Annotated in this window: 103 protein-coding genes (2 of these 103 only partly in view); 39 read left to right on the top strand and 64 right to left on the bottom strand. The window is 63.1% G+C overall.

What is annotated here, in order from left to right; all coding sequences use genetic code 11:
- Positions 1-694: the 3' portion of a pyridoxal phosphate-dependent aminotransferase gene (locus tag V6B08_RS20840; protein WP_341984605.1), read on the top strand. The gene continues 479 nt to the left of window position 1, outside the view; only the last 694 of its 1,173 coding nucleotides appear in the window; the start codon falls outside the window, past its left edge; it ends in the stop codon at positions 692-694.
- A gap of 111 nt (positions 695-805) precedes the next feature.
- Here V6B08_RS20840 and V6B08_RS20845 read toward each other — a convergent pair whose 3' ends face one another.
- From V6B08_RS20845 to V6B08_RS20860, 4 genes are read right to left on the bottom strand one after another with little or no spacing between them, the layout of a single operon-like run.
- The gene (locus V6B08_RS20845; RefSeq protein WP_341984607.1) at positions 806-1,198 is read right to left on the bottom strand and encodes a GFA family protein; all 393 of its coding nucleotides are present in this window, start codon (positions 1,196-1,198) and stop codon (positions 806-808) included.
- Positions 1,199-1,202: 4 nt separating this feature from the next.
- A complete protein-coding gene (der, locus tag V6B08_RS20850; protein ID WP_341984609.1) occupies positions 1,203-2,603 on the bottom strand; it encodes a ribosome biogenesis GTPase Der in 1,401 nt (466 codons plus the stop codon).
- Between the two features lie 7 nt (positions 2,604-2,610).
- Entirely contained in the window at positions 2,611-3,972 is a 1,362-nt protein-coding gene (locus V6B08_RS20855; RefSeq protein WP_341984611.1) for an outer membrane protein assembly factor BamB family protein, read from the bottom strand.
- Between the two features lie 13 nt (positions 3,973-3,985).
- Positions 3,986-4,648, bottom strand: a complete 663-nt coding sequence (locus tag V6B08_RS20860; protein WP_341984614.1) for a tetratricopeptide repeat protein — start codon at positions 4,646-4,648, stop codon at positions 3,986-3,988.
- 265 nt (positions 4,649-4,913) lie between these two features.
- On the opposite strand from V6B08_RS20860, the gene V6B08_RS20865 reads away from it, so the two are divergent.
- The 10 genes from V6B08_RS20865 (at position 4,914) to V6B08_RS20910 (ending at position 12,592) form a co-directional block, all read left to right on the top strand.
- A complete protein-coding gene (locus V6B08_RS20865; RefSeq protein ID WP_341984616.1) occupies positions 4,914-5,600 on the top strand; it encodes a hypothetical protein in 687 nt (228 codons plus the stop codon).
- 30 nt (positions 5,601-5,630) lie between these two features.
- Positions 5,631-5,798: a hypothetical protein gene (locus V6B08_RS20870; RefSeq protein WP_341984618.1), complete on the top strand. Its 168-nt coding sequence runs from the start codon at positions 5,631-5,633 to the stop codon at positions 5,796-5,798.
- A 141-nt stretch (positions 5,799-5,939) separates the two neighbouring features.
- Positions 5,940-6,797, top strand: a complete 858-nt coding sequence (locus V6B08_RS20875; RefSeq protein WP_341984621.1) for a dienelactone hydrolase family protein — start codon at positions 5,940-5,942, stop codon at positions 6,795-6,797.
- A 106-nt stretch (positions 6,798-6,903) separates the two neighbouring features.
- A complete protein-coding gene (locus tag V6B08_RS20880; RefSeq protein ID WP_341984623.1) occupies positions 6,904-7,269 on the top strand; it encodes an SET domain-containing protein in 366 nt (121 codons plus the stop codon).
- A gap of 595 nt (positions 7,270-7,864) precedes the next feature.
- Positions 7,865-8,665 carry a phytanoyl-CoA dioxygenase family protein gene (locus tag V6B08_RS20885; protein ID WP_341984625.1) on the top strand — a complete coding sequence of 267 codons (801 nt, stop codon included), beginning with the start codon at positions 7,865-7,867 and terminating at the stop codon, positions 8,663-8,665.
- A 65-nt stretch (positions 8,666-8,730) separates the two neighbouring features.
- Positions 8,731-9,696 (top strand): ABC transporter substrate-binding protein, encoded by a 966-nt coding sequence (locus V6B08_RS20890; RefSeq protein WP_341984627.1) that lies wholly within the window; start codon positions 8,731-8,733, stop codon positions 9,694-9,696.
- A gap of 61 nt (positions 9,697-9,757) precedes the next feature.
- Positions 9,758-10,534 carry an ABC transporter permease gene (locus tag V6B08_RS20895; protein ID WP_341984628.1) on the top strand — a complete coding sequence of 259 codons (777 nt, stop codon included), beginning with the start codon at positions 9,758-9,760 and terminating at the stop codon, positions 10,532-10,534.
- Positions 10,531-11,313 carry an ABC transporter ATP-binding protein gene (locus V6B08_RS20900; RefSeq protein ID WP_341984629.1) on the top strand — a complete coding sequence of 261 codons (783 nt, stop codon included), beginning with the start codon at positions 10,531-10,533 and terminating at the stop codon, positions 11,311-11,313. Before V6B08_RS20895 ends, V6B08_RS20900 begins: the two co-directional genes overlap by 4 nt.
- Positions 11,314-11,324: 11 nt before the next feature.
- Positions 11,325-12,170 carry a histidine utilization transcriptional repressor HutC gene (hutC, locus tag V6B08_RS20905; protein ID WP_341984630.1) on the top strand — a complete coding sequence of 282 codons (846 nt, stop codon included), beginning with the start codon at positions 11,325-11,327 and terminating at the stop codon, positions 12,168-12,170.
- 5 nt (positions 12,171-12,175) lie between these two features.
- The gene (locus tag V6B08_RS20910) at positions 12,176-12,592 is read left to right on the top strand and encodes a GNAT family acetyltransferase (RefSeq protein WP_341984632.1); all 417 of its coding nucleotides are present in this window, start codon (positions 12,176-12,178) and stop codon (positions 12,590-12,592) included.
- 8 nt (positions 12,593-12,600) lie between these two features.
- Here the strand turns inward: V6B08_RS20910 and V6B08_RS20915 are convergent, their stop codons facing one another.
- The 3 genes from V6B08_RS20915 to V6B08_RS20925 form a co-directional block, all read right to left on the bottom strand.
- Positions 12,601-13,107, bottom strand: coding sequence for a DUF1993 domain-containing protein (locus V6B08_RS20915; RefSeq protein WP_341984634.1), 507 nt, complete (start codon positions 13,105-13,107; stop codon positions 12,601-12,603).
- 186 nt (positions 13,108-13,293) lie between these two features.
- Complete coding sequence (locus V6B08_RS20920; RefSeq protein ID WP_341984636.1) at positions 13,294-14,142, bottom strand: fumarylacetoacetate hydrolase family protein; 849 nt, start codon at positions 14,140-14,142, stop codon at positions 13,294-13,296.
- Positions 14,143-14,165: 23 nt separating this feature from the next.
- Positions 14,166-14,915: an SDR family oxidoreductase gene (locus V6B08_RS20925; protein ID WP_341984638.1), complete on the bottom strand. Its 750-nt coding sequence runs from the start codon at positions 14,913-14,915 to the stop codon at positions 14,166-14,168.
- A gap of 214 nt (positions 14,916-15,129) precedes the next feature.
- Here V6B08_RS20925 and V6B08_RS20930 point away from each other — a divergent pair, with 214 nt between their 5' ends.
- From V6B08_RS20930 to V6B08_RS20950, 5 genes are all read left to right on the top strand, one after another.
- Positions 15,130-15,639 carry a mechanosensitive ion channel family protein gene (locus tag V6B08_RS20930; RefSeq protein ID WP_341984639.1) on the top strand — a complete coding sequence of 170 codons (510 nt, stop codon included), beginning with the start codon at positions 15,130-15,132 and terminating at the stop codon, positions 15,637-15,639.
- Between the two features lie 30 nt (positions 15,640-15,669).
- Positions 15,670-16,470 (top strand): AsmA family protein, encoded by an 801-nt coding sequence (locus V6B08_RS20935; RefSeq protein ID WP_341984641.1) that lies wholly within the window; start codon positions 15,670-15,672, stop codon positions 16,468-16,470.
- A 66-nt stretch (positions 16,471-16,536) separates the two neighbouring features.
- Positions 16,537-17,700, top strand: coding sequence for a YbfB/YjiJ family MFS transporter (locus V6B08_RS20940; RefSeq protein WP_341984643.1), 1,164 nt, complete (start codon positions 16,537-16,539; stop codon positions 17,698-17,700).
- 1 nt (position 17,701) lies between these two features.
- Complete coding sequence (locus tag V6B08_RS20945) at positions 17,702-18,031, top strand: DUF1491 family protein (protein ID WP_341984645.1); 330 nt, start codon at positions 17,702-17,704, stop codon at positions 18,029-18,031.
- Positions 18,032-18,065: 34 nt separating this feature from the next.
- Positions 18,066-18,212 (top strand): LiaI-LiaF-like domain-containing protein, encoded by a 147-nt coding sequence (locus V6B08_RS20950; RefSeq protein ID WP_341984647.1) that lies wholly within the window; start codon positions 18,066-18,068, stop codon positions 18,210-18,212.
- 7 nt (positions 18,213-18,219) lie between these two features.
- Here the strand turns inward: V6B08_RS20950 and V6B08_RS20955 are convergent, their stop codons facing one another.
- From V6B08_RS20955 to V6B08_RS20965, 3 genes are read right to left on the bottom strand one after another with little or no spacing between them, the layout of a single operon-like run.
- Positions 18,220-19,506, bottom strand: coding sequence for an MFS transporter (locus V6B08_RS20955; RefSeq protein ID WP_341984649.1), 1,287 nt, complete (start codon positions 19,504-19,506; stop codon positions 18,220-18,222).
- Between the two features lie 2 nt (positions 19,507-19,508).
- Positions 19,509-20,672 (bottom strand): thiolase family protein, encoded by a 1,164-nt coding sequence (locus V6B08_RS20960; RefSeq protein ID WP_341984653.1) that lies wholly within the window; start codon positions 20,670-20,672, stop codon positions 19,509-19,511.
- Positions 20,673-20,683: 11 nt separating this feature from the next.
- Positions 20,684-21,742: an aldo/keto reductase gene (locus tag V6B08_RS20965; protein ID WP_341984654.1), complete on the bottom strand. Its 1,059-nt coding sequence runs from the start codon at positions 21,740-21,742 to the stop codon at positions 20,684-20,686.
- 93 nt (positions 21,743-21,835) lie between these two features.
- Between V6B08_RS20965 and V6B08_RS20970 the strand changes: the two genes are divergently transcribed.
- Together V6B08_RS20970 and V6B08_RS20975 are read left to right on the top strand one after the other, a co-directional pair.
- Positions 21,836-22,408 carry a TetR/AcrR family transcriptional regulator gene (locus V6B08_RS20970; RefSeq protein WP_341984656.1) on the top strand — a complete coding sequence of 191 codons (573 nt, stop codon included), beginning with the start codon at positions 21,836-21,838 and terminating at the stop codon, positions 22,406-22,408.
- A gap of 183 nt (positions 22,409-22,591) precedes the next feature.
- Positions 22,592-23,167, top strand: a complete 576-nt coding sequence (locus V6B08_RS20975) for a PadR family transcriptional regulator (protein WP_341984658.1) — start codon at positions 22,592-22,594, stop codon at positions 23,165-23,167.
- 17 nt (positions 23,168-23,184) lie between these two features.
- Here V6B08_RS20975 and V6B08_RS20980 read toward each other — a convergent pair whose 3' ends face one another.
- A complete protein-coding gene (locus V6B08_RS20980; protein WP_341984661.1) occupies positions 23,185-23,538 on the bottom strand; it encodes an ArsC family reductase in 354 nt (117 codons plus the stop codon).
- 127 nt (positions 23,539-23,665) lie between these two features.
- On the opposite strand from V6B08_RS20980, the gene V6B08_RS20985 reads away from it, so the two are divergent.
- Positions 23,666-24,661 carry a transglutaminase family protein gene (locus tag V6B08_RS20985; protein ID WP_341984663.1) on the top strand — a complete coding sequence of 332 codons (996 nt, stop codon included), beginning with the start codon at positions 23,666-23,668 and terminating at the stop codon, positions 24,659-24,661.
- Between the two features lie 36 nt (positions 24,662-24,697).
- A complete protein-coding gene (locus V6B08_RS20990) occupies positions 24,698-25,513 on the top strand; it encodes a transglutaminase-like domain-containing protein (protein ID WP_341984665.1) in 816 nt (271 codons plus the stop codon).
- Here the strand turns inward: V6B08_RS20990 and V6B08_RS20995 are convergent.
- The 3 genes from V6B08_RS20995 to V6B08_RS21005 all read right to left on the bottom strand — a co-directional run bounded on the left by V6B08_RS20995 (position 25,497) and on the right by V6B08_RS21005 (position 28,288).
- A complete protein-coding gene (locus tag V6B08_RS20995; protein WP_341984667.1) occupies positions 25,497-26,288 on the bottom strand; it encodes an N-formylglutamate amidohydrolase in 792 nt (263 codons plus the stop codon). The two genes, V6B08_RS20990 and V6B08_RS20995, sit on opposite strands and share 17 nt — an antisense overlap.
- A 174-nt stretch (positions 26,289-26,462) precedes the next feature.
- Positions 26,463-27,644: a formate-dependent phosphoribosylglycinamide formyltransferase gene (gene purT, locus V6B08_RS21000; RefSeq protein WP_341984669.1), complete on the bottom strand. Its 1,182-nt coding sequence runs from the start codon at positions 27,642-27,644 to the stop codon at positions 26,463-26,465.
- Between the two features lie 80 nt (positions 27,645-27,724).
- A complete protein-coding gene (locus V6B08_RS21005; RefSeq protein WP_341984671.1) occupies positions 27,725-28,288 on the bottom strand; it encodes a MarR family winged helix-turn-helix transcriptional regulator in 564 nt (187 codons plus the stop codon).
- 45 nt (positions 28,289-28,333) lie between these two features.
- Between V6B08_RS21005 and V6B08_RS21010 the strand changes: the two genes are divergently transcribed.
- A complete protein-coding gene (locus tag V6B08_RS21010; RefSeq protein WP_341984673.1) occupies positions 28,334-29,230 on the top strand; it encodes a DMT family transporter in 897 nt (298 codons plus the stop codon).
- Positions 29,231-29,242: 12 nt separating this feature from the next.
- On the opposite strand, the gene V6B08_RS21015 is transcribed toward V6B08_RS21010, so the two are convergent.
- From V6B08_RS21015 to V6B08_RS21035, 5 genes are all read right to left on the bottom strand, one after another.
- Positions 29,243-30,439: an MFS transporter gene (locus V6B08_RS21015; RefSeq protein WP_341984674.1), complete on the bottom strand. Its 1,197-nt coding sequence runs from the start codon at positions 30,437-30,439 to the stop codon at positions 29,243-29,245.
- A 125-nt stretch (positions 30,440-30,564) separates the two neighbouring features.
- Positions 30,565-31,779 carry an MFS transporter gene (locus tag V6B08_RS21020; protein ID WP_341984675.1) on the bottom strand — a complete coding sequence of 405 codons (1,215 nt, stop codon included), beginning with the start codon at positions 31,777-31,779 and terminating at the stop codon, positions 30,565-30,567.
- Positions 31,780-31,831: 52 nt separating this feature from the next.
- Positions 31,832-32,617, bottom strand: a complete 786-nt coding sequence (locus V6B08_RS21025) for a DUF899 domain-containing protein (RefSeq protein WP_341984676.1) — start codon at positions 32,615-32,617, stop codon at positions 31,832-31,834.
- Between the two features lie 87 nt (positions 32,618-32,704).
- Complete coding sequence (locus V6B08_RS21030) at positions 32,705-33,184, bottom strand: SRPBCC family protein (RefSeq protein ID WP_341984677.1); 480 nt, start codon at positions 33,182-33,184, stop codon at positions 32,705-32,707.
- On the bottom strand, positions 33,181-33,525 hold the full coding sequence (locus tag V6B08_RS21035; protein ID WP_341984678.1) for an ArsR/SmtB family transcription factor: 345 nt from the start codon (positions 33,523-33,525) through the stop codon (positions 33,181-33,183). The genes V6B08_RS21030 and V6B08_RS21035 overlap by 4 nt, the downstream gene beginning before the upstream one ends.
- A 166-nt stretch (positions 33,526-33,691) precedes the next feature.
- Between V6B08_RS21035 and yghU the strand changes: the two genes are divergently transcribed.
- Genes yghU through V6B08_RS21050 form a run of 3 tightly spaced genes read left to right on the top strand, consistent with a single transcriptional unit; the run spans position 33,692 to position 35,934 of the window.
- Positions 33,692-34,570, top strand: coding sequence for a glutathione-dependent disulfide-bond oxidoreductase (yghU, locus tag V6B08_RS21040; protein WP_341984680.1), 879 nt, complete (start codon positions 33,692-33,694; stop codon positions 34,568-34,570).
- Positions 34,567-35,409: an SDR family NAD(P)-dependent oxidoreductase gene (locus V6B08_RS21045; protein WP_341984681.1), complete on the top strand. Its 843-nt coding sequence runs from the start codon at positions 34,567-34,569 to the stop codon at positions 35,407-35,409. The genes yghU and V6B08_RS21045 overlap by 4 nt, the downstream gene beginning before the upstream one ends.
- A 57-nt stretch (positions 35,410-35,466) precedes the next feature.
- A complete protein-coding gene (locus V6B08_RS21050) occupies positions 35,467-35,934 on the top strand; it encodes a cupin domain-containing protein (RefSeq protein ID WP_341984682.1) in 468 nt (155 codons plus the stop codon).
- Between the two features lie 71 nt (positions 35,935-36,005).
- Here V6B08_RS21050 and V6B08_RS21055 read toward each other — a convergent pair whose 3' ends face one another.
- Positions 36,006-36,443, bottom strand: coding sequence for a putative quinol monooxygenase (locus tag V6B08_RS21055; RefSeq protein ID WP_341984683.1), 438 nt, complete (start codon positions 36,441-36,443; stop codon positions 36,006-36,008).
- A gap of 57 nt (positions 36,444-36,500) precedes the next feature.
- Complete coding sequence (locus tag V6B08_RS21060) at positions 36,501-37,382, bottom strand: VOC family protein (RefSeq protein ID WP_341984684.1); 882 nt, start codon at positions 37,380-37,382, stop codon at positions 36,501-36,503.
- Between the two features lie 148 nt (positions 37,383-37,530).
- Here V6B08_RS21060 and V6B08_RS21065 point away from each other — a divergent pair, with 148 nt between their 5' ends.
- Positions 37,531-38,100, top strand: a complete 570-nt coding sequence (locus V6B08_RS21065; RefSeq protein ID WP_341984686.1) for a TetR/AcrR family transcriptional regulator — start codon at positions 37,531-37,533, stop codon at positions 38,098-38,100.
- Positions 38,101-38,128: 28 nt separating this feature from the next.
- Here V6B08_RS21065 and V6B08_RS21070 read toward each other — a convergent pair whose 3' ends face one another.
- From V6B08_RS21070 to V6B08_RS21080, 3 genes are all read right to left on the bottom strand, one after another.
- Entirely contained in the window at positions 38,129-38,782 is a 654-nt protein-coding gene (locus tag V6B08_RS21070; protein WP_341984688.1) for an FABP family protein, read from the bottom strand.
- Positions 38,783-38,891: 109 nt separating this feature from the next.
- Positions 38,892-40,520, bottom strand: coding sequence for an ABC-F family ATP-binding cassette domain-containing protein (locus tag V6B08_RS21075; RefSeq protein ID WP_341984689.1), 1,629 nt, complete (start codon positions 40,518-40,520; stop codon positions 38,892-38,894).
- Between the two features lie 142 nt (positions 40,521-40,662).
- On the bottom strand, positions 40,663-41,733 hold the full coding sequence (locus V6B08_RS21080) for an NAD-dependent epimerase/dehydratase family protein (RefSeq protein ID WP_341984695.1): 1,071 nt from the start codon (positions 41,731-41,733) through the stop codon (positions 40,663-40,665).
- Between the two features lie 123 nt (positions 41,734-41,856).
- On the opposite strand from V6B08_RS21080, the gene V6B08_RS21085 reads away from it, so the two are divergent.
- Positions 41,857-42,498, top strand: coding sequence for a TetR/AcrR family transcriptional regulator (locus V6B08_RS21085; protein WP_341984697.1), 642 nt, complete (start codon positions 41,857-41,859; stop codon positions 42,496-42,498).
- A gap of 39 nt (positions 42,499-42,537) precedes the next feature.
- On the opposite strand, the gene guaA is transcribed toward V6B08_RS21085, so the two are convergent.
- From guaA to V6B08_RS21125, 8 genes are all read right to left on the bottom strand, one after another.
- On the bottom strand, positions 42,538-44,097 hold the full coding sequence (gene guaA / locus V6B08_RS21090) for a glutamine-hydrolyzing GMP synthase (protein ID WP_341984700.1): 1,560 nt from the start codon (positions 44,095-44,097) through the stop codon (positions 42,538-42,540).
- A gap of 62 nt (positions 44,098-44,159) precedes the next feature.
- On the bottom strand, positions 44,160-44,645 hold the full coding sequence (locus V6B08_RS21095) for a tetratricopeptide repeat protein (RefSeq protein WP_341984701.1): 486 nt from the start codon (positions 44,643-44,645) through the stop codon (positions 44,160-44,162).
- 58 nt (positions 44,646-44,703) lie between these two features.
- Complete coding sequence (locus V6B08_RS21100; protein ID WP_341984702.1) at positions 44,704-45,978, bottom strand: RsmB/NOP family class I SAM-dependent RNA methyltransferase; 1,275 nt, start codon at positions 45,976-45,978, stop codon at positions 44,704-44,706.
- Between the two features lie 4 nt (positions 45,979-45,982).
- Positions 45,983-47,446 (bottom strand): IMP dehydrogenase, encoded by a 1,464-nt coding sequence (gene guaB, locus V6B08_RS21105; protein ID WP_341984703.1) that lies wholly within the window; start codon positions 47,444-47,446, stop codon positions 45,983-45,985.
- A 25-nt stretch (positions 47,447-47,471) separates the two neighbouring features.
- Positions 47,472-48,173, bottom strand: a complete 702-nt coding sequence (locus V6B08_RS21110; protein ID WP_341984704.1) for a transglutaminase-like domain-containing protein — start codon at positions 48,171-48,173, stop codon at positions 47,472-47,474.
- A 62-nt stretch (positions 48,174-48,235) separates the two neighbouring features.
- Positions 48,236-48,943: an RlmE family RNA methyltransferase gene (locus tag V6B08_RS21115; RefSeq protein ID WP_341984705.1), complete on the bottom strand. Its 708-nt coding sequence runs from the start codon at positions 48,941-48,943 to the stop codon at positions 48,236-48,238.
- A complete protein-coding gene (locus tag V6B08_RS21120) occupies positions 48,940-49,956 on the bottom strand; it encodes a Ppx/GppA phosphatase family protein (RefSeq protein WP_341984706.1) in 1,017 nt (338 codons plus the stop codon). Before V6B08_RS21120 ends, V6B08_RS21115 begins: the two co-directional genes overlap by 4 nt.
- A gap of 137 nt (positions 49,957-50,093) precedes the next feature.
- Positions 50,094-51,131, bottom strand: a complete 1,038-nt coding sequence (locus V6B08_RS21125) for a LysM peptidoglycan-binding domain-containing protein (RefSeq protein WP_341984708.1) — start codon at positions 51,129-51,131, stop codon at positions 50,094-50,096.
- A gap of 149 nt (positions 51,132-51,280) precedes the next feature.
- Between V6B08_RS21125 and V6B08_RS21130 the strand changes: the two genes are divergently transcribed.
- Positions 51,281-51,964: a cytochrome b/b6 domain-containing protein gene (locus V6B08_RS21130; protein WP_341984709.1), complete on the top strand. Its 684-nt coding sequence runs from the start codon at positions 51,281-51,283 to the stop codon at positions 51,962-51,964.
- 67 nt (positions 51,965-52,031) lie between these two features.
- Here the strand turns inward: V6B08_RS21130 and V6B08_RS21135 are convergent, their stop codons facing one another.
- Positions 52,032-52,490, bottom strand: a complete 459-nt coding sequence (locus tag V6B08_RS21135) for a c-type cytochrome (protein ID WP_341984711.1) — start codon at positions 52,488-52,490, stop codon at positions 52,032-52,034.
- Between the two features lie 229 nt (positions 52,491-52,719).
- On the opposite strand from V6B08_RS21135, the gene V6B08_RS21140 reads away from it, so the two are divergent.
- Together V6B08_RS21140 and V6B08_RS21145 are read left to right on the top strand one after the other, a co-directional pair.
- Positions 52,720-53,301: an LOG family protein gene (locus tag V6B08_RS21140; RefSeq protein ID WP_341984713.1), complete on the top strand. Its 582-nt coding sequence runs from the start codon at positions 52,720-52,722 to the stop codon at positions 53,299-53,301.
- Positions 53,302-53,479: 178 nt separating this feature from the next.
- Positions 53,480-54,691, top strand: coding sequence for an NADP-dependent isocitrate dehydrogenase (locus V6B08_RS21145; RefSeq protein WP_341984715.1), 1,212 nt, complete (start codon positions 53,480-53,482; stop codon positions 54,689-54,691).
- A 93-nt stretch (positions 54,692-54,784) separates the two neighbouring features.
- Here the strand turns inward: V6B08_RS21145 and V6B08_RS21150 are convergent, their stop codons facing one another.
- The gene (locus V6B08_RS21150; RefSeq protein WP_341984717.1) at positions 54,785-55,948 is read right to left on the bottom strand and encodes an acyl-CoA dehydrogenase family protein; all 1,164 of its coding nucleotides are present in this window, start codon (positions 55,946-55,948) and stop codon (positions 54,785-54,787) included.
- Positions 55,949-56,072: 124 nt separating this feature from the next.
- Between V6B08_RS21150 and V6B08_RS21155 the strand changes: the two genes are divergently transcribed.
- A complete protein-coding gene (locus tag V6B08_RS21155) occupies positions 56,073-56,801 on the top strand; it encodes a winged helix-turn-helix transcriptional regulator (protein ID WP_341984719.1) in 729 nt (242 codons plus the stop codon).
- Between the two features lie 107 nt (positions 56,802-56,908).
- On the opposite strand, the gene V6B08_RS21160 is transcribed toward V6B08_RS21155, so the two are convergent.
- Positions 56,909-57,115, bottom strand: coding sequence for a cold-shock protein (locus V6B08_RS21160; RefSeq protein ID WP_341984721.1), 207 nt, complete (start codon positions 57,113-57,115; stop codon positions 56,909-56,911).
- A 267-nt stretch (positions 57,116-57,382) separates the two neighbouring features.
- Between V6B08_RS21160 and V6B08_RS21165 the strand changes: the two genes are divergently transcribed.
- On the top strand, positions 57,383-57,898 hold the full coding sequence (locus V6B08_RS21165; RefSeq protein ID WP_341984723.1) for a hypothetical protein: 516 nt from the start codon (positions 57,383-57,385) through the stop codon (positions 57,896-57,898).
- Positions 57,899-57,961: 63 nt separating this feature from the next.
- Here the strand turns inward: V6B08_RS21165 and V6B08_RS21170 are convergent, their stop codons facing one another.
- Entirely contained in the window at positions 57,962-58,870 is a 909-nt protein-coding gene (locus V6B08_RS21170; protein WP_341984725.1) for a LysR family transcriptional regulator, read from the bottom strand.
- 147 nt (positions 58,871-59,017) lie between these two features.
- On the opposite strand from V6B08_RS21170, the gene V6B08_RS21175 reads away from it, so the two are divergent.
- Entirely contained in the window at positions 59,018-59,455 is a 438-nt protein-coding gene (locus tag V6B08_RS21175) for a DoxX family protein (protein WP_341984727.1), read from the top strand.
- Positions 59,456-59,669: 214 nt separating this feature from the next.
- Here V6B08_RS21175 and V6B08_RS21180 read toward each other — a convergent pair whose 3' ends face one another.
- The 11 genes from V6B08_RS21180 to V6B08_RS21230 form a co-directional block, all read right to left on the bottom strand.
- On the bottom strand, positions 59,670-60,236 hold the full coding sequence (locus tag V6B08_RS21180; protein ID WP_341984728.1) for a hypothetical protein: 567 nt from the start codon (positions 60,234-60,236) through the stop codon (positions 59,670-59,672).
- A gap of 222 nt (positions 60,237-60,458) precedes the next feature.
- On the bottom strand, positions 60,459-61,634 hold the full coding sequence (locus tag V6B08_RS21185) for a cyclic nucleotide-gated ion channel (protein ID WP_341984729.1): 1,176 nt from the start codon (positions 61,632-61,634) through the stop codon (positions 60,459-60,461).
- A gap of 37 nt (positions 61,635-61,671) precedes the next feature.
- Positions 61,672-64,317: an alanine--tRNA ligase gene (gene alaS, locus V6B08_RS21190; protein WP_341984730.1), complete on the bottom strand. Its 2,646-nt coding sequence runs from the start codon at positions 64,315-64,317 to the stop codon at positions 61,672-61,674.
- A gap of 295 nt (positions 64,318-64,612) precedes the next feature.
- On the bottom strand, positions 64,613-65,209 hold the full coding sequence (locus tag V6B08_RS21195) for a hypothetical protein (RefSeq protein WP_341984733.1): 597 nt from the start codon (positions 65,207-65,209) through the stop codon (positions 64,613-64,615).
- A gap of 51 nt (positions 65,210-65,260) precedes the next feature.
- The gene (locus V6B08_RS21200; RefSeq protein ID WP_341984734.1) at positions 65,261-68,764 is read right to left on the bottom strand and encodes a tetratricopeptide repeat protein; all 3,504 of its coding nucleotides are present in this window, start codon (positions 68,762-68,764) and stop codon (positions 65,261-65,263) included.
- 90 nt (positions 68,765-68,854) lie between these two features.
- Positions 68,855-69,250, bottom strand: a complete 396-nt coding sequence (locus V6B08_RS21205; RefSeq protein WP_341984735.1) for a response regulator — start codon at positions 69,248-69,250, stop codon at positions 68,855-68,857.
- A gap of 9 nt (positions 69,251-69,259) precedes the next feature.
- Complete coding sequence (locus V6B08_RS21210) at positions 69,260-70,663, bottom strand: DUF1217 domain-containing protein (RefSeq protein WP_341984736.1); 1,404 nt, start codon at positions 70,661-70,663, stop codon at positions 69,260-69,262.
- Between the two features lie 198 nt (positions 70,664-70,861).
- Entirely contained in the window at positions 70,862-71,833 is a 972-nt protein-coding gene (locus V6B08_RS21215) for a MotE family protein (RefSeq protein WP_341984737.1), read from the bottom strand.
- A 2-nt stretch (positions 71,834-71,835) separates the two neighbouring features.
- Positions 71,836-72,390, bottom strand: coding sequence for a DUF6468 domain-containing protein (locus V6B08_RS21220; protein ID WP_341984738.1), 555 nt, complete (start codon positions 72,388-72,390; stop codon positions 71,836-71,838).
- Positions 72,390-73,436: a flagellar motor switch protein FliM gene (gene fliM / locus V6B08_RS21225; RefSeq protein WP_341984739.1), complete on the bottom strand. Its 1,047-nt coding sequence runs from the start codon at positions 73,434-73,436 to the stop codon at positions 72,390-72,392. The genes V6B08_RS21220 and fliM overlap by 1 nt, the downstream gene beginning before the upstream one ends.
- Before the next feature lie 34 nt (positions 73,437-73,470).
- The gene (locus V6B08_RS21230) at positions 73,471-73,977 is read right to left on the bottom strand and encodes a flagellar basal body-associated FliL family protein (protein ID WP_341984742.1); all 507 of its coding nucleotides are present in this window, start codon (positions 73,975-73,977) and stop codon (positions 73,471-73,473) included.
- A gap of 234 nt (positions 73,978-74,211) precedes the next feature.
- Between V6B08_RS21230 and flgF the strand changes: the two genes are divergently transcribed.
- The 4 genes from flgF to flgH are packed head-to-tail and all read left to right on the top strand — an operon-like array spanning position 74,212 to position 77,419.
- A complete protein-coding gene (gene flgF / locus V6B08_RS21235) occupies positions 74,212-74,955 on the top strand; it encodes a flagellar basal-body rod protein FlgF (RefSeq protein WP_341984744.1) in 744 nt (247 codons plus the stop codon).
- Positions 74,956-74,981: 26 nt separating this feature from the next.
- A complete protein-coding gene (flgG, locus tag V6B08_RS21240) occupies positions 74,982-75,767 on the top strand; it encodes a flagellar basal-body rod protein FlgG (protein ID WP_341984746.1) in 786 nt (261 codons plus the stop codon).
- Between the two features lie 26 nt (positions 75,768-75,793).
- Positions 75,794-76,573, top strand: a complete 780-nt coding sequence (gene flgA, locus V6B08_RS21245; protein ID WP_341984748.1) for a flagellar basal body P-ring formation chaperone FlgA — start codon at positions 75,794-75,796, stop codon at positions 76,571-76,573.
- A 33-nt stretch (positions 76,574-76,606) separates the two neighbouring features.
- Positions 76,607-77,419 (top strand): flagellar basal body L-ring protein FlgH, encoded by an 813-nt coding sequence (gene flgH / locus V6B08_RS21250; protein ID WP_341984750.1) that lies wholly within the window; start codon positions 76,607-76,609, stop codon positions 77,417-77,419.
- A gap of 86 nt (positions 77,420-77,505) precedes the next feature.
- Here the strand turns inward: flgH and dksA are convergent, their stop codons facing one another.
- Complete coding sequence (dksA, locus tag V6B08_RS21255) at positions 77,506-77,925, bottom strand: RNA polymerase-binding protein DksA (RefSeq protein ID WP_341984751.1); 420 nt, start codon at positions 77,923-77,925, stop codon at positions 77,506-77,508.
- 209 nt (positions 77,926-78,134) lie between these two features.
- Complete coding sequence (locus tag V6B08_RS21260; RefSeq protein WP_341984752.1) at positions 78,135-78,563, bottom strand: flagellar assembly protein FliX; 429 nt, start codon at positions 78,561-78,563, stop codon at positions 78,135-78,137.
- 195 nt (positions 78,564-78,758) lie between these two features.
- On the opposite strand from V6B08_RS21260, the gene V6B08_RS21265 reads away from it, so the two are divergent.
- Genes V6B08_RS21265 through V6B08_RS21275 form a run of 3 tightly spaced genes read left to right on the top strand, consistent with a single transcriptional unit; the run spans position 78,759 to position 81,021 of the window.
- Positions 78,759-80,093, top strand: coding sequence for a flagellar basal body P-ring protein FlgI (locus V6B08_RS21265; RefSeq protein WP_341984754.1), 1,335 nt, complete (start codon positions 78,759-78,761; stop codon positions 80,091-80,093).
- A gap of 8 nt (positions 80,094-80,101) precedes the next feature.
- Positions 80,102-80,452, top strand: a complete 351-nt coding sequence (locus V6B08_RS21270; RefSeq protein ID WP_341984756.1) for a rod-binding protein — start codon at positions 80,102-80,104, stop codon at positions 80,450-80,452.
- The gene (locus tag V6B08_RS21275; RefSeq protein ID WP_341984758.1) at positions 80,452-81,021 is read left to right on the top strand and encodes a hypothetical protein; all 570 of its coding nucleotides are present in this window, start codon (positions 80,452-80,454) and stop codon (positions 81,019-81,021) included. The genes V6B08_RS21270 and V6B08_RS21275 overlap by 1 nt, the downstream gene beginning before the upstream one ends.
- Positions 81,022-81,127: 106 nt before the next feature.
- Here V6B08_RS21275 and V6B08_RS21280 read toward each other — a convergent pair whose 3' ends face one another.
- The 15 genes from V6B08_RS21280 to V6B08_RS21350 all read right to left on the bottom strand — a co-directional run.
- Positions 81,128-83,032, bottom strand: coding sequence for a methyl-accepting chemotaxis protein (locus V6B08_RS21280; protein WP_341984759.1), 1,905 nt, complete (start codon positions 83,030-83,032; stop codon positions 81,128-81,130).
- A gap of 166 nt (positions 83,033-83,198) precedes the next feature.
- Positions 83,199-84,422: a pentapeptide repeat-containing protein gene (locus V6B08_RS21285; protein ID WP_341984760.1), complete on the bottom strand. Its 1,224-nt coding sequence runs from the start codon at positions 84,420-84,422 to the stop codon at positions 83,199-83,201.
- Positions 84,423-84,501: 79 nt separating this feature from the next.
- Positions 84,502-100,581 (bottom strand): calcium-binding protein, encoded by a 16,080-nt coding sequence (locus V6B08_RS21290; protein ID WP_341984761.1) that lies wholly within the window; start codon positions 100,579-100,581, stop codon positions 84,502-84,504.
- A 686-nt stretch (positions 100,582-101,267) separates the two neighbouring features.
- Entirely contained in the window at positions 101,268-101,645 is a 378-nt protein-coding gene (locus V6B08_RS21295; RefSeq protein ID WP_341984762.1) for a hypothetical protein, read from the bottom strand.
- A gap of 243 nt (positions 101,646-101,888) precedes the next feature.
- Positions 101,889-102,506, bottom strand: coding sequence for a flavin reductase family protein (locus V6B08_RS21300; protein WP_341984763.1), 618 nt, complete (start codon positions 102,504-102,506; stop codon positions 101,889-101,891).
- Positions 102,507-102,515: 9 nt separating this feature from the next.
- Positions 102,516-103,328: an IclR family transcriptional regulator gene (locus tag V6B08_RS21305; RefSeq protein ID WP_341984765.1), complete on the bottom strand. Its 813-nt coding sequence runs from the start codon at positions 103,326-103,328 to the stop codon at positions 102,516-102,518.
- Positions 103,325-104,122 (bottom strand): ABC transporter permease, encoded by a 798-nt coding sequence (locus V6B08_RS21310; protein WP_341984766.1) that lies wholly within the window; start codon positions 104,120-104,122, stop codon positions 103,325-103,327. The genes V6B08_RS21305 and V6B08_RS21310 overlap by 4 nt, the downstream gene beginning before the upstream one ends.
- Before the next feature lie 12 nt (positions 104,123-104,134).
- Positions 104,135-104,914, bottom strand: coding sequence for an ABC transporter ATP-binding protein (locus V6B08_RS21315; RefSeq protein ID WP_341984767.1), 780 nt, complete (start codon positions 104,912-104,914; stop codon positions 104,135-104,137).
- Between the two features lie 31 nt (positions 104,915-104,945).
- On the bottom strand, positions 104,946-106,049 hold the full coding sequence (locus V6B08_RS21320) for an ABC transporter substrate-binding protein (protein ID WP_341984768.1): 1,104 nt from the start codon (positions 106,047-106,049) through the stop codon (positions 104,946-104,948).
- A gap of 92 nt (positions 106,050-106,141) precedes the next feature.
- Positions 106,142-109,516 carry a molybdopterin cofactor-binding domain-containing protein gene (locus tag V6B08_RS21325; protein ID WP_341984770.1) on the bottom strand — a complete coding sequence of 1,125 codons (3,375 nt, stop codon included), beginning with the start codon at positions 109,514-109,516 and terminating at the stop codon, positions 106,142-106,144.
- Complete coding sequence (locus tag V6B08_RS21330) at positions 109,516-110,019, bottom strand: (2Fe-2S)-binding protein (protein WP_341984771.1); 504 nt, start codon at positions 110,017-110,019, stop codon at positions 109,516-109,518. Before V6B08_RS21330 ends, V6B08_RS21325 begins: the two co-directional genes overlap by 1 nt.
- A complete protein-coding gene (locus V6B08_RS21335) occupies positions 110,012-112,282 on the bottom strand; it encodes a xanthine dehydrogenase family protein molybdopterin-binding subunit (RefSeq protein WP_341984772.1) in 2,271 nt (756 codons plus the stop codon). The genes V6B08_RS21330 and V6B08_RS21335 overlap by 8 nt, the downstream gene beginning before the upstream one ends.
- Before the next feature lie 3 nt (positions 112,283-112,285).
- On the bottom strand, positions 112,286-112,750 hold the full coding sequence (locus V6B08_RS21340) for a (2Fe-2S)-binding protein (protein WP_341984773.1): 465 nt from the start codon (positions 112,748-112,750) through the stop codon (positions 112,286-112,288).
- Position 112,751: 1 nt separating this feature from the next.
- Positions 112,752-113,636, bottom strand: a complete 885-nt coding sequence (locus tag V6B08_RS21345) for an FAD binding domain-containing protein (protein ID WP_341984774.1) — start codon at positions 113,634-113,636, stop codon at positions 112,752-112,754.
- Positions 113,633-114,256: the 3' portion of an LLM class flavin-dependent oxidoreductase gene (locus tag V6B08_RS21350; RefSeq protein WP_341984775.1), read on the bottom strand. The gene runs 408 nt beyond the window's last position; the window shows 624 of its 1,032 coding nt (coding positions 409-1,032); its start codon lies beyond the right edge, outside the window; it ends in the stop codon at positions 113,633-113,635. Before V6B08_RS21350 ends, V6B08_RS21345 begins: the two co-directional genes overlap by 4 nt.

The following is a 114,256-nucleotide window of genomic DNA, read 5'->3' on the forward strand; positions in this document are numbered from 1 at the left end:
GACGCCGGAAACCATCCAGGCGGCGGCGCCCAACGCCAAGGGCGTGCTGGTGGCGAGCCCGGCCAATCCGAGCGGCTGCATGCTCGACCATGCCTCGCTTGCCGCCCTGGTGCGCGATTGCGCCGCCAGGCAGCGCTGGCTGATCGTCGATGAAATCTATCACGGCATCACCTATGGCGGCCGCGCGGAATCCGTGCTGGCACTCACCGACCAGGCCATCGTGATCAACAGCTTCTCGAAATACTTCTCGATGACCGGCTGGCGGCTCGGCTGGATGGTGCTGCCGCCGCAACTGATCCGCGCCGTGGAATGCCTGTCGCAGAATTTCTATATCTCCGCCCCGGGCATCAGCCAGGTCGCCGGCATCGCCGCGCTCTCGGCCTATGACGAGCTGGAGCAGAATGTGGCGCGCTACACTAGGAACCGCGAAATCCTGCTGAACGAATTGCCCAAGGCCGGCTTCGACAAGCTCGCGCCTGCCGATGGCGCCTTCTACATCTACGCCGACATTTCGCGCTTCACCAACGATGCGCAGGATTTCTGCACCCGCCTGCTGCTGGATACCGGCATTGCCGCCACGCCCGGTTTCGACTTCGATCGTGGCCGTGGGCATTACTTCATGCGTTTCTCGTTTGCCGGCGCCACCGACCGCATGATCGAGGCGGCAAAGCGGCTGCACGCCTGGAAGAAGTAAAAAAACCTCCCCCCTGTCGTCATGCCCGGGCTTGACCCGGGCATCCCATTTCATATGCCAAAGATGCGCGGATCAAGTCCGCGCATGACGACATTAGTTTTGGTGCACTCTTTACTCCCGCGGCCCCGGCCATTCCGGGCGCGGCGCCGGGTCCTCCACGGTCATGTTGGCGCCTGCGGTGGCGCGTACCGGCACTTTGCTGTGGTCGAAATCATCCAGGCACTGGATGTTGACGCCGTAATGATCCGGCGCGGCGCGCTTGCGGTGGAAGGTATAGATGCCGCAACGCGAGCAGAAGTAATGCTTGGCCCGGCGCGTGTTCCATTGATACAGCGTCAGCGCCTCTTCCCCCGCCGTGATGGTCAAGGCGCTTTCATGCACCTTGGTCATCAGCGCATTCTTTTTGACGCAAAGCGAGCAGTCGCAGGTGGTCAGCTCGGTGATTTCCGCGTCGATGCGGAAGGTCACGGTGCCGCAATGGCAGGAACCGCGATAGCTGCCCAAGGCCCTAGTCCTTCTTGGTGTCGAAAGGATTCTTGCTCTTGCGCAGGATGACGCGGATCGGGATGCCAGCGAGATCGAAGGCATCGCGGTAACCGTTGATCAGGTAACGCTGGTAAGTCTCGGGGATGGTTTCGGCGCGGCCGGCGAACAGCGACAGCGTCGGCGGCCGGGTCTTCACCTGGGTGCCGTAGCGGATGCGCACGCTCCGGCCATTAGCCAGCGGCGGTGCGTTCTTGGACAGCATGTGTTCGAGCCAGCGATTGAAAGCCGCCGTGCCGATGCGGGTGTTCCAGCGCTCATACTGCTTCATCACCGCCGGCAGCAGGCGGTCGAGATGGCGGCCGGTGAGCGCCGAGAGCGTTACCACCGGGATGCCGCGCGCCTGCGGCAGCGAGGTCTGCAGCCGGTCCTCGATCTCGCGCAAAGCCTTGGCGCGGTCTTCCACCAGATCCCACTTGTTCACGGCGATGACCAGGGCGCGGCCCTCGCTCAGCACATGGTCGGCAATGGTCAGGTCCTGGCGGTCAAAACCAAGATGGCCGTCCAGCATCAACACCACCACCTGGGCCATGCGGATGGAATAGAGCGAGTCGGCGACGGAAAGCTTTTCCAGCTTTTCCTCCACCCGCGCCTTGCGCCGCATGCCGGCGGTATCCACCAGGCGGATGCGGCGGCCCTGGTATTCCCAGGCAATAGTAATGCTGTCGCGTGTCAGGCCCGGCTCCGGGCCCGTCAGCATGCGGTCGGTGCCCAGCAGCGCATTGATCAGGGTCGACTTGCCGGCATTGGGCCGACCAACCACGGCGAGCTGGATCGGGCGCGTCGGGTCGTCCGGCGTCTCGACATCCACATCGACATCGACCGGCAGCAATTCACCATCATCGGGCACGGCTTCGATATCCGCCGCCGGGATGGCGATATGCGGCGCGAGGGCATCGAACAGTTCCGACAGGCCCTCACCATGTTCAGCGGAGAAAGGCAGCGGCTCGCCCAACCCCAGGCCATGCGCCTCGGCCAGACCCGACACGCCGCCACGCCCTTCGCACTTATTGGCCAGCAGCACCACCGGCTTGCGCTGGCGCCGCAGCCACTTGGCGAAATGGGAGTCGAGCGGCGTCACGCCGGCGCGGGCATCCACCACGAACAGCACCACGTCGGATTCGGCCACGGCCTGCTCGGTCTGGCGCCGCATGCGGCCGGCCATGGTTTCGTCTTCCGCATCCTCGAGGCCGGCGGTGTCGATGATGGTGAATTCGAGATCGCCCAGCCGGCCCTGGCCTTCGCGGCGGTCACGCGTCACGCCCGGCGTATCATCGACCAGCGCCAGGCGCTTGCCGATCAGCCGGTTGAACAGCGTCGACTTGCCGACATTGGGCCGGCCGACGATGGCGACTTTGCGCTGCATTGGAATCCTAACGATAGGCTGACAGGCGGGCATTTTCGGTCAGGATATAGACCGTCTGCCCTGCCACGACCGGCGACACCGCCGCCGGGCCGGAAAGTTTGATTGCGCCAACCAGATCGCCGGTATAGGGCGAGATCGCATAGGCGCGCTCATCACTGGAGGCGACGATCAGGCGGTCGCCGGCCAATACCGGACCATACCAGTTGATCACGCCCTTGCGTATCGGCGCCGTTGGATCCTTGTAGCGCTGCAACTGGCGAATCCATTTCACCTTGCCGTCGCGCCGGCTGAGACAGAGGATTTCTGCATCCACCGTCACCAGGAAAATGAACTCACCGGCGACCCAGGGGGTCTGCACGCTGCCAACCGCCCGTTCCCAGACGCGCTCGCCGGTGCGGATATCAATCGCGACGAAGCGGCCCGACTGGCTGACGGCATAGACGCGGCCACGGTCGATCACCGGCAGCGCGTTGATGTCGTTCAAGGCACCGATGGCGCTGACGCGGCCGGCGGTGCGCACCAACTGCTCCGACCAGCCGACAGTGCCGGTCTCGGCACGCAGGGACACCACTTCACCGGACGAGAATGGCGCCACCACGGTGCTGCCCTCGGCTGCCGGCGCGGCAGCACCAAGCAGACCAGCGGCTTCAACGATGCCGGAATAAGTCCAGAGCTGGCGACCGGTTTCGGCTTCGAGCGCGAAAAGCTGGTTATCCTGGGTAATGAGATAGACGCGGCCGCCCTCGGTGGCCGGCGCACCGCGCACCGGCAGCTTCAAAGCGACATGCCAATAGAGCAGGCCGGTATTGGGCTGCAAAGCCACCACGTCGCCGTAGGCAGTGGCAACGAACAGCTTGCCTTCGGCATAGGCCATGCCGCCGCCAAGCGCGCCTTCCGTCTCGCCCTTCGGTGTCAGGTCGACCCGCCACAGCCGGCGGCCGGTATTGGCATCGAAAGCGGTGATCTTGGAAGCAGCATCCTTGGTGAAGATGCGGCCATCGGCCACCACCGGCTGGCCGAGAATCTTGGTCTCGTCGTCCCCCGCCGTGCCGATATCGGCACTCCAGATTTCGCGCAGCGTGTCACCGAGCGCCAGATGCTGCATGGCATGACTGGGATAGCCGCCCGGCTGCGGCCAATCGGCATTGGCCCAGGGCTTGGGCAGCTGCACCGGCGTCTGTGCCAGTTGCGGATCGGGATCAAGTTGGGAGTCGAAAGCCAGCACCGAGATACGCTCGCCCGGCACTTTCGGCTTGTCCTTGACCGTGAAGAAATCGCCCACGGTATCGCACCCGGCCAGTGCCAGCGGCAGCAGGAGCAACAGGGCGAAGCGGCTAAGGCGGGTCGGCGTCATCACGGTGGGCATCATCCAGTATGCATCATCACGGATTGAGCGGACCGCCCAGGGCGGCGAGCAATTCGCTGGCGCGGCCACGTGCACCCGGCGAAGCGTTCGGGTCGTCGGCGAGTTCGGTGAGCAGCTTGCGCGCCTGATTGCGGTCGCCGGCCTTGAGTTCGGTCAGCGCCAGCAATTCACGCACATTCGAGGCCCAGGGGCTGGTGGCGGGAATGCTGCCGAGGCGGCGGCGCAGTTCCTCCACGCTCAAGGCATCGAAGCCGTTCAGCGCCGCGTAATAGCGCGCCAGATCACGGAAATCGTTGGCATGGGCCGAATTGCCGGCGATGGCATCATAGGCGGCAATGGCGCCAGTGATATCCTTGGCACGGACCAACTGGCCGGCCTGCTGGAAGGCGGCAAGCAGGGCATAGCCATCAGCGCCCGAGGCGGCAATGCCGGCGAAGGCCTGGGCGGCCTCGACATGCTTGCCTTCCTGGCCGAGCGACTGGGCGGTGACAAAGGCGCGGGCGGCGGCCTCGGCCTTCTCGGACCGGTAATGCTGCCAGACCTGGTAGCCGGCGACGCTGGCCAGCAGGATGACCACGGCGGCGATCATCGGCACCCGATACCGCTGCCAGGCCTGCATCATCCGGTCGCGGCGGTATTCCTCGTCCACTTCCTGGATAAAGGTGTCTTTCTCGGCCAACGCCCAAGCTCCTCAAAACCAAAACCCGCGGCGCAAATCGCCGTTTTCAGCGGTTGCCACGCGCAGCGCGGGCAAGCGGCGCGTACCATAGCCGCAACGCGGTCCCTTGGCAAAGCCCGGCGGGGAACCGGATTCCTTGGTAACGCTTTGATAATACATGGACTCTTGGCAAAGAAAAAAAACCTGTCTATGCTCGCGTCGGTTTTGGCGCCATCACCACGGTAGACCAGGACTTTGCATTTGTCCTTTCGGGGGAGCAGACGGCATGCGGGCAGTGATCGCCAAGACGCTTCAGAGCGCCTTCCTGGCTGGTGCCGTTTTCACCCTATCCGGCGTAATCCTGACCGCCGCACCAGCCCTGGCGCAGAAGGGCCCCCGGCACCCCACCGCCCCGATTCCCTTCGAGCAGGAACGCGCCCGCGAACGCGGCGACCGCGCCATGCTGCTGCTGAACGAAGATGCTTCGCGCATTCCGGGCCACCGCATCGTGGAACTGCCAATCATCAATGGCAAGATGGGCGAGCATGCCAAGCTGGACGACAACGTGGAGATCTTCTTCCCGTTCGGCCGCATCCTCACCGCCACCACCGAAATCCACAAATACCGCCCGACAGGTGTGAAGACTGAGGGCATGGGGCCGGAATTCCTGCCCGACCCGCGCTATAACCGCGTGAAGAATTTCGACCGCGCACTGGGCGTTGTCTGCGCCAGCGAGCGCGTTGACGGTGGCCCGTACAAGGTGGAATTGCGCCGCGGCAGCGACCAGAGCCTGTCGCTGGTGCGCAGCATTCCGGCCGAGAACAAGCCGGCAAATGACGAGGATGCCGTGTCCTATCGCGTCGTCAGCTCGATGGACATCCGCCACCTGAGCCGCCAGGAACCCGAGGCCGACCGCCTCTACCGCCGTTGCCTGCAGGGCAACGACGCCCAGCGTATCAGCCAGAAAGACTAAGCCCCTCGCTTCCGGGGCGGAGACCAGCGTATGTCCTGGCAATCCTGGGCCCAGTTGCTGGGCCTACTGATGGCTGCCCTGCTGATCCTGCCCGCCGCCCTGCGGCTGCCATGGAAAAGCCGCCGCATCCTGGTCTATATCGCCGGCTGGCTGGCCATATTCGCCATCGTCGGGCTGATCATCCAATTGCTTCAATAACCGTCTCCAGTAACGTTCTGGGGAGCAATCCATCGCGCGATTGACGCTCGGGTGGGCGCTGGAGCTAAATACCGCCCGGCGCGCAGGCGGACAGAGAATCCACACAACGCCGCGCAAGCCCACACAGAGAGGAACACATCCATGAATGAAATGCTGAGCCTGGCGCCAAAGGTGGACTTCTCCCGGCGCGGCTTTGTCGCCACCGGCCTGATTTCCGGCTTCTCGCTTGCCGCCGCACCGGTGGTGGCGCAGAGCATCATCACCACCGACACCAACGGCCTCACCGCCGGCGAAGTGAAGGTGCCGGTACCGGGCGGCCAGATGGCGGCCTACCGCGCCATGCCGGCCAAGGACGGCCCCTTCCCCACCGTGCTGGTGATCCAGGAAATCTTCGGCGTGCATGAGCATATCAAGGATGTGTGCCGTCGCCTCGCCAAACTCGGCTATCTCGCCATCGCGCCGGACCTCTATGCCCGCCAGGCCGATATGAGCAAGGTGACCGAGATGCAGGCCGCCGTTGCCGTGGCCGGCCAGGTGCCGGATGCGCAGGTGATGGCCGATCTCGACGCCATGGCTGCCTGGGCCAAGAAGAATGGCGGCGACCAGGCCAAGCTCGGCATCACCGGCTTCTGCTGGGGCGGTCGTATCACCTGGCTCTATGCCGCGCATAACCCGAACCTCACCGTTGGCGTCGCCTGGTATGGCCGCGTCGTCGGCCAGCCGAACGAGCGCCAGCCGCGCAATCCGGTGGACCTCGCCGCCGCGATCAAGGCGCCGGTGCTGGGCCTCTATGGCGGCGCCGACCAGGGTATCCCGAACGACACGGTCGAGCAGATGCGCGCCGCGTTGCGCACCGCCGGCAAGACCTTCGACTTCATGATCTATCCGGACACGCCGCATGCCTTCCATGCCGATTACCGCGCCACCTACCGGAAGGCGCAGGCGGAAGATGGATGGGCCAAGATGCATGCATGGTTCGTGCGCCACGGCCTTGGCTGAGTTGCAGCGATAAAGCATGAGCGAACGGCGGTCCGGGCAATCCGGGCCGCCGTTTTCTTTTGCCCTCATGCTAAGCTTGAACCTCATTAGCACCGGGGCCGATTCCATGCTGCTTGTTGCCACCTACACTGCCGCCAGCCCGATCGAAGGCGTCGGCCTGTTCGCCGCCGAGGCGATTCCAGCCGGTACGCTGATCTGGCGTTTCGAGCCGGCTTTCGACCGCGTCATAGCGGAAGACGTGGTCGCGCAATTGCCGCCACCGGCGCGCGCTTTCGTTGAACGCTATGGCTACATCACGCCGCAGATTCCAGGCGGCTGGGTGGTCAGCCTGGATAACACGCGCTTCATCAATCACGCCGCCGATCCCAACACCGACAACACCACGCCACAGACTTTTGCCCGCCGCGCCATTGCCAAGGGCGAGGAGATCACCTGCGACTACGGTGAATTCTGCGAATACACGCTCGATTGAGTGCTGCCCCGCCACGCGGCACGAAGATGGCCGCGTCTTGATCTGAGTCAATGCCGCCGGATCTGCAGCGGCCTAACCTGCATCCATCAACAGTCAGTACCCAGGATGCAGATCATGACCACGTTCGAGACATTTTATCTTTGTGGTGTTGTTGCGGCTTTCACGCTGTTCGCAGCTACCCTGGCTTTCGCCAGCATCACTTCCGGCTCTCGCCACTGATCTGGTCCGATTGAATTTCAGACTACGATGGCTTGGCCTCCGCCATGCTGTCGAAGGCGAGCGGCGTCGGCAGTCTCACCCCCTGCCGCGCCGCGAGCGCTTTTTCCGCCGGGCATCGGCGGTGCCGCCCGAATGATCCTCACCCAGAGCGCATAATTCCTGGGCAGAGTGGCGCAGATTCCACCGCCGCCCCCGAGACTTAGGCCAAATTTCCCGGTTCAGCGCAGATCATAGCTTGGCACGCTTTGTGCTACCCGCTATCCTACACATACCTGTATAGACCAATTTTGATGGCTGGCAGATAGGTGGGGGACCGATGAGTGGCGTGAGCGCATTGCCGACCAATGACAAAAGCCCCGGGGGTGAACAATCTCCTGTGAGCGAGCAGGATATCGCCAACTTCCAGAAGGATGGCGTCATCGTCGTACGCGGTGCCTTCCGTGACTGGATCGCGCCGCTGCAGGCCGGCACCGCCGCATTGATGGCCAATCCGAGCCCGCTGGAGCGCACCGTGAAGCCGGAAGACGGTTCGGCGCCGTTCTTCCAGGATCTCTGCAACTGGCAGCGCATTCCGCAATTCCAGGATTTCGTGCTGCATTCCGGCGCCGCCAAGCTGGCCGCCGCTCTGATGCGTTCGAACACCGCGCGCTTCTTCCACGATCATGTGCTGGTGAAACAGCCGGGCGGCAGCACGGTGACGCCCTGGCACCAGGACCAGCCATATTACTGCGTCGAAGGCAAGCAGAGCGTCAGCTTCTGGATCCCGCTCGACCCGGTGCCGCGCGATGTGGTGATGGAATGCGTGCGCGGCTCGCATCTGTGGGGCAAGGATTTCCGCCCGATGCGCTTCAACGGCACGCGGCTCTATGAGAATGACAATTTCGAGGTAATGCCGGATATCGAGGCGATGCGCGGCGAACTCGACATCGCCGGCTGGGACATGCAGCCCGGCGATGCCATCGCTTTCAATTTCCGCACCGTGCATGGCGCACCGGCCAACAACTCGCCCCGCATGCGCCGCGTCTTCTCCGCCCGCTGGGTCGGCGACGATGCCGTCTATGCCGAGCGTGCCGGCAAGGGCTCGCCGCCCTTCACCGGCCTCACCATGGCCGATGGCGATGCCTTCGACGCACCGATCTTTCCGGTCGTCTACGACTCCACTGCTTCAGTACGTTAAGTCCGCCCTGCCCCGGTCAATCGACCGGGGCGTTTTTGTTTCCACCTACCCACACGGAGACCTCGATGTTGCGATCCACCAAGACCCTCGGCGCCCTGATCGGCACCGCTTTTGCCGTCACCGCCTCGCTGGCGCAGGCCCAGGAAACCAAGGTCGGGATCGGCATTTCCGGCTGGACCGGCTTTGCCCCGATCACGCTGGCCAAGGAAGCCGAAATCTACAAGAAGAACGGCCTCGACGTGACGATCCGCAAGATCCCGCAGAAGGACCGCCACCTGGCGCTGGCCTCTGGCGACATCCAGTGCGCCGCCACCACGGTGGAAACCTGGATCGTGTGGAACACCAACGGCATCGCCACCACCCAGTTGTTCAAGATGGATCAGGGCATGGGTTCGGACGGCATCGTCGCCCGCAACTCGATCACCAAGGTCTCCGACCTGAAGGGCAAGACCGTGGCCGCTTCGGCGCCTGGCACCAACCCGCATTTCACGCTGGCCTGGATTCTGAAGAAGAACGGCCTGAAGCTCAGCGACGTGAACCTGATCACCCTGGAGCCGGCACCGGCCGCCAATGCCTTCGTTGCCGGCACCGGCAACCTGGATGCCGCCGTGACCTATGAGCCGTATCTCAGCCTGGTGCGCGACAAGCCGGAGAGCGGCAAGCTGATCGCCGACAGCCTGCAGTATCCGATGGTTTTCGACAGCTTCGGCTGCACCCCGAAGTTCATCAAGGAGAACCCGAAGGCCGTGAAGGCGCTGGTGGAGAGCTATTTCCAGGCGCTGGACATGATTGCCAAGGAAAAGACCAAGGCCTTCACCATCATGGGCGCCGACGTGAAGCAGACCGCCGAACAGTTCGAGAAGTCGCAGTCCATGATCAAGTGGGCTGACCGCGAGGCGAACAAGAAGTTCTTCAACGGCGAAATCCAGGCCTTCAACAAGGAAGCTGCGGCACTGCTGCTGGAGATCGGCGTGATCAAGACCATGCCGACCAACATGGACAGCCTGTTCGACACCAGCTTCCTGAACTAAGCACCATAATGCCCACAGCCCGAGTGAATCCGATGATGCAACGCATGCCTGGCAGGTCTGTATGAAGCTGCTCGTTCCGGTGTCGCGCGAAAGCCGCACCATTCTTGGCATCGCCTTCTTCGTTGGTTTTGTCGGGCTGTGGGCCCTGCTTACCTGGTCCGGCTCGGTACCGAAGCATTTCCTTGCTTCGCCCTGGCAGACCTTGAAGACCGGCATCTTCCTCTTCACCGACCAGAAATTCGCCTACGATGTCGGCATGACGATCTGGCGCGTGGTCGGCGGCTTCCTCATCGCCGCTGCCATCGCCGTGCCGCTCGGCATCAGCATGGGCGCCTACAAGCCGGTGGAGGCTTTCTTCGAGCCTTTCGTCTCCTTCGCCCGCTATCTGCCCGCTTCCGCCTTCATCCCGCTGCTGATCCTGTGGGTCGGCATCGGCGAAGCGCAGAAGCTCACCGTGATCTTCCTCGGCTGTTTCTTCCAGCTCACGCTGATGATCACCATGATCGTCGCCGCCACGCGCCGCGATCTGGTGGAAGCCGCCTACACGCTCGGCTGCAAGGATACCGGCGTGATCCGCCGCGTGCTGCTGCCGGGTGCGGCGCCGGAAATCGCCGAGGCCCTGCGCCAGGTGCTGGGCCTGGGCTGGACCTACATCATCGTTGCCGAGCTGATCGGCGCCTCGTCGGGCATCGGCCATATGATCACCGACAGCCAGGCGCTGATGGCGACCGACAACATCATCGCCGGCATCGTGGTGATCGGCCTGGTTGGCCTGGTCACAGACTTGGTGTTCAAGAAAGTCAACCAGCACCTGTTTTCGTGGAGTCTGTTGCGGTGAGCCGGCTGTCGATCAAGAATGTCACCAAGGTGTTTCCCGGCGTGAAGCGCAACGCGCCGCCGACCCAGGCATTGCTGCCGGTGGATCTCGAAGTCGGCGACAACGACTTCATCACCGTGCTCGGTCCCTCGGGCTGCGGCAAGTCCACCCTGCTGCGCCTCGTCGCCGGCCTGGAAACGCCGACAACCGGCCAGATCCTGCTGGATGGCGAGCCGATCAGCGGCCCCGGCGCCGACCGTGGCGTGGTGTTCCAGAGCTACACGCTGTTTCCCTGGCTCACCGTGCAGCAGAATATCTGCTTCGGCCTGCGCGAAAAGGGCATGCCGGTGAAGCAGCAGAACGAGATCGCCGGGCGCTTCATCGCCCAGGTCGGCCTGCGCGGCTTCGAGAGCCATTATCCAAAGCAGCTTTCCGGCGGCATGCAGCAGCGCGTCGCCATTGCCCGTGCGCTGGCCAACGACCCGAAGATCCTGCTGCTCGACGAGCCCTTCGGCGCGCTGGACAACCAGACCCGCGTGCTGATGCAGGAATTGCTGCTTGGCATCTGGGAGCAGGCGCAGAAAACGGTGATGTTCGTAACCCACGACATCGATGAGTCGATCTTCATGGCCAGCCGCGTGGTGGTGTTCTCCGCCCGCCCCGGCCGGATCAAGAGTGAAGCCATCGTCGACCTGCCGCATCCGCGCCATTACACGGTGAAGACGACGCCGGAATTCATGCAGCTCAAGGCCCGGCTCACGGAGGAAATCCGCGCCGAAGCCCTGGCCGCGGCGCACTGAGCCGCACCGCCATGCCCGCCAAGGCCAGCTCAACCCGCTCCCGCCCAGGCACACGACCCGGCACACCGCGCAAGCCGGTGGCGAAGTCGGCGGCGAAGGCCACGCCGCTGCGGGTGGCGGCAAGCAATGGTGCGCCTGCCCTGGCGCTCTATGAGCAGATCAAGGAGCATATCCGGCGCAGGATTCAGGATGGATCATGGCCGGCCGGGCATCGCTTGCCCTCGGAGCAGGATCTGGTGGTGCAGTTCGGCGCCGCGCGCATGACCGTGAACCGGGCTTTGCGCGAGCTGGCGGAACAGGGCCGCGTGGTGCGCGTGGTCGGCGTCGGCAGCTTCGTTGCCGAGGACAAGCCGCAATCGACGCTGTTGCAGATCGCCAATATCGCCGCCGAGATCCGCCAGCGCGGCCATGACTACCGCTGCGAGGTACAGTTGGCCGAGCGCGTGGCGGCACCGCCCGATATCGCCGCCTGGCTCGACCTGCGCGCCGGCGCTTCGGTGTTCCATGTCGTCTGCCTGCATCTCGAAAACGGCATCCCGGTGCAGCTTGAGGACCGCTATGTCAGCCCGGCCATGGCGCCGGATTTCCTGCGGCAGGATTTCGCCACCACACCGCCCGGCGAATACCTGGTGCGCCATGTGCCCTATGATCAGATCGAGCATGTGGTGGATGCGGTGCTGCCGAGCCATGAGCAGGCCGAGCGGCTGGCAATGCCGGCCGACGAGCCCTGCCTGCTGCTGACGCGGCGCACCTGGAATCGCAACACCCCCGTCACCATGGTGCGCTGCCTGCATCCCTCCTCGCGCTATCGCCTCGGCTGCCGCTTCCCGGTCAACGGCAATCAGAGTTTCGGCTGACCCGCATGCTTATCCGTCCCTATCAGGCAGCCGACCGTGCGGCGGTGATCGCGCTATGGCAGGCATGCGGCCTCACCCGGCCCTGGAACGATCCCGGCCAGGATATCGACTTCTGCATTGGCTCGAAGGAAGCCATCCTGCTGATCGCCGAACAGGATGGCGCGGTGATCGGCAGCGCCATGGTGGGGCATGATGGCCACCGCGGCTGGGTCTACTATCTTGCCGCCGCACCGGCGCAGCAGCGCGGCGGCCTCGGCCGCCGGCTGATGCAGGCCGCCGAGGACTGGGCGCGGGCACGCGGCGTGCCGAAGCTGATGCTGATGGTGCGACCGGAGAATGAGCGCGTGCGCGCCTTCTACGAGCGCCTGGGCTATATCGAGGAGCCGCGCATCATCTTCTCGCGGCGCCTCGACGGGAAATAGCCGCCCTCCTACTGTCCCCCGAGGAAATCCATCTTGCCGAGCGGCACGCCCTTGTGGCGCAGGATGCCGTAGGCGGTGGTGACGTGGAAATAGAAGTTCGGCAGGGAGAAGCCGAGCAGGAAATTCGCCCCCTTGAAATGCAATTCGCGCGCCCGCGTCTTGAGCACGATGTCGCGGTCGGCGGCCGTGTCGAAAGCCTTCGGGTCCAGGCCTTTGAGAAATGCCACGGTCTTGGCGATACGCGCATGCAATTCCGGGAACGTGGTCTCGGTATCCGGCATGCTCGGCGGCTCCAGGCCGGCCAGACGGGCGCCGCCGCCCTTGGCCGCGTCACTCACCGACTGCACCTGACGGATCAGCGAATACATGTCCGGCGCCAGCTTCGCCTCGGCCAGTTCGGCCAGCGGGATGTTATTGGCGGCGGCGAATTCCTCGCCCTTGGTGAGAAAATAATCCACACGGTCGAGGCCGCGCAGATAGACCGGTACCGAAGCCTGGTAGATGGATAGCGACATGGTTTCCTCCGCTGCTTGAGTTAGGCGCGGAGATAGGTCGCGAGCGGTGGAAGTCAATCAGAACAACGCCACAGAAATCGTCATGCCCCAGCAACAAGTCGTCATGCGCGGACTTGATCCGCGCATCTCATGCCAATCTGCGAAAGATGCCCGGGTCAAGCCCGGGCATGACGAAGCCTTAATACATCAACCCGCGTAAGCCTTCACGTTCTGCCGCTGCTCGCCGAGGCCGGCGATCCCGAGATGCACCTTGTCGCCCGGCTTGAGGTAGAGCGGCGGCTTCTGGCCCATGCCGACGCCTGGAGGCGTGCCGGTCGAGATCACGTCGCCCGGCTGCAGGCTCATGAACTGGCTGAGATAGCTGATCAGATAGCGCACGCCATAGACCATGGTCTTGGTCGAGCCATTCTGGAAACGATGGCCGTTCACATCGCAGAACATGGCGAGATTCTGCGGGTCCGGCACCTCGTCGGCGGTGACCAGCCAGGGGCCGATCGGGCCGAATGTGTCGCAGCTCTTGCCCTTGGTCCACTGGCCATGGCGCTCGATCTGGAAGGCGCGTTCCGACACGTCGTTGATGGTGCAATAGCCGGCGACATGGTTCATGGCATCGGCTTCGCTGACATAGCGCGCCACCTTGCCGATCACCACGCCGAGTTCGACTTCCCAGTCGGTCTTGACCGAATTCTTCGGGATGATCAGGTCATCATCCGGCCCCATGATGGCGGAGGTCGCCTTCATGAAGATGATCGGCTCCGGCGGCACGGTGGCGCCGGTTTCGGCGGCATGGTCGGAATAATTGAGGCCGATGCAGATGAACTTGCCAATGCCGGCAACGCAGGCGCCGATGCGTGGGTTGCCGGCCACCTTCGGCAACGCATTCACATCCACGCCACGCAGCTTGGCCAGCGCTTCAGGCTGCAAGGTGGCGCCATTGATATCGCCGACCACGCCGGAAAGATCGCGGATCGCGCCCTGGGCATCGAGAATGCCCGGCTTTTCCTGGCCCAGCGGACCGTAACGCAACAGTTTCATCTACTCAGTCTCCGTTGTTGAACTTAAAGCGACCAGCCGCCATCGATCATATGGATGGCGCCGGTGGTGAAAGAGGCTTCGTCGGAAGCAAGGTAGACCGCCAGCGCCGCGATTTCCTCTGCCGTGCCGAGACGGCCGAGTGGCTGCCGTGCGACAAAGGCCTCGCGCGCCTTCTCGACGCTGCCCATGGTCTGGCCGAGCGCGGCGATGCGATCATCCAGCGAGGGTGACTGGATGGTGCCGGGGCAGATGGCATTGCAGCGGATGCCCTGGCGGATGAAATCGAGCGCGATGGACTTGGTAAGGCCGATCACCGCCGCCTTGCTGGTGCCATAGACGAAGCGGTTGCCCGCCGCCTTCACCGAGGAAGCACCCGACGAGATGTTGATGATTGAGGCGCCCCGGCCGCTTTCCAGCATCGCCGGCAGCAATGCCTTGGTCAGGCGGTACATCGAGCGCACATTGAGATTCATGGCGAAATCCCACTGCTCCTCAGTGCAATCGAGAATGCTGCCGTGATGCACGAAGCCGGCGCAGTTGAACAGAATATCCACCGCGCCGACCTTGGCGCCGAAAGCCTTGATCGCGTCCGCATCCAGCATGTCGAGTTTTTCGGTATGGATGCCGGGCAGGCTGCGCAATTCGTTCAGCTTTTCCAGGTTAGCGTCGGTGGCGATCACCTTCGCGCCTTCATTCACAAAAGCGATGGCTGTGGCCCGCCCGATACCCTGCGCCGCGGCGGTGATTACCGCCGTCTTGCCCTCTAATCGCATAAACCCTTCTCCTTTTCGCTCACACGACGCCCCGCTTTCGCCTCGCAGGCTGGAGCAGACGCGTTTTCTCCCATCTGATATATCAGTTGTGCGAACTCTACCCGCTGGCGCCCGGCCATGCAAGGCCACCACGCGAGGCCACCACTCGGGGGATGCGCCCTGCCCTGCTCTGGGTTAAGCTTGAAATACAGGCATTTTACAAAGGGAGCTGCCGATGACTGCCGAGATCGCCGCCTACTGGCCGCAAGTGCTGAAGATGCTTACCTCGTTCGGCGGTGCGATACTCATATTAATCGGCTTCTGGATTGCCGGCGGCATCGCCCGCACCGTGCTCTATCGCGTCGCGGAGCGCGACAAGCAGCGCAAGGACGTGCTGGAACTGCTGGCCTCGGCGGCGCGCTGGGGCATCATCGGGTTTGGCGCCATCACCTCGCTCGGCACGCTCGGCGCCGATGTCACCGGCCTGATCGCCGGCCTCGGCCTCACCGGCTTCGCGCTTGGCTTTGCGCTGAAGGACATCCTCTCCAGCCTGATGGCGGGCATGCTGATCCTGCTGAACCGTCCGTTCGTCAGCGGCGACCGCATTATCGTCACCGGTATCGAAGGCCGCGTGGCGAAGATCGACCTGCGCTATACTGAGGTGGTGGATGATGCCGGCAAGCGCAACCTGATTCCGAATGCCAATGTGCTTGGCAACGTCGTGACCGTGCTGCCGGTCGCTTAAGCCGGTTCAGCCAACAGGAGGAGACGGAAAATGGTGAAGAAGGTAGCCCTGGCCCTGGCCGTGATCGTGCTGATCATTGCCGGCGGCGTCTATTACCTGTTCTCCAATCTCGACAGCCTGGTGAAGGTGGCGATCGAGACCTACGGCACCGAGGCCACCCAGGCCCGCGTTAGCGTCGGCAAGGTGACCATTGGCCTGCGCGAAGGCAGCGGCACCATCACTGACCTAAAGGTCGCCAACCCGAAGGGCTTCAACACCCCGGAAGCACTCAGCCTCGGCGACATCTCGCTGAAACTGGATACCGCGACGCTGCAGCAGAATCCCATCGTGATCAAGGAAGTGACCATCACGCGGCCGAAGGTGACCTATGAGTATGCCTCTGGCGGCGGCAATCTGGAGACAATCCAGAAGAACACCCAGGCTTATGCGCAGAAGATGGGCGCCGGCGGCTCGAAGCCGAATGGTGCCGCCACGCCGCAGAAGGATGGCAAGGCCGAGACCAAGGTGATCATCGAACGCCTGGTGGTGAGCGGCGGCCAGATCGCCATGAGCCATGCGGCTTTGCAAGGCCGCGAACTGAGCGCCGCCTTGCCAACCATCACGCTCACCGATATCGGCAAGAGCCAGGGCGGCGCCAGCCCGGCGGAAGTGGCCGAGAAGGTGCTGGGCACCATCAGCCAGCAGGCCGCCCGCGTCGCCAGCGGCGAATTGCAGAAGCAGCTCGGCGACCAGCTCAAGGGCGCCATCGGCGGTGCGGCGGGCGCTGCCGGCGGTGCTGCTGGGGCGGCCGGCGGTGCGGCCGACAAGCTGAAAGGCCTGCTCGGCAAGTAGCCCTGCCGAGGGTAAGGGCGTAGACTGGCACCAGTCTCGCCCCGCCCCTGGCCCAAATATAACAGAATGACCCTGACGCGTTTCCTGCTCGGCGCCCTGCCGGGCACAGCGGCTTTGCTAATCGGCATCGGCATGGCCCGTTTCGGCTACACGCCGCTGATTCCGGCGCTGATCCAGGATGGCTGGCTGCAGGCCTCGGAAGCCGTCTATCTCGGCGCCACCAATCTCACCGGCTACCTGTTCGGCAGCATGCTGTCCTACCGCCTCGCCACCCGCTTCGGCGCCGGGCCGATGGTGCGGCTGGCGCTGGTGCTGACCACGCTCAGCTTCATTGTCTGCGCCCTGCCGCTGGGCTTCTGGTGGTTCGTGCCCTGGCGCTTCATGGCCGGCTTCACCGGTGCCATGCTGATGATCATAGCCTTGCCGATCATTCTGGTGCGCATGCCGCTGGACCGCCGGGCGCGGGCCGCTGGTGTGGTGTTCACCGGCGTCGGTATCGGCGTCGCCGCCAGTGGCAGCCTGGTGCCGAGCCTCGCCGCCTTCAGCGTCAGCGCCGTGTGGCTCGGCATGGCGCTGGTCTCAGGCAGCCTCACGCTGATCACCTGGAAAAGCTGGGTCCAGGCCGCAGCACCTGTCGCGGCGACAAGCGAAGAGCCTTCAGGCAAGCTGCTGTCGCGGCCCATCGTGCTGCTGCTGCTGGCTTATGGCTTCGATTCTTTCGGCTTCGTACCCCATACCGTGTTCTGGGTCGATTTCGTGGCGCGTGGCCTTGGCCGTGGCCTCGCGGAAGGCGGCTTCTACTGGGTCTGCTTCGGTGTCGGTGCGCTCTGCGGGCCGCTCGCCGCCGGCTTCACCGCCGAGAAACTCGGCTTCCACCGCGCGCTGATCATCGCCTTTCTGCTGAAATCCTTCGGCATCTTCCTGCCGCTGCTCAGCACTTCGGTGCCGGCGCTGATGCTCTCACCCTTCCTCGCCGGTGCTTTCGCGCCCGGCATCTCGGCGATCCTCTCGGGCCGTGTCGCCGAACTGGTCGGCCTCACGCGCCACCGCCAGGTCTGGGGCTGGATGACTGTGGCGGTCGGTGCGGCGCAGGCCTGCGGCGGCTACAGCCTGTCGTATCTGTTCACCCAGACCCATTCCTACATGCTGCAATTCCTCATCGGCGGCACGGCCCTCGCCATCGGCGCCGTGCTGGTGGCTTTGAGCGGCAGCAAGCCGAGGACGACCTGACATGGACCCACGGCTGAAAGCGGAATTGCTGGTGCAGGCGATCCTGCGGCTCTACGACCACGAGATGATCCCGGCCTATCTGCGGCGGCGCGGCGATGCCGATGCCGGCGCCGTTGCCGTGAAAATCTCTTTAAGCCGCGACAGCGCCGTGCTGTTCACACAGGCCCGCGACGGTGAAGGCCGCGCGGCCTGGTTCAAGACCGGGCCACAGGATGATGCCGCCGTGGAAGCCATGCTGGCCAAGGCGATCAGCCGCGATCCGGACCTGTGGATCGTGGAAGCCGAGGATGGCAAGGGCCGCTTCCCGCTGGATGGCCCCATCATCGGCTGATAGACTCAGCCATAATCAATTCAGGGAGGCCATCATGGTCGGACCGCTTATTCTCATCGGCCTTGGCGCCCTGCTGCTGGCGAACAACTTCGACATGCTGTCGCTCGCCTTCCTGAATCAATGGTGGCCGGCCATCCTGATCATCCTCGGCGTCGGCATGCTGTTTCAGCGACGCCGCTAGTCCGTCATCAAGCAGGCTGCACCACCGCCTTGGCGCGTTGCTGGCGCACCAGCAGCACGATTCCAGCCGCCACGATGCAGGCGGCACCCGCCAGGAAGAAAGCCGGCGTATAGCTCTGCGTCGTGGTGCGCACCAGGCCGGCGCCATAGGCTGCCGTGGCGGCACCAAGCTGATGCGCGGCGAATACCCAGCCGAACACCATGCCGACCTTCTGCGGCCCGAATATCTGCCCGGTGAGCTTCACCGTCGGCGGCACCGTGGCGATCCAGTCCAGGCCATAGAACAGCGCAAACAGCGACAGGCCATAGAGCGTGAAATCGGAATACGGCAGCCACATCAGCGAGAGGCCGCGCAGGCCGTAATACCAGAACAGCAGCTTGCGGTTATCGTAGCGGTCGGAGAGCCAGCCCGAGAGAATGGTGCCAACGACATCGAAGGCACCCATCATCGCCAGCACCGACGCCGCCGGCACGGCGCTGAGGCCGAAATCGCTGCACAGTGCGATGAAATGCGTCTGGATCAGGCCGTTGGTGGAAAGGCCGCAGATGAAGAAGCTGCCCGCGAGAATCCAGAATACCGGCTTCTGCGCTGCTTCCCACAGCACCACGAACGGCGTCGCCAGACTCGGCAGCGGTGCGGGCGCCGCAGGCGCCGCCGGCGCGGTTTCGCCATAGGGTGCCAAGCCGAGATCGCTCGGCCGGTTGCGCATCAGCAAAGCCGCCAGCACCAGCGCGGCGCCACAGGCAATCACCACCGGGAAAACCGCCGAGCGCCAGCCCCATTGCTCGATCATCCAGGCGGCAATCGGCAGGAAGGCCAATTGTCCGGTGGCGGAACTGGCGGTGAGCAGGCCAACCACCAGGCCGCGCCGCGTGGTAAACCAGCGATTGGCGACCACGGCGCCAAGCACCAAAGCGGTCATGCCGGTGCCCAAGCCCAGCACCAGGCCCCAGAGCAGGAAAAGCTGCCACAGGCTTTGCACCTGCGTCGCCATCGCCATGCCGGCACCGACCAGCAGCACCGCCACCGTGATCACCTGGCGCAGGCCGAAACGCTCCATCAGCAACGCCGCCATCGGCCCCATCAGGCCAAACAGCGCGAAGCGGAATGCCAGGCTGGAAGCAATCTCATCGGTGGTCCAGCCGAATTCCTTGCCCAAAGGCAACAGCATGGCGCCAGGTAGGCCGAGTGCCGCCGACATCACCAGCATGGTGAGGAAAGTGACGGCGGCGATCACCCAGGCATAGTGGATGCCACGGCGTTGCAGCCACGGCGCGAGAGCGGATGCCAGCATGATTAGGCGGCCTCCAGCACGGTGGCGACGCCTTGGCCGCCGCCGATGCATTGTGTCGCTACGGCGTAACGCTTGCCCTCACGCTTGAGCAACTGCGCCGCCTTGCCGGTGATGCGCGCGCCGGTGGCACCCAAGGGATGGCCGATGGCAATGGCGCCGCCATCAAGATTGACCTTTGCCGCATCGACACCGAGTTCGCGCAGGCAGGCAATCGCCTGGCTGGAGAAAGCCTCGTTGACTTCGAACAGGTCGATGTCGTCCACGCTCAGGCCGGCGCGCTGCAATGCCTTGCGCGTCGATGGCACCGGGCCCATGCCCATGATTTCCGGCGCGCAGCCAGCCGTGGCAACGGCGCGGACCAGCGCCAGCACCGGCAGATTATGCTTCACCGCGAAAGCCTCGGAACAGACCAGCGTGGCCGCCGCGCCATCAGTGAGCGGCGAGGCAGTGCCGGCGGTAACGGTGCCATCGAAAGCCGGCTTTAGCGCGGCAAGACCTTCCAGGGTCGTCTGCGGCCTGAGGCAGCCGTCACTGTCCACCGTACCATCCACAGTCTCGACTGGAATGATTTCACCCATCAGCCTGCCGGCATTGAAAGCCGCCGCCGCCTTTTGCTGTGACACCAGCGCGAAAGCCTCCTGTTCGGGGCGCGACACGTTGAACTGCGCCGCGACATTTTCCGCCGTGCGGCCCATGGAGATATAGGCCTCGATGCCGATTTCGGCATTGGGATGCTCTGGTGACTTGAAGCGCGGATTGGCTGAGAAGTTGAAACCGCCCTGCGGCACCATGGTCATCGATTCTACGCCGGCGCAGAGGAAGGCATCCCCTGCCCCGATGGCGATCTGGCCGACGGCATAATGGATGCCGGTCATCGAGGAACCGCAGAAACGGTTGATGGTGCCGCCGCTGACGGTGTTGGGAAAACCGGCCAGCAGCGAGGCAATGCGGGCGATATTGTTGCCTTGCGCCGATTCCGGATAGGCACAGCCCATCAGCACATCCTCGATCAGCACCGGATCGAGGTCGAGCCGGTTCACCAGCCCCTTGATGGCGGTGGCAGCGAGATCGTCCGGCCGCACATTGGCCAGCCGGCCCTTCTTGGCGAAGTGGAACGGGGTGCGGGCATAACCCGCGATCACTGCCCTGGAATGACTATTGGTCATGGTCTCTCTCCTTAAGCCACCGGCAGCGCCGGCAGGTCCAGCTTGTCCAGCACGCCACCAGCCAGGCGCGGCAGCGAAGCCTGCAACTGCTCATGCGGCACCCCAAGCGGCACGGCGCTGACAGCATCCAGCGCGGCGACCTGTGCGGCATCGAGCTGTAAGGACAGCGCACCGAGCGTGCCATCGAGGTGCGCCCGCGTGCGCGGCCCCAGGATCGGGATCAGGCTGGTGCTGGAGCGCGCTGCTTTGGCCCGCAGCCAGGCAATCGCCACATGGGTGGCCGGGGCGCCGACTTCCGCCGCCACCGCCAGCACGGCATCGAGCAAGGCAGTCTCGCGTGCCGACTTCTCGGTATGCACCAGCATGCCGAGTTTGGTCAGGCGCGAGGCCTCCTGCTGCTCGCGGTATTTGCCGGTGAGGAAGCCGCCACCGAGCGGCGACCAAAGGGCGGCGCCGAGGCCCAATGCTTCCGCCATCGGCAGCAATTCGCGATCCGGTGTGCGCTCGGCAAGGCTGTATTCCACCTGGATGCCGGCGAGCGGCAAGGTGTTGCGCAGTTCGGCCAGCGTGGCGGCGCGCGAGATGCGCCAGGCCGGGAAGTTGGACAGGCCGGCATGCAGGATCTTGCCGCTGCGCGCCAGATCGTCGAAGCCGCGCAGGATTTCCTCCATCGGCGTCAGGCCATCGGCCATATGGGCCCAGAGCAGGTCGATGCGGTCGGTCTTGAGCCGCTTCAGGCTGTCCTCGACGGCGCGGATCATGGTCTTGCGGCTGTTGCCGGTACGGGCCAAGTCGGCTTTCGGGCCGGCACCCAGCGTGTATTTGGTCGCCAGCACGAAATAGTCGCGGTCGGCGGCAATGAAGTCGGCCAGCATCGCTTCGGACTGCCCCACCTGATAGGTGTCCGCCGTGTCGATGAAATTGCCGCCGGCCGCGACATAACCATCGAATATCGACTTGGCCTCGTCGCGCTCGGCGCCATGGCCCCAGCCGGTACCGAAATTGCCGGTGCCGAGCGCCAATTCCGACACACGCAGGCCCGTATGGCGCCCGAAAAGTTTGTACCGCATCACGCCGCTCCGTTTAGATGATGATCATCATGTATTGACATACATGACGCACGTCATTTATCTTGTCAAGCAGGCGTTACAGGAGAATGTGCCATGCGGGTCAGCAGGGAACAGGCAGCGGAAAACCGCCAGCGCATCGTGACGACGGCGGCAAGGCTGTTTCGCGAAAAGGGCTTCGACGGCATCGGCGTTGCCGACCTGATGCGCCAGGCCGGCCTCACCCATGGCGGCTTCTACGGCCATTTCGACTCCAAGGAAGACCTGATGGCCGAGGCTTCCGATATGGTGCTGCGGCAATCGCTGCAACGCTGGCATGAGCGCATCGCGCGCCATCCGGAAGATCCGCTCGGCGCCGTGGTACACGCCTATCTGCGGCCGCAGCATCGCGACGAACCGGGCGGCGGCTGCGCCTTCGCCGCGATGGGCTCCGAACTGGCGCGGCAGCCGAAAAGCCTGCGCCGCCCGATCACCGAGACGCTGCGCGGCTTTTTCGACATGCTCGGCAACCTGATCGGTGGCCGCGGCGCGGCAGCCAAGCGCAAGCAGGGCATGTATGCCTACAGCGCCATGGTCGGCGCTATCGTGCTGTCGCGCATCGCGGATGACGACGAATTGTCGCGCGAAATCCTCGCCGCCGTAGCCGAGGGCATCACGGCCCGGCAATAGCCGCCGCAATAGGCCGGCATCGGCCTTAAAACCTTCCGATACCAGCTTTCCTGGCGGATTTCCGCCACTTTAGATATATTTCTAGATATATCTTGAATCACGATATATCTCGATCTATTTTTCAGACTGTGAGGCACGGCCTAGCCGTACGCCTCGCATCAGTCCAAGAAAGGATAAAAAAACATGATCCACAAATTGTTCGGCCATCGTGGCCGCCGCCATCGCGACGAAAGCGCCGGCATGGAGGGCGGCGAGCATGAGCATCGCGGCCCGTTCGGCCATCGCCGCCACGGCCATCGCGACGGTCGCCGCCTGTTCGACTATGGCGAGCTGCGCCTGCTGCTGCTGGCGATGATCGGCGAAGCGCCGCGCCACGGCTATGAACTGATCAAGGCCATCGAGGAACGCTTCGGCGGCAGCTACAGCCCCAGCCCAGGCGTGATCTACCCCACGCTCGCCTGGCTCGACGACATGGGCTATGCCCGCATCGAGGCCGAGGAAGGCAGCCGCAAGCGCTATCACATCACGCCGGAGGGCGAGAGCTTCCTCACCGCGAACCGCGCGGCCGTGGATGCGCTGCTCAGCCGCCAGGGCGGCAGCGAAGGCCGTGGCGGCGTGCCGGCCCCTGTGCTGCGCGCGATGGAAAACCTGAAACTGGCCTTGCGCCTGCGCCTGCGCCAGGGCTCGATCGACGCGGCAGCGGCGGAGAAGATCGCGGCGGTGCTGGATGCCGCGGCCCAGACGGTGGAGCGGAGCTGATCCGCTCCCCTCCTCTCCTACTTGACCGACTTGGCGTAGACCTCCGGCTTGAAGCCGGCGAGCGGCGGCTTGCCACCGCCTTGCTCGAGGATCGGCCGCTTGATCATGCTCGGCTGCGCCAGCATCAGCTTGATCGCCTTGGCTTCGGTCAGACTCTCGCGGTCAGCCTCCGGCAGCTTGCGGAACGTGGTGCCGGCGCGGTTCAGCACCGTCTCCCAGCCCAAAGCCTTGCACCAACGTTCCAGGCTCGCCTTGTCAATGCCGGCGGCCTTGTAGTCATGGAAGGCATATTGCACGCCCTGGCTGTCCAGCCAGGTGAAAGCCTTCTTCATGGTGTCGCAATTCTTGATGCCGTAGACGGTGACAGGCATGGGTTTCGCTTCCTTGATACTACCAACGGGGATGAAAGCCGACTTCGCGGTATCACGCAATATCGCCACCCTCCCTGCATGACACCGGCAGGCCTGGTTCCGCCGCGCTGGCTTGGCGGCGAGATAGGTGGTAGCTTCCATTTTCTCCTCCCCCCAGCCGACGGTGAATGTACTGGCCTTGAGCTATCCTGACGGCCATGCCCCAACCCGCCTGCTTACGGTCAGACACGCCACCGTATACCGCTATTCCGAGCCAGTGCAGCTTGGCGAACACCGGGTGATGTTCCGCCCGCGCGAGAGTCATGACCTACGCCTGCTGCAAACCAGCCTGATGATCCAGCCGCGGCCGGCCGATCTCTACTGGATTCACGACATATTCGACAATTCCGTTGCCGTAGCGACATTCAGCGGCGAGACCACCGAGTTGCGTTTCGAGAGCACGGTAATGATCGAGCATATCGAAGCAGCCAGCCCGGAATACCGGCTGGAGAATGCCGCCAGCTACTATCCGTTATACTACAGCGACACTGAACGCACCGATCTCGCGCAATGCCTGCAGCAGCGCTATCCCAGCACCGAATTGTGGGAATGGACTCAGAGCTTTCTGCGCTTGCCGGTCTCAGGCCACACCATGGCCCTGCTGCGCGCTATCACCGCAGCAATCAATGAAACCTTCTACTACAGCCGACGGGCCGAACGCGGCGTGCAAACGCCGGACGAGACACTGGCATATCGGCGAGGCACCTGCCGCGATTTCGCCCTGCTGATGATCGAGGCGGTTCGCTCACTGGGTTTTGCGGCCCGCTTCGTCAGCGGCTACATCTTCGTACCCGGCGCCGGCACTGACCTGATCGTGGACGATGGCGCCACCCATGCCTGGCTTCAGGTCTATCTACCGGGAGCTGGCTGGGTCGATTTCGATCCAACCAACAAGATCGTCGGCAACCGCAACCTGATTCGCGTCGCAATGGCCTGGGATCATGCCCAGGTACTGCCACTCTGGGGCACCTTCGTAGGCAGGCCCTCCGCCTTCCTGAGCATGGATGTTGCCGTCAGCGTCCTTGAGCAGAGTGCGGCGCCACAGTTCAGCGGCCAGAACAACTCATTCCAGACGCATAACTGAAGATGCCTATTTTCCCCATTCGCAAGGATACCAGCCATGCAAATTCGTCTCGGCTATGAACTGATCTACGAATGTCCGCAGCCCACCCCGATGATCCTGGCGTTGAGCGTCCACTATTCGCGGGCCTCCGATATTGTCATCCCCGACCTTATGACAACTAACCCGCGCGTGCCGATTTCCGCTTATCGCGACCAGTTCGGTAATTGGTGCACCCGGCTTACCGCGCCGCCCGGCCGTACCCGCATCGCCGCCACCGGCGTGGTGCGCGATAGCGGCCTGCCCGACGAAGTTGTGACCTCGGCCCACCAGCATCTCATCGAGGAATTGCCCGAGGAGGTCCTGGTTTTCCTGCTCGGCAGTCGCTACTGCGACACCGATCACCTGACCAACGCAGCCTGGGGCTTGTTTGACCGCTTCCCACCAGGCTGGGCGCGCGTGCAGGCGATCTGCGATTTCGTCCACAACCACATCACCTTCGGCTACGAACATGCCTCCGCCAGCAAGACCGCTGCCCAGGTGTTCCAGGATCGCCGGGGCGTGTGCCGCGACTTCGCGCATCTCGCCGTGGCCTTCTGCCGCTGCATGAACATCCCGGCCCGCTATTGCGCTGGCTATCTCAGCGACATCGGCATTCCGCCGCCCTACGGCGTGATGGATTTCGCCGGCTGGTTCGAAGCCTATCTCGGCGGTCGCTGGTATACCTTCGATCCGCGCAACAACATGCCGCGCATCGGTCGGGTACTGATTGCACGCGGTCGCGATGCTGCCGATGTCGCGATCAGCAGCACGTTCGGCCCCAATAAGCTGGTCAGCTTCCTGGTCGATTGCGACGAGATCACAGAGCCTCATTGAATAGTAATTCGGCACGTCCCAACAGCCGCGCCAACCGTTCGGCCCAGATCGCCAGACCGGTTTCGTCGGCCAGCAGGTCCTGGCGTATTTCGAGTGCGACATGCGGCAATGCCCGCTGCTCGCCATGAATGGGAATGGTGTAATCAGTCTCATCGTCGATGGAATAGGGCTGGTTGTCACCCACCACCAACCCGCCCTCGGCACGCAGCAGGTCGAGCAGGATATGGCCAAGCCGGGCATCGCGGTGATAAAGCACACCAGCCTGCCATGGGCGATGCTCGTTGAGATAGACCGGCGTGAAACTGTGCAACGCCACCAGGATCGTTGGCTGGTGCGCTGCAGCGCGGGCATCGAGTTCAGCGGTAATGCGGTCGTGGTATGGCGCGAAGATATCACGCCGCCGTGCCGCTGCATCCGCTGACGCGAGATCCAGGTTGCCGGGAATCACGGTCGCCTCGCTTTGTGATGCGATAGCCGCCGCAGACAGAGGCGGTCGGTTGCAGTCGATGACAAGACGGGAGTACGGCTGCACGATCAGACAGGCATCAAGCTTCTGGGCGAGTTTGACCGCTAACGCCGCCGCCCCAATATCCCAGGCAATGTGGCGTTCCAGTTCGGCTGCATCGAGGCCAAGACCGCCGACTGCGCGCGGCAGCCGGTTGCCACCATGATCGCAGACCAGCAGAAAGGCCGAACGGCCATGCTCGTAATGTACTTGGCAGGCCGGCAGTTCATCGGCGTGCAGCAAGGGGGCGCCGGTAGCGATGCTTTTCATGATCCGCTCCTGGCTGTTCCGGGCGGAGCAACGGGCCTCTCCGCTTCTCCGCGCTCCGCAAGGCGGGAAGCAGCCCGCCATTGTGGCAGGACGGCCACGAAATAGCCCGTCAATTCAGGCTGTCGCGCGACACCTTGGAATCAGCGATACAGCCAGTCACTACCAGGGGCGCGGTCAGCCTTTGTAGATGATCTTCACCTTGTCTGCAGCGGCCTTGGCGGCAGCACGGGCCTGGTCGGTGGTGCCATCGCGCAGCAGGGCCAGCGCCACGCCCATGCGGCGATAGGGCCGCGTCGTCGGCTTGTTGAAGATACGGATATCGAGGTCAACGCCGGCAGCAGCCGGCTTGAGCGCCTCGGCGACACCCTCGAAGCCGAATTCGGTGGCATCGCGGTCGGCCAGGATCACGGCCGAGGCGCTGGCGCCATGTTGCGTGATGCTGGGGATCGGCAGGCCGAGGATGGCACGGGCATGCAGGTCGAACTCGGTGAGGTTCTGCGAGATCAGCGTCACCATGCCGGTGTCATGCGGGCGCGGCGATAGCTCGGAGAAGATCACCGCATCGTCCTTGACGAAGAATTCGACGCCGAACAGGCCATAGCCGCCGAGATTGTCCACCACCGCCTTGGCCTGGCGCTGCGCCTCGGCCACCGCCTTGGCCGACATCGGCGTCGGCTGCCAGCTCTCCTGATAGTCGCCGCGTTCCTGGCGATGACCGATCGGCGGGCAGAACACCACGCCATCGCGGGTGCGGATGGTAAGCAGCGTGATTTCATAATCGAAGGCGATGAAACCCTCGACGATCACGCGCTTGCGGTCGCCACGCATGCCGGCCACGGCATAATCCCAGGCCTTGTCGACTTCCGCATCCAGCCGCACCGTGCTCTGGCCCTTGCCGGATGACGACATCACCGGCTTGACCACGCAGGGCAAACCGATCTGGGCCACGGCCGCGCGCATCTCATCGAGGCTTTCGGCATAGGTGAATTTCGAGGTCGGCAGGCCGAGTTCGTTGGCGGCGACATCGCGGATACGGTCGCGGTTCATAGTCATCACCGTGGCGCGCGCCGAGGGGACGATCTTCTGGCCCTTCTCCTCGTAATCCTTCAGCACCTCGGTACGGATCGCCTCGACCTCGGGCACCACGAAATCCGGCTTGTGCTTGTCGATGGCCGCCGAGAGCGCCGCACCATCCAGCATCGAGAAGACCTCGAACGCGTCCGCCACCTGCATCGCCGGCGCCTTCGGATAGGAGTCGCAGGCGATCACATAGGCACCCAGCCGCTTGGCGGAAATCACGAATTCACGGCCCAGTTCACCCGAACCGAGCAGCAGTATCTTGGCAATCGGCGTCATCGCATGGCTCCCAGAATTTGGCCCGCCAGGAATAGCCCAGGCCCCATCCTGTCGCCAGTCGCCGGGAGCCGGCGGGGCGCTTAATCCACAGGCTTTTCAGCCAGACGCGCCTCCACGGCGAGGTTGAGTTCACGCAGCAGGGCCGCGAGTTGGGCACGCTTGCGCGGCTCAAGTGTTGCCATGAACGACGCCTCGTTCGCCATATCCTGGCGGAAGGCCGCTTCGGCGCGGTGCTGGCCTTCGCTGGTCAATTCTACCACCAGGCTGCGGCCATCCTGCTGGGACGGCACGCGACGCACCAGCCCGGCCTGCTCCAGCCGGCTCAGGCGATGGGTCAGGCTGCCGGATGCGATCATCAAGGTGCGATACAGTTCGGTTGGTGTCAGCCTGTATGGAGGCCCGGCCCGGCGCAACGTAGCAATGACATCGAATTCACCGCGATCCAGGCCATAGGCAGCAAAAGTCGCCTCGATGGATGGCGTCACCAGCCGGGCCAGCCTGTAGGCCCGCCCCAGTACCTCCATCGGCGCCGTATCCAGGTCAGGCAACTCGCGCGCCCATTGCTGACGGATACGGTCGACATGGTCCCTCGATGCGGTTTCATCACTGGCTGGCTGGCGGCTCATGGCGTCCTCGCGGGTCACGAATTTATCTTGACATGAAGATATATCCAGGACAAGTATCTTCACATGAAGACAATATCAAGCCCGCCCCTGTTGCTGCAAATGCTGGTCTGCTCCTTTCTTTGGGCCAGCGCCTTCATCCTGATGAAACTGGCCGGGCTGTCACTATCACCGGCAGCATTGGCAGCAATCCGCGGCCTGACAGGTGGCCTGCTGATCGGGCTGTGGATCGTCACCATCGCCCGCCTGTCGGTGCTGCCGCGCGGCCGCGACCTGCGCGACTGGCTGGTGCTCGGCCTGCTTCAAGGCGTGATCCCGAATACCCTTACGGTCTATGCGCTGATGCGTATTCCGGCCGGCCTCACATCGATGATTCAGGCTTCGACGCCGCTGATCGTTGCGGTGCTGGCGCAATGCCTGTTCGCCAGCGAGAAAATTACGCCACGCCGCCTGCTCGGCATCGGCATCGGCTTTTCCGGCATGGTCCTGCTGCTGGGACCGAATGCTTTCAGCAATGCGACACAGCAGAGCGTCGACATGGCCGGCGCAGCGGCAATGCTGATCGTTGCTGTCAGCTACGCGCTCGGCAATGTCTATGTCCGCTATATCCCATCGCCGGAACCGATCCGCCTCGCCTTCGGCCAGCAGCTTCTCTCTGGCTTGCCCTGCCTGGGCCTGGCCCTGTGGCAAGGCGGCACTGCTGCATTTACGCCAGCACTTGAATCCTGGCCGTTGCTGCTGTTGCTGGGCGTGTTCGGCACGGCGCTGCCGATTGTTCTGTACATGCACATACTGCACAAGGCAGGGCCGACCATCGGATCGATGAATGGCTATTTCTTGCCGCCCTGGACCATCATCCTCGGCTTCCTGCTGCTGGGCGAAGCAATCAGCCCGCGCGAGGTGATCGCCACCGCCATTGTGCTGACCGGCGTAGCCATCGTGTCGCGGCGGCCTGCCGGCTGATCAGCCCGAATCCTAACGCAGGCCGAAACGCTGCCAGGCCATGGAGAGCAGCGCGAAGCCGCCGCCGAGCAGGCAGACCGCATTCCAGCCGCCCTGCTGCCAGGCGAACATGCCGGCCATCGAACCGATGGAACCGCCGACAAACATTGTCGCCATGAACAGCGTGTTGATGCGGCCGCGCGCCTCGGGCCGCAGGGCGAAAATGATATGCTGGTTGCTGATCAGCACCGCCTGCATGGCGAAATCCAGCAGCAGCACGCCGATCACCAGCCCCGGCACGGCCAGCCAGAGGCCGAAGAAAGCCCAGGAGAGCAGCGCGCCAAACCCGCCGACCAGGATCACCGGGTGCGGGCCATGTTTGTCGGCGATGCGGCCAGCAATGGGTGCCGCCGCCACGCCGATGACTCCGGCAACGCCGAACAGGCCCGCCGCTTCCGGCCCAAGGTTATAAGGCGGCTGCGCCAGATACAGCGCCAGCACGGTCCAGAAGCAGGAGAAGGCCGCGAACAGGCTGGCCTGGGTGAAGGCGGCACGGCGCAATGCCGGCAACTCGCGCCACAGGCCGATCATCGAGAGCAGCAAGCGGCCATAGCTCAGGCGGCTGTCGCCCCGGCTTTGCGGCAGCATCAGCGCCAGCCACAGCAAAGCCAGCAAGGCCAGTGGCACGCCGAGCAGGAACATGGCACGCCAGCCAAAATGCGTGGCGACATAGCCGGCCAGGGTGCGGCTGAGCAGGATGCCGCAAAGCAGGCCCGCCATCACATTGCCGACAATGGCACCGCGCTTTTCCGGCGGCGCCAGATGCGCGGTGAGCGGCACGATCTGCTGCGCCACCGTGGCCATCAGGCCGATGGCGAAGGAAGCGACGATCAGCACGAAACCGGCCGGTGCCCAGGCGGCCAGCCCCAGCCCCAAGCAGAGAAAACCGAACTGCGCCAGGATCAGGCGCTTGCGTTCCACCATGTCGCCGAATGGCACCAGCAGCAGCAGGCCCATCGCATAGCCGAGCTGCGTCACCGTCGGCACCAGGCCGCCGGTGCTGACACCGAAGCTCTCCTCGATCAGGCCGAGCATCGGTTGGTTGTAGTAGATATTGGCAACGCCAAGGCCGGCGCCTGTGGCCAGCGCGAAAATCAGCAGGGGCGGCATCGCAGGTACAGGGGCGGCAGGGACAGGCGCGGCAGGCGCAGCCGTTTCCGGGGTAGTCATGGCAGGTCTCCATCGCAGCAGGATGAAGCACCCCACCAACGCAGTTCAGATTGCGGTATTCCTCCCTGGATTTCCGAGTATATAGCGTGGTGTTGGCGCCAAGGCCATGGCGGCGCCGCTTTTTCTCAGGCTGGCATGGTGGCCGGCTGCCGCTGTACCGGCTTGAAGGTCATGGCGATGAGAAACGCACCGATGCCAAGGGCCCAGGCGCCGGCATAGAGCCAGGTGTAGCTTTGCAGCGAGTCGAAGATCAGGCCGCCGATCAGCGGGCCGGTTGCCATGCCAAGGCTGCCGGTCATGGCGATACCACCAATCACCGTGCCCATCAGGCGCAGCGGGAAATTCTCGCGCGCGATCACCGCATAAAGCGGCATCACCCCGGCATAAACAAAGCCGAACAGGGCCGCCACGGCATAGAAGCCGCCCAGTTCGCGGGCGAAGATGAACGCCGCCGCCGCGAAAGCCTGCACCAGCAGGCCGGCAGCCAGCACGCGCCGCGCGCCGAAGCGGTCGCCGAGCAGGCCGAAGGCGATGCGGCCGCCAAGGCCGGCGAGGCCCTCGACGCTGTAGATCGTCACCGCCGAGAGCAGCGGGATGCCGCAACTCAAAGCGTAGCTGACAGTGTGGAAGATCGGCCCGGCATGGGTGGCGCAGCAGAAGAAGTTGGTCAGCAGCAGCACGATGAAAGCCAGCGAGCGCACCACTTGTTGCAAGCTCATATCGCCACCGGCATCGGCAGCCGGCGTGTCCACTTCTGCTGCCGCCGCTTCCAAGGCCGGCGGGCGGCGCACCAGCAGGGCCGCCGGAAACATCAGCAGCGCGGCAAGGCCGGCGATTATCAGCATGGCGCTGCGCCAGTCATGCACCGAGACCAGCCAGGCGGCGAGCGGCGACATGGTCATCGGCGCGATACCCATGCCGGCGGAAACCAGCGACACCGCCAGGCTGCGCTGGGTATCGAACCAGCCGGTGACACAGGCCATCATTGGTGCGAAGGTGGCTGCAGTACCCAGGCCGACCACGATGCCGAACAGAATCTGGAACAACAGCAAAGACTGCACTTGGCTCGCCAGCGCCAGGCCGAGGCTGAGCATGGCGGTACCAAGCAGCAGCACGACACGCGGGCCGAAGCGGTCGGAAAGATTGCCCCAGACGATGCTGCCCACCGCCATTGCCAGGAAAGCGGCGGTCATGGCACCGGAAATACCGGCCACCGACCAGCCGGTATCCTTGGCCATGGTCTGCAGGAAAATCGGCAGCGAGAACAGCGAGCCCACCGCAACACAGCAGATCAGGCCGCCGGCGGCGACGATCACCCAACGATAACGCGATTGTTCCACGTCGCTTCCCTTCCCCACTTCTGAAGCCGTGCAGCAGCCAGCCATGCCGTGATCAGCGGCAGCAGGAGGCAGCCGGGCTTTGCACCATGCTTTCATACTCGCCCCGGCGGCGCCACCAGATGCCGCTTTCATTGCGGCCCTTAGGTGCGCGATCCAGCCATTGATACGCGCCCCACAGGACATCCATGCCGCGCGCATACGCCGAGTAGGTGTGATAGATCACGCCATCCTCCAGCACGAAGGCGCTCATGCCCGGGCGGTCCTGGATGAAGGTGGGGCCATCGGTGCCACAGCGCGCCGCGATCTGCAGCACAGGCTCGGGCAATGCATCGAGCGGAATGGCAGCAGACTGGTAATTGTATTCACCAGCGCCGCTCTGCTGCTGCGCTTCCGAGAAATAGACATTGAAATCGGCGTTGAAATCGCTGTCGCCGGCAGAAGCCCAGGGGAAACTCCAGCCCATGCGCTGGCGGAAGCTAAGCAGCTTCTGCAGCGGCGCACGCGACACCGCCCACAGCATCACATCATGCTGTGCCAGATGTTCGGTGAAGCCATTGAAGCCATCCGCGATCATCGAGCAGGACGGGCAGCCGGCCGCGTAATTGGTGCCGAACATGAAATGATAGACCAGCAATTGCGAGCGGCCCTGGAACAGATCCTTGAGCGTGGCTGTGCCGGCCTCGGTATCAAAGCGATAGCTCTTGTCGATCCGCACCCAGGGCAGCGCCTGGCGCTGCACGGCCAGCGCATCGCTCTGCCGCGTCAGCGCCTTCTCGGCCAGCAGCAGCTCGCGCCGCGCGGCGAGCCATTCTTCCCGTGATGCAATGCTATGTGACATCGTCTCTCTCCTCGCTCTGGCGCAGTTTCCCATCCGCTGCCAGCGGCATTGCCGGCAGCCCGATGGAGTACGGATGAAGGCTTGAACTCAGTCTGGCTTGTCGACGACGCCGGCCAGACGTTCCACACAGGTCTTCCAGCCCTTGCCCATGCTGGTGAAGGCAGTGTCATTGCGCGGCAGCACGAAGCCGGCATGCACCAGCTTCAAGCGCGTGCCGATCTCAACCGGTGTCAGCGTGAAGGTGACGACGGTATCGAGCGGCGCGCCATAGCCGACATTTCCTTTGTCGCCGCTGCGCCAGGCATAGACCAGGCGCTGCAACGGCACGACTTCCAGCATGGTGCAGCGGATGGTGCCATCCCAGGCGCCTGCCGGCGTGGTCTGGAAGGTGAATTCCTTGCCCACCACGGCCTCAAAGCCCTGCGGCTGCATCATCCAGCGGTTTATCAGCGCACCATTGGTCAGCGCCTGCCACAGCACTTCCGGGCGGTGCGGAAACACCTCGTCGATGATGATCGACTGGGTTTCCACCGCATCCGGCGCGGCGTTGAGCAGAGTTTCGGTCATTGGTCGATTTCCTTCAGCAGGTCGCGCAGGCCGTCGAGGCGGTCGCGCCAGAAGATGCGGTAATAGCTGATCCAATCGACCAGCGGCGCCAGCCCATCGGGCTGCACGCGGTAGAACACGTTGCGCCCCTCCGGCCGTTCGGCCACCAGTCCGGCCTGCTTCAGCGTCTTGAGATGCTGCGAGATGGCGCCTTGCGTCACGCCGCTGCCGCGCGTCAGCTCCGCCACCGTGATCTCGGACGCAGCGGCCATGCGCTCGAACAGCGCCCGGCGCGTCGGGTCGGCAAGCGCCCGCATGATCAGGGTGACGGGAAGATTGGGAATGGTGGCTGGCTCGAACATGGCAACACATTAGCCGACACTTATTCATTAGTCAACACTAATTCAATAATCCGCCAGCCTATTCGCCGATTTTTGTCGGCTTTTTTATCCCGGCGCGGGTATCCGGCACCGCAGCCTGCGTTATATCAGGCCAAATACCACCAGCAGCGCCGCCCAGGGGAGCCACATGACCGATACCGCCTACACGCCGCCGAAAGTCTGGACCTGGAACAAGCCGAGCGGCGGCCATTTCGCCAGCATCAACCGCCCCATCGCCGGCCCTACCCATGACAAGGAGCTGCCGGTCGGCAAGCATCCGCTGCAGCTCTATTCGCTGGCGACGCCGAATGGCCAGAAGGTCACCATCCTGCTCGAGGAATTGCTCGCGCTGGGCAAAACCGGCGCCGAATACGATGCCTGGCTGATCCGCATCAACGAGGGCCAGCAATTCGGCAGCGGCTTTGTCGCGGTCAATCCCAATTCCAAGATCCCCGCCCTGCTCGACCGTTCCGGGCCGAAGCCGGTGCGCGTTTTCGAGTCCGGCTCGATCCTGGTCTATCTGGCGGAAAAGTTCGGCGCCTTCCTGCCCACCGAACCGGCGGCGCGCGCCGAATGTTTCAACTGGCTGTTCTGGCAGATGGGCAGCGCGCCCTATCTCGGCGGCGGCTTCGGCCATTTCTATGCCTATGCCCCGACCAAGATGGAATACGCCATCGACCGCTTCGCCATGGAAACCAAGCGCCAGCTCGATGTGCTGGACCGCCGCCTGGCCGAAAGCCCCTATCTCGGCGGCGCCGACTACACGATTGCCGATATCGCCGTGTTCCCCTGGTATGGCGGCCTCGTGAAAGGCTGGCTCTATGGTGACTCGGCTGAATTCCTCTCGGTGCATGAATACAAGCATGTGCTGCGCTGGGCCGATGCCATCCTGGAACGCCCGGCGGTGAATCGGGGCCGCATTGTCAACCGCGTCACCGGCAATCCGGCGAGCCAGCTGCACGAACGCCACGACGCCAGCGACTTCGATACCAAGACGCAGGACAAGATCGCGGGTGCCGCGCAATGACCACGCAAGATGGGACCGGCCAGGGCATGACTATCAAGGGCAAGCGCGCGCTGATCACCGGTGGCTCCAGCGGCATCGGCTTCGCCATCGCCCAAGCCCTGCTCGCCAAGGGCGCCGCCGGCATCGCCATCAGCGGCCGCCGCGTTGCGGTGGTGAATGATGCCGTGCAGCAGTTGAGCAAGGCCGGCGGCGGCAAGGTATTCGGCATCGCCGCCGATGTGGGAACGGCGGAAGGCCGCGCGGCGACGCTGGATCAGGCCCTGGCCGCCCTGGGTGGCCTCGACATCCTGATCAACAATGCCGGCGGCGTGCGCGCTGGCAGGTTGGAGCAGATGCCGGAAGCCGACATCCTGAAGATGATCGAGGTCGATCTGGCGGCGCCGATCCTGCTCACCCGCGCCGCCCTGCCCGCGCTCCGCGCCAGCGGCGATGCGGTGGTGATCAATGTTTCCTCCGGCCTCGGCCTGGTCGGCGCGCCCTTCTATGCCGCCTATGGTGCGGTGAAGGCAGGCCTCGGCCATTTCGGTGAATCACTGCGCCGCGAACTCAAGGGCGAAGGCATCCATGTGATGACCGTCTATCCTGGCGGCACCGACACGCCAATGATGAAATCCAGCCGTGCCGGCGCCGAACTCGGCGTTACCCGCGAGCCGGCCTCGGCTGTGGCCGATGCTACCATCGACGGTATCGAACGCGGCGCCTTCGATGTCATCCGTGGAGGCGAAGCCCGTGCGCAATCCATCGCGCTGAACCGCAGCAATCCGGCGGCGCTGGACGAACGCTTCCTCGGCCTCAAGCCCGCCTTCGAGGCAGCGGTGAAGGATCACTCGGCGCTATAGCGCCTATCCCACCATCGGCTGCCAGGCTAGCATTGCGGCACCAGCACAGGAGCCGCCATGCCCGTCATCACGCCGGATCGCCGCATCATTGAGCGCAACACTGCCGACGATATCTGCGGTGCCAGCCAGACCGAATGGATCAGCGAGGCCGGCGGCCTCAGCCAGTTCGGCGCCTTCATCGAAACACTGGAACCCGGCTCGCGCTCGGCGCTCAAGCACTGGCATAGCGGCGAAGACGAGATGGTCTATGTGCTGGAGGGCGAAGTGACGCTGATCGAGGGCGACAGCGAAACCCTGCTCCGGCCCGGCGATGCCGCCACCTTCCGCGCCGATGATCCGGTCGGCCATTGCCTCGCCAACCGCAGCGCGTCGCCGACCCGCTACCTGGTGGTCGGCACCCGCGCCCCGCTCGACCGTATCACCTATCCAGACCATGACCGCGTCTGCATCCGCGACCGCGAGAAGCCGCATGACGTATGGACCGATGGCGCCGGCAAGCCGGCGCGGAATCCCTATAGCGGGTGAGATTTCCTGCTTCCGATATCGCCGGCCTGGAGAGGTTCATCTTTTCCCCAGGCCGGCGTTGATCGCGGAAACTACTGCGTGTTGCCGCGCAACTGCATGTGCGTGACTGTCACGCCGCCCTCGGCCAGCTCAGGCAGGCGTGCGAACCATGCCTGGACATGCGGTGTCGCGTTATGCGCTTTGAAATCCGCTTCCGAGGCGAAGATTTCGTAGAACACGAAATGCCCGGGCGCGGCACGATCCTCATGCAGGAAGTAGACGATGTTGTTCGGCTCGTTGCGGACTTGCGCGACGAGCGGCAAGGTCGCCTCGCGCAGCTCGTTCACTTTGCCGGCCTTGGCCCGGACTTCCGCGACGACTGCATAGGCCCCGGCCGGAATGGCGCCATAGCGGACGGATGCCTCGCTCGCGGCGATTTGGGGTTCAGCACGGCTGACCAAAGCGGGAGCCGAGACCGCGCCCGCCGCGACTGCAATCGCGGCGGCGAACTTGAGTGATGTAGAGGACATGGTGATTTTCTCCTTGTAACTTCAGGTTTCTGGGTAACTTCAGGTTTCTGGATCATTTCAGATGGTCCGGCGCGCATCGCGCGCATTGTCGAACAGGCGCTTGACCGGACCCAGAGCCTGGACGAATTCGAGCTGTTCGCCCTCGGGGCCCTTGCAATAGATCAGGCGCCAGCCATTCGACTGGCCTTCCGTGATGCCGTTGCTGTTGGCTTCGAGTGGCGTCGCCAGGCGCTCCGGCTCGGAGGTGACCGTAACCACCCGGTTGGCCTTGACCTGGGTCATACCGCGCCGCGCGGCTTCCGCTTCGAGGTCGGCGATGAAGCGATTGAAATCGACATCGTCGCGGATATGGAAGCAGATATGCATCATGCGCGGGAAAGCCGGGCTCATATGGTCGAGCGGCTCGGCGAAAGCGTTGCCGCTGCCCGCCGGTTGGGTCGCATCGCGATACTGCAGCAGTTCGATCACGACATTGTCGAACTGGATGAAGCGCACATCCAGGCGCTGCGCACCGCTGCGCAGGTCGGGAATGCCGATGGTCTGCGGATTGACGCGGCGGGCGCGGGCTTCGATGTCCTGGTCGGTCAGCAGCGTGTTGTGGATGCGGTCGCCGTAGAAGTCGCCGTCGCGCATCACCTCCGTGCCGCCCAGCACCTCGGTGTAGAAGGCATAGGCACGGTCCATGTTCTGTACCGTGAGGCCGAAATGCTGCACGCCCTGGAGCCGGGCACCCAGCGGCGCGGCATCCCCCGCCCCCTGCTGCATACCGCCTTGGCGTGCGGCCTGGGCGGTTGCCTGGGCAACAGCTGGCTGGGCAGCAGCCGGCTGGGCGGCGGCCACTCCCAGGCCACCGCCAAAGCCGCCGATGAGTACTGCGCCGGTGCCCTGGAGCACCATGCGGCGGTCGACGGCTGTTTCATTGTTGAACTGATTGGTCATGTGACATTCCTTTCTTTGCGGATGGCGGCCCGTGTCAGCCTGTGACGCGAAACCAGCCGGTTTGACGAAATCACCATCATTCCTGATGTGATGGCATATCACATACACCGGATTGACTGGGGTCAATAGAAATGTTATGACCTATCACATGAAAAAGCTGGCGACCAAAAGCAAACGTGATGCCTATCACCATGGCGACCTGCGCCGCACCCTGCTGGAAGCGGCGCGCAGCGAAATCGCCGCCCATGGCGCGCAAGACCTGTCGCTGGCTTCGCTGGCGCGCCGGGCCGGCGTGGCGCAATCGGCGCCGTATCGTCATTTCGCGGACCGCGGCGAGCTGCTGACCGCGGTGGCGATCCAGGGCTTCCGGGTTTTCACGGACACACTGCGGGCCGCATCCGAGGCTGGCCCCAAGACTGGCGCGATCAAGCGGATCGGCGCCGCCTATCTCCGCTTTGGCGAGGAGAATACGCAGCTCTACCGCTTGATGTTCGCCTCCAGCCTTGTCGCCAATGCTGCCGAGGACAGTGAATTACGGGAAGCGGCCTGGGCGAGCTTCGAGCCCCTGCTGAGCCGCGTCGCGGATGGCGGGTCTGTGAAACAGCCCCGCCTCGCCGCCTATGCCATCTGGGCGCAGTTGCACGGCTTCGTCATGCTGCAGGCCGATGGCCTGCTCGCCGAGCCGTCCGAAGAACTGCTCAAGGGCCTGATTCTCTAGCCAGCGCGGCGCAGAAAGCGCTGCCGCGTCACGCCGTCTCCGCCGCCCGAAGCCGCAGCAATAGCGGATTGGGCTGCGGCTCGGCCACCTTCACCAGCCGGTTCACATCGCGGTGCCGGAACAATTCCGTGCGGCCGCGCACCATCAGCATGGTGTCGGAAACGTATTTCCAACTGCCATCCTCGCTGAAGCTGATTTCCAGCCGGTATGAGTCGGTACGGAAGGCATATTCCAGGAAGTCGGTGGAACAGATGCCGTAATTGGTCTGGCCGCGCGTCGCTTCCACCACCAGGCTCATGTCGTCGGGCTTTGCCTGACCAACAGCCAAGGCAGTCTGCCCGCGCGGGATCGCCAGCGTCTGCATCACCAGGCCCGTGGCCGGCTCCCACAGCCAATAGCCGACCTGATCATGGAAGGTGATGTCTTCCTCGGGCGTATTGATATGCACGTGATAGCGCAGGCCGTAGAGCAGTTGCGGGCCATTGGCCTGCGGATCAATCGGCTGCATCTCGATCCGCTCAAGATATGCTCGGCGCTCCGGGCCATCGGCTTTCGGATTGAGGTCGATGCCCTTGAGGCCTTCCCACACACCGGCCAGCCGGCGCAGCGGCCCCAGATTGGCCAGGGTGTCGGGGTCGACATCCGCCGGTTCGGTGAAGATGTCTTCCGGAAACGGATTCATGCTGCCCCCTGCTCGCGACTCGAGATAGCCCAGATTGGCGCCCTGCTGTGGCTTCCGCAACATGCAGGCGCAACGGATGTCTGACCTGCTGTCACACAAAAGGTATAGACTATCCGCCCGGATGCAGCCCCGGCGCTTCCTGGCCGGTGCGTTCGACATATTCGGTATAGCCGCCGGTGAACTGGTGCACGCCTTCGGGCGTCAGTTCCAGCACGCGGTTGGAAAGCGCGGCGAGGAAGTGGCGGTCATGCGACACGAACAGCATGGTGCCCTCGAAGGCCGAGAGCGCCGCCACCAGCATTTCCTTGGTCGCCATGTCGAGATGGTTGGTCGGCTCGTCGAGCACCAGGAAATTCGGCGGGTCGAACAGCATCTTGGCCATCACCAGCCGCGCCTTCTCGCCGCCTGAGAGCACGCGGCAGGTCTTGTCGATGTCGTCACCCGAAAAGCCGAAGCAGCCGGCCAGCGTGCGCAATGTGCCCTGCCCTACCTGCGGGAATGACTTATCAAGCGTTTCAAACACCGTGTCGTCGCCGTCCAGCAGGTCCATGGAATGCTGGGCGAAATAGCCCATCTTCACGCTGCTGCCGAGGCTGACTGTGCCCTGGTCCGGCACGGTATCGCCGGCGATCATCTTCAACAGCGTCGATTTGCCGGCGCCATTGGCCCCCAGCACGCACCAGCGTTCCATGCGGCGGACCTGGAAATCCAGCCCGGCATAGATCGAGTGGCTGCCATAGCCCTTATGCACATTCTTGAAGCTCGCCACATCCTCGCCCGAGCGCGGTGGGGAGCGGAATTCAAACTGCACCGCCTGGCGCCGCCGCGGCGGTTCGACGCGTTCGATCTTATCGAGCTTCTTCACCCGGCTCTGCACCTGGGCGGCATGGGAAGCGCGCGCCTTGAAGCGTTCGATGAACTTGATTTCCTTGGCCAGCATCGCCTGCTGCCGCTCGAACTGCGCCTGGCGCTGCTTCTCGTTCAGCGCCCGCTGCTGGTCGTAGAAATCATAATTGCCGGAATAGGTGGTGAGCGTGCCGCCGTCGATCTCGACGATCTTGCCGACAATGCGGTTCATGAACTCGCGGTCATGCGAGGTCATCAGCAGCGCGCCGTCGTAATTCTTCAGAAAGGCTTCGAGCCAGATCAGGCTTTCGAGATCGAGATGGTTGCTCGGCTCATCCAGCAGCATGGCATCGGGCCGCATCAGCAGGATGCGGCCAAGCGCCACGCGCATCTTCCAGCCGCCGGATAAAAGCCCGACATCGCCATCCATGCGTTCCTGGCTGAAGCTCAGGCCCGCCAGCACCTCGCGCGCCTTGGCTTCCAGGGCATAGCCATCCAGTTCCTGAAAGCGGCCCTGCACCTCGCCATAGCGTTCGATGATGGCATCCATCTCATCGGCACGGCCCGGGTCGACCATCGCCGCCTCAAGCTCGGCCATCTCGGCGGCCAGCGCGCTCACCGGGCCGACGCCATCCATCACCGCCGCCACCGCGCTCTGGCCCGACATCTCACCGACATTCTGATTGAAATAGCCAATCGTCATGCCGGTATCGATGGAGACCTGGCCGTCGTCGGGCTTCTCCTCGCCGGCGATCATGCGGAACAGCGTGGACTTGCCGGCACCGTTCGGCCCGACCAGCCCGGCTTTCTCGCCCTTCTGAAGGCCCATCGAGGCATCGATGAACAGAATCTGGTGGCCGTGCTGCTTGCTGATGTTATCGAGGCGAATCATGGGGTCCGACTGACTGGGAAGCGCTGGAGGATGGGCATAAAAAAACCGGGCCGCATCAGCAGCCCGGTGATGCCCTATCAGGACCGGTGGCAAATATCCAGTCGCATTCCCGGTTGCCGCGCGAAAGCCCCCTTCAGCCCATTCAGGATGCGGCTGGCATCGGTATCGAAGGCGCCAGACCGGTCGCCGCCTGCCCGGAATGGCTGCCGCGCCCCATGGCCGAGATCCCCTCGGCGAAGCTCACGCGCGGCTGATAGCCAAGGTCGGCGCGTGCCTTGGCAATGCTGATGGTGAAGGACTTGCCAATCAGGCGTAGCATCTGGCGCGTGATCGGTGGCTCGCCGCCGCGCCCCAGCATGCGCCAGGCCGCACCCATGATGCCGGCCATGATCCAGGCCAGGCGGAACGGCACGGCCCGGTCCTTCGGCACGATATCGCGCGTGGCCAGCAGCGCTGAGATGACGCCCTTCAGCGTGCCGTTCTCGCCGTCAGACACGAAGTAGGCTTCGCCGCCGCGACCATGGTCGGCGGCCAGCAGCAATGCCTCGCAGAGATTATCGACATGACAGGTGGACATGGCCTGACCGCCGCCGCCGACCCACTGGAAGCGGCCAGCCCGCACGGTTTCGACCATGTGGTCGAGGGTCGGCATATCGGCACCCCAGATAAAGGGCGGGCGGATGGCGATGGTCTCGAAGCCAGGACGGCGGCCATTGGCTGCCAGCAGCAAACGCTCGCCTTCGGCCTTCGAGGATGAATAAGGCGCGAAGGCGCGGGTCTGGAGCGGCAGGCTCTCATCCGCCTCAAGCATCGGTTCCGGGTCGCCCATCACCACCGCCGCCGCACTGACGGCAATAACCCGGCGCAAGCCACGGGTCGCGATCGCAGCTTCCACCAGCGCGCGGGTGCCCTCGACATTGATACGGTCGAAAACGCTGCGCGGACCCCAGAGTTTGAAATGCGCGGCGGCGTGGAAGACGACAGCGCAGCCCTCCATGCCGAAGCGCAGGGCCTGGGCGTCGGTCATATCGCCCTGGACCGGCATGGCACCGACCCGCTGCACGGCGGCGATTGCAGCCGGACTGCGCGCCAGCGCCCTGACCTGCCAGCCACGGCTGACAAGCAGTGAGATCAGGCGGGAGCCGACGAAGCCTGAGCCACCGGTGACGAAGGCGGTTCGTGATGCCGTGACAGGCTGGGCACTGAGTTGCATGGAAGCCTCCGGGTTAGGGCGTTGCTGCGGCTCACCATAGCCCAATTCGAACAATATACAATGAACATTTTATATATTTTGTTCGTCGTTGCATTTTTATAGGCGTTGCCTTAAAGTTCCAGCATGGAAATGCCCGCCCTCACCGCTGGCGAAGACCCCTCGTTCCGAGGCCAGATTCTCGAGGCTGCTCGCGCTCAGTTGCGGCGGTTCGGCGCCGCGAAGACCAATGTCGTCGATATCGCCCGCGCGCTCGGGACGTCGCATACCACGATCTATCGTCACTTCCGCTCGAAGGCGGACATCTTCGATGCCGTGGTCGCGGAAGCCATGCGCGACGAAGAGGAAGCGGCACGCCGTTTCGTGCATGTGGATGGGCCGGCGGCCGAACGGCTTGAGGCCATGGTGCTGGCCCTGCACGCCCGCAAGCGCGAGCGTTTCGCCGGCGACCCGGAGGTCTACCAGCTCTATCGGCGCATCGTTGAGGAACGGCCAGACATCATAGCCGCCTATGCCCGCGCGATGACAGCGCTCATCGCCGAGATCATTGCAGACGGCGTCAAGCGGCGGGAGTTCAAGGTCGATGACGTCGCGGCCGCGGCCGGCGTGGTGCGGGATGCCGTCACCGTCTTCGTGCATCCGGCGCATGTCGAGGCAGCCGTAAAGGCGGGTCTGCCGGTCGAGACGATGGCAAGTAATGTGATCCGCAGCCTAATCGCCGCCTTCGGCACCGGCATGCAATACCGGCAGGCTAGCCCGGAAAGCTAACCGCCGGCTTGGCGCAGCCGCAAAGATGCCCGGCTGAAATCACTCCCACTCAATCGTGCCGGGCGGCTTCGACGTGATGTCGTAGGTGACGCGGTTGACGCCACGCACTTCGTTGATGATGCGGGTGGCGACGCGGCCGAGGAATTCGTGCGGGAACGGGAAGTAATCCGCCGTCATGCCATCCGTCGAGGTGACGGCGCGCAGCGCGCAGGCCTGATCATAGGTGCGGCCATCGCCCATCACGCCAACGGTGCGGACCGGCAGCAGCACGGCAAAAGCCTGCCAGATGGTGTCGTAAAGCCCCGCCTTGCGGATTTCATCGATATAGACCGCATCGATGTTGCGCAGCAGGTCGAGCTTTTCCTTGGTGATATCGCCCGGAATACGGATGGCGAGGCCCGGACCGGGGAAAGGATGGCGCCCCACCAGCGTTTCCGGCAGGCCGAGTTCGCGGCCCAAGGCGCGGACTTCATCCTTGAAGAGTTCGCGCAGCGGCTCGACCAGCTTCATGTTCATGCGTGCCGGCAGGCCACCGACATTGTGATGCGACTTGATGGTGACGCTGGGGCCGCCATGGAAGCTGACGCTTTCGATCACATCCGGATAGAGCGTGCCTTGCGCCAGGAATTCGGCGCCGCCGATCTTCTTGGCCTCCGCCTCGAACACATCGATGAACAGGCCGCCGATGGTCTTGCGCTTCACTTCCGGATCGGTGATGCCGGCAAGCTTGCTGAGGAACAGGTCAGACGCGTCGCTATGCACCAGCGGGATATTGTAATGCTCGCGGAACAGGGTGACGACCTCGTCGGCCTCGTTCTTGCGCAGCAGGCCGTGATCGACAAAGACGCAGGTAAGCTGATCGCCGATGGCTTCATGGATCAGCACGGCGGCCACGGAAGAATCGACACCGCCGGAAAGGCCGCAGATCACCCTGCCCTTGCCGACCTGGGCACGGATCTTCTCGATGGCTTCCTGGCGATAGGCCTTCATGGTCCATTCGCCCTGGCAGCCGGCGACATTGCGCACGAAATTGCGCAGCAGCTTGGCGCCATCGGGGGTATGCACCACTTCCGGGTGGAACTGCACGCCGTAGATGCGGCGCTCGTCATTGGCGATGGCCGCGAAAGGCGCGCCCTCGCTGGTGGCGACGACGCGGAAGCCATCGGGGATGCGCGTCACGCGGTCGCCATGGCTCATCCATACCTGATGCTTCTCGCCCTGGCCCCAGATGCCCTCGAACAGCGCGCAGGTTTCCTTGATCTCGATGAAGGCGCGGCCGAATTCGCGGTGATGGCCGGCTTCCACCTGGCCGCCCATCTGGGCGCAGATGGTCTGCTCGCCATAGCAGATGCCGAAGACCGGCAGGTTCATGCCGAACAGCATCGCCGGGGCGCGCGGGGAATCGCCTTCAATGGTGGAGGCTGGCGAGCCGGAAAGGATGACGCCCTTCAGCACGCCATGCGGACTTTCGGCCTTCAGCGCCTCTTCCGCCTTCTGGAACGGCACGATCTCGCAATAAACGCCGGCCTCGCGCACCCGGCGCGCGATCAACTGGGTAACCTGGGAACCGAAATCGACAATAAGAATACGCTCAGCCATCGGCGCCGCTTGCCTTTCTTCACAAATGCCAACGGCGCCGGGGGTCTACCGGCACGGCACCGTCAGCTCGGTTTGGCTGCCTTGTAGGCAGCGATCTTGTTCTTCAGTTCGGTATATTCGGCGCAGCCGAAGGCACACAGGCTGTCGAGCCGCTTCAAATGCTCTTCCGCCTTGGCCAGGTCGTTCACCTTGAGATAGGCCTCGCCGATATATTCATGGGCGCCCTTGTGGCGCGGATCGATCTTCAGCGCCTCGTTATAGGCGGCGAAGGCGGCGGTATAGTCGCCATTGTTGCGCTGGGCATAGCCAAGCCAGTTGAAGGCATCGGCATTCTTGGCATCCTTCGCCACCACAGCCTGGAACAGCGGCACGGCGGCGGCCCAGTCCTTGCGGTCGATGGCTTTCTTGCCTTCGGTGAAATTCGGATCGACCGGCTTGGCGGCTTCGGTCGGCGCGCTGGGGCTGGGGCCCATGGCGAGCACGGGCATGGCAAGGCCCAAGGCAACAGCCAGAGTGGCAGCGGAGGTAAGACGGGAAATGCGGCGCATGAGATGGGCCCTTTCAGCTTCATCCATTATATCCGCCCCCATGGTCCTGCCACCACCATCAGCCGCGCCGCTGCAGCACGGCGGCGAAAAAGCCATCCGTACCATGCCGCAACGGGGTCAGCGCCAGACGGTCGCCGGCCAGGGGACAGGCTGTGGATAAGCCTTCCTCCCAGGCCTGCGCCAGGGGAATCGGCGTCACTTCGCCGTGAGCCAGGATGTCGTCCACGGGAGCGTCATTCTCCGGCGGCAGGATCGAGCAGGTGGCATAGACCAGCCGCCCGCCCGGCTTGAGCAGCTTCACCCCTTGTGCCAGCAGGCCGCGCTGCGCCGCCTGCAGGTCGTCGAGCGCCGCCGGGCCGAAGCGCCAGCGGGTTTCCGGGTTGCGCCGCCAGGTGCCGCTGCCCGTGCAGGGCACGTCCAGGAATACCCGGTCCGCCTGCCCCTCCATGGCTTCCAGCAGAGCCGGCAGCTTTTCCGCCGCCGCCGTCTCGACAATACCGATGCCGGCCCGCGCCAGGCGGGGTTTCAGCCGGTTGAGGCGGCGGAAATCATGGTCGGCAGCCACCAGCCGGCCGCGATTCTTCATCTGCGCCGCCAGTGCCAAGGTCTTGCCGCCAGCCCCGGCGCAGAGGTCGATCACGGTTTCGCCGGGCCTGGCGCCAAGCAGCAGCGCGGCGATCTGCGCCGCCTCGTCCTGCGGTTCGATCAGGCCATCGAGGTAGAGCGGGTGCTGCTCCAGCCGCACCTGCTGCTGCAGCCGGATGCCGAGCGGCGACAGCGTCGTCGGCGCGGCTTCGATACCTTCCGCCTGCAACTGCCGCAGCATTTCATCGCGGTTGGTCTTGAGCGTGTTGACGCGCAAGTCCAGCGGCGCGCGGCCATTCAAGGCCTTGAGTTCGGCTTCCGCTTCAGAGCCGAAACGTGCCTCGCAGAGCGCGGTGAGTTCCGGCGGCAGGTTGACCCGCGCCCAGAGCGGTGCGGCATCATTGGCCGGCAGGCGTTGCAAAGCGGCGATCTCGTCGTCGCTCAATTGCTGCGGCGCGTATTTCGAACTGTCGCACAGCGCCTGCCATTGTTCCGGCGATATGGCGGGATCGGCCATGGCGAAAAGGCGTGGCGTCAGCGGCGCCTCGGCCTGCTGCAAGCGCCAGCGCCGCATGCCCTGCTCGCGCAGGGCGGTATACACGGCTTCCGCGATGGCGCGGCGATCCTTGGCGCCGGCATAGCGGTTCTTGCGCTGCCAATCCAACAGCAGGCGGTCCGCCGCCTGATTCGAGCCCAGCACGCCGCCGAGGATTTCGATGCTGGCGGCGAGGCGGGCGGCCGGCGTCACTGGATCAGCTATCCTGCCGGTAGTTCGGCGCCTCGCGCGTTATCGCCACGTCATGCACATGGCTTTCGCGCAGGCCGGCCGAGGTGATGCGCAGGAAATTGCAGCGCGTGCGCATCGATTCCATGTCGCCATTGCCGGTATAGCCCATGGCGGCGCGCAGGCCGCCGACAAGCTGATGCAGGATGGTGCCGACCGGGCCCTTGTAGGGCACGCGGCCCTCGATGCCTTCCGGCACCAGCTTGAGCTTGTCGTTCACTTCCTGCTGGAAGTAGCGGTCGGCTGAGCCGCGGCCCATGGCGCCGATGGAGCCCATGCCGCGATAGGACTTGTAGGAACGGCCCTGGTAGAGGAACACCTCGCCCGGCGCCTCGTCGGTGCCGGCCAGCAGCGAGCCGATCATGCAGGTGCTGGCACCGGCAGCGATGGCCTTGGCGACGTCGCCGGAGAACTTGATGCCGCCATCGGCGATCACCGGCACACCGGATTTTTGCGCCACTTCCACCGCATCGATCACGGCGGTGAGCTGCGGCACGCCGACGCCGGCGACGATGCGCGTGGTGCAGATCGAGCCCGGGCCGATACCGACCTTCACGGCATCGACACCGGCATCGATCAGCGCCTTGGCGCCTTCGGAGGTGGCGACATTGCCGCCCACCACCTGGGTGCGGTTCGAGCGCTTCTTGATTTCCGCAATGGTGCGCAGCACGCCGGCGGAATGGCCATGCGCGGTATCCACCACCAGCACGTCGACGCCAGCCGCGATCAACGCGGCGGCACGTTCCAGGCCGTCCTCGCCCACCGAGGTGGCGGCGGCAACACGCAAGCGGCCCTGCTCGTCCTTGGCGGCATTGGGGTATTTCTGCGCCTTCTCGATATCCTTCACGGTGATCAGGCCGACGCAGCGATACTGATCGTCCACCACCAGCAGCTTTTCGATACGCGCCTGATGCAGCAGCCGCTTGGCCTCTTCCATGCGAACGCCCTCGCGCACCGTGACCAGGCGGTCCTTGGTCATCAGCTCGCGCACCGACTGCGCCATATCGGTGGCAAAGCGCACATCGCGGTTGGTCAGGATACCGACCAGCTTGCCGCCCGCGCTTTCGGTCACCGGGATGCCGTGGATGCCGTAGCGCTCCATCAGCGCCAGGGCATCGGCCAGCGTGGCATCCGGCGCGATGGTCAGCGGGTTCACCACCATGCCGCTTTCAAACTTCTTCACCGCCGAGACTTCGCGCGCCTGTTCCTCGATGGAGAGGTTCTTGTGGATCACGCCGATGCCGCCGGATTGCGCCATGGCAATGGCCATCTTGGCTTCGGTGACGGTATCCATTGCCGAGGAGATCAGCGGGATGTTGAGTTCGATGCCGCGCGTGACGCGGGTGCGGGTATCCACCTGGCCGGGCAGCACTTCCGACGCGGCGGGCGCCAGCAGCACGTCATCGAATGTATAGGCTTCACGAAACTGCATTGCCGCTCTCCTTAAAAGCTGCCGCTCAACCGCGCTGCGCCGCTTCGGCCTCGGCGGCGAAATCGCCGCCAGGCATCGGCGCACCGGCCGTGTGCATCATGTTCGGGTAATACTTCTTCATGCCGGCGAGCCACTCGACATAGGGCAGGTCGGCGAATTGTCCACGATCGGTCACGTATTCCATGTGGCGCCGGTTATCGGCGTCGTAGGCATGGAAAACCGAGTCCGTCTCGCCATCGAATTCCAGCGGCTTGACGCGGAATTTGTCGCACAGCTCGATGTTGAAGGCGGGCGTTGCCTTCACCCAGCGGCCTTCAATCAGCAATTCCGTGTAGCCGTGGAAATGGAAGATGTCGGTGCCCATCATCTCCAGCAGGCGCGGCGTGGCGAGATGGTTCTTCACATCGGCGAAGCCAAGCCGCGACGGGATGCCGGCGGCGCGGGCCACGGCGGCCAGCAGGATCGCCTTCGAGACGCAGAAGCCACGGCCACGCTCGACCACATGGCCGGCGCTCATGCCCTTGGGCGAATAATCGATCGAATAGGGATCGTAGAGGAAGCGGTCGCGCACCGCGTAGTAGATGGCGATTGCGCGCTGCTTCAGATCGGTGATATGGCCGAACTCGTCGGCCAGGGCGCGCACGCGCGGATTATCGCTATCGATGAAGGTGGTGGCGGCAAGGTAGGCCTGCTCCACCGCATTGCCGGATTGATCCGACGCGGCCATAGGGAGACTCCGTTGTTCCTTGCCGCGGAGGATATAAGCCGGTTTCCGGCTGCCGTAAAGCGCTACTCTTGCGGATTCGCATTTCCCCGGTAACCCACGGCAACGACATAGCTTTCAGCGCTGTCGGCGCGGCTGGCGGGGGGTTTTACATGGCGCACGGTGCGATAATCCCGCTTCAAACCGGCGAGAAGCTGATTCTCCGTGCCGCCGCGCAGCACCTTGGCGACGAAGCTGCCGCCTGGCGCCAGCACCCGGCGGGCCAGATCCGCCGCCGCCTCGCAGAGCAGCATGATGCGGATATGGTCGGTCTGGCGGTGGCCGGTGGCTGGTGCCGCCATATCGGACATGACCAGATCGACCTGGCCGCCAAGCAGCTCCATCACCTTGGTATCGGCGCCTTCGGAGAGGAAATCGAGCTGGATCACCGTGGCGCCGGGCAATTCCTGCATCGGGCTGATATCCACGGCCAGCACCGGCGGGCCTTCCTTCTTGCCGCTTTTCACGCGCTCGACCGCCACTTGCGTCCAGCCACCCGGGCAGGCACCAAGATCGACCACGCGGGCACCGGGTTTCAGGAAGTGAAACTTGTCGTCCAGTTCGATCAGCTTGTAGGCGGCGCGGCTGCGATAGCCCTGCGCCTTCGCCGCCTGCACATAAGGATCGTTGAGCTGCCGCTCCAGCCAATGCTGCTGCGACACGGTGCGGCCGCGCTTCTTCTTCAGCGACACATGCGTGCGGTTCTGGCCCGGGCCGGAGGAACGCGTGGTCATGCCCCGCCCCTTTGCTGGCGCATCAGTTCTAGCAGCACGCCCTCGCGCACGCCGCGATCCGCCACGCGCAGGCGCGGCGCCGGCCAGAAGCGGTGCAGCGCTTCCAGAATGGCGCAGCCCGCCACCACCAGATCGGCACGTTCCTCGCCGATGCAGCCATGCTTGGCGCGATCCGGCACACTCATGGCAGCCAGTTTTTGCGACTGGTCGATCACGGCGGGGAATTCCAGCCAGCAGCCATCCACCAGGCGGCGCTCGTAGCGCGGCAAGCCAAGCAGCACACCGGCCAGCGTGGTGACGGTGCCGGACGTGCCGAGCACCTGCACCTTGCCGGCGCGCATGGCGGGGCCGAGATTATGCCGCGCCTCGAAGGGTTCGAGCTTGGCGGCGACCTCGTTGATCATGCCGATGTAGGAGCCGGATTCGGTATCGCCGGCGCCCCAGCGTTCGGTGAGGTTCACCACACCGAAAGGCAGCGAGATCCAGTCCAGCACCTCGGTGCGGCGGCGCGGACCGACGCGCGCCCACATCACTTCCGTGGAGCCGCCGCCGATATCAAACACCACCGCCTGATTATGACTCGGCTCCAGCAGCGGCGCGCAACCGGCCAGCGCCAAGCGAGCCTCCTCGGCGGTGGAGATGATGTCGAACTGGATGCCGGTGACAGCCTTCACTTCATGCATGAACTCGATGCCGTTCTCGGCACGGCGGCAAGCTTCGGTGGCAACCGCGCGGGCAATGGTGACACCGCGCCGCGCCATCTTCTCGGAGCAGATTTTCAGCGCCGCGATGGTGCGCGCCATGGCGGCATCGGACAGCCGCCCGGTAGCCGCCAGCCCCTCGCCCAGCCGCACGATGCGCGAGAAGGCTTCGACGACGCGGAAATTGTCGCGGTTCGGGCGCGCGATCAGCAGGCGGCAATTGTTGGTGCCCAGATCCAGCGCAGCATAGACCGGGGCCGAGCGCGGCGCGGTGCCGGCGCCCGCCTCTTGCCGTGCGCCCCCGGCAAACACTCCGGGAGCGGAATTCCTGTTGCTCGACTTGTCCACAGAGTGATTGTAGCGCGACAGGCCAGCCAGCATAAGTGCCGGGCCAGTTACGATGATAGCTGGCCGCGATAACGGCCAGCCCGGAAAACCAGCAAGGTTTTCTACTGCTTCGGCTTCGGCGCGGCGCCGCTGCTACCGGCAGCGCCCGGCGGCACGGCAAAGATCTGGCCCGGATAGATCAGGTCCGGGTCCTTGATCTGGCTGCGGTTGGCTTCATAGATCTCGGTGTATTTCGGGCCATCGCCGTAAACACGGCGGGCGATGCGCCACAGGCTGTTGCCCGGCTGCACCACCACGCTGCCATCGGACAGCTTGATATCTTCCGGCGAGGCGCGCTGGAACGGCATTTCGAGCCGCGATGCAACCCGGCCGCCGGCCTGCTCCACCTGATCGACCCGCATCGAATAGATGCCCGGTTCCACGCGCTCGGTGGGGCGCAGCACCCATTTGCCACTCGAATCCGCCGTGGCGACGCCGATCGGCGCGTTGTTGAGATAGACCTGCACGGTGGCGCCGGGCTGGGCGCGGCCGGAGAGAATCAGGTTGCCGTCCTGATCATACTCGATGGAATCGAGCGACAGGCCCTTGCGCGCCGGGTCGAGCGGACCGGCCACCGGGCCTTGCAGCAGACGGCTGGCACCTTTCAGCGGCGTCAGCACGGCGATGGCCTGCTCGCCGCTGGCATTGGGATCGCATTCCGGCACCACGGCGACCACGGAGGCTTCGGCCCTTACAACCTCCTGTCCAGGAAACTGGGATTCAAGAGTGAATTCCTGGTTGCCCTTCTCCAGCGGCAGATCAGGCACCAGCACCCATTCGCCACGGCTATCGGCGGTAACGCGGCCAAGTTCGCGCGCACCGGTCTTCACCACCACAACGGCACCGGCCAGCGCACGGCCGGCAAACACGGCAGCGCAATTGCGGCTGATGCGCACGACATCGAAACTGGGCGGCACGCGGCGGGCATCGGGCGGCGGCGGCGCGGGCGCAGGTGCGGGCGGCGGCAGCGGCGGCGCGGAGCCGACCACCTGCTGCGGCGTGACTCCGCGCTTGTTCGGATCGTCGGCGAAAAAGATCACCGCCAGAATGCCAAGGATGGCGAGCCCGAGTAGCGTGAAGAAGAACTTACTGCCCCGCACAGCGCGCCTCGCACGAAAGTTTGATCAATCAGCGGCTTAACTTAATCGCCGCCACCCCGGTCAGGGAGATTAAGACCTCGCCAAGATACCCGCAACTGCCTAAGCTTAAAGCAACCACAAATCATCCTGCCTGCATTCATGAGCCTCGCATGACTGATCAGTCAACCACCCCAACCCTCTCCGTTCCGGTATGGGACCTGCCGACCCGGCTGTTCCACTGGGTCCTGGTCATCGCGGTCTGCGTGCTGTTCTACACCGGCCTGCAGGGCAAGCTGGACCTGCATATGAAATTCGGCCAGTTCGTGCTCGGCCTGCTGCTGTTCCGGCTGATCTGGGGTTTCATCGGGAACCGCCAGGCCCGTTTCAGCGACTTCATCGCCGGCCCGGCTGCTGCCATCGCCTATCTGCGCGGCCTGTTCGGCAAGGGCGGCCCGAAATATCTCGGCCATAACCCGGTGGGCGGCTATGCCGTACTGCTGATGCTGGCTTTGCTGCTGGTACAGGCCAGCACCGGCCTGTTTGCCAGCGACGACATCGCCACTGACGGGCCGCTCTATTCCAAGGTCTCCAGCAGCCTCAGCGCCCGGCTTTCCACCCTGCACCGGCTGGGTTTCGACGCCCTGCTGGTGATCATCCTGATCCACCTGGCGTCCAACGCCTTCTACCTGCTGGTGAAGCGGGAAAACCTGATCACCCCGATGGTGACAGGGAACAAAAGCGTTGCGGAAACGCTGCCGGCCCCGGTGAAGGCTGCCGGCCCGATCACCGCGCTGGTGATCTTCGTGGTCTGCGAAGCGGTGGTGTTCGGCGGCATTGCCTGGCTGGCGAAATGACAAAAAAGGGCGCGGCATGCCGCGCCCTTCCTGTCGTCTCAGCCCTGGGGCTTAGTCGTTGCGGCCCTTAGTCGTTGCGGTAGGCGCGATGGCAGGCGCCGCAGGTGCCGCCGAGCGCGCCGAAACCGGCCTTCACGGCATCCATGTTGCCGGCCTGGGCAGCGGAGGCGAGCGCCGTGGCGGCATCTTCCGCAGCCTTCATCTTGGCGGTGAAATCGGCCATGTTGGCCCAGATTTCGGCCTTGGCCTTGGTCTCGCCCTTGTCCGAACCGGCGGGGAAATGCGCCACCTGCTTGCCAGCCTGGCCGGCAATGGCCTGGGCCGGGGCAACGGCATTGGCGGCCGGACCGTTATCGTCCACCACCTTCTTGATCGCCCCCATCGACACGCGGAAGACCTGGAAGCCGTCCTTGCGGGCCTTGATCGCGTCAGCCTGGGCAAAGGCATCGCTGCCAACCAGACCGCCAAACGCAGCAAGTGCGCCGCAAATCGCCGCGGCAAGCGCGGCCTTACGCCAAATAGCCATTGTTTTCCCTCTCTGTTCCCCGGCTGCTGGTCCGAGTCCGGCGGACTATAACAAACTGCCGCCATTGCCCGCCCTGGCAGTTTTGTGAAGTCACGAAAAATTTAGCCGGGAATAAACCGCCGCCTCGATTGTCTGTAGCGATTGTCCAGGTTCGCCCGGCTACTGGCATGCCGGGGCGAAATGGGCTAGGCAACGGGCTACAGCCCCAGCCTGAAATGCGGTGCCCGCCATGTCGATCCGTTCCGTCTGCGTCTATTGCGGCTCCAGCCTCGGTGAGAGCCAGTCCTACCAGGCCCAGGCCGAAATCCTCGGCCAGTTGCTCGGCAAGAACGGCATCCGGCTGATCTATGGCGGTGGCCGCATCGGCCTGATGGGCGTGGTGGCCGATGCAGCCATGAAGGCCGGCGGCGAGGTGGTGGGCATTATCCCGCACCACCTGCATGACTGGGAGGTCGGCCATACCGGCCTGACCGAACTGCACGTGGTCGACTCCATGCATGTGCGCAAGCAGATGATGGTGGAGATGAGCGATGCCTTCATTGCCATGCCCGGCGGCATGGGTACGCTGGACGAGCTGTTCGAGGTGATCACCTGGAAGCAGCTTAAACTGCACGACAAGCCGATCCTGGTGCTGAACGTGGAAGATTACTGGCACCCGCTGCTGGCGCTGATCGACCGCGTGATGGAGCGAGGCTTCGCCCGGCGCGGGGCGCGCGGCTTCTTCGACGTGGTGGAAGATGCCGAGGCGGCCCTGAAGCTGCTGCAGGCGGCGCCGGAGCCGCAGCGCCCGGACCGTGCCGAGAAAATCTAGGGCCGAGAAGATTTAGAAACCGGGGCAGCGCCCGTAAAAGCCGAGCTTTTCTCAACCAGGGTGCATCAAATCTCAAGCCCGGAACGGCGCTTTCGGGCCTTTCCCGTCCGGGCCGGGAAGTGTTAGTTTCCCGCCACTCCTTTTCCACCCGCTTGTATAAGCCCAAACGAGGACCGCAATGGCGAAAATCAAGGTGAAGAACCCCGTCGTCGAGCTCGACGGCGACGAGATGACCCGCATCATCTGGAAGTTCATCAAGGAGAAGCTGATCCTCCCCTATCTTGATGTCGACCTGCTCTACTACGATCTCGGCGTCGAATACCGCGACCAGACCAACGACCAGGTGACCATCGATTCCGCCCATGCCATCCTGAAGCATGGCGTCGGCGTGAAATGCGCCACCATCACCCCGGACGAACAGCGCGTCGAAGAGTTCAAGCTCAAGGAAATGTGGAAGTCGCCGAACGGCACCATCCGCAACATCCTCGGCGGCACCATCTTCCGCGAACCGATCATCTGCAAGAACGTGCCGCGCCTGGTGCCGCACTGGAACGACCCGATCGTGGTCGGCCGCCATGCCTTCGGCGACCAGTACCGCGCCACCGATTTCCGCTTCCCCGGCAAGGGCGTGCTGACCGTCAAGTTCGTCGGCGAAGACGGCAGCGTGATCGAGAAGGAAGTGTTCAAGGCCCCGGGTTCGGGCGTCGCCATGGCGATGTACAACCTGGATGACTCGATCCGCGACTTCGCCCGCGCCTCGATGAACTACTCGCTGGTGCGCGGCTGGCCGCTGTATCTCTCCACCAAGAACACCATCCTCAAGGCCTATGACGGCCGCTTCAAGGATCTGTTCGAGGAAGTCTACAGCAAGGAATTCGCCGACCAGTTCAAGAAGGCCGGCATCACCTACGAACACCGCCTGATCGACGACATGGTGGCCTGCGCCATCAAGTGGAGCGGCAAGTTCGTGTGGGCCTGCAAGAACTACGACGGCGACGTGCAGTCCGACGTGGTGGCTCAAGGGTACGGTTCGCTCGGCCTGATGACCAGCGTGCTGATGACCCCGGATGGCAAGACCGTGGAAGCGGAAGCGGCGCATGGCACCGTGACCCGCCACTACCGCGAACACCAGGCTGGCCGCGAGACCTCGACCAACCCGATCGCCTCGATCTTCGCCTGGACCCGTGGCCTGATGCATCGCGCCAAGCTGGACAACAACCCGGACCTGGATAAGTTCGCGCACACGCTGGAGAAGGTCTGCGTCGAGACGGTGGAAGCCGGCTTCATGACCAAGGACCTGGCGATCCTGATCTCGAAGGATCAGCCCTGGCTGACCACCCAGAAGTTCCTCGACAAGATCGACGAGAACCTCAAGGCGGCGCTGAAGTAAGCCTATCCAACTTCACGTCTGGCCCGCCCCACGGGCCAGTAGACAAGAACGCCCCGGCCGCAAGACCGGGGCGTTTTTTGTTGGCACACCTGGTTATGCCGCGTCGCGGCCATCAGCATCCAGGCCAAGCGCCAGACGACCTGCAAGACGCTGCTGCGGCAATTGGGTGAACGGGTGATACCGTGCTGCCTGCAGGTCACGGAACAGTCGTTCAATGCGGTTGGCGCGGTAGAAGGCACTCCCTCCGGCAGCATCCAGCGCCAGACTGGCAGCATCGAGCAGATGCTGGGTCATCACGCGCTTCAGCGTCAACACTTGCGCCGAGGTTGCGGGCGCTGGCCGAGCGTTGTCGCCCAGTTCCAGCAGGGCATCATGCGCTGCCGCCATGCCGGCCATGGCAGCCCCCAGTGCCCCGATCTGCAGCTGTGTATCAGCATCGGCGCGGCGCTTCACCGCCATGTCGATCACCTCCTGCTGCAGCCGCTCGGCAACGCCACGATAGACGCTATAGATCAGCGGGAACGCGATCTTGGTGACGAGGTGGAAAAACGGATGCCACTGCCCGGCAGTACGGCGCACAGCAATCGCCGCCTCCGGCACGAACACATTTTCCAGCACCACATCCTGCGAGCCGCTGGCGCGCATGCCGAGCGTCTGCCAGGTGCGCTCGATACGCAGGCCTTCGCTCCGCATCGGAATCGCAGCATGCAATACTGTGTCCCCAGTCACGGCCATGGTCATCAGCAGATCGCCGGCTTCTGCGCCGCTGACAAAACGCTTGCGGCCGGAAATCCTGAAACCGCCCTCCACTGCCTTCGCTTCGCCGGACCCGTTGAGCCAGTCGTTGCCGCCGGTCGAGAGCAGCATCAGTTGCTCGGAGGCAATACGCTTGAGCAGGCCATCAACCGGTGCCTTCTCATGCTGCCAGCGCCAGACGGCAGCCGCCATCGGGTGCATGTGCATGGCCAGCGCCAGCGCGGTGCCGCTGCAATGGCGGCCCAGTTCGCGCAGGCAATCGGCAAGGTCACGGTAACTGGCGCCACCACCGCCGAGTTCAAGCGGCACACCGGCGGACAGCACCCGAGCGGCCTTCAATGCGGCGAAGTTATCGGCCGCGAAGCGATCCCCGGCGTCAAGATCAGCGGCCCGGCGGGCAAAGTCGCGCCCCAGCTCTGACGTGCAATCGAATAGGGCCTGCCCCGCCAGCGCCGAGCCAGTCACGGTTGACTTGTGTTGATTCAAATTCGCAATACTCATGGGTATCTGGTCCTTATGGGAATGGTTACGGGCGCGGGACATTGGCCGGGAGTCGGCTCGCGCTAAAGTTCAAATTTGGAACTAGGCACGGCTGGCGGTTCGCGATAAATGTGGCAGCATGGCCATGCGATACGGAACATTCTGCCCGGCGGCGAAAGCCGCCGAGGTGATCATGGGGCGTTGGACTCTGCTGATTCTCAGCGAGATGATGCTCGGCAGCGAGCGCTTCTCGGATATTCAGCATGGTGTACCGCTGATGCCGCGCAGCCTGCTGGCGCGGCGGCTGAAAGAGCTGGAGCAGAATGGCCTGATCCGACGCGAGGCGATCACAGGTGGCCGTGGCAACCGCTACCTGCTCACCCCTGCCGGCGATGGCCTGCGGCCACTGATCGATCAATTGGTGAATTGGGGACAGGAATGGCGGATGCCATTTCTGGACAAGCGCGACCGCAATGTCAGCTATCTGATGTGGAGCGTGCGGCGCATGGTGCTGGCGCAGTTGACGCCGCAGGATAATGCGGTGATCGGCTTCGAATTCACCAACCTGCCGCGCCGCGACCATAAGCTGCGGCAATGGTGGCTGGTGTTGCGCGAGGGCAATGCCGATCTCTGCATTACCGATATGGGCTTCGAGCCGGGGCTGATGCTGCATGCCGATCTCGAGGCATTCACCCAAGTGGTGATGGGCCTGGCCAGCCTGGCTGAAGCGCGGCGGCAAGGCAGCATTCGGATCAACGGCGATGCCGGCCTGATGGCGCGGCTGGCCGGCTGGCTGCGCCTCGCCGAACCGCCACGGCCGAATTTTCCGGTCTTCTCGCGCCCGGATGACGACAGCAAGGCTTGCGTTGCCTGAACCCCGGCAAGCGACAGACAGCCCAGAGCAAAAAACAGGCAAACAAAAAAAGCCCGGCGGGATCGCTCCCGCCGGGCTCTTATTTTTCAGCGCGAGGCTGAAGCGGCTTAGAGCAGCTTCAGGTTCGCGGCCGAGGACTTGCCACGCTCCGTGACAATGTCATAGCTCAGCTTCTGACCGTCCTTCAGACCGGTCAGGCCAGCGCGCTCGACGGCCGAGATATGAACGAACACGTCGCTGCCGCCAGCTTCCGGCTGGATGAAGCCGTAGCCCTTGGTGCCGTTGAACCACTTGACCGTGCCTTTGTTGGACATGGTGTCTCCTTAATCGTCTCGTGTTAAAGGGCGCCAGGCAACTCTGCCTGCCGCGTCATACGTCATGTAGGGTAGGGTAGGCTCGGCGCTCGATCAGAGCGTTTGGAGAGCAGGCCGAACCGGTAGAGCGGAATGACCTCATCACAATCGCCTCTGCCGGCAACAATTTCAAGTGCTTCGCTGCCGGCAAAAAAAGTATTTGAGAATGATTTGCAATTTCATGTGAGCGGCGTATGATCGGGCTCCCACCCACCCGAGGGAGTCGCCATGCCGATGCCGTTCATCGAACCGAGTTACCCGGTCAACACCGAGGTCGCCGCGTTGCGGACGGCGGAATTATTCGGCATGGCGGCTTTCCGGCTGTGGGCCGCCCCCTACCTGGAACCCGAGCTCGAGCATCCCGACTGGCGCCAGGGCTTCGCGGCCGCCGGTATCGGCTGCGGCGGCTTAGGGGGATTCGACACCCTGATGCTGCTGCTCACTTCCGCCGTCGTGCGGCCACTGGAAGCGCGCTGCCTGACCTGCAAATCCTTGAGCGGCGACGAGGGCCTGTTCCTGCAACTGCTCTCCCACCTGCAGCAAAGCCGCGCCGACCTGGCCGCCGCCGTGCTGGGGCAATGGCTGCCGCCCGCCGCCGTGCGCGTGGCGCTGGAACCGGCCGAGGCGCTGGCCGAGGCCATGGCCGGCGCCGGCCTGATGCTGCCGCGCCGCCGTGCGCTTGATGCAACGGATCAGGTGCTGCACAGCCTGCATGCTGGGCCGCAGCTCGTCTGGGTACATTAGATTTATGCAATAAAATTATTAAATTCATATATTTATTATAAATATATGAATTGATGAATTACTTTAAGACGACGTGCCTTCGAGCAGGCCGCGGGCCTCCGCGAAGCCCTCACCTATCAGATCAAAGAAGGCCCGCACCCGGGCGGTGCGGCGCAGATCGGTATGGGTGACGATCCAGAGTTCGCGGCCCAAAGCGGCCACGGGTGCCTCGGTCAGCCGGGCCAGATCCGGCTCCGGATCGCCGAGATAGCAGGGCAGCACCGCCACCCCCATGCCGGCTTTGACGGCGACGAACTGGTTCAGCAGGCTGGATGACCGGTAGACGAAGGCGGCTTCCGGCGCCCGTGCGTTGAGCCAATCGGCGGCGTTGATACCGCTCATCCCCTGCTCCCAGCCGATCAGCGGCAGGCCTTCCAGGCTCTCCGGCTCCGGGCCCAGCCGGGGCAGCCCGGCCACCAGCTCGCGCTTGCCAAACAGGGTCCAGCCGATGGTGCCGAGCCGGCGGCCATGCAGGTCGCCCTCCCTGGGGCGCAGCGCCCGAAGCGCCACATCGGCCTCGCGGCGGGAGAGACTTAAGATCCGGTTGTCCACCGCTAGTTCCACCTGGATGCCGGGATGCAGGCAGCGGAAGCGGCCGATCAGCGGGGTGAGGATGCGGAAGCCCAGCGTCTCGGAAGCCGTCACCCGCAGCCGACCGGTGAGCTGCTGGTCATGGCCAAGGATCTCGCGGTCCAGCGCCGCCGCCTCGGTCTCGATCCGCTCGGCGCTGGCCGCCATGCGCTCGCCGGCCTCGGTGGGGGCATAGGCGCCGGCCGGCAGCCGCTCGAACAACCGCACGCCCATTTCCTCCTCCAGGGCGGCCAGCCGGCGAAACGCCGTGGAATGGTTCACCCCCAGCGCCTTGGCCGCCCCGGTCAGGTTGCCTGCACGGACCACCGCCAGCACCAGCCGCAGATCATTCCAGTCCTGCATACCCCTCACCCCACCCAAATGGCTTGCTTGCATATACGCAAGTATAGTTTCCAAATTTGTCGATGGATTTGCAAGATTATCCGCCCTTATTTGAGGTCATCGAGTTCACCCCCACCCGTTCAAGCCCCCCCTTCAAGGAGACCTGTCATGCTCAGCTTCCTGCAAAACCCCACTCCCGCCCAGCGCGAAGCCGGCATCGGCCTGCTGCGCATCAGCCTCGGCGTCATGTTCCTGGCCCATGGCCTGCTGCTGAAGGTGCTGACCTTCGGCATGGCCGGCACCGCCGGCTTCTTCGTTTCGCTCGGTCTGCCGGCCTGGACCGCCTATGCCACTGCCGGCGGCGAGATCATCGGCGGCGTGCTGCTGATCCTCGGGATCCTGACCCGCCCGGTGGCGCTGGCCCTCACCCCGATCCTGCTCGGCGCCCTGGTGGTGCATGCCGGCAATGGCTGGGTGTTCAGCGCGCCGAATGGCGGCTGGGAATATCCGGCCTATCTGGTGGTGCTGACCCTGGCCCAGGCCCTGCTCGGCACCGGCGCCTTCGCCGTCAGCTTCGGCCGCGCCAGCCGCCCGGTCACGGCCTAAGGTTCGTCCTGCAATAAAAAAAGACAGCGGCTTTCAAAGCCGCTGTCTTAAGCTATTCAGTCACCGGCCCTGTGCCAGTGCTTATTAAAGGCCTAGATAAACTTGTTAATGCTCCCGAATGAGCTAAAGACCATATAAAAAATCCATCCAACTAAATAAAACTTGTATGTACGGAAATACAGTCCTCCGAGACTGCCTTCCCAATCATCTTTTCTTATTCGGATGATAGTTTCTGCGCATTGAGCCCCTTCTTAACAAGAGCAACAAAATCATCTTTCAATTTCTGAATATTATTCGCAAGAGTAATTAAATCCTTCGTTGGCATATCAACCCGCAGGTAGCGAAGAGTCTTCTTTGCTGTCACTTCAAACCTGGTTGGCTGTTGAGCATTTTCTAAGTGCCAAACATCATGCACGGCTCGGTTTCTCTGTTCGCTAAGGCCTATCACTCTTTCCTTGAAAAATTTTTCCAACTCTTTGCAGGCTTTTGAATCGAAAGAGGTCTGCTTCATCAATGAGAGCAGGGCATTTGATTTTGGTCCAACGCCAATCATTTGTGCGGTGAAGCAAGCAGCTATTTCTTCATCGAGATCGGCTATGAAGGCGCTTGTTACATCTATCGCCGCTTCAAATTCGTTCCAATTCGCAGCTACCCGACCAATAGCAGCATAATGGGCTGCCCTATCTAGACCGTCAGCCATGCTTTTGAGTATTGCGGGGTCAGTTGGCGCGATTTGGCTTAATAGAGTTGGCGGAAACTCTCCTTGATCGTTGTGTGTCATTATGTCTTTTCCCCATCGAGTCTGACAAAGAATACAACGATGCGCACTTCTTAGTGCACCAATGTTCAGTATTGGGTACCACTCGATTGCAATTAAGGCACTGCATTTTGCGTGTGCAAAATTCTACGCCTAAAAATGCAAAAAACGATAGAGAACTGAAAGTGTCATTGAAATCATTGAGATGTGTACTGATTTGAAGATTACGCCCTTTTCTTTTGCGTTTTAGGTCGTCGGCACGCCGTCCGCCCGCTCCTGCTGTCGGGCAATGGCGACGCGGTTGATCTGCTCGCGGATATCGGGGTGGATTTCCAAGAGCCGCTCGAATTCCGCCACCCCAAGCGCGAGCAGCCGGCATTCCGTCAGGCTGCGCACGGTGGCGGTGCGGCGGGTATGGCGCAGCAGCGCGACCTCGCCGAAATGCTGGCCCTCGCTCAGCACCACCGGGTTGGGCTTGATATCGACCTCGACCTCGCCGGCCATGATGAAGAACATCGCCTCGGCGCGATCATCCTTGCGCACAATCACCGTGCCGGCTGGCACCACCTGGGGCCGCAGCAGGCCGGCAATCTCGGCGATGTTGGTGGCATTGAGATGGGCGAAGATCGGCAGGGCAGCCACGGCGCGCCAGGTGACGATGAATTCGCGCCGCTTGATCTCTTCCGCGAAACCGGAGGCAAGCAAACCGGCGGGGATGGCGAACATGGCGATGCCGAGCAGCATGACGAAGCCACCGAACAATTTGCCCAAGGCCGTCACCGGCACCATGTCGCCATAGCCGACCGTGCCCATGGTGACGATGCCCCACCACAGCGCATGCGGGATCGAGGCGAAGATCTGCGGCTGTGCCTGGCGCTCGAGCACATACATGACGCAGGAAGCCATCACCAGCAGCACGCCCAGTGCCAGGAAGCCGGCGATCAGCGGCCGTGCCTGGCCGCGCAGCACGGTGGCGACCAGGGCCAGGCCCGGCACATAGCGCACCAGCTTGAACAGGGTGAGCATTTCCAGCACCAGGAACCAATCCTGCGGCAGCGGGATGATCAGGTTGATCCAGAACGGCAGGATCACCAGCAGATCGACGATGCCGGCCAGCGAGCGCAGGTAGCGCAGCCGCATGGTGCGGTCCTGAATGCGCAGCTCGCCGGCATATTCCGGCGCCACCCAGATGCGCAGCAGATATTCGATGGTGAACAGCAGGTCGGTGGCTTCGCGGGCACGATCCAGCAGCGCAATGGCGCGCGCATCCATTTCCGGCATCGTCACCAGCAGGATGGCGATGGCGCAAGCCAGCACCGCCACCAGGATGAGCGTGGAAATAATGCGATGCCCAGCCGAGGGCATCTCCCGGCCATCGGCCAGAAGATCGAAACAGCGCCGACGCCAGGTCAGCGCCGTCATGGCGTTACGCACCCATCACGTTATGCACCCCAATTCGCTAAGCACTGAGCGCGCTGGCTACGGCCTCGAAGGCCTTCTCAGCGCCGCTGGGATCGGCACCGCCGCCTTGAGCGAAATCCGGCCGGCCGCCGCCGCCCTGGCCGCCGATGGCCGGCGTCAGCACCTTGATGAGATTCGCCGCCGAATAGCGCCCGGTGAGATCATCGGTAACGCTGACCACGGCGGCAATCTTGCCATCCACTTCGGAGGTGAGCACCACCACGCCGGAGCCGATTTCCTTCTTCTTGGCATCGGCCATGGCGCGCAGGTCCTTGGCCGGAATGCCCTTCAGGCTCTGGGCCGCAAACTTGATGCCGCCGATATCGCGCACGGCGGAAGCGGCAGCCACGGTGCCGGTGGTAAGCTGGCGGCGCAGTTCGGAAAGCTCGCGCTCGAGCTTGCGGCGCTCCTCAAGCAAGGCCACCAGGCGCTGCGGCACTTCCTTAGGCTGGGCCTTCAGCGCATCGGCAGCGGCGCGCAGCGTTTCTTCCTGCTCGGCGAAATAGGCCCGCGCCGCTTCGCCGGTCAGCGCCTCGATGCGCCGCACGCCGGCCGCCACCGCGCCTTCGTTGATGATCTTGAACAGCGCGATATCGCCGGTGCGCTTCACATGCGTGCCGCCGCAAAGCTCAACCGAGTAATCCTTGCCATCCGCCTGCTTGCCCATGGAGAGCACGCGCACCTCGTCGCCATACTTCTCGCCGAACAAAGCCATGGCGCCGGCGGCAATCGCCTCGTCCGGGGTCATCAGGCGGGTGGTGACGGCATCATTCTGCCGGATCATGGCATTGACCTCGGCTTCCACATCGGCGGCCTCGGCAGCCGACAGCGCCTTGGGATGGCTGATATCGAAGCGGAAGCGATCCGGCGATACCAGAGAGCCCTTCTGCGTCACGTGATCGCCGAGGCGACGGCGCAAAGCGGCATGCAGCAGATGCGTCGCCGAATGGTTCGAGGCAATCGCCGCGCGGCGCGTCGCATCCACGGTCAGGATGCTCATGTCGCCAAGCTTCACACTGCCTTCCACCACCTTGCCGATATGGGCATGCAGCGCACCAAGCTTCTTCTGCGTATCCGACACCTCGACCTTGGCGCCCGAGGCGGTGACGATCACGCCACTATCGCCCATCTGGCCGCCGGACTCGCCATAGAACGGCGTCTGGTTCAGCACGATGGCAACCTCGGTCCCGGCCTTGGCCTCGGTCACCGGCTTGCCATCCACCACGATGGCATCGATGCGGCCTTCGGCGGCCTGGGTGTCGTAGCCGAGGAATTCGGTGGCGCCCTGCTCTTCCTTGATCTCGAACCACACCTTTTCGGTGGCGGCTTCGCCCGAGCCGGCCCAGGCCTTGCGCGCCTCGGCCTTCTGCGCCGCCATCGCGGCCTGGAAGCCATCGAGGTTGACGTTGATGCCGCGCGGGCGCAGCGCATCCTGGGTCAGGTCGAGCGGGAAACCATAGGTATCGTAGAGCTTGAAGGCGACTTCGCCGGGCAGCATGTCGCCCTTGCTCATGCCGGCGCTGGCTTCGTCCAGCAGCTTGAGGCCACGGTCCAGCGTCTGCTTGAAGCGGGTCTCTTCCAGTTTCAGCGTCTCGGAAATCAGCGCCTCGGCGCGGCCCAATTCCGGATAGGCGCGGCCCATCTCGCCGACCAAAGCCGGCACCAGGCGGTGCATCAACGGCTCCTTGCAGCCCATCAACTGCGCATGGCGCATGGCGCGGCGCATGATGCGGCGCAGCACATAGCCACGACCCTCATTGGAGGGCAGCACGCCATCGGCGATCAGGAAGCAGGAGGAACGCAGATGGTCGGCGATGACGCGGTGGCTCACCTTGTGCTCGCCATCGGCGCTGGCCTTGGAGAATTCGGCCGAGGCCTCGATCAGCGCCCGCATCAGGTCGATGTCGTAATTGTCGTGCTTGCCCTGCATCACGGCGGTGATGCGCTCAAGCCCCATGCCGGTATCGATGCTGGGCTTGGGCAGCGAGACGCGCTGCTCCTTGGTCACCTGCTCGAACTGCATGAAAACGAGATTCCAGATCTCGATATAGCGGTCGCCATCGGCTTCCGGCGAACCCGGCGGGCCACCCCAGATCTTGTCGCCGTGGTCGTAGAAAATCTCGGAACACGGACCGCAGGGGCCGGTATCGCCCATGGCCCAGAAATTGTCCGACGTGGCGATGCGCACGATGCGCTCATCGGGCAGGCCGGCCACCTTCTTCCACAGATCGAACGCCTGATCGTCGTCGTGATAGACGGTCACCCACAGCTTGTCCTTGGGCAGGCCGTATTCCTTGGTGATCAGGTTCCAAGCCAGCGGGATGGCCTCTTCCTTGAAATAGTCGCCGAAGGAGAAGTTGCCGAGCATTTCAAAGAAGGTGTGGTGACGGGCGGTGTAGCCGACATTGTCGAGGTCGTTATGCTTGCCGCCGGCGCGCACGCATTTCTGCGAGGTCGCGGCGCGGGTATAGGGGCGCTTCTCCTGGCCGGTGAACACATTCTTGAACTGCACCATGCCGGCATTGGTGAACATCAGGGTCGGGTCGTTGCGCGGCACCAGCGGCGAGGATTCCACCACCGCATGGCCGTTCTTGCCGAAATAATCCAGGAAGGCCTGGCGGATATCGCTGGCGGAGGTGGTCATACGCTTCCCCTGATCCCAAAATCCCGATAGCTGCACCTGCGGGTGCCGGCCGGGCCGGTTCCGCCCTGCCCCGGCACTCAAGCCGAGAGGACGCAACTGCCGGAACGGCAACGCTTTTTCCGCTGCCGGCAGCCCCAATGGGCAGCCCGCAGCCGGACCGCAGTTTTTACCGCTTCAAGACAACACCTGTCCAGGGCAAATGTTCCGGGAGTGTTTCGGGTGGGAACGGGGGGGCAGTCCCTATAAGTTAATTATTCGATCTTTATCAAACTACCTACGGCGAGGAGAGAACTAATCACTTCGACCGATCTCGCGCTGCATTCAGCCCCTTGAACTGATTTGCGCCTCTTCTTAGCCAAAGCTTTGCCGCTCTCGCACCAACATGAATATCTCTGTGCGACGTAGTTCGTGTGTATGGGTTTAGGATAATGACATTAAAATTTTCCTTAGAGTACTCAACTGATAACGGATCAAGTTCGTAGTCGATCCAATGTTCTTTCGGAATGGCGATCAACGGAAGTTGCCGTGACATTTCGGGAAACACTTTGTTTTTGTCTTGTCGCCCCCAAGTGGGAATTATGCCGTCGGCTGCGGCCTGCCGAATGCCTTCACATAAATCCAGAAGCTCAATACTCTTTGGGCTAAAGTCCCAACCACTTTTTTGAGCGAGAATGTAAAGCTCTTTAATTGGCAGTCTTGTGCTTGGTGAAAAAAAAGCATCCCAATGAAATGAAACTACAGCCCATTGTCCTATGCTCCAAAGGATCAAAAACAACCCAATAAGAAACAAAACTTGCCACAACCAGATCGGGACGCCCGGAAATGCTTGTGGTGCTGCTAGTGCGATAACATCTAGTCCTAAGCCTGATGGCAATCCCACTCTTGGCTGCATAGTTCTTTTCTTTGCAAATTATTCCATTTCCACTTTTTTGCTCACCACTCTCTAATTAATCGCCGTGATCCCGCCCCTCGCCACGCGTTCACGGTAGCGGCTCATGAAGGCTTCGTATTGGCCGATCTGGGCGATGGCGGCGGCGAGTTCGCGCGGGTCGCCGCTGCCGCGTGCAATCGTTGAGGCGATGACGTTGAAGCTTTCGGCGTCCGGCGTGCCGGCGAGCTTGTCCTGGTATTTCTTGCGCAGGTCTTCGAGGCCGGCGATGTCGTTGGTGAGCGACAGCGCGACGCCGAGCTGCAGCACCTGCTTGCGCTCCTCGGGCGCCAGCGGCGCCGGATCGCTGTAGCGGCTGCCGAGATTCTGGTTCAGCACGCGGGCGGCGGCGACCCAATCCTTGGCCCGCCAGTGGATATCGGCGCGCAGGCCGCGCGCTTCCTGGCTCTGGTCGTTGCCGAGCAGGTTGAGGGCTTCGGAGAAACGGTCGAGATCGGCCAGGGCGCGCACCTGCAGCAGGCGGCGCTCCTGCACCAGCGTGGCCGGCAGATTCGGACCATCGGTGCCCTGCAAGGCTTTCAAGGCTGCATCGGGCTTGCGGTCGAGCAGGTTGACCACACCAAGGCGGGCGCCGGCGCGGGCGCGGTCCTCGCCGCGCAGGCGGTATTGAATCTGGTGTTCGAGCAATTCGGCGGCGCGGTTCAGCAGGTCGACGCCGACCAGGCGGTCGGCCAGCTTGCCGATGATCTCGTCGCCTTCCGGGCCAGCCGGGGTGAGTTCGCGGTAATCGTAATACAGCGCCAGGGCCGCGAGCGGCGGCATCGATTGCGCGCCGCCATCGAGGAACAGGCGGGCGAATTCATCGCTCATCTGCTTGGTGAGCAGCGGGATGTCAGCCGATTTCGGGAAGTATTTCACCAACTGGCGGAAGGTGCCGATGCCGGCACGCAGATCGCCGCTGGCGAACTGCAATTCCCCTAAGCGCCGCAGCAGGTTGAATTCATACGGATCGCCGCGCCAGGCGAAGCGCAGGCCATCCAGGCGGTCGATGGCCTCCTGCGTGTTGAGCTGCTTGCGCGCCAGCAGGAATTCGATCTTGGCATAATCGGCATAAGCACGCGCCTTGCGGTCGCCGCTGGCGATCGCGTAATCGAATTGCCGGATGGCATCTTCCGGCTTGTTCTGCGCCTGCGCCAGGAGGCCGCGCACATAGGAAGCCTCGGCCTGCTGGCCGCGGTTCAGCGTGTCGTTTTCCAGGGCCTTCACTTCCGCTTCGGCGCCGGACAGGTCGCCGCCCGAAAGCCAGGCACGCGCCATCGCCAGCCGCAAAGGCGCGCGGATATCGGGCGGGAAGCGGGACACCGCCGCACCGGCCTGGCTGAACGCCTTGCGCGCCGAGGGCCAGTCATCGCGCTGCGCCGCCAGCAGGCCGCGATAGGCCAGCATGTCCGGATCGTCGTCGAAGACGCGGGAATCGATGTCGTTGGCGGCCTCGTTGATGCGGCCCATCTTGAGATTGGACACGCCTCGCATGGCGCGGAAACGCTTGTCGCGCTCAAGCTCGGGATTATCCTGCCGCGCCTTGGCCAGCACGCCGAGCGCCTCGGCATGCAGATCATTGGCGAAGTAGAACTGCGCCAGTTGCATGCGCGCCGCCGGGCGCTGCGCCGGCGAGGCCATGGAGACGCGGTATTGCATATTCTGCTTCTGCTCGAGGATGGTCTTGCCATCCGCCTTGCGCCATTCGGTGTAGTCGAAGATCTCGCTGTTGGCGCGGCGCGGATCGGCACCGCGCGGCGCGGACAGCGACAAGCCATTGGACGACGCCAGTTCGATGCCGCGCGGATAGCGCCGCACTTCCAGCGCCTCGGCCTTCTTCTCCAGCGCCAGGCCCTGGAAACTCGGCAGCACGGTGGCTTCGACGAATTCGCGCCGCTCCGGCACGCCGCCATTGGCGCCGGCAAACGGCACCACGGTGATGCTGTCGCCAACGTCGGGATCGGGCACGATCAGCGGCGGCGATGGATCATTGGCGGCGAAGAACAACCGCGCGCCGGTATCGGTATCGAGCAGGCGGCGCACATCAATCGGCGGCGGCCGGCCGCTATTGCCCGGCGTCGGCGCCTGGGGCTGCGCCTGCCCCTGCTCGCCCTCGGCATCGCTGCGCACCTGGTCCGGCTGCACGGTGTTGAGCGCGATGGACCAGCCGGCATTGCGCCGCGCGAAGGCCGTGGTGGTGCCAGCCGGCACGGCAAGGCGCAGCACGGTCATGTTCGGGATCGGCAATTGCTCGATATCGCTGATCTGGCCGTTCCAGTCGCGCGTGGTGATCGGCCGCAGGTCGACCACCGAAGCCCGGTCGAAGACCAGCCAGAGATAGCCATTGCGCATGAAGGCGGCAGCGGCGGCGGCACGGGTGAACGGGAAGATCAGCAGCGGCCCGGTGCGGCTGGAATCCACCACCGGCACCAGCGGATCGCCGCTCAGCGGCCCCGTCGGGCGCGGCGGCATCAGGCTGGCGCTATCGGCAACACCGACCGGCAGCACCGGCGAAGCAGCCGGCACGCCGGCTGAAGCGGGAAGCTGCGGCGCCTGCTGCGCGAAAGGCATGGTGGGGGCCACCGGCGCCGGCATGGCGGCAGGATTTTGCGCAGGCGCGGCAGGTGCCTGCGCTTGAGCCGGTGCCGGGGCGGGTGCTTGGGCCGGGGGAGCAGCCGGGGCACGCTGCGCCTGCTGTGGCGCGGGCGGTTGCTGCTGGGCAGGCGCTTGTTGCTGGGCAGCTTGGCGCGGCGGCTGTTGTGCCGGCGCTGCCGGTACTGGCGCTGGCGCGGCCGGCGCAGCAGCAGGCGCCTGCTGCGGTCGCGGCGCGGCAGCCTGGGGCGCCGGGGCCTGGGGCGCAGCTTGCGCAGCCTGCGACGGGGCGGCGATATCCACCACCACCTTGCCGCCATCGCGCCAATGCTTCACGCCGGAAGTATCGGGGGTGGTGAAGCGCACCACGCTGCCGCCATTCTCCGCAGCCGTGGACAGGCCGGAGACAAAGCGCGGCGGGCGACGGGCGAGTGCGCCCAGATCAATCGCGGCAGGCGACTGGAAACGCAGCGTGGTGGCGCCGCCTTCGCGCTCCAGGCTGTATTCCGTGCGCTGCGGGAAGTCGAATACCAGGCGGGTATAGTCAGGGTGCTCGCCGCTGCGCAGGCGCACCGCGCCAGCCTGTTGCGCCTGAGCGGCTTGGGGCTGAGCGGCTTGCGGCTGGGCGGGAGCCTGGGCTGGCGGCTGCGCGGCCGGCTGTGCTGCAGGCTGTGCTGCCTGGGGCAGACGCTGTGGCGTGCCAACCGGCGCGGGAGATGAGCCTGGTGCTTGCGCCGGGCCGGGCGGCGCACCAATCGGCGGCGTGTTGCCCTGTGGCACCTGAGCATATGTTTGGGGCAGCAATGCGCCAGCCAGCCAGGGCGACACCAGCAGGGCAAGCAGCAGCGGCCGCGAGCGCCATGGCGCCCCTGCCGGTTTCTGCTTCGCTGCTCCGTGCCCTGCCACGTTCCGCCGCCACTCGCTCATGGGTTAGCGCCCCGCCTTGGCTCCGGCGAGGTCCGATTCGCCCCAATGTACCATGGATTCCAGGCTATTACGCAGGGGTTAAGAGAAGGTTCAGAAGGCCCCGAGCACAGCCTGCAGCTTGGCCTTGAGCTGGGCCGCATCGAACGGTTTGGCGATATAGCCGGAAACCCCCGCCGCCTTGGCCGCCAGCACGTTTTCCGGCGCCACTTCTGCGGTTACCAGGATGAAAGGCGTCGCGGCATTGGTGGGGTCGGCGCGCACGCTGCGCAGCAGGTTCAGGCCGCTGATCGGTGCCATGTTCCAATCCGAAAGGATCACCCCATAGCGCCGCCGCTTGAGCCGCGCCAGCGCCGCCGCCGGATCCTGCTCGGTTTCCACATCCTGGAACCCGAGGCCCTCGAGCTGGGCCGCCACCAGCCGCAACATCGGGCGGTGGTCATCAATCACCAGGATGGGTTGGCTCAGAATCGCGTTGCGCGTGGTCAAGACGACGGGCTAGCCGAACAGGTTCAGCAGGTAGCTGCCCTTGTTGCCCGAGGTTTCCGCCGCCTTGTTGTTCAGGTAGCGGATCACCATTTTGTCGACCTCGGTGGCGTCCTTTAACTTCTTCACGTCGACCTTGCGCTCCAGTGCCGTGACCTGGGCATCAACTTCCTGCACGGCAATCTGCTTCGGGATGTTGTTGGCCACCGTCACCACTTCGCGCAGCACGGAATCGCCGAGCAACTGCACAGTCTGCGTCACATCCTTGGCGCGGCGCTTGAACTCGATGGCGGCCCGCACACCGGGCGCCTGCTCGTCCAGCGACTGCTCGTACTTGACGCGCTCATACTTGGTGACGATGTTGTCCACCGTCGATTGCGAGGTGAGCTTGCTCACCTTGGCACCGAAGAAATTCAGGTCCTGCGCCAATTGCTTGAAGCGCGGGTCCTGGAAACGATTGGCCAGCGAGTCGACATCGGACAGATCGCTTTCCAGGATCTTGCGGATCTTGCCGGTATTGGTCAGTTCGCTTTCCAGGTCATAGGCCGAGAGCACGAAGCGCATGATGCGCTTGTCGGCGAAGAAATCATCCACCGACTTCAGGTTCTTCACATTGGCCTTGAAATACTCTTCCTCGCGCTGGATATCGGCGCGGCCACGGAAACGCTGGAATTCCGGGCTGTCGAATTCATAAACCTTGCTGGTGTTATTGGCCGGCAGGGTCAGTTCCTTTTCCGGCGTCTTGGTCACGGCCTTGGTATAGGCGTTGGCAACGGCATTGGGCAGGTTGCCGCTGGTCAGCACGCTGCCATCGGTGTTCAGCGCCACCTGGCCGGAATTGTTGATCACCAGATTCTTGATCTTGGCGAGGCCGGGCTCAAGCGGCGAGCCGGTGCCATCGTTGCGCACCTTGCCGTTGACATCGATGGTGATGGCATTGCCGTTGGTATCCGCGAGCGCGCCGGTGGCGCCGAGATCGAACTTGCGCGCCAGCTCCAGTTCCTTGGTGGTGCCACGGCGTGCCACCGAATTCGGATCGTTCAGATCGCTCAGCAGCACATCCTTGAGGCGCTGCTTGTTGAAGCTATAGAGATCGGTAACGCCAAAGGCACGGGCCAACACCCGCAGCACACGGTCATCATTGACCAGCTCATTCACCGTGGTGGCGCTGTTCATCCGGTTCTGCACATAGGCGGCATCGGAAACCGCCAATGCGTTGTCGGCCTTGATCTGCACATTGCGGATGCGGATCTGGGTGTTCTTGATATCCATCAGCTGCTTGGCCAGCGCATCCTGGGTGGAGGATTGCTTGGCCGAGCCGGCATTCTGCTCTGCCGTCTGCTGCAGACGGCGATACAGCACGAACGGCGACATGCCGGTGCTGGATGATGAGGGGATATCAATCGAGGTAACCATTTCAGCCCGCCTCCTGCGGTGTCCGAAGGTCCTGTGTCCGCGTTGCCTGCCGCACCCACCATTCTGGGGCGCCGCGTGCCGGCAACAATATTACCACGGACGGTAAATGCTACAACCAGGATAGTCGCCCGGGTCCTAAGAAAAGGTTAACAACCGGGGTTGAAACGCGGGGCCGACCGGGGAACCCGGCTCACTGGCTCAACCACCCGGACGTTGTGCCGGATTCGCTGCCGGAGCCTGGGCCGCCGGGGCCTGGGCCGGGCGAGCCTGGCCGGCTGCCGGCTGGTCGTTGGCCGCGGCCCGCAGATTGGCCGGCAGTTGCTTCCGGGTAGCCATGCGCACGGTCAGGCTCTGCGCCATTGCCGGCTCCATCTTGGCCATGACGGCGGCCACCTTGGCCTCCTTCATGCGCTCGATGACATTGAGCAGCACATTGGCGTCAAGCTCGGCAAAGATGCGCGCCGCCTCTTCCGGCTTCATGGTCTCGTAGATCTTCACCAGACCACGCAGGTTCTCGTCTTCCTGCTTGTCGGTGCTCTGCACCGCCTGCTTGATGCTGGCTTCCAGCTTCTTCAGCTCGGCGATGCGTTCGTCGATCCGCTTCTCGGCCGCCGCCAGCAGGCTTTCGCGCAGATCCAGCTCACGCGAACGCTGCTCTAGCTGTTCGCGGCGCTGCGCCAGGTTGCCCAGCAGTTCGATCTCGGCGCGGGTGAAGGTGGTGGGGTCGCGGTCGGCCAGCGAAGCCACGCCGGAATTCTGTGCCGCAGCACCGCCAGCCGGTGCGGCAGCGGCGCCGCCGGCGGGACGCTGCTGTCCCTGGCCCTGGGCCTGACCCTGAGTCTGACCTTGGGCCTGACCTTGCGCCGGTGCCTGCTGCTGCGCTTGGGCGACAGCCGCCGGGACGAACAGGGCATCCCTGCCCTGCCACAGCGAGCCGACCTTGAGGCCGAGCAGCAGCGCGACGGCGAGAATGGTGAGCGGCAACAGCCGCACCCGGCTGGTCAGCGCGCGGGATACCGGGCGAACACTGCTATTCTGAACCGGCGCGGCGAGCGCCACCGCGGGCGCGGGCTTCGGTGCCGAGCGGCCAACGGCGGCATAGGCAGCGGCAGCGGCCGGCGGAATACCCTGGCGATGACGACGCGGATTGTCCTCGAAACGATCAGCCATGATCAGCGCGCCTGCCTCAGTGCCAGCAACAATTCACGTTCGGCTTCCGAGCGCGGTTCAACCTTGAAATTGGCGGCGCCATTGGTGGCACTGGCCGGTGCCGGCGGCGCCGGGCGGCGGGCCGGGAATTGCGCGCCGGCAGCAGCGGCAGCGGCCACGGCGGCGGCGGCGACATTGGCAGCGCGGGCCGGCGGCTGCGGCCTTTCCGGCGTCGGGGTCTGTTCGGCCTTGGACTGGCGGTTGCCGGCGGCTTCGCCGGCCAGGCGATCGGCCAGGCGGTCGGCGGTCTCGATCATGAAGCCAAGCTCCTCGCGGATCGTCTTGGCCTGCTTCATCCGCTCTTCATGCGCGCCATCGGCAGCGGCGGAGGCGGATTTCAACTCGGCGACACCCTGGCGCGCGCGGTTCAGCGCCTTGTCGAATTCACCGATCAGGCGACGCATCTCATCCTGGTTGGCGCGCAGATTGCCCAGCCGGCGATTCAACACCAGGCACATGCCGAACGTGCCGATCAGCAGCACCACGACGACAATCTCAACGGCCAGCATCAGGTTCATCAGATGCCCTCCACGATCACCGGCGGACGCTTCAGCGCGCGATCCACCTTGATGGCGATATTGTTGCCCATGCGGCCCATGCGGCCTTCAACCATCGGCACGCCGCCGCAGCGCATCATGATAATCGATTCCGGCGCGGCATTGAACATGATGGTCTTGCCGACTTCCAGATTCATCACCTGGCCCAGCGTCATCACCTGTTCATCGAGAACCGCTTCAATTTCCACGTCAGTCGACCAGAGTTCCGTCGCCAAGTGGTTTTCCCAGATCGAGTCACGGCCGAACTTTTCGCCCATGAACATCTGCAGCAGCAGTTCGCGCACCGGTTCCAGGGTGGCGTAGGGCAGCAGCAGTTCCAGGCGACCGCCGCGATCTTCCATGTCGACGCGCAGGCGGGCGAGAATGGCGGCATTGGCAGGACGCGCGATGGTGGCGAAACGCGGATTGGTCTCGATGCGGTCGTAGGAGAAGTTGACCGGCGCCAGCGGCTCGAAGGCGGCGCGCATGTCGTCGAGCACCACGTTGACCATGCGCTCGACCAGGTTGCGCTCGATCGTGGTGTAGGGGCGGCCTTCAATACGCATTGCCGCCGTGCCGCGGCGGCCACCGAGCAGCACGTCGACGATGGAGTAGATCAGCGACGAGTCGACGGTGAGCAGGCCGTAGTTATCCCACTCCACCGCGCGGAACACGGACAGGATGGCGGGCAGCGGGATCGAGTTCAGGTAGTCGCCGAAGCGGATCGAGGTGATGTTATCGAGCGAGACTTCGACGTTATCGGACGTGAAGTTGCGCAAAGACGTGGTCATCAGGCGCACGAGGCGGTCGAACACCACCTCGAGCATCGGCAGGCGTTCATAGGAAACCAGCGCGGAATTGATGATCGCGCGGATGCCGGCTTTATCGGAATCGTCTTCTACGGATGCATCGAAGCCAAGCAGGCTATCGATTTCATCCTGATTCAGGATGCGCGTGGAACCGCCGCCGGCATCGCCGCCGCCAGCGCCGCCCGCCCATCCACCGCCATCTTCGCCTGTATCCGCCATGATCCGTTCCTGTCACTCCGATTCAGCAGCGCCGCTACTGGATCAGCATTTCCTTGAACAGCACATCATTGATCTTGATCGGCGCCACCGCCTGGTTGACGCGAACCAGCAACTCTTCCTTCAGCCGGTAGAGGCCGGCGGAACCGACCAGGTCATCCGGGCGCAATTCGCGCAGGTAGACCTGGAAATTGTCGATCACGCGCGGCATCAGCTCGTTCAGCTTCGGCGTCGACAGCGGTTCCTGGTGTTCCAGCGCCACCTTCAGCTTCAGATAGCTGGCCTGCCGGCCGGTGGCATTCAGGTTGACCAGAATGTCAGGCAAATCGTGGAAAACCGTCACTTTCGGCGGCTCCGGCTTGGCCTCTTCTTCCTTCTTGGCACCACCGAACACGCCGAGGAAGTAAGCCGCCGCGCCACCGCCCAGCAGCAGCACCAGCAGCAGCGGCACCACCACGAACACGATCATACGCTTGCCAGAGAGCTTCTTTTTGCCCCCGGCTTCGCCGCCCTCGCCGCCTTCACCTTCAGTTTCGTCAGCCATTGCAGACCTTCTCTACCAATCACCGCATGGATACGCCGCAAGTGTTAACGAACCGTCATCACTGGGCAGATTTTGCCGGGTAGGCCGTTTCAGCCGCCCGGCGGTTTTTGCCTCCGGCCCCGTTTTCCGAAGTTTTTTCTTTATTATTCAATATTTTAGCCAGTTGGCACGGAGCCTGCAATTCCTTTTGCGACCCCGGCCCCGAGCCGACCCCAGGATGAAGCGAGCCCCGTCATGGAGAATACGAGCTACATCGCCCTTTCCAAGATGTCCGCCATGCGGCGGCAGATGGACGTGCTCGCCAACAACCTGGCGAACATGAATTCCAACGCCTACAAGGGCGAGCGGGTGATGTTCGAGGAATACCTGAGCCGTGGCAATACCAACCTGGATACCCGCCAGAACCGCTTCAGCTTCGTCACCGATACCGGCGTGCTGCGCAATTTCGCCACCGGCAAGCTGAACAACACCGGCAACCCCTTCGACCTCGCCATCACCGGCCCGGGCTATCTCAGCATCGACACCCCGCAGGGCCGCCGCTACACCCGCGACGGCCATCTCCGCCTCGATGAAGACCGCCGCCTGGTCACCGCCGGCGGCCATCCGGTGCTCGACAACCGCGGCCGCGAGATCGTGTTCCCGCCGAATGAAAACAACCCGCCGGCCATTGCCGCCGATGGCACCATCACCGTGGGCCCCAATCAGCTCGGCAAGATTGACCTGGTGACCTTCGAGAACGAGCAGGGCCTGCGCAAGACCGCACAGGGCATGTTCGCCACCGACCTTGAGCCGGAGGTGGCACCCGCCTCCTCCACCATCGCGCAGGGCATGCTGGAAGGCTCGAATATAGAGCCGATCATCGAGATGACCAACATGATCGACCTGCTGCGCTACTACCAGAACACCCAGAACCTGATCGACGGCGAGCATGACCGCATGCGCCGCGCGGTCGAGCGGCTTGGCCGCGTTACCGGCTAACGGAATTTAAGGAAGAGGAGAGAGCCATGCGTTCGCTCAGCACCGGCGCCACCGGCATGATGGCCCAGCAGCTCAATGTTGAAGTCATCTCGAACAACATTGCCAACATGAACACCACGGGCTTCAAGCGCCAGCGCGCGGAGTTCCAGGATCTGCTCTATCAGAACCAGCGCCGCCCCGGCGCCACGTCGTCGGACGCCAATACCATCGTGCCCTCGGGCATCCAGATCGGTGTCGGTGTGCGCGCCGCCGGTGTCTACCGTATCCACGAGCAGGGCAACCTGACCTCGACCGGCAATCCCTACGACATCGCCATCAACGGCAAGGGCTTCTTCCAGATCACCCTGCCATCGGGCGAAACCGCCTATACCCGCGCCGGCTCCTTCCAGGTCAATGCGCAGGGCCAGGTGGTGACCGCCGATGGCTACCTGATCAACCCGAACATCACCGTGCCGCAGGGCACGCTGGCGGTGAGCGTCGACAACACTGGCATCGTCGAGGCCCGCATCACCGGCCAGACCGCGCCGCAGCAGCTCGGCCAGATCCAGCTCGCCAACTTCGTCAACGAAGCTGGCCTGGAAGCGGTGGGCGACAACCTGTTCCTCGAAACCCCGGCCTCGGGCCAGCCGCAGGTCGGCAACCCGAACACCCAGGGCCTCGGCACACTGCGCCAGGGCTACCTGGAAACCTCGAACGTCAACCCGGTGCAGGAAATCACCAACCTGATCACTGCCCAGCGTGCCTACGACATGAACTCGAAGGTGATCACCACCTCCGACGAAATGCTGCAGACCACCACCCGCCTGCGCTGATCCAGAGCCAGACCAGGAGACCCGCCATGGCCCGCACCGCTCTTCTTCTCATCGCCGCCGCCGGCGCCTTCGCCATCGGCGTGGCGCTCAGCCAGCAGGCACACGCGCAGCAGCAGATTGCTTCGGCTGCGCCGGTTGCCGCCGCGAAGGCTGCCGCGACGCGCTACGTTTCGGAGCGCGAAGTGGCCCGCCGCGTGGTGAACATGATCCAGCAGCGCAATGGCGGTCGCCCGGTGGAAGTGGCTTTCCACGGCAACGACAACGGCCTGACCATGCCGGCCAGCGCCGAATGGCGCATCGACAGCTTCACCTACGACGACCGCTCCGGCCGCTTTACCGGCACGGTGGCGGCCAGCGGCACCAGCGAATTCCTGCGCATTTCCGGCCGCGCCAACGCGGTGGAAGCCATGCCGGTGCTGCGTACCCGCATCGCGCCGGGCGAAGTGATCACCACCGATGCGCTGGAATGGCGCCAGGTGCCGATGGGCCGCTATACCTCGGCCTATATCGACCGCATGGACGATCTGGTTGGCATGACCCCGAAGCGGGCGCTGAATGTCGGCCAGCCGATCCGCAGCAACGATGTCGGCCGCCTTGAACAGGTGACCAAGAACAGCCTGATCACCATGGTGGCGCAGGTCCCCGGCATGACCATCACCACCACCGGCCGCGCGCTGGAAGGCGGCGCCATCGGCGATGTGATCCAGGTGATGAACCTGCAGAGCAAGAAGACCATCCAGGCGACGGTTACCGGCAGCAACGTGGTGCAGGTGGTGACCGCGCCGCGCCTGATCGCCAGCAACTGATAATAACAAAGCATCACAGAGAGAGACCCAGCCATGACCCGCTTCAGCAACAGCTTCCGCCTTATCGCCCCCCGCGTCATCATGCTGGCCGGCGTTGCCATGAGCCTTGCCGCCTGCGATGTCGGCCGCCTGACCGAGATCGGCAAGCCGCCAGCCCTGAGCAAGATCGACAATCCCACCGAGCAGAAGGATTACCGCCCGGTGAGCCTGCCGATGCCGTCGCCGGAAGTGTCAGCGCGCTCCGCCAACTCGCTGTGGCGCCCGGGCTCGCGGCAGTTCTTCAAGGATCACCGTGCCGCCAAGGTCGGCGACATCCTGACGGTAAACATCGACATCCAGGAACGCGCCTCGCTGCAGAACAACACCACCACCTCACGCGAGAGCAGCGAAGAAGCCAACATCACCAACCTGCTGGGCCTGGAATCGGCTTCCGATGGTGCTGGCGGCGTGACCACGGGCGCCGGCACGGCCTCGACGCTGAACAAGATTTTCAAGAATATCAATCCTTCGGCGGCGGCCAATCTCGGTTCCACCTCCTCGGTCACCGGTCAGGGTCAGGTGCAGCGCCAGGAACAGATTACGCTGCGCGTCGCCGGCCTCGTCACCCAGGTGCTGCCGAACGGCAATCTGGTGGTACAGGGCCGCCAGGAAATCCGCGTCAACAATGAAGTGCGCGAATTGATGATCCAGGGCATCGTGCGGCCGGAAGACATCACCGCCACCAACACGGTGAGCCACACCCAGATGGCTGAAGCTCGCATCGCCTATGGTGGCCGCGGCCAGCTCACCAACGTGCAGCAGGCGCGCTACGGCCAGCAGATCTACGACGTGCTCTTCCCCTTCTGATCCGAAGACGGAAGAAAACAAAAAGGCCGGTCAGAATGACCGGCCTTTTTTATTGTCTCGCAGATGCGAGCGATTAGATCATTAGATCAGATATCGTCGCGATGCGTCCGCTCGCGGCGCTCATGGCGTTCCTGCGCCTCGATGGAGAGCGTGGCGATCGGGCGGGCTTCGAGGCGCTTCAGCGAAATCGGCTCGCCGGTTTCCTCGCAATAGCCATAGGTGTTGTCGTCAATCCGCTTCATCGCTGCATCGATCTTGGAGATCAGCTTGCGTTGGCGGTCGCGGGTGCGCAGTTCCAGTGCGCGGTCGGTTTCCACCGAGGCACGATCGGCGATATCCGGTTCCTGGCTGGTGTCTTCCTGCAAGTGCTGCAGCGTCTGGTTCGACTCCCGCAGGATGTCGTCCTTCCAGGCCTGCAGCTTGCGGCGGAAATACTCCCGCATCTTGGGATTCATAAATGCTTCGGACTCGGTGGGACGGTAATTCGGCTTCAACTGGATACCCATGCGAGAACCTCCAAAACCCTGCCCCGCCCCCGGAAACACGACTCGTTTGATACTGGGGGGCTGGCAACGGCGGCGGGAGTATATGAATCGACCGGGGCCGGAGCAAGCACGGAGATTGCTCTCGGAACCCATTGAAATCGTGAAATAATTGTGAAGTTCAGGGGTTGACCCTGTGTCTGGCGGCCCTAGCGGGCAGGCCGGCGGCGGGGCTAGTAGCCGAGCTTGGCCAATTCCACTTCGCAGCGCAGTTCAATTTCACCGATCAGCTCGGCCAATTGCGGGTCCGCCACCATCATGCGCTCCTGGCGCAGCATCTGGGCCAGGCCCTGCAACCGGTCCAGCGGGATGCGGCCCATCAGCAGGCCCTCCTGGATATCCTCCAGCTTGTCGAGCAGACCGGAACCGCGCCGGGCAGCGCGGCGGCGTTCCTGCTTGTGGGCATCGGCATCCACCGCCTGCAGCATCAGGGTGGCATCCAGCGCAGCCATCGGGGCCGCCCCGGTGACGCCGCTGGTGGCGGTTTCCGGGCCTTTTAAGTAGCTGGAAAAGCTGGCGCCACCGGCCGAACCGGTGCCGCCGGCACGCTTGGGTGCGCCGGGCTGAACGCCGCCGGGGCCGCCGATCTTGTTAATGCTCATGCGCCGCATGGTGCCCGAGAAATTCCACCCGGTAAAGTCGGCAAATTTTGCCGCCCGGCAGCCGCTTAACCATTATTTTCTCAATAAAATCAATGCACTCCGCGTTGGCACGATACTCGCATCCATATTGCCCAAGACCGGGCGTTGGCAAGAATTGCCGGCGGATCGGTCAAACGACCAGAGAGAGCGACCACCATGATCCGCACTGCTTCCAACCGCTTCCGCCGCAAGGCCGCCAAACTGGCGGTCAGCCTCGTGGCTGCCTGCGCGATCCTGGCGGCACAGCCGGGCCCCGCCCTGGCCGGTTCCCGTATCAAGGACGTAGCCGACTTCGAGGGTATCCGCGAAAACATGCTGATCGGCTACGGCCTGGTGGTCGGCCTGGACGGCACCGGCGACAGCCTGACCAACGCCCCCTTCACCAAGCAGAGCCTGCAGGCCATGCTGGAACGCCTGGGCGTCAACATCCGCGACGCCGGCAACTTCACCACCAAGAATATCGCCGCGGTGATGGTCACCGCCACGCTCCCCCCCTTCGCCCGCCATGGCAGCCGCATCGACGTCACCGTCTCCACGCTTGGCGACGCCAAGAGCCTGCAGGGCGGCACCCTGATGGTGACGCCGCTACTCGGCGCTGATGGCGAGGTCTATGCCGTCGGCCAGGGCGCCGTCGCGGTCAGCGGCTTCAAGGCCCAGGGCGCCGCCGCCCAGATCACCCGTGGCGTGCCCACCGCCGGCCGCATCGCCAACGGTGCGATCGTCGAGCGCGAGGTCGGCTTTGAACTCGCCTCGCTGCCGGTGCTGCGCCTGGCGCTGAAGAATCCCGATCTCACCACCGCGCGGCGCATCAGCCAGGCGGTGTCGACCCTGGCCGGCGTACCGACCGCTCGCGCGCTGGACCCGACCACGGTGCATATCGACGTGCCGCAGCGCTGGCGTGCCGACCTGATCGGTTTCATGACCGAGATCGAACAGTTGCAGGTCGAGACCGACCAAGTTGCCCGCGTGGTGATCGACGAACGCTCCGGCACCATCGTGATGGGCCCGAATGTGCGTATCGACACTGTTGCCATCGCCCAGGGCCAGCTCACCATCCGCGTTACCGAGACGCCGCAGGTATCGCAGCCGAACCCATTTGCGCCGGGCGGTGTTGCCGTGCCGGGCATTGCCGGCACCTCCGCCGCCACCGGCACCGTGCAGGTGCCGCGCATCGGCCCGGATGGTCAGCCGGTGCGCGATGCCCAGGGCAATGTGGTGTTCGATCCCGTGACCCAGGCCGTGCCGGGCACTGGCACGCCCACCGTGCCGGGCCAGGTCGGCGGCGGCGCGCAGACCGTGGTGGTGCCGCGCACCGATATCCAGATCGACGAACAGGTGGATCGCCGCCTGGCAGTGATGCAGCGCGGCGTGTCGCTGCGCGAGCTGGTGGATGGCCTTAATGCGCTGGGCGTCGGCCCGCGCGACATGATCACCATCCTGCAGGCGATCAAGGCTGCTGGCGCCTTGCAAGCCGAAATCCAGGTGATGTGAGGCCCGCCATGATCAACGCCCAGGTCGCCTCCCCCATCGTCAACAATTACGCGGTCGAACAGGCCCGCGCCCAGCGCGCGAGCAACGATGCTGGCGGCAAGTTCATGGCCGCTGGCCCGCAGAGCGAAGCCTCAATGCGCAAGACCGCACAGGAGTTCGAATCCTACTTCCTCGGCCAGATGTTCGAGTTCATGTCGACCGGCATCAAGACCGACGGTCCCTTCGGCGGCGGCCAGGCGGAAGGCACCTGGCGCAGCTTCCTCAATCAGGAATACGGCAAGTCGATGGCGCAGAGCCGCGGCATCGGCATCGCCGACATGGTCTATCGCCAGATGCTCCAGCTTCAGGAGGCCAAGTGATGCAACCGCAACTGCAGCAACAGCAGCGGCAAGGTTTGCCGCCGGCACTGGCGCGGCGCCTGCAGCGCCCCGCCAGCAACCAGCCGCCCGAACCGGGCCGGCCACGTGATAACACCGGCGCCGGCGCCATCCCGCCGACCCCGAAGGAACTTTACGAACTCGGCGGCCAGCTCAAGGGCCTGATGCAGGAGGAAATCGCCGCCATCGATCGTCATGACTATGCCGCGCTGGGTCCGCTCGGCGAGCGCAAGCGCATCATCTCCAGCCTGTTCAAGGAAAAGCAGAAGGTGATGATGGAGCATCTCGACACGCTGAAGGACGCACCGCGCGAGGAGCGCATGGTGCTGGCCGATCTGCTGGAAGAACTGCGCGAGATTGCCCGCAACAACGAAATCGCCGTGCGCGGCGCCCGCGATGGTCACCAGCGCTTCCTCAACGCCATCATCCGTGGCGCCACCAAGATGGAGCAGCTCGGCAACGGCTATTCCCGCAACGGCCGCTCCACTTCACTTTCCGCCAATTACGGCGCCCAGCGCCCGGTATCGCTGTTCAACGACACCAAGTGCTGATCGAGATCCGCGCAAGCGGTTTCCTGGGGGAATAACGCATTCGCGTTAGTACCTCTCTCTCACCTAAAGCCCCGCCAGCAATGGCGGGGCTCTTTTTATTCAGGCTTCAGACGCGGAAGAACGCCACGACGCCGGCAAGGTCTTGCGCCTGGCTGTTAAGTGACTGCGCCGCCGCCGTGGTCTGCTCTACCAGGGCGGCATTGCGCTGCGTCATCTCGTCCATATGGCCTACCGCCGTGTTGACCTGCTCGAGTCCGGTGGCCTGCTCGCGGCTCGCCGCCGCGATCTCTGCGACGATATCCGACACCTTCTTGATCGAGGCGACGATATCGACCAGCGTGCCGCCGGCCTGGTTGACCAGCGCGACACCCTGGCGCACCTGGCCATTCGAGGTGCTGATCAGCGCCTTGATATCCTTCGAGGCATTGGCGGAACGCTGTGCCAGCGCCCGCACCTCCTGCGCCACCACGGCGAACCCCTTGCCTGCCTCACCCGCCCGCGCCGCTTCCACGGACGCATTCAAGGCCAACAGGTTGGTCTGGAAGGCAATCTCGTCGATCAGCGCCACGATATCGGAAATCCGCCGCGCGCTTTCCTCGATGCCGCTCATCGCCGTCACCGCATCCTGCACCACGTTGCCGCCCTTGGCGGCGGCTTCGCGGGCTGCCTGGCTGAGCTGGTCGGCAGCAGCGGCATTGTCGGCATTCAGCTTCACCGTGGTGGTGATTTCCTGCATCGAGGCTGCGGTCTGCTCGATGCTGGCCGCCTGTGCCTCGGTACGGCTGGCAAGATCCTGGCTGCCAGTGGAAATCTCGGCGCTGGCACTCTGCACCGCCTGCGCCGTGCCGCTCAGGCGCCCGGCGACCTCGCGCAGCTTTGCCGCCGTGGCATTGACATTGCGCCGCAACTCGCCAAAGACGCCACGATATTCCGTGACGATGGAGCGCCCGAGATCGCCCTGTGCCATGCCGCCGAGCACATGGGCAAGTTCGCCGGTCACCTCGCGCAGGGTGGAGGACAGGCCATTGAGCTGCTGCGTCAGGGTAAGTTGAAACCCCTCCTTGCCGCTTTCATCCAATTGGATCGACAAGTCGCCGCTGGCGATGCGCTGGCAGAGATCGGCAATCTCGCGCGCTGCCGCCGCCTCCTGCGCCTCCCGCTCCTTGCGCCGGGCCTTGCTGTTGCGTGCCTGCTCGGCATTCTCCGCTTCCAGCCGCTTCTTCTCCTCGGCGTTGCGCTTGAACACTTCGACATTGCGCGCCATCACGCCGATCTCGTCGCCCCGGTCAACGCCAGGCACCATTGACTCCTCGTCACGTGCCAGCTTCGCCATCGAGTCAGACAGGCCATTCAGCGGCTTGACGATGCCACTGCGCGCGATCAGGAAGGAAACCAGCAGCATCAGCGTAAGGCCGCCGATGCCGATAGAACTCAGCCGCGTGATGTGATGATCGTAGTAGCGTTCCAGTTCGCGCCGCAATTCGCCAATATTTTCCGCATTGTCCTTGGCCAGAAGCTGCACCGCGCGGTTCAGCGCCTGGCGATTGCTGCGGTTAGCTTCGTTGTCGCCGAATTCGCGCGCCTTGGCCGGGGTCTCCTGCGAGCCAAGCCGCGCCAGTTCGGTGCGGAATTCGATGAACTGCTTCACGCTGGTGAAGGCGGCGTTGCGGTCGGCATCAAGCTGCGCCGGCAGCAACGAGCGCCATTCCTGCATCGCCACGTCGATCTTCTTTAGGCCTTCAATCAGCAGCTTGCCGTAACGGTCCGCTTCTTGATTGGTATTCGACATATAGACGCCGCGCGATTCCATCACCACGGCATTGATCAGGCCGTTGACCTGCTCGGCGATCACTGCCTGGCGGCTCTCGCGCTCGATCTGTGCCAGCTTGGCATTATAGGTGCGCAAGGCATCCACGCCCATATAGGTCATGGTAGCGCCGAGCAAACCGGCCAACAGGACGATGAAATAGATTTTGCCGCCAAGCCCGATACGGGCCAAAGCCTGGGTCATGTGCGCCTCCCCTGCGACTAGCGGCCAGCTTTCCATGAAGCCGACTCTGCTTTTCATTCCCGGCTAAAATTCTATGCCCAGGCGCGCCAGGGGGAAACAACCTTCTGCTGGGAGGCAGCGCTGCCAAACGCCCCGCCCTGTCAAAAAATCGTGTAGTTGCTACAACTTATTCGATAGCGGGAGGATTCTTCGGCGTCGCAAGGTCGCTGCCCGCCAGGTTGGCGCCAGCCAGGTTGGTGCCTTCCATCTTCGAGCCGCGGAACTGGCAGCCGCGCAAATCGGCGCCGGAGAAGTTCGCTTCGCTCAAATTGGCATTCCAGCTTCGCCCGGTTGGGCGCCCCTGCCCGTCCAGCAATTGCAGCGCGCCGAAACGCGCGCCACGCAGCTTGGCGCGCAACAGCTTGGCCCGCTGCAAGGTGGCGCCGGCCATGTTGGAGCCATCCAGCGTCGCTTCCACCAGGTCGCAATCGGTGAAATCGGCCATGGTGAGGTCGCAATCGGTCAGCACGATATTGTGCAGGTCAGCAGCCCGGAACAGGGCGGCCCGCAGATCGAACCCGCCGAGATCAAGGCCCGCCAGAGTCTTGCCGCTGATATCGAAGCGCTGGCCCTTGGCACCGTTGGTATTGATCCACAGTGAATGCAGGTCCAGCTTGATCCGCAGCCAGGATGGCACCGGCGCATCGGAATTGCGCATCGCCGCATTGGTCAGGTTGGCACCGGAAAGATCGGTGGCGGAAAGATCGACATTGCGCAGATTGGCGCCGGAGAGATCGGCACCGGTGAGCCGCGCATGGGCCAGGTTGGCTCCCACCAGCACCGCCTCGCGCAACCGCGCGCCGGCCAGATTGGCGCCGGAAAGATCAGCGCCCGATAGATTGGCGGCGAAGAGATTCGAGCCGCTGAAATTGGCTTCCTTGGCCGAGGTCATCACCAGATTGGCCTGGCTGAGATCGGCCTGGGTCAGATTGGCGCCATCAAGATTGGCGTTGAGCAGGTTGGTCTCGCGTTCACTGGTTTGCTGCGCGCCGTTCTTCCAGGTGACCATCTGGCCTGGCCGCAGGTCGGCTTCCGACAGGTCGGCGTCGGTTAGCTTGGCATCCATGAAATTCACCGCCCGCAGGTCGGTCTTGCGGAAGCTGGAGCCGCGCAGGTCGGCATTGTTGAAATCGCTGGAAAACAGGTCGCAGCCATCGAAACGGCTGCCGCGCAGCAGCGAGCCGGTGAAATTGCAGCCCGACAGGATGGCTTCGCGCAGGTCGAGATTCGTCAAAGACAGGCGCGACAATTCGAGATGCCGCACCATCAGGCGCTTGCCATTGCCCTGACCGGACAAATAGCGGTGATGCGCATTCACCGCCTGCATGAAGGCCCTGGAATTGGGATCCATTTCGCCGCCAAATCCCCTGATTTCCGGGGCTTAGTAAAGCAGCCCGCCGCCGGCTTTTCCAGGGGATTTAGCCGCCGGATCAGACCTGCTGGATATTGTCGATATCAAACTGCCACGGGCTTCCATTGGTGCCCGTGATGGTGCCGATCAGAATTGCACCCGAGGAGAATTTGCCGTCGGCATCGTAGTACAAGCCACCGGTATCCTGGCGGTAGACAAAGCCGGCCTGACCGAAATTGACCGTATTGAATGCACTGGCCGAAGCGACCGACGTGATATTCACATTGTATTTGAGGTTCTGCGACAGCGTGAATGCATTGCCGGTCATGTCATTGGACCGATTTGTATCCAGCTCGATGACATCATTGTTGGACATGCCGGTGACGTTCATGCGGTCGGCACTGCCGGCAGAGATGAAGGTGAAGTAGTCGGTACCTGAGCCACCCACGGCAGTATTGACGCCGGCGCCGCCGACCATGCGAGCACCACCAGTGCCCCCGATCATCATGTCGTTGCCAGCCTCGCCATACAGGCGGTCGAAGCCTTCGCCGCCACTCAGCGTATCGTTGCCATCGCCACCATAGAGGCGGTCGCCATACTTCCAACCAGTCAGCGTGTCGTTGCCGCCGCCGCCATACATGGTGATCGAGGCGCCAAAACCAGTCGAGGTGATGACATCCGCGCCGGTGCCGCCATACACGGTCTGCACGCCGCTGACTTCGACCTTGTTGCTGCCATTGGCCAGCGTCAGCGTATCGCTGCCATAGCCAAGCTGCACCAGGCCGTTGGTCATCACCGTGCCGAGCGTGACATTGTCGGAGCCGCTGGAGCCGATGATGGTCTCGACGTTGTTCACCGTCACGGTGTTGCTGCTGCCATCCAGCACCAGCTTGTCGTTGCCGCCGGCAAGGTCGACCGTGCCGCCATTGATGCGGCTCTTCATCACCAGCACATCGTCGGTATCGCCGCCACGCAGCGTCTCGACATTGCTGACCGAGAGATTGCCGGTGCCCTGCACCACCAGGGTGTCGGTGCCGCTGCCGAGATCGACCACCACGGTATCGCTGCCGCCGAACAGCTTCAGCGTCACACTGTCGTTGCCGCTGCCGCCGACGATATTCTCGACATTGCTGATGGTCAGGCTGTTGGAAGCATTGGCCAGCACCAGCTTGTCGCTGCCGGCGCCCAGATCGATGCTGCCGTTGGCGATGGCGGCGCCGAGCGTCACCTGGTCGGCGCCAGTGCCGCCAGTGATAGTCTCGACATTGCTGGCGGTGAGCGTGTTGCTGCCATTGGCGAGCGTCAGGGTGTCGGTGCCGCCGAGCAGGTCAATATTGCCACCGGTCACGGCGCCAGACATCACCACGGTATCACTGCCGCTGCTGCCCTTCACGGTCTCGACGCCGTTCAGTGTGGCGGCCAGGCCAGCCACGCCGAAGGTGACGGTGTCGCTGCCGCCGGCGAGATTGAGGTTGGCCGAGCCGTTCAGCGTGATGCTGTCATTGGCGCTGCCGCCAGTGATGGTCTCGACATTCACCACGGTGATGGTGTTGGTACCAGACGAGGACAAGGTCAGCGCATCGTTGCCGGCACCGAGGTCGATGAAGCCACCGGCCAAGCCCTGGGCCAGGGTGACGCTGTCATTGCCGGTGCCGCCGAGGATGGTCTCGGTGTTGTAGACCATCAGGCTGTTGGTGCCATTGGCAAGCTGCAGCTTGTCGCTGCCCGCGCCGAGGTCGATATGGCCATTGGTGATCGCGGTGCCGAGCGTAACGCTATCGTTGCCGCTGTTGCCAATCACCGTCTCGCTGTTGCTCACCGTCACCGTGTTGGTGCCGTTGCCGAGCGTCAGTTTGTCGCTGCCCGCGCCGAGATCGTAGCTGCCGGCCGCCACGGCGGTGAGCAGCGTGATCGTATCGTTGCCGCTGCCGCCGGCAACGGTCTGCACATTGGAGATGGTCAGCGTATTGTCGGCATTGGCGAGCTTGAGCATGTCGCTGCCGCTGCCCAGATCAATGCCGCTGCTGGTCAAGCCGCTGCCGAGGGTGACAACGTCGTTACCGCTGGAACCGGTGATGGTTTCGGTGTTGCTGACCGTGATCGTGCTGGCGCCGCTGAGTACGATGCGGTCACTGCCGGCGCCGAGATCGTAGCTGCCGCCGGTGACGCCGCTGGAGAGCGTCAGCACATCGTTGCCAGTGCCGCCGATCACCTGCTCGATATTGTTCACCGCCACGGTGTTGCTGAAATTGCCAAGCTGCAGCGTGTCGCTGCCCGCGCCGAGATCAAGCTGCAGGCCAGAAGCGGCAGCCGCGAGCGTGACAGTATCGGCACCGGAACCGCCGGTGATGGTCTCGACATTGGCGACCGTGACAGTGGCGCCGCTATCGCTGAACTTCAGGATGTCGCTACCGGCGCCAAGATCGATGCTGCCGGAACCGGCGAAGGTGACACTGTCGTTGCCGGTGCCGCCGACAAGCTGCTCGACATTGGCAACCGTAAGCGAATTGGCGCCATTGGCGAGCGTCAGCTTGTCGCTGCCCGCACCCAGATCAATGCTGGCATTGGTGACTAGGCTGCCGAGCGTGATCGTGTCGTTGCCGGTGCCGCCAATGACATTCTCGATGTTGCTCAGCACCGCCGAATTGTCGGCATTGGCGAGCTTCAGGCTATCGGTACCGGCACCAAGATCGATATTGCCGTTAGCAATGGCGGCGCTGAGCGTGACACCATCATTGCCGCTGCCGCCCTGGATGGTTTCGGCATTCGCGACCGTCACGGCATTGTTGGCACCGGTCAGGATCAGCTTGTCCGAGCCCCAGCTCAGGTCGACATTGCTGGTACCGGCGATATTCACCACGTCGTTGCCGGCGCTGCCGGTAACGGTCTCGACATTGGCGATGGTGAGATTATTGGTGCCGTTGGACAGGATGAGCTGATCGTTGCCGGCGCCGAGGTCGATGGTGCCGCTCTGCTCCAGGCCCAGCGTGACGACATCATTGCCGGCGCCGCCATAGATGGTCTCGACGCAAGTGGCCGTGACAGTGGCGCCCACCGAGCCGATGGTCAGCACATCGTTGCCGGCGCCGAGATGAACAGTGCCGTTGCCGAAGAAGGTCAGCGTGTCGTTGTTGCTGCCGCCCTGCACGCTCTCCACATTGGTGGTGGTGAGGCTGTTGACGCCATTGGCCAGGACCAAGGTGTCATTGCCGGCAGCAAGGTCGACGCTGATGCCGGTGGCGGCGCTGGACAGCGTGATGTAATCCTCGCCCGAGCCGCCATCGAGATCCTCGACATTGCTGATCGTCAGGCGGTTGCCGTCATTGCCAAGCTGCAGCTTGTCACTGCCCGCGCCCAGATCGATGGTGCCGTAATAGGTGACGCCGCTGAGCGTGACGCTGTCGTTGCCGCTGCTGCCCAGCACGGTTTCGGTGTTGGACACGGAAACCGTGGAGGCACTGGTCAGAGTCAGCTTGTCGCTGCCATAGCCCATGTCGATGGTGCCGGTGCCGGCATAGCTCAGCGTATCGTCGCCAGTGCTGCCGACCACGGTCTCGATATTCGCGGCGGTGATGTTGTTGCTGCCATTGGCCAGGATCAGCTTGTCCTTGCCGGCGCCAAGATCGAAGCTGCCGCTCTGGGCGACAGTCAGGGTCACCACATCATCGCCCGAGCCGCCAATGATATTCTCGACATTCACCGCCGTGAGCGCGCCACCGGTATTGCCCAGCACCAAGGTATCGGTGCCGGTGCCGAGATCGACATTGCCGCCGCCGTTCAGCGTGACGGTATCGGCACCCGAACCACCCTGGATGCTCTCGATGTTGGTGGCGGTAACATTATTCGTACCACCCGAGAGCACCAGCTTGTCGCTGCCGCCGCCGAGATTGTAGCTGCCGGTGATGCCAGCCCCGAGCGTCAGGGTATCGTTGCCGCTGCCGCCCTGCACGCTTTCGACATTCACCGCCGTCAGCGTGTTGGCGCCGTTGGCGAGCGTCAGCGTGTCGCTGCCCGCGCCCAGATCGATGCTGCCGCTGGTCTGCACCGCAGCCAGGGTCACGGCGTCGTCGCCCGTGCCGCCGGTGATGGTTTCCGTATTCGCCACCGTCACGGCATTGGCCGCGCCGTAGAGGATCAGCTTGTCGTTGCCAGCGGCGAGATCGATGCTGCCGGTGCCGTTATAGGTAACGACATCATCGCCGGAATTGCCGCTCACGCTCTCGACATTGTTGACGCTGAGCGTGTTGTTGCCGCTGCCGAGGAACAGCTTGTCGTTGCCGGCGCCGCCATTGACGGTTTCGACATTGCTCGTCGTGATCGACCCACCGGCGGTGCCGAAGGTGAGCGTGTCGCTGCCGGCGCCAAGATTGACGCTACCCGAGCCGTTGAACACCAGGGTATCCGCGCCGGTGCCGCCCAGCACGGTTTCGATATTGCCGGTGGTCAGGTTGTTGCTGCCGTTGGCGAGTTGCAGCGTGTCGTTGCCAGCCGCCAGGTCATGGCTGACACCCGACACCACGTTGCCGAGCGTGACATAATCGTCGCCCGAGCCGCCGGTCAGCTTCTCGACATTGGTTGCGGTCAGCGTGTTGGCGCCATTGGCCAGCGTCAGGCTATCAGTGCCGGCACCGAGGTCGATACTGCCGCTGGTCTGCGGCGCGGCCAAAGTCACGGCGTCGTCGCCCGCGCCGCCTTGAATAGTTTCAGTATTTGCCACGGTCACGGCATTGGCCGCGCCGGTCAGGATCAGCTTGTCGTTGCCAGCCGCCAGATCGATGCTGCCGGTGCCGTTATAGGTAACGACATCATCGCCGGAATTGCCGCTCACGCTCTCGACATTGTTGACGCTGAGCGTGTTGTTGCCGCTGCCGAGGAACAGCTTATCGGTGCCGGCGCCGCCGGTCACAGTCTCGACATTGCTGACTGTGATCGAGCCGCCCGTGGCGCCGAAGGTGAGCGCATCATTGCCAGCGCCGAGGCTGACACTGCCCGAGCCATTGAAGGTGACGCTGTCTGCGCCCGTGCCACCCAGCACGGTCTCGATATTGGTTACCGTCAGGCTATTGGTGCCATTGGCAAGCTGCAGCGTGTCGTTGCCAGCACCCAGGTCGAAGCTGCCGCCCGCGACGGTGCTGCCCAGCGTGACATAATCATCGCCGCTGCCACCCGCGATGCTCTCGACATTGGTGGCGGTGAGCGTGTTAGCGCCATTGGCCAGCGTCAGCTTGTCGCTGCCGGCACCCAGATCAATGCTGCCGCTGGTCTGCGGCGCGCTGAGCGTGACGGCATCGTTGCCGCTGCCGCCGGTGACGGTTTCGACATTGGCGACCGTGACGGCGTTGGCAGCGCCAGCGAGAACCAGCTTGTCACTGCCGGCGCCGAGATCGATCGTTCCGGTGCCGCTATAGGTGACAGTGTCGTTGCCGGTGCCGCCGATCACGGTCTCGATATTCGCCGCGGTCAGGCTGTTGGTGCCGTTCGCCAGGATCAGCTTGTCATTACCGGCGCCAAGATCGAAATTCTGCCCTGTCACCGGGCTGGCCAGCGTCACCGTGTCGTCGGTGGCGGTGCCGACATTGGTGACATCCATGCCATTCAGCTTCATGCCATACTGGATGGTGAGCGTGGCACCGTTGCTGATGAAGGTGGCGTAGGTGACGCCGCCGATGGTGACGTCGGCGCCGCGCGCACTGAAGCTCGAGGCGCTGATATTGTCGCCGGCATTGCCGCGCACGGTGAGCGTATCGGTATCGGATACCCGCACGATATCGGCGGCGGTCAGCGTCACCGTCTTGGCGCTGCTGCCGGTCAGTTCCACCACCTCGATGCCGGTGATCTTGCTGTCGCTCAGGTTCAGCGAGGAAGCCGAACGCAGCGTATCGGTGCCGGTGCCGCCGGCGATCAGCGTATCGGCGGCGTCGTAGACCAGCGTGTCGTCGCCAGTGCCGCCATCCAGCTTGTCGGCACCTGCGCCGCCATCCAGCAGGTCGTTTCCGGCGCCGCCCCAGAGGTTGTCGGTGCCGTCGCCACCCGAAAGCGTATCGTTGCCGACGCTGGCCCACAGCACGTCGTCGCCGGCGCCGCCATCAATGGTGACGGAGCCGATAGTGTAGGTTTCGCTGGTCAGGTCGACGATATCGTTGCCGTCGCCGGCATTGATGATCTCGATATCCTTCAGCCGCGCGCCGACACCAGAAGGCTCGCTATACTTGTCGTCCAGGAACAAGGCATCGTTGCCGCTGGAGAGATTGACCGTGTCGACGCCCTCGCCGCCATCGATCACATCGTAGCTGCGCACCTGGCCGGTAATGCTGACCAGCTCGCCGGTGCCGGCGATGCCGCTGCCATTGCCAACATTCTTCGCCGACCAGCCGCTGGTCCAGATCGCATCAACGGAATTATTGAAGGTGTCGTTGCCCGCACCGCCATAGAGATAGTCGCTGCCGGCGCCGCCATCGATGATGTCGTTGCCATCGCCACCGCGGATGATGTCGTTGCCGTCGCCGCCGAGCAGAGTGGCGCCGGTGCTGCCGGTGGCCGTGATCGTATCGGCGCCGCTGGAGCCGGTGACGCTCTCGATGGCACTGACCGTGATGCTGCCGGCGCTGCCCAGCGTCAGGCTGTCGGCGCCGCTGGAGCCCTGGGCCGTCTCGACATTGGTCGCCGTGATGGCATTGCCGCCGTTGCCGAAGGTCAGCGTGTCGCTGCCGGCGCCGAGGTCAACGCGGCCCGAGCCGTTGAAGGTGACGCTGTCATTGCCCGTACCGCCGAGCACGGTCTCGATATTCGCCGTGGTCAGCGTGTTGGTGCCGTTGGCGAGTTGCAGCGTGTCCTTGCCGGCATTGAGGTCGTAGCTGCCATTGGTGACCAGGTTACCGAGCGTGACATAATCATCGCCCGAGCCGCCGGTCAGCTTCTCGACATTGGTGACGGTGAGGCTGTTGGCGGCATCGGCCAGCTTCAGGCTGTCGCTGCCGGCACCGAGATCGATAGCACCGCCGGTGATGCCCTGGCTCAGGGCCACGGTGTCGTTGCCACTGCCGCCGACGATATTCTCGATATTGGCAATCGTGACGCTGTTCGCCGTGCCGGTAAGGATCAGCGTGTCGTTGCCGCCGCGCAGGTCCAGCGTACCGGTGCCGCTGTAGGTAATGGTGTCATCGCCCGAACCGCCGGTGACACTCTCGACATTGGCGACCGTAGCAGTCTCGCCGGCATCGCCAAGCACCAGCTTGTCGTAGCCGGACGAACCCTGCACGCTCTCGGCATTGCTGGCGGTGATGGTGGCGCCGGCAGCGCCAAACACCACGGTATCGCTGCCATCGCCGAGATCGACGCTGCCGCCGGTGCCGCTGAGCGTGACGGTATCATCGCCCGAACCGCCCAGCACGGTTTCGATATTGGTCGCGGTCAGCGTGTTGGTGCCGTCCGCAAGCTGCAAGGTGTCCTTGCCGGCATTGAGGTCGTAGTTGCCGTTGCTGACCAGATTGCCGAGCGTGACGTAATCATCGCCCGAGCCGCCGGTCAGCTTCTCGACATTGGTCACCGTCAGACTGTTGGCGGCATTGGCGAGCGTCAGGCTGTCATTGCCGCCGCCGAGGTCAATATCGCCGCCAGTGAAGCCCTGGAGAAGGGTGACGACATCGTTGCCGCTACCGCCGGTGATATTCTCGATATTCGCTGCCGTCACGGCATTCGCCGCACCGACCAGGATCAGCGTGTCGTTGCCGCCGCGCAGGTCGATGGTGCCGGTGCCGTTATAGGTGACGGTATCGTCGGCATCACCGCCGGTGACGCTCTCGACATTATTGACCGCGACGTCGTTGCCATTGGCGCCCAGCACCAGCTTGTCGTAACCCGACGAGCCCTGCACTACTTCGGCATTATTGGCGGTGATGGTGGCGCCGGCCGTGCCAAACACCACGGTGTCGCTGCCATCGCCGAGATCGACATTGCCGCCAGTGCCGGCAAGCGTGACGGTATCATCGCCGGCACCGCCCAGCACGGTCTCGATATTGCTGGCGGTCAGCGAATTGGTGCCGTCCGCAAGCTGCAGCGTATCCTTGCCCGCCGCCAGATCGAAGCTGCCGCCGCTGACCGGGGCGCCGAGGGTGACATAATCATCGCCCGAACCGCCTGTGACGCTCTCGACATTGCTGACCGTCAGGCTGTTGCCGCCATTAGCGAGCTTCAGGCTGTCGCTGCCGGCGCCAAGATCGACTTCGGCGCCATCAACCGGGCCAGCCAGCGTGACGGCATCGCTGCCCGCGCCACCCAGGATGCTTTCGATATTCGCCGCCGTAACGGCATTGGCAGCGCCGGTGAGAATAAGCGTGTCAGTGCCGCCGCGCAGATCCAGCGTGCCGGTGCCGCTATAGGTAACGGTATCGTCGCCTTCGTTGCCGGTGACGCTCTCGACATTGGCAACCGTCAGTGTGTTGCCGCCATCGGCCAGGAACAGCTTGTCGTTGCCGCCCTTGAGGTCGACGCTGGCGCCATCCACCGGGCCGTCCAGCGTCAGGATATCGTCGCCCGAGCCGCCAGTGACGGTCTCAATATTCGCCGCCGTGATGGTGTTGCCGCCATCGGCGAGGTTCAGCGTATCGCTGCCATCGCCGAGATCGGCATAACCCTGGCTCTGCGCCGTGCCATAGGTGACGGTGTCGTCGCCGGCCCCGCCCTGCACGCTCTCAATATTGCTGACCGTGATGTCATTGGCGCCATCGGCCAGGGTCAGCTTGTCGTTGCCGCCTGCAAGGTCGTAGCTGCCACCCTGCACCACATCGGCCAGCGTGATGTCGTCGTCGCCATCGCCGGCCACCAGGGTCTCGACATTGGCCACCGTCAGCATGTTGCCATCGGAAGCCAGCACCAGCTTGTCATTGCCAGCGCCGAGATCGATGGTGCCCGGCACGCTCGGCGGCACCAGCACTACGGTATCGTCACCGGAGCCGCCGATCACGTTCTCGACATTGTTCAGCGTGACAACATTGGTGCCCGGACCAAGCTGCAGCGTGTCTTCGCCATCGCTGAGATCGACGCGGCCGGTGCCGCTATAGGTCAGCGCATCGTTGCCGCTGCCACCCTGCACGGTCTCGACATTGGCAACCGTCAGCGTGTTGTCGCCATCGGCCAGCGTCAGCTTGTCGCTGCCGCCCTTGAGGTCGATGGTGACGCCATCCACCGCTTCGGTGAGCGTGACATCGTCGTTGCCCGAACCACCGGTGATGCTCTCGACATTCGACACCGTTACGGTGCCGCCATCGGGGCCAAGCATCAGGGCATCGTTGCCGTCGCCCAGATCGACAGTACCGGAGCCATTGAAGGTGACGGTATCGTTGCCGCTGCCGCCGTTCAGGGTCTCGACATTGCTGACCGTGACGGTGTTGTTGCCATCAGCCAGGTTGAGCGTGTCGTCGCCGCCGCCGAGATCGACGCTGACGCCGGAAACCGGATCGGCCAGGGTGATATTGTCATCGCCCGAGCCGGCCACCAGGGTTTCGACATTGGCGACAGTGAGCGTGTTGCCGTCATCGGCCAGCACCAGCGTATCGTTGCCAGAGCCGAGATCAATGGTGCCCGGCACGCTCGGCGGCACCAGCACCACGGTATCGTCGCCAGCGCTGCCGACCACGTTCTCGACATTGGTCAGGGTGACGATGCTGCCGCTGCCGGTGAGCTTGAGCGTGTCCTCGCCGTCGCCGAGATCGATGGCGCCGTTGCCGTTGTAGCTGATCACATCCTCGCCGGTACCGCCGGTGAGGCTTTCGACATTGCTGACCGTCAGCGTGTTGCCGCCATCGGCCAGCGTCAGGCTGTCGTCGCCGCTGCCGAGGTCGATGCTGCCGCTGGTCTGCGGCGCCGCCAGGGTAACGTCGTCGTCGCCCAGGCCGCCGGTAATGGTTTCGACATTGGCAACCGTGATCGGGCCGCCCTCGCCGCCCAATTGCAGCTTGTCATTGCCGCTGCCGAGATCGACATAAGCGCCGTTGTTGCCACCGGTCAGGGTCAGGTCGTCGCTGCCATTGGAGCCAACCACGCTTTCAACATTGCCAGCGGTGATGTGGCCGCCATTGCCGCCGAAGCTGAGCGTATCGTCGCCATCGCCGAGATCCAGCGCGGCATCGCCGATCACGGTGACATCATCTGCGCCAGCGCCGCCGGTCAGGCTCTCGACATTGGAAATGGTGAGCGTGTTGCCGCCATCGGCCAGCGTCACCGTATCCTTGCCGCCGCCGAGGTCGATGCTCTCGCCGTCGAGATTGTCGGCGAAGGTGACATCATCGCCGCCAGTGCCGCCAACCAGGGTTTCGACGCCGGAAAGGGTGACGGTGTTGCCGCCATTGCCGAGCACCAGCTTGTCGTTACCGGCACCAAGATCGATGCTGCCGGTGCCGCTATAGGTGATGGTGTCGCTGCCCGAACCACCGGTCAGCGTTTCGACATTGGTGACCGTGAGCGAATTGGTGCCATCGGCGAGCGTCAGGCTGTCATCGCCGGCGCCGAGGTCGACGCTGCCGCCGGTGACCGGGGTGCCGAGGGTGACATCGTCGCCGCCCTTGCCGCCGGTTACGGATTCGACATTGCTTGCCGTGACCGTGTTGCCGCCATCGGCCAGCACCAGGCCATCCTTGCCGCCACCGAGATCGATCTGGATGCCGCCGCTGGTGGTTTCACCCAGCGTGACGATATCGGTGTTGTTGCTGCCCTGGATGGTTTCGGTGCCAGTAACGGTGTAGCTGCCGCCACTGGTGCCGATCTGCAAGGTGTCGTTGCCGCCACCGAGATCGGCATTGCCGCCGCCGTTGAAATAGACCGTATCGTTGCCCGAACCGCCGGTGACGGTCTCGATATTAGTAACCGTCAGCTTGTTGCCGCCATCGGCCAGGATCAGGCCGTCATTGCCCGAACCGAGGTCGAAATTGCCGTTCGCCACCGTGGTGTCGAGCTGGAAGGTGACATTGTCCTTGCTGCCGGCAGCAACCACGGTCTCGACATTGACGGCAGTGACCTGGGTGGTCTCGCCCACCAGCACCAGCTTGTCGATGCCGTCGCCAAGGTCGATATAGCCCTTGCCGGAGAAAGTGACGTAATCGTTGCCCGAGCCGCCGATCACGGTCTCGACGTTATTGATGGTGAGCTGGTTGCCGCCATCGGCCAGCACCAGCAGGTCATTGCCATCCATCAGGTCGATGGTGCCGCCGGTGCGGCCCTCGGTGAGCACAACGGCATCGTCGTTCTTGCCGCCGGTGATGCTCTCGACGTTGCTCGCCTGGATGTAATTGCCGCCATCGCCCAGCGTCACCTTGTCGGCGCCGGCGCTGCCGATCACCTTCTCGATGCTGCTGATGGTAACATTGCCGCTGCCGGCACCCAGCGTGACGGTGTCGGCACCAAGGCCACCGATGATGGTCTCGGTATTGGCAATGGTGAGCGTATTGCCGCCATCGGCCAGGATCAGCTTGTCGCCGCCGCCGGCCAGATCGATGCTGCCGCCCTGCAGGCCCTGGGTAAGCTGCACGGTATCGGCGCCGGCGCTGCCGACGACATTCTCGACATTGCTGAGCGTGACACTGTTGGCGGTGCCGTTCAGGATCACGGTATCGCTGCCGCCGGCCAGATCGATGCTGCCGGTGCCGGCATAAGTAATCGTGTCGTTGCCCGAACCGCCGGTAACACTCTCGACATTGGCGATGGTCAGGCTGTTTTCGCCATTGGCCAGCTTCAACGAGTCGATGCCGCCGAGCAGGTCGACGCGGCCGCCGGAGACGACGCTGGCGAGCGTCACGTTATCGCTGCCGCTGCCGCCGGTCACGCTCTCGGTGTTGATGGCATTGAAGGTGTTGCCGCCATCGGCCAGCTTCACAGAGTCGCGGCCTGCCCCCATGTCGATGCTGTAGGGGCTGGTGGCATTGCCAATGGCCGCGGTCAGGGTCAGCGCATCGTTGCCGCTGCCGCCTTCCACGGTCTCGAAATTAGAGGCAGTGGCGGCATTGTCACCGCCATCGGCGAAGCGCAGCAGGTCATTGCCGGCGCCAAGATCGACAGTGCCGTTGCCGGCAAAATAGATGGTTTCGTTGCCGGTGCTGCCGGTGATGGTCTCGATATTCGCCAGGGTAACGATGTTATCGCCCTTGGCCAGCGTCAGCGCATCATTGCCGCCAGCCAGATCGACCCGGCCATTCTTCAGTACGGTACCGAGCGTCAGCACGTCGCCATTGGCCGAGCCAATCACGGTTTCGATATTGGTCAGCGACAGGGTGCCGCCGGAATTGATGATCAGCGTGTCGTTGCCGGCGCCAAGATCGATCACCGCATTTGCCGGCTGGTTCGGGCCGAGCGCGATAGTGTCGTTACCAGTCGAGCCAATCACGGTCTCGATGTTGCTGATGGTGAAGGTGCTGCCACCAACGGCCAGGATCAGCTTGTCCTTGCCGGCGCCGAGATCCATGTAGCCGTTAGTGATCACGTCACCAACAGTGATGGTGTCGTTGCCGGTGCCGCCAAGCACCGTCTCGGTGCCATACACGGTCTGGGTATTGGCGCCATTGGCCAGCTTCAGGCTGTCATTGCCGGCACCGAGATCCAGGCTGATCGCCTTGGTCAGCGCCGCCTTCATGGTGATGCTGTCGTCACCGGCGCCGCCGACCAGGGTTTCGACGCCCGCCACGGTCACGGCGTTGGCAGCGCCCGTCAGAGTCAGCTTGTCGAGGCCAGTACCGAGATCGACACTGCCAGTGCCGCTATAGGTGACGGTATCGGCGTTGTTGCCGCCGGTCACAGTCTCGGCATTGGCGATAGTCAGGCTGTTGACGAAGTTGCCCAGCTTCACCGTATCGCTGCCGCCACCGGCATCGACAAAGCCGTTGCTGATGCCGTTCATCAGCGTGATCTTGTCGTTGCCACTGCCGCCGATGATGGTTTCCACATTGGCGAACGAGGCCGTGTTGTTGCCGTTCGCCAGGAACACCTTGTCGAGGCCGTCGCCAAGATTGAAGCTGCCCTTGGCGGTAGTGACGTTGTTGTAGATGACGTCGTTGCCGCCGAGGCCGACCACGGTCTCGACATTGGCCAGAGTGAGCGTGTTGTTGCCGTTCGCCAGCGTCAGCTTATCGACGCCGCCGCCGAGGTCGATCACCGAGCTGCTAAGCCGGTCATCGCTCAGCGCAACGATATCGGCCGCGCTGCCGCCGGTCAGGGTTTCAATATTGGCCAGGGTGAGCATGCTGGAGACATTGCCCAGCACCAGGCTGTCCTGGCCGCCGCCGAGATCGACATTGGCCCGCGCTGATTTGTCGAGGCGGACGCTGTCATTGCCACTGCCACCAACGATCGTCTCGATGCTGATCGCCGTGAGCGAATTGGCGACATCATCCAGGGTCAGGCTGTCGTTGCCGCTGCCAAGATCGACCTTGGCATTCTTCAGCGCACCGTCGATGGTGATTGTGTCGCCAGAGCCGCCGCCCGTGATGGTTTCGACATTGGCCACCGTGGCGCTGTTGGTGGCATGCGCCAGCTTCAGCGTATCGTTGCCGCCGCCGAGGTCGATCAAGCTGCCGGATACACCGCCGCCGATAACGACATTGTCGGTGCCGGAGCCGCCGACGATGGTTTCGACGCCATTCGCTGTGACATTGCCGCCACCCGGATTCAGCGTCAGCTTGTCGTTGCCGGCGCCAAGGCTGACCGTGGTCTTGGTGGAGCCGGTGCCGAGGTAAATGTCATCGGCCTTGTCGCCGCCGATTACCTGCTCGACATTGGCGAGCGTGACCGTGTTCGCGACATTGTCGAGTTCGACGCGGTCCGTACCCTTGCCGAGATCGATCGAGGCTTCACTGGAAATGGTGCCGGTAAAACGCACCGTATCGGCGCCAGTGCCGCCGACAAGAGTCTCGACATTCGAAACGTTGACGCTGTTGGTACCGTTGGCAAGCGCCAGCTTGTCACTACCACCGCCAAGATCGAAGGTGCCAAGCCCAGCCGCCGACACGGTGACATAGTCAGCCCCGCTGCCGCCGATAACGGTGTCGACATTCTGCACCGAGACGGAGTTGCCGCCATCGGCCAGCGTCAGCTTGTCGCCGCCACTGCGCAGATCGACCTTGCCGTTGGTGATATTGGTCTTCAGCGTCACATCGTCGTTGCCGACGCCGCCGACGATGGTTTCGACATTCGCCAGATTGATGACAAAGCCGGTGCTGCTGTTCAGCGTCAGCTTGTCCTGGCCACCGCCGAGATCAACGGTACTGTTCGTCTCCATCGCCGTCATGATGGTGACGTCGTCGTTGCCAGCGCTTCCTGTCAGCGTTTCGACATCGTAGACGGTAAGCTTGTTGCTTGCACCAGTCAGCGTCAGGCTGTCTTTGCCGGCACCAAGCGACACTACGCCGTTGCTGATGCCGCCACCCATGGTGATGTGGTCGTCGCCAGTGCCGCCGTAAATCGATTCGACATTGGTCAGCGTCGTGGTATTGCCGCTATTGGCCAGGATGGCGATATCGGCACCGGCACCAAGATCGACATTGTGCTGCGTGCCGAGATTGGTCGTGAAGGTGACGGAATCGGCGGCCGTGCCGCCGGTTACAGTCTCGACGTTGCCGACCGTGACGCGGTTGCCGCCGGTGCCAAGCTGCAATTTGTCGGCGCCGTCACCCAGATCATAGAGCGCATCGAAGCTGCCGCGACCCAGTACAACCGAGTCGCTGCCGCTGCCGCCAAGCAAGGTATCGACGCCCGTGGCGGTGATATTGTTGGTGCCATTGGCCAGGCGCAACGTATCGAAATCAAGGCCGAGATCGACCTTGGCATTGGCAGGCGCCGACAGCGTGATGTTGTCGACAGCGAGGCCGCCGGTGATGGTTTCGGCGTTGGCAATGGTCGCCGTGTTGGCGGCATTGTTGAAGATGATCGTGTCACTGCCAACACCGGTATCGATCGTGCCGTTGAAGGCTGTGTCAAATGTGATCTTGTCGGCACCATTGCCGCTGGCGACACCTTCGACATTGGACACATTGTACACGCCGCCGGCATTGCCGAACGTCACAGTATCAGTGCCGCCGCCGAGATCGACGGTCGCCTTGGTGGCGCCATCGCCAAGCTTGACCTGATCGTCGCCGCTGCCGCCATAAACGGCTTCGACATTGTTGGCGGTAACGCGATTCACGCCATCGGCCAGCCGCAGGCTGTCGCTGCCGCCGCCGAGATCAAGCGTTACGCCATCCGGCGTTGCCGCATTGAGCCTGACATTGTCGGAACCGCTGGAGCCGATGATGGTTTCGGCATTGGCAACGCCAATATCGGAAGCGGTGAGAATGGTCAGCTTGTCGTTGCCGCCGCCGAGATCATACTGGCCACCTTGCACGCGGCCGCTGATGGCAATGCTGTCGTCGCCGCTGCCGCCCACCAGCGTCTCGACACCGGCAATCGTGAGGTTATTGCCGCCATTGGCGAGATTGAGGGTATCGTTGCCGCTCAGCAAGTCGATCTTGACGCCGGTGGAAGCCTGCTCGAGCGTCACGACATCATTGCCGGCGGATCCGGTGATGGTCTCGACATTGGCGACGCTGACACTGTTGCCGACGGCGTTGAGCGTCAGTGCGTCGGCACCGGCGCCAAGATCGACGCGGCTGTCGGTAGTGAAAGCGGTATTGGCAATCACAATATCCGCGCCACTGCCGCCCAGCACGGTTTCGATGCCGCTGACAGTGACGCTGTTGCCTGTATTGGCAAGCTGCAGGCTATCCTTGCCGTCGCCCAGCGAAACGCTGGCGCGGCTCAACTGCGTGGTGGCGGTGATGCTGTCGTTACCGCCATTGGCGCTGATATTCTCGACATTGGCGACGGTGACATTGCTGCTGGCGCCAGAGATGCGCAGGGTGTCGATGCCGGCGCCAAGATCAACCTGCACGCCGCCGGCGGCATTGCTGAGATTGACCGTGTCGCCAAGCTTGCCGCCGAGTATGGTCTCGACATTGGCAGCGGAAAGATTGTTGGTGGTGTCAGGCAGGGAGAGATGGTCTTTGCCGTCGCCGAGATCGACAGACACGCTGCCGGTGAATTTGGACACGACAACCCTATCGTCGCCGCTGCCACCTTGCAGCGTCTCGACGTTGGTAAGGGTGTAATTGCCACCCTCGTCATTCAGGGTCGTGGTCGGCACGACTAAGACCTAAGCTCCTTCCGAACTTCTTTCTGACCATCAACCGCTCTACTGAGCGATCGTAACGAAGCTTTTGATAACGCAGCGTGCGCGACTAGAGTTGCCGGGCTGCTCGCGCTTTCGCCCGAGCCCGGCATCATGCAGTCGTCGCCCGACGTTCTCGCCTGCGACTTCCAGATGATTTACTCGACACGCAAAACAGATCGCTGGGTATGACTCAGGTCAAATCCGGGATGAAAATCTTGCGGAAGAACTTCCGCCGCCCAACCCGTGTGCGACCGACACACCCACGACACTGCACACAACGCTACGCTGCCGGCAAAGGGCCACGGCACTGAAATATGCCGCAACACCATTACCAAAACATCAATTCACTACCACAAATTGCTCACCCATTGCACGCCAAATTTTCCTGCAATTTCTGTGAATTGCGTCAAATTCTGGCATTTGTGAAAGGGGGTTCACGGAGCATATTCGTTCTCGCTTTTGGACCCCAGACTTCCCTGCATGGTTGCAATCGTCCTGCGAGTAATTGCAATTTCCAGCGAGGCTGACCTTGGTGGCGAATGCAACCAGCACCACCCATCTACCTGGAATCCAGAGGAAACCTCCACACCCTCCCGGCGGGTGCGAAGCCGGAACTGGCGCCATCAAACAGTTGTAGGTATCGCCGGGGAAAGCGCCCTCTACAGGCGAATATCCCCGCCCCGCCCCTGAAACCAGCCACGATGGATTTGTTTCAGTATCTTTTTTCGCAAAGCGCTCAGGCAAGTTTCGGGCGGCACCCTGGCTGGCTTGCCCAAAAACATCGGCTCGACGAGTCGCCCGGTGCGGATATCGATTGGCAAGCGGTGGTACAGGTAGCCAGGTTCCGGCTCAGACATCAGGTGACCCCGGCCTTTGCGGATACCGACCAAATAGCCCTCGTCGGCCTCAACCTCGCCGGATAGCTCATAAGACGGCAGCTTGCTGGCAATCAGCTGGCGCAGGCGCATGAAAAACGGAGCGCCGTGTTCGGTTACCCCCAACCAGGTCAGTTGCAGCCCGAGCTGCCGTCCCAGCAATGAAATACTCCAGCAGACGGACTTGCTGACGCGAACTCAGGCGGCTCCGGCGGGAATACCGGGAATACATCGCCGCTCTCCAGACCTCAAAGAGCGCCTTAGCAACCTCAGCCCCAGCGAAATATCAGGGATTGCCCCCTCTCCAAACGGGGAAAAGGTATGAATAGGCTCGCTCAGCGAGCTGACGCATCGCGTCCCGCTTGAATTCGTCTCTAAAATTGGTTTCGCCGATCTCGACGAGGCTCAGCCCGGCCCTGTGCGAACATCGCCCACGTGACGCATGGAATGTATCTCGCCCAGCACGGCGTAGTTCGGTCCGCCAATCCGACACACTGGCCGGAGGAGCGCCGTATCGATCTTGTTGGACTCGCACAGACCATCTCGGATGTGGAAAACCACCACCTCGCCGACGATGAATTCCGCGCCGGTTTCACCGAACTCGATGCTGCGCACGAACTTGCATTCCAGACTGATTGGCGTTTCTGCCAGATATGGCGTCTTGATTTTCTGGCTTGGCTTGACGCTGAAGCCCAGCAGATCGACCTCGCTGACATCGGGCGGATAGTCGATTGCGCTCTTATGAATGGCCTCGATCATTGTTTCGTCGCCGATGTTGACCACGAAATCCTTGTTGGCCTCGATATTGAGCGATGTGTCCTTGCGTCGACCGCTGCGCAGGCCGACGTTGATTCCCACCATCGGCGGCTTCGACGAAACAAAGGTGAAGCAGCTGAAGGGGGCCAGATTTACAATGCCTCCAGGCCCCAGGGTGGAAACCCAGGCGATGGGACGGGGCACCACGATTCCAGTCAGAAGCTTGTAGAGCTCCTGAGGCTCGATGCCGTCAGGTATGATCTCCATATTCCCCCCTCAATGCGGAACCGGCCTGGCCGCGCCTTCCTTCTCAACGGGCACGAATGCCGAGCCTGGATAGGCGCCGAGCTTCGTCGAAATGAGCGCAGCGGTCCTTTCGACGAGTTCTGCCAGACGCTTGTGTGAGTCAGCGTGGGCTTTTCCCTTCCCGACGGCAGCACTGATAGCGGCAATCACTTCGCCTGGCGCATTCCGGATGGGCGCGCCGACGGCAAGAATGCCGACAAGGTTTTCTTCATCGGAAATCGCATATCCCCGCTCGCGAATCTTCTTGATATCGGCGAGGAGTTTTGCCGGCTCGGTAATGCTGTATGGCGTCAGGCGGGCAAGCACCATCTTCTGCATCACCTTTTCCAGCACCTCGTCCTGGAGAGCTGCAAGAAGAACCTTGCCTGCGCTTGTGGTGTGCAGATGACCCGTCGCCCCCGTATTGATGCGGAAGACAGAGGGCTGCGAACCCTGGATACTGCACAGATACAGGAGGGCGGTATCGCTTCGAACGCCGAGGTAGACATTCAAATGTTCTTCCTCGGCAAGTCGATGCAGTTCGTCGTAGGCCACACTGTAGAGCGGGTTGCTCTGCGTGTAGCGCTGACCGACCTGAAAGGCACGTGCTCCGACCCGATAGCGCCGCGTAACCGGGTTCTGTTCAAGGAAGCCCTGTTCGGCCAGCGTGTTGATAAGTCGCGACACAATGCTCTTGTCGAGATCCATAAGGCGTGACAATTCGCGAACCCCGATTTCGGGTCCGTTGTTGCTGACGACATCGAGGATGTGCAGCCCGCGCGATAAGGACTGGTTGGTTGTCATGCACTTTCCACTGGAGGTTGCAATGCTCGGCCCGACTGCCGATTCCCGTCCCAGTATATAACCCGACTCTGTACCGCGCGAATAACGATGTGCCCAATGATGCCAATCATCGACAGCGTGAATACGCTGGTGAACATGGTTCCAACGTCAAAATTCATCGACGATGCCTGGATCAGATACCCAAGGCCCTGTTTGGCCGCGACGAACTCGCCGACAACGGCGCCGATCAGGCCCAGCACGATGGCAATCTGCAGGCCGGCGAAAATGGAATGTGCGGCGCCGGGCAGCTTCACATCCCAATAAACCAGCCAGCGCGGGGCCGAGAACGCCTTGTAGAGATCGAGCAGATCGGAATTGGTCGCACGCAGACCAGACAGCGTGTTTACGAAGACCGGGAAAAAGCAGATCAACGCAACGAGGATAACCTTGGAAGTCAGCCCGAAGCCGAACCACACGAGCAGGATTGGCGCCAGAGCTACCTTGGGCATCGACTGGAAGCCGATGACATAGGGAACGACGATCTGTTCGACAATTTCGAATTCGGCAACCAGGGAAGCAAGCAGGAAAGCAACCAGGCATCCGCAGGCATACCCCACCATCATCTCGGTCACGGTAATGCCGATATGCGGGAAGATCAGTCCGGTTGAGTACAGCTTGATTGCGGACTGCAGTACCGCGTATGGGCCGGGTAGCAGGTAGGCAGGCACGCCGAAAAGTACGGTGCCGTAATGCCAGAACAGCAAGAAGACGACGAGTGACAGAGCGGAGATGAGGCGACCCTTGAGCTTCTTCATTTTCATACCGCCTTACAGATTTCTCTTCCCGGCCCCGAACATCTCGCGAAGCTTGTTCGCGACTTCGGAGAATCGGGGGCTGGCCATGGTGTCGAGAGTTCGCGGACGCTCCAGGTTGACATCCAGCTCCAGCACCTTGGTACCCGGACGCCCCGACAGAACAACGACCTTGTCGGCTAAATAGACGGCTTCTTGGATTGAATGGGTGATGAAGACCACGGTCTTCCTGGTCTCCATCCAGATCGATTGCAGCTCATCGGTCATGCGCTCACGGGTCAGTGCGTCGAGAGCTGCAAACGGCTCGTCCATCAGCAGGACGGCCGGGTCGTGAATGAGACCACGAGCGATACCGGCACGCTGCTGCATGCCTCCGGACAATTCGTGGGGAAGATGGCCACCAAAATTTCCAAGGCCGACCAGATTCAACAGACGATCGGCTTCGACCTCATACTGGGCCTTCGGCAGACGCTGGGCGCGGATGGGCACCAGCACGTTTTCGCGGACTGTCTTCCAGGGCAGCAGCGTTGGCTGCTGGAAGACAATACCGACGTCCTTGCGTGGACCGGTGATCTTCTGGCCCGAAACCGTCACTTCGCCTTCAGCAATACCCAGCAGACCACTCACCACCTTGAGAAGGGTGGATTTGCCGCATCCTGAAGGCCCCAGGACCGCGACGAATTCACCTTTCCTCACCTGCAAATCGAGCTTGGAGAGCGCAGTAAGTGGGCCCCGCGTTGTCTCGTAAACAACGGACATATTCTGGATGTTTAAGACAACGTCGGGGCTTTGCATGACTACCTGGTCTCACATCTAGATGCTGGACTTACTTGTAGGCCTTGGCCTTGCTAATGACCGCCGCGCGGTCAAATTTATTGTACTCGGGAACAAACTCGTTCGTGTAGAGCGTGTTGAGCGGGATATTGGCGTCCTTCTCGATCAAACCACCAACCTTCAGAGCATTTATGAGGAGCTTCCAATCCTCTTCCGTGAAGGCACCCATGTTGGTCTCGTTCCGACCGGCGAGAAGGTTGGCCATGCGAGGCTTCATTACCTCGACCTCCTTCTTCATGTTGTCGGCATCCGAGCCACTAGTCGGCTTCAGTTCGGGATACTGACGCCAGAACGACAAGATGCAGCCTTCCAGATTGGCGTTGCAGGCAATTGCCGCCTTCGACATCGCCCGGCCGAAGCGGATGACAAGGCCTGGGTTCTTTTTCAGCAGCTCCTCGGTAACCGGGAAGCCATGGCTAGAAAGATTCTGGTATTCCTTCGGGAACGGGATGCGGCGGATCTTGGTGCCCGTCAGCTCAAGCGATACATGGGCGGTGTCCCACAGGTTCAGGCCATCGATGGACTTGCGGCGCAGCGCCTCGAAAGCCGGGACGCCCGAACCAGCGGCAATCTTTTGCACCGTGTTCCAGTTCACACCTTCACTCTGCGCCATCGCCTGGGTCATCGCGATATTGCCCGAGGTCAGCGACACGAAGCCGATCGTCTTGCCGCCGAAATCGCCCATCGTCTTGATCGGGCTATCTTCCAGCACCGCCATCTCCCAGATGGAGCGCGGCAGGAAATTATAGACGAAGCGCAGCGGGAAGTTGGGCTTCCCCTCCTGGCGTGAGATCGGCAACGGCTCCAGGCTCGCATAGGCCGAATGAATCGTGCCTGCCAGCAATTGGGGAATGATGACGCCCGATCCGGTCAGGACGATGATTTCGGCGTCGAGATTCTCCTCATCGAAGAAACCCAGAGCCTTGGCGAAGGTGAAATTGGCGGTGCCGGTATTCAGGGCCGACGGCCAGGCAAAGACAAATTTGTCTTTTGCGACAGCAGGTTGTGTGGCAAGTGCCGGAACCAGAACCGCAGCACCGATCAGGGCGCTCCGAAGCATATTAAAGCAGCGCGATACGCGTGGTGAAACTTGCATAAACCCCTCCTTGTCTCTTTATTTGCAATAATGTCTATAATATCGAGACGCACGTAGCGTCAAGCAAATTGCATGATTTGGCAATGTCCGCGTCACAAAAGCTCAATTGCTTTCGCGATAGCGCGTCGTGCGACATTGATGGTCAGTTCCGCCTTGTAGGCGTTGTCCTTCATCGGCAGAGCGCCGAATACCACTGACTTCGCCGCCTCGTCGATCAGGTCCTGAGATAGCGGATCAGACAGAAGGATATTCTCAGCGACCGGGATGCGGATTGGCTTCGGCGCCACGCCGCCCAGCGAGATGGCGACATAGTCGAGGCGGGCACGGGTTCCCGCTACATCAACCGCAGCCGAGGCTTCCGCGAAGTCACCAGCCCAGCGGGCGAATTTCTCGAAGTGGAAAGCGCTTCTGCGGGACGGCACGGGAATATTGATTTCCGTGATGATTTCATCCGGGTCCAGGACAGTCTCACCAGCCCAGACATACAGCTCGCCAACCGGAAGTTTTCGCGTTCGACGCGGACCGACCACAACCAGATCGGCTTTCAGCGCGGTCATGATTGGCGCGAGATCCGAAACACACGGCGCGGCACAGCGCCCAGTTCCCATGATGGAATGGTGCCTGTTCTCGCCCAGCACGGCGTAACACGGGCATGCCGGCCCGGAAAAACGGTAGCAAGGCGTCGCCGACCTGAAGAACCAGCAACGCTTTTCCTGGCACAGATCGCCAGCCACGGTGGCGCGGTTGCGAACGATAGGCGTCGCAATCTGCAGAATGGCATTCTTCAATGTCGGAAAATGAGTGTTGATAAGCTCGTCCTCAGCCAGAGCTGTCAAGGTGACGCCAGCGCCGACCCGAATGAAGCCTTCATCAAGTCGCATCTTCCGCATCGATGCGATATGGCCGACCGAAACCAACTGCCTGGGCGAGTAGATGCCCTGCTTTATGCCGGGGATCAGATCCGTGCCACCCGCGATGAGCTGGCTCTTGAGACCAGGAGTCGCAAGCGTATGAACCGCAGTCGCTATAGACTCGGCCTGGACAATTCTTTTCGGCGTGCTGGCATCGCGCGAGGCCCCGATGGCCTTGCCGAGTTTTTTCATCACGGGCGCCATCGCCGGATAGGCCTTGCGTACGGTCGCGATTTCGAGATTGCGCAACCGGCTGAGCGACTTCATATCCGGCAGAGGGGCATTTTCCTTCTTGCGCAGGGCTTCCAGAACCATTTCCGGCGTGATCGGAAGCTTGTGGAATCGAACACCCGTCGCATTGGCAACCGCATTCGCGATCGCGGCCACAGTGGCGTTGATGGTCGGCTCACCGGCAGCCTTGGCGCCAAAGGGGCCCAGATTTTCTTCTGTCTCGACGAATTCGACCACGATGTCCGGCGTGTCGAGCATCCGGGGGACACGGTAGTTGAAGAGCGACCGGTTGATCGGTCGGCCGTCCTGGAACAGAACCTCCTCGCTCAGTGCCATGCCGATGCCCTGAACGATACCACCGTAGGTCTGCCCCTCCAGTGCCGTAAGATTGATGACCTTGCCGACGTCCTGGACAGAAGCAATCTTGAGGACTTTGACCCGACCGGTCTCCGGATCGACTTCGACCTCGGCCGTCTGGGCTGCAAACGCATACGAGGCGGCGTAATTACCAAAGCCGGTCTTTGCATCCGGCCGTGCCAGGTCGATTTCGTAGAAGCCCTCAACCTTCAGCGTGCCATATCGTTGAGCTGCCTGCCCAAAAGTCATGAAGTCCGGGGCATCCGGCCGCTTGAACCGACCGTCTGCATAGTCAATGGCATCAACCGGAACCGACCAATCGATGGCCAGATTCTCCTTCACCGCAGCCACCAGTTTCCTGCCGGCATCGAGGACCGCATTGCCGGTGACAAAGGTCACGCGGGAGGCGGCGCTGCCCAGGTCGTCAGGGCTCTCTTCCGTATCCATGTGCAGGACGTCGATCCGGCTCATCGGGATGCCGAGGGAGTCCGACAGGAGCTGGGCAAGCAGGGTATTCTGGCCGGTACCGGTGTCGGCAGTTTGCGTGCCGATACGGAAGGTTCCGTCGGGATACGCAACCAGAGCAATCCTGGAGAAATTGCCTTCGGCATAGAGAACGCTGCCGCTGGCATGAATCATCGAAGCAACCCCGACGCCGCGATACTTGGGCAGCTTGCCGTACTTCTCCTTCCAGCCAATCAGCTCGGCCGAACGCTTCAGACACTCGTCCAGGCCGCAGGAGGTGATTTTCCAGCCCAGGATGGTTTCATCGCCCGGCTGATTGGCAATGCTCCGCCGATACTCCACAGGGTCCAGGCCGAGTTTCTCGGCGACTTCATCGACTTGGCTCTCGATCGCCCAGATGATGCCAGGTGCGCCCATACCCCGATACGAACCACCCGGAACCTTGTTGGTGTAAACCAGGTTGGCCTCGATTGCCGCCGCCTTGACCCGATAGAGATTGGTGATGCGGTGGCGCATTGCCGAGATGTAGACTGGCCCCATATGGGTATAGGCGCCGTTGTCGACATGGGCATCCAGCGTCCGGCAAAGGATGTTGCCGTGTTTGTCCACGGCAGTACGCAGGTTCATATACTTGGCATGGTCGGTCTTGCCCGCGAGGTATTCCTCATCACGGCTCAGCACCACTTTGACCGGGCGGCAAGTTTGGATCGACAGGAGTGCCGCAATGGCAATCTGTTCCGGCGATTGCGACTTTCCGCCGAAGCCGCCACCAACCGCAACAGACCGGACGACGACCTTCTCGCGCTCGAACGGCAGGACACGCGCCAGTTCCTTACGGACAAAGAAAGGGGCCTGTGTGCCCGCCCAGATTTCCAACTTTTCTTCGCTCTTGTCGTAGGACGCGACCGCTGCATTGGTCTCCATGCAGACCGGCCAAACGATACCGTGTTCGAAATGCCCCTCGACGATCAGGGCAGCTTTGCCGAACTCTTCCTCGACATTGCCGAACATTGCCGAGATTTTCTGGGCCACATTCCTGGGCAACCCATCCCGGAGCGGATGTATTTCATCGGCGTTGGAGCTGATCGCCTCAAAAACATCCAGGGCCGGCTTCCAGACCTCGTAGTCAACCTTGATGGCTCGGACCGCCTCGCGAGCAATCTCCAGGGTATCGGCGGCCACTGCCGCCACCTCCTCGCCATAAAACCGTACGCGGCCGAGAGCCATCGGGCGACGATCCGAGTAGCCGGCGCCGTAGTTGACGTATTGTGCGTCTGCAAAATCCGAAGCCGTGATGACGGCATGGACGCCAGGCATGGCCTTGGCGGCCGAGATATCGATGCTGCATATCTTCGCCGATGCATGCGGGCTGCGCAGAATAGCGCCATGCAGCATATTGGGAAGCGAGATATCGTGAGTGTATTTGGAGCGACCGAAAATCTTGTTCCGGCCTTCGATCTGAGGGATGCGCCGACCGACGGTCTTTTCAAATACCTCAGACATCAGCCGCACGCCTTCCGGACGGCTTCGATGATCTGGACGTAGCCGGTACACCGACAGATATTGCCCTGCAATGCCATCTTGATATCTTGATCGGACGGGCAGCTATTTCGCTGCAAGAGAGCAGCAGCCGACATCATCATGCCCGAGGTGCAGAAGCCACACTGGAAGGCGCCGTTTTCCAGAAAAGCCTGCTGCAGCGCCGTCGCCTCGCCATCTGGCGAAAGACCCTCGATGGTCGTTACGCTCCGGCCATCAATAGTGGCGGCAAGTGTCACGCAAGCGGGGACGGCGACGCCGTCGAGATGGACCGTGCAGGCACCGCATTCAGCGCTGCCGCACCCGATCTTCGTACCGGTCAGTTGCAGCCGCTCCCTCAAAACCTCGGCCAAGGACGCGAATGCCTGCACCTCGACCACTATATCCTTGCCGTTCAGATTGAACTGAACGAGGACGGTGTCGCCGGCTACCGCGCTTGCATTCGATATGGCCGCAGCTTCAGTCATGCAACAAAATCTTTTCTGCTGTAATAGGCAGGCTCATGATGCGCTTGCCCGTCGCACTGAAGACGGCGTTTGCTATCGCCGCTGGAGGTTGGATGGTCGGAGGTTCTCCCACTCCCTTCGCTCCATATGGGGTGGAGGTGGCAGGGTGCGTCACGAGGATAACCTCGATTGGCGGAACATCCATGGAAGTGGGCATCTTATAGTCTGTCATGTTTGCATTCATGACATGGCCGTCGACTATGACGAGTTCCTCGAATATCGCTTGGCCAATCCCCTGAACCGCACCACCTTCCAGTTGGCCTTCGAGGTTTGACGGATTGATCGCATAGCCAACGTCCTGTGCAACAACGTAGCGATTAATAGTAATCGCGCCCGACATCTCATCGACGCTGACATCTGCAGCATGAACATGGAAACTCGCCGCCGGCCATGCTGGCGAGTAGTGCTTGCTCACGCGTGCCGGATCATGTGCAACTGCGTCGGCGATATAGTTCGCCTCTGCGGTCAGCCCTCCCCCACCCATATTCGCCGTGGCGGCCAGCTCGGCATAAGTGATTTTCTTTCCATTCGCCGAAAAGCCTTTGCCGCCGAGTTCGAGATCGACCTCAGCTACGCCAAGGGCCTTGGCGGCCATCGGACGCAACTTCTTCATCAGGTTTTCCCCCGCCATGCGTGCGGCGTTGGCGACCGTAACCATGGTGCGGCTGCCTTGAGAACCGAAATCATATGGAGTGGTCTGGGAGTCCGCGCTGACGACCGTGATGTCCGAAACATCGACGCCCAGGTCTTCGGCGAGAATCTGAGCCACACCAGTCAGAGCGCCGGTGCCTAGTTCAACCACCCCGACCATCAGGGTGAAGACTCCACCGGATGACAGCTTCAGGTAAGCCCCCGATGAGCCACGGGAGGTCATCCATGCCGCGCAGGCCAGGCCCTTGCCACGATTCTTCTCCGGGTTCCGCTTATCCCAGCCGATGGCTTCAGCCGCCTTGAGCAGGCATTCTTCCAGACCTACCTGGGTCATCACCTGGCCGGTCGGACTCAGATCGCCTTCATGAATGATGTTGCGCAGACGAATCTCCAACGGGTCGATACCCAGATCGTGCGCGATGATGTCCATCTGGGATTCAGACGCGAAGTTTGACATCGGACCGGACGGGGCGCGTACTGAGCCGGTCGGATGGTTGTTAGTGTATATCGAGCGCCCTTCGATAAGAAGGTTGGGCAGCTTGTATGGACCAGCCAGTAGCGTGACACCTGTCGAGGCAATCAGCGGGCCGGAACCTGAAGCGGCACCGGTATCGACCAGAAGTCTGCCTTGTTTGGCGATAATGCGGCCTTCCTTGTCGACACCGGTCTTCAACCAGATATGAGCTGGCTGCCGGAACAGTGCCGCAGACAGCTCCTCATGCGAAGTCGACATCACGCGCACAGGCCGCCTCGCCGCATGAGCCAGAGCCAGCGCGAAATGCTCCATGCCAATGCGCAGCTTGCCGCCAAAACCGCCCCCAATCGCCGGGACGATAACGCGGACTTTTCCGGGCGAGATACCGAAGATTTCGGCAAGACTGCTCTGGGTATCGAACAGTAGCTGGGCATTGGACCAGACGGTGGCATCACCGTCGGGCGTCCATTGTCCCACAGCCACGCGCGGCTCGGTATAGCCGGCATGCACCGGGGCGGTACGGAAGGTGTGCTCGTAGACGCGGTAACTGTCCTTGAAGCCTTGCTCAACATCACCGGCCTTGATGACTGTTACGCTCGATTGATTGCCGTCGGGGGTCGCAAGCGGATGACCCTTCAGGTTCTTCAGATCAGGATGAACCAGCGGCGCACCTTCTTTGATCGCCTCCGTCAGTTCAAAGACAGCCGGGAGCGGCTGATATTCTATCTCAATCAGACCAAGCGCCGCCTCCGCGATAGCTTCCGTATCCGCAGCAACAGCCGCAATAGCCTGGCCGACATACTTCACCTCGCCATCGGCGAAAACTTCAAAATCCTTGATGAAATTGCCATAGAAATTGAGCTTCATGGTCTTCGCGGACACAATGGCTCGCACCCCCGCAAGGGCCAGAGCCTTCGAAGTATCCAGACGAATAATTCTGGCATGGGCCTGGGTACTGCGGAATACGCGGCCATGGAGCATTCCAGGCAGAGTGAAGTCAGCAGCGTAAATCGTGGCTCCCTGAACCTTTGAAGACGCGTCAATGCGCTTGTGGCGGCTGCCTATCAGACGGTTATTGCTCAGAAGACCTGCGCTCATGGTTTACTGTCTCGCCTGTGCTGCGGCCTGCACGGCCTCGACGATCTTGTTGTAACCGGTGCAGCGACAGAGCGTGCCGCACAGTCCTTCGCGGATTTCCTCGGCGCTTGGATTCGGCAATTCATTTAGAAGACCGGCCGCCGTCATCACCATGCCGGGAATACAGTAGCCACATTGCACGGCATCACAGCTTACGAATGCCTCTTGAATCGGATGCATCTTGCCGCCGACCGCCATGCCCTCGATAGTCGTGATTTTCCGGCCTTCGCACTGGGCGGCAATCAGGATGCATGAGTTCACCGATCTTCCATCGAGGAGGACGGTACAGACGCCGCATTCAGCCTCGAGACAATTCTGCTTGGTTCCGGTGAGAAAAAGCTTGTCGCGCAGGACTTCCAGAAGCGTCGCACTATCCTCGATTTCGAGGTCGTGAATTTTGTTATTGATATCGAATTTGACCTTGAGCATTTCAGCCTCTCAGCGCATTGGATATGTCGGTCAGCGCTCGGTTGACACTGCCCTCAATGACCTTGCGGCGGTATTGATCAGAGGCACGGACGTCTGTGCGCGGCGTGCAATCCTCACAAGCGGCGATCTTGGCCGCCTCCGCGATGATTGCGGCGGTGAGGTGCTGCTCCCTGAGGGCGACTTCCGCCTTAACGGCACGCAGTGGCTTTGGACCCACGGCACCGAGCGCGATACGCGTCGATAGAACCTTTCCGTCGGCATCGGCATTCACCAGCACCGCGACGGAGGCAACGGCGATTTCCATCGCTTTGCGACGCCCGATCTTGATGAAATCAGTCGCATAGCGGTTACCGCCATCCGTGAAGACACCGGGCTTCGGGATTGCGATACCCTGGATGATCTCATCTTCCCTAAGTATCGTTTTGCCCGGAGCCAGGAAGAAGTCATCAATGCTAATGGACCGAGTGCCGCCATTGCCCGTGACCATGACACTGGCGCCAAGGCCCAGTAGAGCAATGGCGACATCGGCTGCCGGGGAGGCATTCGCGATGTTGCCGCCGATAGTGCCGACGTTGCGGACCTGATGGCCGCCTACGACACGGGCTGCCTTGCACAGTGCCGGAAAATCAGCCTGCAGGCCCGCATGGCTTTCGATATCCTTGTGGGTGCAAAGGGCCCCGATCTGATAGCCGGTCGAATGCTTCTCGATTTGCTTCAGCCCGGTCATGCCTGATAGGTCGATAAGCTCTGGGCAGACCCGGATGCCGCGGCGCAACTGCACCACAAGGTCCGTGCCGCCAGCGATATACCGGCAATGCCCAGCATACCGTGCCGCCAGGGCAATGGCCTGGGACATGCTTGCCGGCCGATGGAGCGTGAACTTCATTTCAGGGCCTCGCTGGCGGCGGGCCAGACTTCGGTCGCGAACTTCTCCAATGTGGATGCGACGTCGTATCCCTTGGCAGGCAGCACAGAGACGATCACACCATTCATACCCACGGCGAACAGGCCCTTGAGCTGTGCCGTGACTTCAGCCGGGGTGCCGCAGAGCGAAATGGCGCGAACCATATCCTGAGTCACGTCCTGCTTGATGATCTCGTATGGCGCGGCCCCAGCTTTGTAAGGGACGTCGGCGACTTTCGCCTTGACCGCATCGCTGAGTTCCAAGCCTTGCCGGGCCAGGGTCTCGAAGTGGGTACGTCCAGAAGCCAGCGTCCGAGCGGCACGCAGGCGCAGCGCATCGAAGGCATCAGAACTGACTTCGCTTAAGGACAGATTCAGACGGACGATGCACTTCACCGATTTCGGATCGCGGCCCTTCTTGGCGGCCGCCTTGTCGATACGTGCGCGCATGCTGGCGGCTTCTTCAGCATTGCCGCAGCCTTCCATGATGCAGGCATCGGCGTACGAAGCGGCCATGTCCTGACCAAGCGGGCCATTGCTCGCGACCCAAATCGGGAGATCCTTGCGGGTCGGCTTGAATCCCAGCTTACCTGCATTGAACTG

The organism is Ferrovibrio sp. MS7, from assembly GCF_038404985.1.
Classification (GTDB): Bacteria; Pseudomonadota; Alphaproteobacteria; order Ferrovibrionales; family Ferrovibrionaceae; genus Ferrovibrio; species Ferrovibrio plantarum.

Excerpts from the sequence above, each read along its gene's own strand:
- der (WP_341984609.1), bottom strand. The coding sequence starts at position 2,603 with ATGCAGCGCAAAGTCGCCATCGTCGGCCGGCCCAATGTCGGCAAGTCG.
- V6B08_RS20855 (WP_341984611.1), bottom strand. The coding sequence starts at position 3,972 with ATGATGCCCACCGTGATGACGCCGACCCGCCTTAGCCGCTTCGCCCTG.
- V6B08_RS20865 (WP_341984616.1), top strand. The coding sequence starts at position 4,914 with ATGCGGGCAGTGATCGCCAAGACGCTTCAGAGCGCCTTCCTGGCTGGT.
- V6B08_RS20870 (WP_341984618.1), top strand. The coding sequence starts at position 5,631 with ATGTCCTGGCAATCCTGGGCCCAGTTGCTGGGCCTACTGATGGCTGCC.
- V6B08_RS20875 (WP_341984621.1), top strand. The coding sequence starts at position 5,940 with ATGAATGAAATGCTGAGCCTGGCGCCAAAGGTGGACTTCTCCCGGCGC.
- V6B08_RS20880 (WP_341984623.1), top strand. The coding sequence starts at position 6,904 with ATGCTGCTTGTTGCCACCTACACTGCCGCCAGCCCGATCGAAGGCGTC.
- V6B08_RS20890 (WP_341984627.1), top strand. The coding sequence starts at position 8,731 with ATGTTGCGATCCACCAAGACCCTCGGCGCCCTGATCGGCACCGCTTTT.
- V6B08_RS20895 (WP_341984628.1), top strand. The coding sequence starts at position 9,758 with ATGAAGCTGCTCGTTCCGGTGTCGCGCGAAAGCCGCACCATTCTTGGC.
- hutC (WP_341984630.1), top strand. The coding sequence starts at position 11,325 with ATGCCCGCCAAGGCCAGCTCAACCCGCTCCCGCCCAGGCACACGACCC.
- V6B08_RS20910 (WP_341984632.1), top strand. The coding sequence starts at position 12,176 with ATGCTTATCCGTCCCTATCAGGCAGCCGACCGTGCGGCGGTGATCGCG.
- V6B08_RS20915 (WP_341984634.1), bottom strand. The coding sequence starts at position 13,107 with ATGTCGCTATCCATCTACCAGGCTTCGGTACCGGTCTATCTGCGCGGC.
- V6B08_RS20920 (WP_341984636.1), bottom strand. The coding sequence starts at position 14,142 with ATGAAACTGTTGCGTTACGGTCCGCTGGGCCAGGAAAAGCCGGGCATT.
- V6B08_RS20925 (WP_341984638.1), bottom strand. The coding sequence starts at position 14,915 with ATGCGATTAGAGGGCAAGACGGCGGTAATCACCGCCGCGGCGCAGGGT.
- V6B08_RS20930 (WP_341984639.1), top strand. The coding sequence starts at position 15,130 with ATGACTGCCGAGATCGCCGCCTACTGGCCGCAAGTGCTGAAGATGCTT.
- V6B08_RS20935 (WP_341984641.1), top strand. The coding sequence starts at position 15,670 with ATGGTGAAGAAGGTAGCCCTGGCCCTGGCCGTGATCGTGCTGATCATT.
- V6B08_RS20940 (WP_341984643.1), top strand. The coding sequence starts at position 16,537 with ATGACCCTGACGCGTTTCCTGCTCGGCGCCCTGCCGGGCACAGCGGCT.
- V6B08_RS20945 (WP_341984645.1), top strand. The coding sequence starts at position 17,702 with ATGGACCCACGGCTGAAAGCGGAATTGCTGGTGCAGGCGATCCTGCGG.
- V6B08_RS20950 (WP_341984647.1), top strand. The coding sequence starts at position 18,066 with ATGGTCGGACCGCTTATTCTCATCGGCCTTGGCGCCCTGCTGCTGGCG.
- V6B08_RS20955 (WP_341984649.1), bottom strand. The coding sequence starts at position 19,506 with ATGCTGGCATCCGCTCTCGCGCCGTGGCTGCAACGCCGTGGCATCCAC.
- V6B08_RS20960 (WP_341984653.1), bottom strand. The coding sequence starts at position 20,672 with ATGACCAATAGTCATTCCAGGGCAGTGATCGCGGGTTATGCCCGCACC.
- V6B08_RS20965 (WP_341984654.1), bottom strand. The coding sequence starts at position 21,742 with ATGCGGTACAAACTTTTCGGGCGCCATACGGGCCTGCGTGTGTCGGAA.
- V6B08_RS20970 (WP_341984656.1), top strand. The coding sequence starts at position 21,836 with ATGCGGGTCAGCAGGGAACAGGCAGCGGAAAACCGCCAGCGCATCGTG.
- V6B08_RS20975 (WP_341984658.1), top strand. The coding sequence starts at position 22,592 with ATGATCCACAAATTGTTCGGCCATCGTGGCCGCCGCCATCGCGACGAA.
- V6B08_RS20980 (WP_341984661.1), bottom strand. The coding sequence starts at position 23,538 with ATGCCTGTCACCGTCTACGGCATCAAGAATTGCGACACCATGAAGAAG.
- V6B08_RS20990 (WP_341984665.1), top strand. The coding sequence starts at position 24,698 with ATGCAAATTCGTCTCGGCTATGAACTGATCTACGAATGTCCGCAGCCC.
- V6B08_RS20995 (WP_341984667.1), bottom strand. The coding sequence starts at position 26,288 with ATGAAAAGCATCGCTACCGGCGCCCCCTTGCTGCACGCCGATGAACTG.
- purT (WP_341984669.1), bottom strand. The coding sequence starts at position 27,644 with ATGACGCCGATTGCCAAGATACTGCTGCTCGGTTCGGGTGAACTGGGC.
- V6B08_RS21010 (WP_341984673.1), top strand. The coding sequence starts at position 28,334 with ATGAAGACAATATCAAGCCCGCCCCTGTTGCTGCAAATGCTGGTCTGC.
- V6B08_RS21015 (WP_341984674.1), bottom strand. The coding sequence starts at position 30,439 with ATGACTACCCCGGAAACGGCTGCGCCTGCCGCGCCTGTCCCTGCCGCC.
- V6B08_RS21025 (WP_341984676.1), bottom strand. The coding sequence starts at position 32,617 with ATGTCACATAGCATTGCATCACGGGAAGAATGGCTCGCCGCGCGGCGC.
- V6B08_RS21030 (WP_341984677.1), bottom strand. The coding sequence starts at position 33,184 with ATGACCGAAACTCTGCTCAACGCCGCGCCGGATGCGGTGGAAACCCAG.
- V6B08_RS21035 (WP_341984678.1), bottom strand. The coding sequence starts at position 33,525 with ATGTTCGAGCCAGCCACCATTCCCAATCTTCCCGTCACCCTGATCATG.
- yghU (WP_341984680.1), top strand. The coding sequence starts at position 33,692 with ATGACCGATACCGCCTACACGCCGCCGAAAGTCTGGACCTGGAACAAG.
- V6B08_RS21045 (WP_341984681.1), top strand. The coding sequence starts at position 34,567 with ATGACCACGCAAGATGGGACCGGCCAGGGCATGACTATCAAGGGCAAG.
- V6B08_RS21050 (WP_341984682.1), top strand. The coding sequence starts at position 35,467 with ATGCCCGTCATCACGCCGGATCGCCGCATCATTGAGCGCAACACTGCC.
- V6B08_RS21055 (WP_341984683.1), bottom strand. The coding sequence starts at position 36,443 with ATGTCCTCTACATCACTCAAGTTCGCCGCCGCGATTGCAGTCGCGGCG.
- V6B08_RS21060 (WP_341984684.1), bottom strand. The coding sequence starts at position 37,382 with ATGACCAATCAGTTCAACAATGAAACAGCCGTCGACCGCCGCATGGTG.
- V6B08_RS21065 (WP_341984686.1), top strand. The coding sequence starts at position 37,531 with ATGAAAAAGCTGGCGACCAAAAGCAAACGTGATGCCTATCACCATGGC.
- V6B08_RS21070 (WP_341984688.1), bottom strand. The coding sequence starts at position 38,782 with ATGAATCCGTTTCCGGAAGACATCTTCACCGAACCGGCGGATGTCGAC.
- V6B08_RS21075 (WP_341984689.1), bottom strand. The coding sequence starts at position 40,520 with ATGATTCGCCTCGATAACATCAGCAAGCAGCACGGCCACCAGATTCTG.
- V6B08_RS21080 (WP_341984695.1), bottom strand. The coding sequence starts at position 41,733 with ATGCAACTCAGTGCCCAGCCTGTCACGGCATCACGAACCGCCTTCGTC.
- V6B08_RS21085 (WP_341984697.1), top strand. The coding sequence starts at position 41,857 with ATGGAAATGCCCGCCCTCACCGCTGGCGAAGACCCCTCGTTCCGAGGC.
- guaA (WP_341984700.1), bottom strand. The coding sequence starts at position 44,097 with ATGGCTGAGCGTATTCTTATTGTCGATTTCGGTTCCCAGGTTACCCAG.
- V6B08_RS21095 (WP_341984701.1), bottom strand. The coding sequence starts at position 44,645 with ATGCGCCGCATTTCCCGTCTTACCTCCGCTGCCACTCTGGCTGTTGCC.
- guaB (WP_341984703.1), bottom strand. The coding sequence starts at position 47,446 with ATGCAGTTTCGTGAAGCCTATACATTCGATGACGTGCTGCTGGCGCCC.
- V6B08_RS21110 (WP_341984704.1), bottom strand. The coding sequence starts at position 48,173 with ATGGCCGCGTCGGATCAATCCGGCAATGCGGTGGAGCAGGCCTACCTT.
- V6B08_RS21115 (WP_341984705.1), bottom strand. The coding sequence starts at position 48,943 with ATGACCACGCGTTCCTCCGGCCCGGGCCAGAACCGCACGCATGTGTCG.
- V6B08_RS21130 (WP_341984709.1), top strand. The coding sequence starts at position 51,281 with ATGACTGATCAGTCAACCACCCCAACCCTCTCCGTTCCGGTATGGGAC.
- V6B08_RS21135 (WP_341984711.1), bottom strand. The coding sequence starts at position 52,490 with ATGGCTATTTGGCGTAAGGCCGCGCTTGCCGCGGCGATTTGCGGCGCA.
- V6B08_RS21140 (WP_341984713.1), top strand. The coding sequence starts at position 52,720 with ATGTCGATCCGTTCCGTCTGCGTCTATTGCGGCTCCAGCCTCGGTGAG.
- V6B08_RS21145 (WP_341984715.1), top strand. The coding sequence starts at position 53,480 with ATGGCGAAAATCAAGGTGAAGAACCCCGTCGTCGAGCTCGACGGCGAC.
- V6B08_RS21150 (WP_341984717.1), bottom strand. The coding sequence starts at position 55,948 with ATGAGTATTGCGAATTTGAATCAACACAAGTCAACCGTGACTGGCTCG.
- V6B08_RS21155 (WP_341984719.1), top strand. The coding sequence starts at position 56,073 with ATGCGATACGGAACATTCTGCCCGGCGGCGAAAGCCGCCGAGGTGATC.
- V6B08_RS21160 (WP_341984721.1), bottom strand. The coding sequence starts at position 57,115 with ATGTCCAACAAAGGCACGGTCAAGTGGTTCAACGGCACCAAGGGCTAC.
- V6B08_RS21165 (WP_341984723.1), top strand. The coding sequence starts at position 57,383 with ATGCCGATGCCGTTCATCGAACCGAGTTACCCGGTCAACACCGAGGTC.
- V6B08_RS21170 (WP_341984725.1), bottom strand. The coding sequence starts at position 58,870 with ATGCAGGACTGGAATGATCTGCGGCTGGTGCTGGCGGTGGTCCGTGCA.
- V6B08_RS21175 (WP_341984727.1), top strand. The coding sequence starts at position 59,018 with ATGCTCAGCTTCCTGCAAAACCCCACTCCCGCCCAGCGCGAAGCCGGC.
- V6B08_RS21180 (WP_341984728.1), bottom strand. The coding sequence starts at position 60,236 with ATGACACACAACGATCAAGGAGAGTTTCCGCCAACTCTATTAAGCCAA.
- V6B08_RS21185 (WP_341984729.1), bottom strand. The coding sequence starts at position 61,634 with ATGACGGCGCTGACCTGGCGTCGGCGCTGTTTCGATCTTCTGGCCGAT.
- alaS (WP_341984730.1), bottom strand. The coding sequence starts at position 64,317 with ATGACCACCTCCGCCAGCGATATCCGCCAGGCCTTCCTGGATTATTTC.
- V6B08_RS21195 (WP_341984733.1), bottom strand. The coding sequence starts at position 65,209 with ATGCAGCCAAGAGTGGGATTGCCATCAGGCTTAGGACTAGATGTTATC.
- V6B08_RS21200 (WP_341984734.1), bottom strand. The coding sequence starts at position 68,764 with ATGAGCGAGTGGCGGCGGAACGTGGCAGGGCACGGAGCAGCGAAGCAG.
- V6B08_RS21210 (WP_341984736.1), bottom strand. The coding sequence starts at position 70,663 with ATGGTTACCTCGATTGATATCCCCTCATCATCCAGCACCGGCATGTCG.
- V6B08_RS21215 (WP_341984737.1), bottom strand. The coding sequence starts at position 71,833 with ATGGCTGATCGTTTCGAGGACAATCCGCGTCGTCATCGCCAGGGTATT.
- V6B08_RS21220 (WP_341984738.1), bottom strand. The coding sequence starts at position 72,390 with ATGAACCTGATGCTGGCCGTTGAGATTGTCGTCGTGGTGCTGCTGATC.
- fliM (WP_341984739.1), bottom strand. The coding sequence starts at position 73,436 with ATGGCGGATACAGGCGAAGATGGCGGTGGATGGGCGGGCGGCGCTGGC.
- V6B08_RS21230 (WP_341984742.1), bottom strand. The coding sequence starts at position 73,977 with ATGGCTGACGAAACTGAAGGTGAAGGCGGCGAGGGCGGCGAAGCCGGG.
- flgF (WP_341984744.1), top strand. The coding sequence starts at position 74,212 with ATGGAGAATACGAGCTACATCGCCCTTTCCAAGATGTCCGCCATGCGG.
- flgG (WP_341984746.1), top strand. The coding sequence starts at position 74,982 with ATGCGTTCGCTCAGCACCGGCGCCACCGGCATGATGGCCCAGCAGCTC.
- flgA (WP_341984748.1), top strand. The coding sequence starts at position 75,794 with ATGGCCCGCACCGCTCTTCTTCTCATCGCCGCCGCCGGCGCCTTCGCC.
- flgH (WP_341984750.1), top strand. The coding sequence starts at position 76,607 with ATGACCCGCTTCAGCAACAGCTTCCGCCTTATCGCCCCCCGCGTCATC.
- dksA (WP_341984751.1), bottom strand. The coding sequence starts at position 77,925 with ATGGGTATCCAGTTGAAGCCGAATTACCGTCCCACCGAGTCCGAAGCA.
- V6B08_RS21260 (WP_341984752.1), bottom strand. The coding sequence starts at position 78,563 with ATGAGCATTAACAAGATCGGCGGCCCCGGCGGCGTTCAGCCCGGCGCA.
- V6B08_RS21265 (WP_341984754.1), top strand. The coding sequence starts at position 78,759 with ATGATCCGCACTGCTTCCAACCGCTTCCGCCGCAAGGCCGCCAAACTG.
- V6B08_RS21270 (WP_341984756.1), top strand. The coding sequence starts at position 80,102 with ATGATCAACGCCCAGGTCGCCTCCCCCATCGTCAACAATTACGCGGTC.
- V6B08_RS21275 (WP_341984758.1), top strand. The coding sequence starts at position 80,452 with ATGCAACCGCAACTGCAGCAACAGCAGCGGCAAGGTTTGCCGCCGGCA.
- V6B08_RS21280 (WP_341984759.1), bottom strand. The coding sequence starts at position 83,032 with ATGACCCAGGCTTTGGCCCGTATCGGGCTTGGCGGCAAAATCTATTTC.
- V6B08_RS21285 (WP_341984760.1), bottom strand. The coding sequence starts at position 84,422 with ATGGATCCCAATTCCAGGGCCTTCATGCAGGCGGTGAATGCGCATCAC.
- V6B08_RS21300 (WP_341984763.1), bottom strand. The coding sequence starts at position 102,506 with ATGGAGATCATACCTGACGGCATCGAGCCTCAGGAGCTCTACAAGCTT.
- V6B08_RS21305 (WP_341984765.1), bottom strand. The coding sequence starts at position 103,328 with ATGACAACCAACCAGTCCTTATCGCGCGGGCTGCACATCCTCGATGTC.
- V6B08_RS21310 (WP_341984766.1), bottom strand. The coding sequence starts at position 104,122 with ATGAAGAAGCTCAAGGGTCGCCTCATCTCCGCTCTGTCACTCGTCGTC.
- V6B08_RS21315 (WP_341984767.1), bottom strand. The coding sequence starts at position 104,914 with ATGCAAAGCCCCGACGTTGTCTTAAACATCCAGAATATGTCCGTTGTT.
- V6B08_RS21320 (WP_341984768.1), bottom strand. The coding sequence starts at position 106,049 with ATGCAAGTTTCACCACGCGTATCGCGCTGCTTTAATATGCTTCGGAGC.
- V6B08_RS21325 (WP_341984770.1), bottom strand. The coding sequence starts at position 109,516 with ATGTCTGAGGTATTTGAAAAGACCGTCGGTCGGCGCATCCCTCAGATC.
- V6B08_RS21330 (WP_341984771.1), bottom strand. The coding sequence starts at position 110,019 with ATGACTGAAGCTGCGGCCATATCGAATGCAAGCGCGGTAGCCGGCGAC.
- V6B08_RS21335 (WP_341984772.1), bottom strand. The coding sequence starts at position 112,282 with ATGAGCGCAGGTCTTCTGAGCAATAACCGTCTGATAGGCAGCCGCCAC.
- V6B08_RS21340 (WP_341984773.1), bottom strand. The coding sequence starts at position 112,750 with ATGCTCAAGGTCAAATTCGATATCAATAACAAAATTCACGACCTCGAA.
- V6B08_RS21345 (WP_341984774.1), bottom strand. The coding sequence starts at position 113,636 with ATGAAGTTCACGCTCCATCGGCCGGCAAGCATGTCCCAGGCCATTGCC.